This window comes from Kutzneria sp. NPDC052558 (assembly GCF_044547355.1).
In the GTDB taxonomy this organism is placed as follows: domain Bacteria; phylum Actinomycetota; class Actinomycetes; order Mycobacteriales; family Pseudonocardiaceae; genus Kutzneria.
The window spans coordinates 1-92828 of record NZ_JBIUAG010000027.1 but is presented as its reverse complement, the minus strand read 5'-3'; the positions used below and the strand labels follow the sequence as shown (position 1 = coordinate 92828).

Here is a 92828-nt window from a genome sequence, read left to right as displayed (position 1 = left end):
CGGATCGCTCGTCGTGTCCTCTGGGGGACGACCCCCAGACCCCCGAATGCGGCGTTCCGCCGCTCGTGTGGATGGTGTACGGGTCGCGCCGGGGGCCACTCGCTCTGGGTGATCTCTGTTCGCGAAACGCGCGAACCGGATCGCTCGTCGTGTCCTCTGGGGGACGACCCCCAGACCCCCGAATGCGGCGTTCCGCCGCTCGTGTGGATGGTGTACGGGTCGCGCCGGGGGCACGTATCAGGATGCACACTCCCTCCCACTAGCGGCTTTGCCGCACTCAGCGGGGTCGCAGGGAGTGTGCTCCTCCTCGATCCCTGTGATTCCGGTCAGTTCCGCGAGGTTCTCGGCGGGCAGTGTGACACTCAGCGTGGCCTCGTTGGTGGCGTAGTGGACCCGGACCGTGAGCTGGGTCAGGTCGAACAAACGGTTCAGCAATTCGTCCGGCGCCCGATGCAGGTTGACGGTCAGGTGCGGTAGCACGTCGAGCAGGTGGACCTGGTTGGCGTTCGGTTGGTCCGGGTCTGCGGCGTCCTGCCGGTCGAGAGCGGCAATCGACGTCAGTAGGGATCGGCGCTCGACGTCCAGGTCGTTGTAGCGCTGCCGCAGACCGTTGACGAAGGGATCTCCTGGTTCGCGAACGTGCTGGCCGCGTTGCGCGAGGCCGGCTTGATCGCGCTGCGCGACAAGGGCTACCACGGGTACGACCCGACCGGTCAGCGGGTTCGGACCCCGTACAAAGGCCGCAACAAGCCCGAGTCCCACAAGGAGGCCAACCGCGCCCATTCGAAGTTATCCGTCCCCTGGCGTCCGGTCAAGGAATACAAGCTTGAAACATCCTATCAATCTGCTCGCCTCCGGGCGGCTGGCCGGCGCGGCTCGACATCGCCCCGCGCGTTCTTTCCACAGATCTGCGCGCGACAAGGGAGTTCCGTGCCGTGATGGGATCCGCCGAGCTCACCGGCTGCGACGACCCGACCCGCCCTCGCTGGCATTAAGATCCGATGTTTCCGTCGGATCGCGGTCGCCGTGGTGATCCTGCGGTCGCGGTCGGCAACGGCTCGACCGAGAGGATCAGTGACCGGGACCGCCGGGACAGAACCCCGCGTTGGCCGAGGCCGACGTGGTGCTGGTGCTCGGCAGCGACGTGCCCTGGATCCCGACCAGGAACCGGCCGGCCGGCGACGCGCGGATCTTCGTGATCGGACGCCGCTGTGGCACGTGCCGGCCGAATGCACCGCCCGCACCGATCTCGGCACCGCGCTCCCCCAGCTCGCCGACGTCGTGCGCACCCTTCCGCCGGCCGATCCCGACGCCGTCGCCGCACGGCGACGCGAGGTGGCCGTCGCGCACGCTCTCGGCGTCAAGTTGGCGTGCCCCGACCGGACCACGGTCTCGCTGGTCGGGGACGGCGCCTACCTGCTCGGCGTGCCGGCTTCCGCGCAGTGGACGGCTCGCCGATACGACCTGCCCCCCTCACCGTCATCTACGACAACCGCGGCTGGAAGTCGGCACCGACAGAGCCCGCCGTGCTGGCAGCCGCAACCGCAGGCAGCAACGCAGGCGCACCGGGCCGTTCCGACACTCCAAACGACGACGTGTTCCGGCACGCAGCTCGGCCGCCGCCAGGGCCGGGCCTGTTCACGGGTTTCAGTCGACGGCAGCACATCCCGATCAAGACCGCTTGAGACCGCGTCGAACGCCTCCAGCCCCATGTGGATGAAGTCCGAGCAGAGATCGAGATGGCGACCCCACAGCCGACGGTCGCCGGCAGCCATGCGCGCGCCCGCGGACCGGCACGACACACAGCGGCCGAGGTGAATCCTGACGGCGACCTCCTCCATGGTGGACGCCTCTCCGTCCGCCATGGCCGAGAACGCCTCCATGCATCGCCGACAGTCCATGTAGTGAGTGGTCGGCCGGCCACACCGGATGGTTCCGGCGAAGTTCTGATCGACACTCGATTTTCACCGCTGAGTGGGACAACGCCCGCCCAGTCAACGTGCAGCACATCGAATGTGACGTGGATCTCAAACTATCGTGTCATTGCTTTGGCCGGGAACTGACCAACCAACGATGACGACCACTGGGACATGCACGAGCTGGGTTCGGTCGAACACGCCGGCGGCGGGCTCATGACGAGGCCCGTTGGCGGACAGCGGGCCGCCGTTGTCGCGGGGATCGCCGGCCATGTGCCGGAGCAAGTGCTTACCAACGGTGACCTCATCACCCGATTCGACACCTCGGACGAGTGGATCCGCAGCCGGACGGGAATCGGCGAACGGCGCGTGGCCCGACCTGGCGAGGCCACCTCGGACCTCGCCGTCCAGGCCGGTGCGGCAGCGCTGGCGTCGGTTGCGGCCATCGAACCGATAGACCTGGTCATCCTGGCCACGAGCACTCCGGACCATCCCTGCCCGGCGACCGCGCCGGCCGTGGCCGCGCGGCTGGGGCTGGGTGGGGTCGCGGCGTTCGACGTTGGCGCGGTGTGTTCCGGCTTTGTCTACGGACTTGCCGTCGCGCAGGGCATGATCGCCGGCGGCGTGGTCAGGTCGGCGCTGCTCATCGGCGCGGACGTGTTCTCCACGATCCTCAACCCCAACGACCGCAGCACGAATGCTGTCTTCGGTGACGGCGCGGGCGCCATGGTGTTGCGGGCCGGGCGATCCGACGAACTCGGGGCCGTGCACGCCATCGATCTGGGCAGTGACGGCGACCTTACGGACCTGATCGCCGTGCGGGCCGGTGGTTCGCGCCAGCCGACCGCCGACGGCGAGGCGGACCGCTGGTTCGCCATGCAGGGCCAGGCCGTCTACCGGCACGCGATCCTCCGGATGACCGAGTCGTCGGGGAAGGCGTTGGCCGCCACCGGATGGCGGCCCGACCAGGTCGACCTGCTCGTCGCCCATCAAGCCAACGCGCGCATCCTGGCGACCGTCGGCGCTGAGCTGGGTGTCACGCCGGACCGCGTCTACAGCAACATCTCCACGGTCGGCAACACCGTCGCCGCGTCGATTCCGCTGGCGCTGGCCGACGCCCACGCGCAAGGACAGCTAACGGCTGGGGACCGCCTGCTGCTGACGGCCTTCGGCGGTGGGGCCGCCTGGGGCTCCGTGACGTTGACCTGGCCGCGTCTGCCGTAGCCAATCCATTGAAAGCGAGGGGGAATTCGCGATGGACCACGCCCAAGTGCGGTCACTCGTGGCCGAGTTCTTATGTGGCGTCAACCCGGACGCCGCCGACCCGGACGTGGAAAAGACCTGGTCGGAGCTGGGTGTCGACTCGCTGAGCCTGGTCGACCTGCTGTTCAAGCTGGAACGGGAGCTCGGTGTGTCCATTCCGGACGAAGCGCTGCCGGAGATCACCACCGTCGGCGGACTCATGGCCCACGTGGCCGGCTGAAAGGAGACACCCTGATGCGCATCTCACCGCAGGACGGCATCGGCGTCGTCGTGGAGAACTTCGACTCCGCCTCCGACGAGGACGTCCGACAGCTGAAGCAGGCCGTGTACCGCGACAAGATCGTCGTGCTCAAGGGTCAGAACCTCGATCCGCACGAATTTCTCGCCCTGGGCAAGAGATTAGGCACACCGGAGACGTACTACGAGCCGATCTACCAACACCCTGAGGTGCCGGAGGTGTTCGTCTCCTCCAATGTCCCCAAGGACGGCAAGCAGATCGGCGTGCCGAAGACCGGAAAGTTCTGGCACTCCGACTACCAGTTCATGCCACGCCCGTTCGACATCACGCTGATCTACCCGCAGGTCATCCCGACCCGCAACCGGGGCACGCTGTTCATCGACCTGTGCAAGGCCTACCAGAACCTCACCGAGGAACTGAAGCTCGCGGTCAAGGACACCACCGCGACGCACAGCGTGCGGCGCTACTTCAAGATCCGGCCGACCGACGTCTACCGGCCGATCTCCGAGGTCATCGAGGAGGTGGACGCCAAGACGCCGCCAGTGGTCTCGCCGACCGCGCAACAACATCCGCACACCGACGAGACGATCCTCTACCTCAGCGAAGGCTTCACGCTGTCGATCACCGACGCCAACGGCGTCGACCGGCCGGACCTGTTACGGGAACTGCTCGCGGCGACCGGGCAGCTCGACGACACCCATCAGCATCCGGCGATCCACCTGCAGACGTTCGAGCAGGGCGACATGCTGGTGTGGGACAACCGAAGCCTGGTACACCGGGCCGTGCACACCACGGCGCCGGAGCCGACGGTGTCCTTCCGCGTCACCGTCTACGACGACGTGGCGGGCTGAGCCGTGGAGTTGACCACGTCGCTGCTCGACGAGGTGCTGCGGTGCTACAAGCCGCATTGCCGATACCTCACGTCGATGGATCTCAGCGTGGACGGCGAAGTCCTCACGGGCACCGGCGAGTTCAGCATCCCGGAGTCCTGCTACATCGACGACACCGGCCACCTCAACTCGGTCGAGGTCAACATCTGCTACAACCAGCTGCTGTACGCGGTGATCGCGAACGCGGTGCACGACGGCGTCGGCGAGGTCTTCGGCGGCTGGACGATGGCGGAGTTCTGGCGGCGGCAGCTGCCGGACATCCTGATCGCGTCGTTCGGCAGCACGTTCCGCCGGCCCATCGATCCGCGCTCGTTCCACGGCGAGTTCACCGTCGACCGGATCTCGCAGCGCCGGCTGCGCCCGGACGTCGCACCGCTGGTGTCGCTGGCGACCTCGTTCCGCTTCTGGGACGACACCGGCGGAGCCTGCGACGGTACGGCCAGGGTCGCGATCGTCGACGGAGGCGCCCATGACTGAGAATCGGATCTACTATGGCGAACTACAGACAGTGGGCGCCATACCGGGCTTTCATGCGCAGCGGCAGCCCGAGGTGCCGGCGATCATCTGCGCCGGCCGGCAGCTCGACTACGCCGGGCTGCACCGGACGAGCAACCGCATCGGGCACGCGCTGCGGGCCGCGGGCGTCAACGTCGGCGACCGGGTCGCGTACGTGGGCCAGGAGTCGGTGGACTACTACGCGACCTTCTTCGCCTGCGCGAAGATCGGCGCGGTGCTGGTGCCGATCAACTTCCGGCTGACCGGTCCGGAGGTCGAGCACATCGTCCGCGACTCCGGCAGCCGGCTGCTGATCGCCGACGACGACCTGCGCCCGGCGCTTGGCGACGTCAGGGCGGATGTCAAGAGCACCAGCGACTTCGACGACTGGACCGGGTCGCAGCCGGACGCCGACCACCGCGTCCGCATCGGACCCGAGGACCCGCTGGTGCAGCTCTACACCAGCGGCACCACCGGGCTTCCCAAAGGTGTCGTGCTGCCGCACCGCAGCCTGTTCGCGATCCGGGACGCGCTGGCCGGCGCCGGCCTGGACTGGATCGACTGGCGCCCGGGCGATCGCAGCCTGGTCGGCATCCCGGGATTCCACGTCGGCGGCGTCTGGTGGGCCACGCAAGGCTTCTCCGCCGGCATCACCAACGTGGCGATGCCGCGCTTCGACCCCACATACGCGGTGCGGCTGATCATCGACCTCGGCGTGACCACCGCCTGCGTGGTGCCGTCCATGCTGCGCCTGCTGCTGAACGAACCCGGCGTGGACAAGGCGACCTTCGCCAGCATCCGCAAGATCGTCTACGGCGGCTCGCCGATCGTGGAGGCGCTGCTGCGGGAATCGCTGGCGATCTTCGACGGCGACTTCGCCCAGATCTACGGCCTCACCGAGACCGGCAACACCGCCGTGTGCCTGCCACCGGAGGCCCACGTCGTGGGCAGCCCCCGGCTGCGCGCGGCCGGGCGGCCGTACCCGGGCGTCGAGGTCAAGGTGATCGACAAGGCCGGCGTTCCGTTGCCGGCCGGGGAGATCGGCGAGGTCTGCCTGCGCACGCCCGCGCGGATGCTGGGGTACTGGGGCCTGCCCGAGGCGACGGCGGCGACCCTCGTGGATGGCTGGGTGCACACCGGCGACGCCGGCCACCTGGACGAGGACGGCTACGTCTTCATCAGCGACCGGCTCAAGGACATGATCATCGTCGGCGGCGAGAACATCTACCCCGCCGAGATCGAGAACGTGCTCGGCAAGCACCCCGCGGTCGGCGACGTGGCGGTGATCGGTGTGCCCGACGACCGGTTCGGCGAGGCCGTGCACGCGTACGTCGCGGTGCGTCCCGGCGAGCAGCTGCGCCCCCGCGATCTGCTGCTGTTCGCCAGGGACCAGCTGGCCTCGTTCAAGATCCCGTCCAAGTTCGAGTTCGTCGACGCCGTGCCGCGCAATCCCAGCGGCAAGATCCTGCGCCGCGAGCTGCGGGACCGGTTCTGGGCCGACCGCGACCGCAACGTCAACTAGGCAAGGGGGAATCATGCAGCTCACGCGGGACGTCGTCTGCGCGGACATCGCCGAGCAGCTGTACATGGAGCCCGAGGAGGTCGCCGCCAGCGGCGACCTGTTCGGTGAGGGCCTGGATTCCGTCGGGTTACTGACCCTGGTGGAGCGCTGGCGCGAGCTCGGTGCGGAGGTCGCGTTCGTCGACCTGGCCGAGCGGCCGACGCTGGAAGCGTGGTGGCAGGTGCTGTCCCGTGACTGAGCTCGCACTGACGGCCGCGCAGCACGGCATCTGGACCGGCCAGCAGCTCGATCCGCAGTCCCCCGCCTACAACACGGCCGAGTACATCGAGATCGACGGCGCGGTGGACGTGGATCTGTTGGTGGCGGCGATCCAGCGAGCCGTGGCCGACGCCGAGGCGCTGTCCGCACGGTTCGCCGACACGGATGACGGGCCCCGGCAGATACTTCAACCCCGCCCGTGGTCGGTGCACGTCGCCGACCTGACCGAAGCGGCGGCGCTGGAGTGGATGGCCGCGGACGTGGCCGCCCCCGTGGATCTGGCCGCCGATGTGTTGTTCGCGCACGCGGTGTTCCGCATCGCCGAGGACCGTTTCCTGTGGTACCACCGCGTGCATCACATCCTGCTCGACGGCTATGGCCTGGCGCTGGTCGCTCGGCGGGTCGCCGAGGTCTACACCGCCTTGGTCGCCGGTGAGGAGCCCGGCGGGCATGAGTTCGGGACGCTCGCGTCAGTCGTGGACGAGGACGTGGCCTACCGGGAAGGTCCCACGCACCAACGGGATCGCGAGTTCTGGGTGGACTACCAGCGGGACCGTCCCGCGCCGCCGACATTGGCTGGTCGTTCGGCCCCGCTGGCGCAGAGCGTGGTGCGGTCGATGGCCGACATCGACCGGCCGACGGCGGACCTGCTGCGAGACGTCGCGAAGGCGGCCAGGGCCAACTGGACCGAGGTCCTCTGCGCCGCCATCGCGACCTACCTGCACCGGATGACCGGCGCGAGGGAGATCTCCCTTGCGCTGCCGGTGATGCTGCGGACCGGCTCGGTGGCGCTGCGGGTGCCGTGCATGGTGCTCAACGTCGTCCAGGTGTGGAGCGACTTCACCGAGAGCCCCAGCCTGGTCGAGGTGACCACGCAGGTGGCAACGCATCTGCGGCGCAGCCGTCGGCATCACCGCTACCGCTACGAGCAGTTGCGCCGGGACCTGCATCTGGTTGGCAGCAAGCGCAAGCTGTTCGGCCCGTCGGCGAACATCATGCCGTTCGACTACGGCCTGGGTTTCGCCGGCCTGCCCAGCGTCGTACGCAACGTGTCGGCCGGACTGGTCGAGGACCTGGCGTTCAACGTCTATGACCGCGCCGACGGCGAGGGCCTGCGCATCGCCCTCGACGGCAACCCGAATCTCTACAGCGCCGAGGACTTGGCCGGTCACGTACGGCGGTTCGGCGCCGTGCTGCGACGGCTGCTCGCCATGCCAGCTGCGCCGGTCGGCGAGGCGGACCTCCTGCTCGACGACGAGCGGGACCTGTTGCTGCACAAGTGGAACGACACTGACCAGGTCTGGCCCGACGGCACCATCACCGACCTGCTTCAGGCTCGCGTCGAGGCCACGCCGGACGCGACCGCCCTCGTCGCCGGCGACCGGATCCTCAGCTATCGGCAGCTGGACCGCGACGCACGGCGGCTGGCCGGGGTGCTCACGGCTCGCAGCGTCGGACCCAGCGACGTGGTCATGCTGCTGTTGCCCCGCACCGCAGATTCGATCGTCGCCTTGTTCGCGGTGCTGCTGGCCGGCGCGGCCTATCTGCCGGCCGATCCGGACTATCCGGCGCGCCGCATCGAGTACTTGATCGACGACGCGAAACCACGGCTGGTGATCAGCACCGCCGCATTGGGCCGGGATCTCACCGGCCCCAAGGTGCTGCTCGATGAATTGGAGACCGCCGAGCAGACGTTGCCGGTGATCGAGCCGGACCAGCCGCTGTGCCTGATCTACACCTCCGGCTCCACCGGCGCGCCCAAAGGCACGGTGATCACCCATCGCGCCATGGTGAACCTGTTCCACCACCACCGCGCGGAACTGATCGCGCCGGGGCGGACCCGGGCGGCGCTGACCGCCTCGCTGTCGTTCGACACCTCGTGGGAAGGTCTGCTGTGGCTGCTGGCCGGCCATGAGCTGCACTTCGTCGACGACGAGGTCCGCCGAGACCTCTCTGAGTTGCTCGCCTATGTGCGGCGGCATCGGATCGACTTCCTGGACATCACCGCGACCTACGCCACCGAATTGGTGGCTGCCGGATTGCTCGAATCCGGCCGGCACCGCCCGGCGGTGCTCGCCCTCGGCGGCGAGGCGGCCGGCCCCACGCTGTGGTCGGACTTGCGTGCAGTGCCGGAGATTGCGTCGTACAACCTCTACGGCCCGACCGAGTGCACCGTGGACACCGTGTGGGCGCGCCTGGCCGACAGCCCGACGCCGATCATCGGCCGGCCGATCACCAACGCCCGCTGCTATGTGCTCGACAACGTGCGAAGGCTGCTGCCGCCGGGCGCGGTGGGCGAGCTGTACCTGGCGGGCGTGCCGGTGGCACAGGGCTATCACGGTCGGCCGGAGCTGACCGCGGAACGGTTCGTGCACACGGAGTTCGGCCGGCTCTATCGCACCGGTGACCTGGCCCGCTGGCGTGCGGACGGGCAGCTGGAGTACCTGGGCCGGGCCGACGACCAGGTCAAGATCCGGGGTTTCCGCATCGAGCCCGGCGAGATCGAGGCGGCGCTGGCCGGCCATCCGGCCGTCGCCCAGGCGGCGGTGCTAGCGCTGGAAGACCGCCTCGTCGCCTATGTGGTCACCGAAGAAGAGCCAGCGGCGCTTCGCCGGTACCTCGCCGAGCGGTTACCCGACTACATGGTGCCGCCGATGTATGTGTCGGTGGACCGGCTGCCGACCACCACGAGCGGCAAGCTCGACCGGGCCGCGCTGCCTGCGCCGACGCGGGCCGCCGCCGCGGCGGGCCGGCCTGCCAGCACCGACCGGGAACGCGAACTGTGCGAGCTGTTCGCCGAGGCGTTGGGCGTGCCCGAGGTCGGCATCGATGACGACTTCTTCGCGCTCGGCGGCCATTCCCTGCTGGTGGCGCGGCTGCTGCGCGGCGTTCGGGACCGAACGGGCGCGCGGCTGGGCATCCGGGACGTCTTCGATGCGCCCACCGTGGCGCAACTCGTCGAGCGCGTGGACCATGGGGCGCCGTCGCGGCATCCGTGGGAGGGCATCGACCTGGCTGCCGAGGTCAGCCTCGATCCCGCCATCGTCCTGATCGGCACACCGCGCACCGGAGCCCCTCGAGAGGTGTTGCTGACCGGTGCCACGGGCTTCCTCGGCGCGTTCCTGCTGCGGGAGCTGCTGGACCGCACCGAGGCCCGCGTGCACTGCCTGGTCCGGGCGGCCAGCGACGTGACAGCCCTCGATCGGGTCCGCTCATCCCTGCTCCAGTACGAATTATCCGAAAATGGCATGGGCCGCGTGGTGCCGGTCCCCGGTGACCTCGCCCAGCCCGCGCTCGGCCTTTCCGACGAGGCATTCCAACAGTTGGCGGCACAGGTCGATGTCGTGCTGCACAACGGCGCGTGGGTGAACCACCTGGAGCCCTACACCCGGCTGCGGGCGCCGAACGTGACCGGCACCGCCGATGTGCTCCGGTTGGCGGCCAGCGGATCCACGCCGGTGCACTTCGTGTCCACTTGCGACACTGCCGTCGCCGTAGACGGCAATCCACCGGTGCTCGACGAGACCCGCCGGGTGCCGCCGGAGTCGTTGCTAGCCAACGGGTACGTAGCGAGCAAGTGGGTGTCGGAGGGCCTGGTCCTCGCGGCGGCCGAACGTGGGTTGCCCGTGACGGTCCACCGCCCCAGCCGCATCGGCGGCCACTCCGTGACCGGTGTCGGCAGCACCGACGATGCCTTCTGGAGCCTGATCCGGGCCATGCTGGTCCTCGGGACGGCCCCGGAAGGCGGCGGGGACATCGATCTCGTGCCGGCCGACCAGGTCGCCGCAGCCATCGTCAGCCTCCTCGATCACACCGGCACCTTCCACCTGACCAGCCCGCATCCGCTACCGGTGCAGAGCGTGCTGGCTCGGCTCCGCACACGTGGCTACGCACTGCCCGAAGTCGGGTCGGACGAGTGGCGGCGCCGGCTGGCCGAGGCGGCCGAGCACGATGACACCCTGGCGCTGGCCGCGACCCACGTGCACGCGGGCCCCGCCGCGACAACCGTCCGGTTCGGGCGAAACAACACCGAGGCGGCGGGCATCTCGTTTCCGGAGATCGACGAACCGGTGCTCGACGCCTACCTGGATCACTTCATCCGCAGCGGATTCTTCCCACCACCGGGAGGAAAGCCGTGACCGCCACCGCCACTGCCCTAGCGACCGTCCGAGACTGGGTCGGCCTGGCCGTGGTGCTGGGCGCGACGTTCATGGGCCAGGTCGACGGCTTCATCGTGGTCATCGCGGCCCCGTCGATACAGCGCGACCTGCCGGCGAGCTTCTGGCAGGTCCAGCTGGTCGGCGCCGCCTACGTGCTGGCCTGCGCGGCCGGGTTGATCACCGGCGGCCGGCTCGGCGATCGCCACGGGCGTCGCCGGGTTTTCCTGGTCGGTGTCGCGGTGTTCACCCTGGCGTCGCTGGCCTGCGGCCTCGCGCCCACTGCGCCCGTGCTCATCGCCGCGCGTTTCGTGCAGGGCATCGGCGCGGCGGCATTGATCCCGCAGGAGCTGGCCCTTGTGCGCAGCATCTTCCTCGACGACGGGCAGCGCGCGAGAGCCATTCGCTGGTACGGCGTGGTACTCGGGTTCGGGGTCATCTTCGGGCTGGCCGGCGGCGGCCTGCTGGTGCACTGGGACATCGCCGGTCTCGGCTGGCGCACGGCGTTCCTGATCAACGTCCCGATCGGCGCACTGACCCTGGCGCTCGGCCGCACCGTCGCCGAAAGTCACGCCGAAGGCTCGCCCGAACTCGACCCGGCCGGCGCGGTGCTGACCGCGCTCGCGCTGCCGGCCCTGCTGCTGCCGCTGGTCCTCAGCCAGCAGACCGGGTGGATCTGGCTCAGCCTGATCATCGGCGCCGGGCTCGCGGCGGTGCTGTACCACCAACAGCGGGCCGTGCCGGAGCCGCTGTTCCCGATCAGGGTGTTGACCACCAAGGGACTTCCCGCCGGGCTGGCCGCCATCGGGACCTTCTTCGCCGGCAACGCCGGCCTCTTCCTCGTCTTCACCTATTACCTGCAAACCGGCCTCGGCCGCGACGCACTGACCGCCGGCCTGATGTTCGTGCCGCTGGGCATCGGCTTTGTCGTCGGCTCCGGGGTCAGCGGCCGGGTCGCGTCCCGGTTCGGGCGCCGGCTGCCGTCCCTCGGTTGCCTGTTCCTGGCCGCTGTGCTCGCTACCCAACTCGCCGTGGTGCACGCCGCTGCGGATGCCCAGAACGTGTTGCTAGCGCTGACCATCGGCGTCGTGGGTCTGGCCCAGGGGCTGGTGGTGTCGCCATTGATCGCTGGGATCTTCGACCAGGTCTGCCCCGACGACGCGGGTGCGGTCTCCGGCGCGGCGTCCACCGTGACGCAGATCGGCCTGGCGACCGGCTTCGCCGCCGTCGGCAGCTGGTACCGGCTGATGCTCGGCGAGGACACCACCCTCGGCGGGCAGGCGTGGGCGTACTCGACGGCAATCCTCGTGTTGATCACGCTCGCGGTTGTCACGAGCCTGCTGTGCGCCCGCCGGGAACCGAACACCGTTCCCGACCGACCTGTGTGACGACAGCGAAAATCCTGGAAGGGCAAGACATGCAGCGCAAACCCGCCGCCGTGCTGGTGATCGCCGCCCTCGCGCTGACGGTGACGGCGTGCGGCAGCGGGACTGCCGTCCCCGCCTCCGGCACCGCCACCCAGTCGACGGGCGAAGGCAGGACGCACTACCCGCTCACCATCACCAACTGCGGCAAGCAGTACACGTTCGCCAAGGCTCCGAGTCGTGTAGTGGTGATGAACGGCGGCTCGGTCGCCGAGGTCTCCTCACTTCTCGCGCTGGGACTCGGCGGCCGGGTCGTGGCCAACGCGCAGAACTACGGCGCGTCGGACGTGTCGGGCCGGTTGGACGCGATCAAGGCGCTGCCGACCGGCGGCGTCAAGCTCAACGACCAGCAGGACATTCCGCGCGAGGCGATGCTGGGGTTGCGGCCCGACTTCGTGATCTCCACCTACGAGGGCGGCTTCTCCGCGCAGAACGGCTTCGCCACCCGGGACGACCTGGCCAAGATCGGCGCGAACACGTATGTGCCGCAACACGCCTGCGGCGCCACCGGCATGGTCGCCGGCAACCCGACCATCCAGGACAGCTACGACCTGCTGCGCGACCTCGGCAAGATCTTCGACGTGCCGGGCAACGCCGACCAGGCGATCGCCGCCGCCCAGCAGAAGGTCGGCGCCGCGGCGGACAAGGTGCGCGGCAAGCCCGCCAAGAACGTGATGCTGGTGTTTCCCGGCATGGGCGCGGACGACTTCAGCTCCATCGCCGCCGCCGGGATGTGGAACGACATCCTGGCCAAGGCCGGCGCGACCAACCCGTTCAACGACCCGGCCGGCAACGAGTTCGCCACCGTCAGCAAGGAGAAGCTGGCCACCACGCCGATCGACGCGCTGATCGTGGTGAACTACCAGAACCCGGACCCGGACGGCTCGGCGAAGAAGATCCTGTCCCAGTTCCCGCAGTGGGACGCCACCAAGAACAAGCGCTACCTCGCGCTGTCCGATTCCATCTACCTGGGGCCCAGCAACGACGTCGCGGTGGACAGGATCGCTCGTCTCGTCCATCCAGATGCGTTCTGACGTGGTGCGCACGCGGGCAGTCGCCCCGTTGCACGGCGTCGCCATCGGCCCGGCGCTCGTGGTCGGCGCGGCGGTGCTGGTGGTGATGATGCTGGTGTCGGCCTGCGCCGGGGCGGTGACCGTGCCACTGGCCGACACCTGGCACGTCGTGCTCACGCACGTCACCGGCGCCACCGCCGGCCTCGATCCCGCGTTGGACCAGATCGTGTGGCAGTACCGGATGCCGCGGGTGCTACTGGCCGCCTGCTGCGGCATCGGATTGTCGGTGGCGGGCGTCGTGTTGCAGGCCGTGGTGAACAATCCGCTCGCCGATCCATACGTGCTCGGTCTTTCCTCGGGCGCGTCGCTGGGCGCGGTCGCGGTGATCGTCGGCGTCGGCGGCGCGGTCGGCGGCCTAGGTACCTCGTCGGCCGCGTTCCTCGGCGCGATGCTCGCCGTCGGCTTGGTGCTGCTGCTGGGCCAACAACGCGGCCGGCTCGCACCCACGCGCGTGGTGCTGGCCGGCGTCGCCGTCGGCTACCTGCTGCTCGCGGCGACGAACTACCTTCAGCTGCAGGCGAATCCGAACCAGCTGCGGGAAGTCATGTTCTGGACGCTGGGCAGCGTCGCCGGGGCGACCTGGGACCAGCTCGCGCTCGTCATCGCCGTCGTCCTCGGCTCGACCGGCGGCCTTTTGCTGTTCGGCCGGCGGCTCAACGTCCTCAGCGCCGGCGACGAGCAGGCGACCGCGCTGGGCGTGGACGTCCGCACCCTGCGTCTGGGTCTGCTGGCGGTGGCGTCGCTGCTGACCGGCGTACTGATCGCCAACGCGGGCGGCATCGGGTTCGTCGGGCTGATGATTCCGCATCTGGTCCGGCTGACGTTCGGCGTCGACCATCGTCGGGTGCTGCCCATGTCGGCGCTGGTCGGTGGCGCCTATCTGGTCGCCGTCGACCTGCTCTCCCGCACCGTCGACGCGCCGAACGAGCTGCCGCTGGGCATCTTCACCGCGGCCTTCGGCGCGCCGTTCTTCCTGTGGCTGCTGCGCCGCAACCAGAGCATCGGAGGCTCCACGTGACCGACCGGGCCCGGCTGGACATCGCCGGCCTCGCCGTCGACCTCGCGGGCGTGCCTGTGCTGCGCGAGGTGAACCTGATCGTCGAGCCGGGCAGCGTGGTCGGGTTGGTCGGCCCCAACGGCAGCGGTAAGTCGACGCTGCTGCGCACCATCTACAAGTCCGTTCGGCCCGTCACGGGCTCGGTGCTGATCGACGGCGACGACGTGCGGTCGCTGTCCGCCCGGGCGGCCGCGCGACGTACCGGTGCTGTGCTCCAGGACTCCGCCGGAACCGGCGGCCTCACCGTGTCCGAAACCGTCGCGCTCGGGCGGAATCCGCATCATGGTCTACTGACCCGAGAGTCCACATCGGACCATGAGGCGATCGCCGACGCGTTGGCCCGCACCGGCATGATGTCATTCGCGGACCGTCCCGTGAGCTCGCTGTCCGGTGGCGAACGGCAGCGGGTCCTGCTCGCGCGGGCCCTCGCCCAGCGCCCGCGGCTGCTGGTGCTGGATGAGGTCACCAATCACCTCGACGTCAGGGCCCGGTTCGAACTGCTGGATCTCGTGCGTGGCCTCGGTGTGACCACGCTCGCCGTACTACACGAACTCGACCTCGCCGTGCGGTGCTGTGACCGGCTCGTGGTGCTCGATCAAGGTCGAGTGGTCGCCGCAGGCCCCGTGCTGGACGCGCTGACTTCCGACGTGCTGCACGACGTGTTCGGTGTGCACGCAACGGCGATCCGCCACGAGGACGGCGTCATCCGCATCACCTACGGCGCACAACCGCTGGCTGCTCGCGACCGGGTTGACGTGTCGAGTTAGCCGGGTCTGACCGGCTCGGTGTGTCGGTTCAGGCGGCGTTGTGGCGACCGGTCGGCCGCAGCGGCCCGCCGCGCTTGCCGCGCCGCTCGGATGCCGGGGACGTCGCCAAACCGTCGCCGCTCCTCCCGCTGAGATCCGGCTCCCGGACGCGGCCGGGCTCCGGCTGCCCGGATTCCTGCCGGCGCACCGCCCACAACAGCAGCAGCCCCACCACCAGCAGCCCGTGCGAGGCGATCCGGGTGATGGTGACCTCGTGATCCACCAGGTCGTGCACGGAGAAAACCGTCAGCACGACCAGGAAGCCAGTGAGCACGGGCAGCATGCCCACCGCCGCCCTGGGACGCATCGCCGCCCACAGCAGGCCCACGCCCAACGCCAGGTTCCACGCCGTGCTCTCGTTGGACAGGTGCCCGGTCATGGTCATGCCGGGCATGACCTGGTCGGCGCCGAACAGCAGCGCCATCCCCAGCGCGAGCTGGGCCAGCGCCACCAGGCCGAGCGCGACCCGCGTCCACGGCGTCCGGGGCAGCGGGGGCGGGGCGATGTCCAGGATCTGCTCGGTGAGATCGGGCACCGAGACCGCCGGCCGCACCCGCAGCGAGCGCGTCAGCCGACCCGCGTCAGCCAGCCACGCCTGGCACGCCGAGCAGTCGTCGAGGTGCTGGTCGGTCACGGCGCCGGGCACCGGCTCCTGCTCGTCGTCCATGCGCGCGGAGAGTGCCTCGCGGCAGGTCATGCAGTCCACGGGGAGGTAGTCGTTCGGCACCGGTGTTCGGTTCCCGTCACATCGCGTTGTCTTGTTCGCGGCCCAGCTCGAGGAGGTCCTCACGGGCCCGGAACACCCGGGACCGGATGGTGCCCACCGGGCAGCCGCACACCTCGGCGGCCTCGGCGTAGGACAGCCCGAGCACCTGCGTGAGCAGCAGCGCCTCCCTCCGCTCCGGCTCCAGCGCGTCCAGCAGGACCCGCAGCTCCACGATGTCCTCGAAGCCCCGCGCGGCGCGTTCGGGGGTCTCAGCCGCCTGGTGCCAGTCCGGCACGTCGGCCAGGCGTGGCCTGGTGGACGCGGTGCGAAGCTGGTCGACGACGACCCGCCGGGCGATGGACAGCACCCAGGTCCGCGACGAGGACCGTCCGGCGAACCGGGGCAGCGAGCCGATCGCCCGGAGGTACGTCTCCTGGGTGAGGTCGTCGGCCACGGCCGTGCTGGCCAGGTGCGCGACGAACCGCCAGACGTCGCGCTGGGTCGCCCGCACCCAGGCGGCGAGCGCGGCCCGATCGCCCCGGCCCGCCTCGAACGCGAGCTTGGTGATCAGTTCGTCGCCGGCCGCGTCATGGTCTCTGGGCACGGCGCACACGGTATTACACCCGTCTTCCGCCGAACGGGGGATGGCCGATCCGAAGGCGACCCCACCTGCGGCGATCACGTCGCGGTGTGCGCCCGCGCTCGAAAAATCCCAACTGCCGGGAACCATCGGCTGCCCTCGCTCGACTTGTCACGTGTGGACAGGCTCCACGGCGCGATCGACGACTGCATCCCGGGAGAGCACCAACCGATGGCCGAGAACACCTACACCGTGCAGGGCATGACCTGCGGCCACTGCGTCAGCTCGGTGACCGAGGAGGTCACCGACGTCGCCGGAGTGACGCATGTGGACGTCGACCTGGCCACCGGCCGGCTGACCGTGGTCAGCGAGGCCGACGTGCCGGCGGCGGATATCCGCGCGGCCGTTGAGGAGGCCGGCTACCAGCTGGTCGGATGACCTCCGTCCGCCACTGGTAGGTGCTCCCATGACTTCCGCACCCGAGTTCGTCCGGCACGAGATCGAGCTGTCGATCGGCGGCATGACCTGCGCCTCGTGCGCCGCCCGTGTCGAACGCAAGCTGAACAAGGTGGACGGCGTCACCGCCACCGTCAACTACGCCACCGAGAAGGCCAAGGTCAGCTACCCGGACGCCGTCGCGCCGGAGGACCTGGTCCAGGTCGTGGAGGCCGCCGGCTACACCGCCGAGCTGCCCAAGCCGGTCGAGCAGGAACGGCAGGCCGAGGCGGATCCGACCCAGCCGCTGCGGCAGCGGCTGATCGTGTCGGCAGCGCTGGCCGTGCCGGTGATCGTGCTGTCGATGATCCCAGCACTCCAGTTCACCAACTGGCAGTGGCTGGCCCTGACGCTGGCGAGCCCGGTCGTGGTCTGGGGCGCGCTGCCGTTCCACCACAAAGCCTGGGTGAACCTCACCTACGGCACGTTCACCATGGACACGCTGATCTCGTTGGGCGTCGGCGCGGCCTACCTCTGGTCGCTGTACGCGCTGTTCCTCGGTGACGCCGCCACGACGGTAATGACTGGCATGGCCGCCATGCCGGGCACCGACATCTACCTGGAGGTCGCCGCCGGGGTCACCACGTTCATCCTGGCCGGCCGCTACTTCGAGGCCCGCGCCAAGCGCCGCTCCGGCGCGGCACTCCAGGCGCTGCTGGAGCTCGGCGTGAAGGACGTCTCGGTGCTCCGCGACGGCCGGGAGCGCCGGATTCCGCTGGCGGAACTGCGAGTCGGCGACGTGTTCGTGGTCCGTCCCGGCGAGAAGATCGCCACCGACGGTGTGGTCGCGGAGGGCAGCTCGGCTGTCGACCTGAGCATGCTGACCGGCGAGTCCGTGCCGGCCGAGGTGGGGCCCGGCGACGCCGTCGTCGGCGCCACGGTCAACGCCGGTGGCCGGCTGGTCGTCCGGGCGACCCGGATCGGCGCGGACACCCAGCTGGCGCAGATGGCTCGGCTCGTCGAGGCGGCCCAAAACGGCAAGGCGTCCGTCCAACGCCTGGCCGACCGCGTGTCGGCGGTGTTCGTGCCGGCCGTGATCATGCTCGCGTTGTTCACCCTGGTCGCCCAACTCGCCACCGACAGCACCCCGCAGGTCGCGTTCTCCGCCGCGGTAGCGGTCCTGATCGTCGCCTGCCCGTGTGCTCTTGGCCTGGCCACGCCGACGGCGCTGCTGGTCGGCACCGGTCGCGGCGCGCAGCTGGGCATCCTGATCAAGGGTCCGGAGGTGCTGGAATCCACCCGGCGCGTGGACACCGTGGTCTTGGACAAGACCGGCACCGTCACGACTGGCCGGATGAGTCTGGTCGCCGTGCACGTCGCCGACGGCGTCAACGAGGCCGAGGCGCTGCGGCTGGCCGGCACCCTGGAGGACGCCTCCGAGCACCCGATCGCCCGGGCCATCGCCGCCGGCGCGGAGGCCCGGATCGGCGGGCTGCCCACTGTTGACGAGTTCCGCAACGAGGAAGGCATTGGCGTCCAGGGAATTGTCGACGGCCGCAAAGTTCGGGTCGGGCGCTGGGACCTGCCACTGGACTCGTCTCTGACGGCAGCGAAGCACGCGGCCGAGTTGGCCGGCCGCACCGCGGTCACGGTGGCTTGGGACGGGTCCGCGCGGGCGGTGCTGGTGGTCGCCGACACCGTGAAGCCGACCTCCGCCGAGGCCGTCGCCCAGCTGAAGTCGTTGGGGCTCAAGCCCATCCTGCTCACCGGCGACAACGCTGACGCCGCAAGGGCGGTCGCCGCCGAGATCGGCATCGACGAGGTCATCGCCGAAGTGCTACCCGCCGGCAAGGTGGACGTGGTCGCCCGGTTGCAGCGCGAGGGCCGGGTCGTGGCGATGGTCGGCGACGGCGTGAACGACGCCGCGGCGCTGGCCAAGGCGGATCTTGGCCTGGCCATGGGCACCGGCACGGACGTCGCCATCGAGGCCAGCGACCTCACCCTGGTCCGCGGCGACCTGCGGGCCGCCGTCGACGCCATCCGCCTGTCCCGGCGGACCTTGGGCATCATCAGGGGCAACCTGTGCTGGGCCTTCGCCTACAACGTGGCCGCCCTGCCGCTGGCCGCGCTCGGCCTGCTCAACCCCATGATCGCCGGCGCCGCGATGGCGTTCTCCTCGGTCTTCGTGGTCAGCAACAGCCTGCGGCTACGGAGTTTCCGCTGAGCTGGGAAGCCGCATGAGCCTCCCAGCTCAGCGCGGTGCCGCTCGGGGCTAGTCCGCCGACGCGTCGTCGGCCTTCGACACAGCGCGCCGGCCGCGCGCGGCGATGCCGAGAGCGAGTCCGAGGATTCCGATGACCACACCGGCCCCGCCCAGCCAGCGGGCGGACGGTGCTGTCCGATGTGGACTCGGCGGCGGCCGGCGCGACCGTGCGACCGACCAGGAGCATCTCGTGGCTGGTCGCGTTCATCGACAGCAGCGTGTGCACGGCCAACGGGGTGCCGCCTACTACCTGCAGTACCGCAACGTGCGGCCGGACTACGTGCAGAAGCTGTGGTCGCCAGTGAACTGGTCGGACGTCACCCGCCGGTTCGACCTCGCCCGCGCCGGCGGCAGCACCCTGCCGAACGTCTGATCCCGCACTGCCCCCACCACGGGCACAGACCCGGCAGTGGATGCTCCGACAAGCTCCTTCTGCCGTGAGAACGGCCCCGGGCTCCGCCGGGGGCCGTTCACCCTATTCACCTTGGCGCCCTTGACTTCTCGGTCTCATTCGTCGGACCCGGCGGCGGGTTCCTGCCGCCACGCGGTCCACTTGTCCTCGACTCGCTGGCCCGGCGCGCAAGAGCCGTGTCGGATTGGTTTTCGCCATCTCCCCGCAACGGCGGCGTCCCACGGGCGACATCCATCGCAGCTGAACGGAACGATCACCGCGGCGGCAGCGAACCGGGATTACGTCAAGACGGTCGACATCTCCGGGCTTCTTCGAGGAGCTCGGCGGCACCGCCGTCCCGGGTTCAGCGGTGCACGCAGGCCCCGACGGCCGCGGTCAGGGGGCGCACGACGGGCACGGCATCGACCCGGAACTCCGCCGCGGTGGCGCGAATGGCCTCCGCCACCGCGGCGCTGGTGCGGCCCCGGAACCGGAACCTGCCGCCGACGTGTTCGTAGTACGAGTCGGCGGCGGGCAGCACGTCGCCGGCCGTGAGCAGGGCCTCGGCGTACGGACCGGGCCGGCGGCCGACCATCGAGGTGATCTCGGTGATCCGGCACGGCCGCCGGGCCGGGGCCGGCACCAGCAGCCAGCCGCCGATCTCCGGCTGCACGGCCGGCGGCGGCTCCGGCGGCATGCCCAGCTGGATCCGGAACGCCGCCCGCACCAGGTCGTAACCGTGCAGCTCCCGCCAGATGAACGGAACCTCGGCCCCACCGGCCCGCGCGCCGACCTCCAGGAACGAGCAGGTCCGGTGCTCGCGGTCGACGAAGAGTTCCAGGTGGAACACGGTCGGCCGGTCGGTCAGGGCCCGCATGATGCGCTCGGCGTGCTCGGCGACGAGCCGGTTGACCAGGTCGTCGCTTTCCTCGACGGAGCCCAGCACGCCGCCTTCCCGAAAACCCAGGCAGGTGTTGAGGTACCGGGAGGCGCGGCAGGCCATCAGCGTCTCCCCGGAGAAGACGCCGTCCACGTGGTAGATCGGGTGCGGGTCGAACGCCTGCGCCAGCAGCGGACCCTCGGTGAAGTCGACGGCGCCGACGGCGGTCGGGCGGTCGAGCCGGCGAACCCCGGCACTGGAGCTTCCCGACAGCGGCTTCACGACCACCGGCCAGCCGTGCACCGCGGCGAACTCCCGCACGCCGGCCCCGTCGACGACCAGCGTGAACGCCGGCAGCGGCAGGCCGGCGGCGGCCACCGCCGTGGCCATCTCGTACTTGTCGCGGAACAGCGCCAGCGCGTCGAGCCCCGGCCCCGGGCACTTCCAGCGCTGACGGAGGGCGGCGCCGACCAACAAATCGTCTTCCTTCAACGCGACCACGTGCGCCGGCGGGCCATGCCGATCGACCAGGCGCTGCACGGCGGCTTCGACCTGGGTCATGTCGTCGGTGGCCTCGACAGTGACGGACGCGGTGGCCGTCGCCGGCACCGACTCCCGGCCGACCGCGGTCGTCACGTAAGTGACGCGATGGGCGCGGTGATCCAGGTAGCTGTCGTAGTCGGCGTAGTGCTCCCGCCACCGGTTGATGACGATGACGTGGCTGCCCGGCTCAACGCGGTTCATCGCTCACTCCTTCGTCCTCCAGCTCATAGAAACCGACGCCGTCGAGGTATCGGATGGTGTTGGTGTCACGGAGCACGACCTCCTCGGTGTCATGGACGAGCACCAGCGCGGCCGGGTAGGTGACGTCGTCGACGGTCCGCTCGATGCGCTCCCCCGGCCGGACGTGCAGCTGCAACTCGTGGAAGCTGTCCAGCGACCGCAGCGAATCCAGGTCCCGGTAGCGGCGCAGGATGCCGTCAACCGGCGAGATCAGGGCGACGTTGCCGACGCACCGCGTGCGGCGGTACTCCTGCCCGGCCCGCTCGTGGAACCGCCGGGGTTCCAGGTAGGCGTGCGCCGTCCAGTCCAGCTGGGACTCCCCCAGCGCCATCTGGGCGTACGAAGGCATGTCGCCGCCGGCGATGCGGGCCCCGACCTCGACCAGCCGCGGGCCCGCGTTGGTGAGCTTGATCTCGACGTGGGCCGGCCCGTGCCGGATGCCCAGCGCGTCCAGCACCTGGCCGGCGTAGTCGGCCAGCACGTCCTGCGCCTCGCCGCGACGCGGCAGCACCGTCGCGGCGGCTGCGATGTCCGGCACGCCGTTGGCCCGCACGCGGTCCGTGCGCCAGATCTCGCACACCCGGTGCCGGCCGTCCCGGCTGACCGTGTTGACCATGTACTCGGTGCCGCACAGGTACTCCTGGGCCACCACACCGGAGTTGTGCTGCGAGAAGACGTTGGTCGCGCCGCAGATCTTGCCGAACGCGACCACCGACTCCTCCGGCGTGTCGCAGAACATCACGTGGTCGCCGGCCGCGCTGCGCACCGGCTTGAGCACAACGCGGCCGCCGATCGACCGGTGCCACTCGGTCAGCTGGGCCTCGTCGTCGACGAGAATCTGCCGCGCCGCCGGCACACCGGCCCGCCGAATGGTCTCGATCATGACGTACTTGTCCCGGCGCGCGGCGCTGAGCTCCACCCCGTTGCCGGGCAGCCCCAGTTCGGCGTTGAGGGCGTCGGTCAGCTCCACGCCGATCTCGCCGCCGGCCACGACGGCCACCGGCGCGTGCCGGGCCACGCGCCTTGCCGTCTCCGCGAGGTCTCCACTGTGGACGATGTTCTCCAGGTAGCCGTCCCGAGGGGCCGAGGACTGGTACACCCGCGGCACTTCCTCGGTGCTCTGCACCCGGATCAGCGTCGCGCCGGCGGCGCGGAACCGGTCGGCGAGCCGCAGCGTGGGACCGTAGGAGTCGACGATCACCACGTTTTTCCCTGCTTGCATCACAGACTCCCTGTGTTGAGGTGCTCCGACGGTGGGGTGGCGGCGGTGGCGAACCGGGCGGCGGCCCACCGAGACAGGACGGCGACCAGTGCGGTGAGCCCGCCGATCACGGCGAAGGCCGCCGCCGGATCGGAGGTGTCCACAACGGCCCCGGCCAGCGGGCCGCCCGCTGCGGTGCCCACGGTCATCGCGGTCGAGTAGACACTCATGACGACACCTCGAGTTCCGTCCACTGCATGGCGGCTCGCGTCGGCGGCGGTGGCGGCGAAGGCCGGCGCGTACAGCAGCGCGGCCGGAAGCAGCGCGACTGTCAGCGACAGCGGCGCATCCAGCAGGCCGAGCGGCACGGTCGCGAGGCCGAGAACGGCGACCAGAACGCTGCCCGACCAGCCGCGCCGCAGGCCGCCGTAGGCCAGGCCGCCCACCATCGAGCCGGCGGCGAACAGCACCATGGCCACGCTGGTCCAGCCGACCTGGTTCATGTGCCGGAACGAGCCGATCACCGCGATCTCGGTGCCGGACGACGTCAGCCCGGCCGCCAGGGCACAGGCCAACGCGGCGGCCAGGCCACCGGTCAGCCACCGACGCGGCGGTCTCCGGTCGGAGGGCCCGCCGACCCCGCTCGCCGCCAGCGGCGGGTTCGCGGCGATCACCGCGGCGCCGCTGAGCACCAGCACAGCGCCGAGCGCGAGCAGCGCCACCGTGGTCGACACCCGCGTGGCGAGCAGAACCCCGAGCGCCGGCCCGGTCATGTACGACAGGTTGGTCAGCATCGAGTCCACCACGAACGCGGTGTGCCGGCGTTCCTCGGCGACCAGGTTGGCGATGGCCAGCCGCGAGACCGTCGTGCCGGGCACCAGGACCAGCCCGGAGGCGAACGCGGCCGGAAGCAGCGCCGGGTAGGGCAGCAGCGGGGCCAGCCCCCAGAACAGGCCCTGGCCCACGGTCGCCACCGCGAACAGCCGGCGGGCCCCGTGCCGGTCCAGGACTCGGCCCTGCACGGGCGAACCGAGGGCGACGCCCACCGTCCACGCCGCCGTGGTCACGCCGGCCAGCCCGAAACCTCGGCCGAGGCCGGCCGTCACGTGCAGCGTCAGCACGATCGGCACGGCGACCACCCCGAGCTTGGCCAGCAGGCTCAGCAGCAACACGGACCGCAGCCCGCGGACCGCGAGCACCTGACGGTAGGCGCCACTACGCATTGCTTTCCTTCACGCTCTCGGCACAATTTCCGGAACACCGAATTCCCACCGGGCCGAAATTACCCGACGCCACCGCGCCCGACCGCGCCACATCGCCGACACAACCGCCATGATCTGCGAAAATGGCTTCTCAGAACCGCATTTTCCTATGTTTGCTAACCCCGAGGCTTTTCTATCTTGCCCGGCGGCCCAGGGCCCGAAGTACGGTGGCGGACATCCCCACTTCCGCACCCGAACCGAAAGAACTTGGAGACGGGTTGTGAGTCACGAGCAATCTTCGCCGCGGCGGGTGAGCGTCTTCGACACCACTCTGCGCGACGGCGAGCAGGCCCCGGGCAACGCGATGCGGCCCGAGCAGAAGCTGGAACTCGCGCTGGCGCTGGAGGCGTTGGGCGTGGACGTGATCGAGGCCGGGCTGCCCAGCTCATCGCCGGCCGACTTCCGGGCCACCCGGATGATCGCCGAGCGGTTGACCACGGCCCGGGTCGCCACGCTGAGCCGGGCGGTGCCCGAGGACGTGCGGCTCGCCGTCGACGCCGGCGGCGCGCGGCGCCACCAGCTCCAGATCCTGGCGACCGGCAGCGAAACGCACCTGCGCTGGAAGCGGGGCATCGACCAGGCCACCGCGGTGCGGGAGGTGGTCGACGCCATCGACTGCGCCAAGCGGCTCGGCGTCGAGCACGTGTCGGTCGGCATCGAGGACGCGACCAGGGGCTCGGACCGGCTGCTCCACGAGCTGGTGCGGGAGTCGGTGGCGGCGGGCGCGAGCTCCTTCGCGGTCGCCGACACCACGGGCTGTCTGACGCCGGCCGAGTTCGGCGCGCTGATCGGCCGGATCCGGGCCTGGGCGCCGCCGCCGGTGGTGATCTCCACCCACTGCCACGAGGATCTCGGGCTGTCGCTGGCCAACGCGCTGGCCGGCGTGCAGGCCGGCGCGGACGAGGTGCAGGCCAGCCTGGCCGGCATCGGCGAGCGCGCCGGCAACACACCGCTGGAGGAGCTGGTCGCGGTCCTCGCCTACCGAGGCGACGCCATCGGCGCCACGACCGGCGTGCGGACCGAGGGACTCCAGCACGCCTTCGAGCTGCTCAGCGCGGCCATCGGCCTCGAAGCGCCCCGGAACAAGGCGATCTTCGGCGTGAACGCCTTCGCCACCCAGGCCGGCATCCACCAGGCCGGCATGCTCCGGTCGCCCATCACCTACGAGTACATCGAGCCGTTCCGGTTCGGCCGCGAACGCAAGATCCTCGTCGGCCGGCACTCCGGGCGGGCCGTGCTCCGGCACGTCCTGACCGAACTCGGTCTGCCCGTTGACGGGTCCTTTGTGGACAGTCTCTACGAGGAGCACGTGGCCAACCGGACCAACGGCGACTGCCTGGACATGGCCGGGCTGCGCGAGATCATCCTCGACCGGCACGCCGCGCTCGCGGGGGCGGACGCGTGACGGCCGCCGGCAGGACGCTGGTCGAGAAGGTGTGGCGGGACCACGTCGTGCACGAGGAGCCGGGCGAGCCGGACCTCCTCTACGTGGACCTGCACTTGCTGCACGAGGCCAGCTCGCCGCAGGCGTTCGACGGGCTCCGGCTGGCCGGGCGGCGGGTCCGGCGGCCGGACCTCTGCCTGGCGCTGGAGGACCACAACGTGCCAACGCGGTCGCTGGAGCTGACCGACCCGATGGGCCGCCGGCAGGTGGAGACGTTGCGCCGCAACTGCGCCGAGCACGGCATCGAGCTGTTCCGGCTGGGCGACAGCCGGCAGGGCATCGTGCACGTGGTGGCGCCGGAGCGCGGCTACGTGCACCCGGGCATGACGGTGATCTGCGGCGACAGCCACACCTCCACGCACGGCGCGTTCGGCGCGCTGGCTTTCGGCGTGGGCACCAGCGACGTCGAGCACGTGCTGGCCACGCAGACGATGCCGCTGGCGCGGCCGCGGACGATGGCGGTCGAGTTCACCGGCACGCTGCCGCCCGATGTCGGCGCCAAGGACCTGATCCTGGCGCTCATCGCGCACATCGGGGCCAACGGCGCGCACGGCCACGTCATCGAGTACCGCGGCGCACCGCTGGCGGACATCTCGATGGAGGGCCGGATGACCACGTGCAACATGAGCATCGAGGCCGGCGCCCGGGCCGGCATGATCGCTCCTGACGACGTCACCTACGAGTACCTGGACGGGCGCCCGGGAGCGCCCCACGGATCAGCGTGGTCGGACGCGGTGCAGTACTGGGACGGGCTGCGCACCGACCCCGACGCCGTGTTCGACCGGACCGTCACGATCGACGTCTCCACGCTGACGCCGTTTGTCACCTGGGGCACCAACCCGGGGCAGGCGGCGCCGATCGGCGGCCGCGTGCCCGACCCCTCGGGGCTTGACGGGCCGCGGGAGCGGTCGGCGGCCGAACGGGCCCTGCGGTACATGGATCTCGCGCCGGGCACACCGATGGAGTCCATCCCCATCGACACCGTGTTCATCGGCTCCTGCACCAACGGACGCATCGAGGACCTGCGGTCGGCGGCGGCCGTGTTGCGCGGCCGCCGGATCGCCCCCGGGGTCGACATGCTGGTGGTTCCCGGCTCGATGCACGTCCGCGAGCTGGCCGAGGCCGAGGGGCTGGACACCGTCTTCCGCGCCGCGGGCGCGCAGTGGCGGCTGGCGGGGTGCTCCATGTGTCTCGGCATGAACGCCGACCGGCTGACCGGCGTGCACCGCTGCGCGTCAACCTCCAATCGCAACTATGAGGGCCGGCAGGGACCGCAGGCCCGCACGCACCTGGTGTCACCGGCCGTCGCGGCGGCGACGGCGGTCACCGGGCGACTCACCGCGCCGAGCGCCCTGGAGGCGATGTGCGACCAGTGACCGAACACACCGGGCGCGGCGTCGTGCTGCCGCGCGGAGACGTCGACACCGACCAGATCATCCCGGCCGAGTTCTGCAAGCGGCTGACCAAGAGCGGCTACGAGGACACGCTGTTCGCCGCCTGGCGCCAGGATCCCGACTTCGTGCTCAACCGTCCCGAACGCGCCGGCGCCAGCATCCTCGTGGCCGGACACAACTTCGGCACCGGCAGCTCCCGGGAGCACGCCGTGTGGGCGCTGCGCGACTGGGGCTTCGCGGCGGTGATCGCCACCAGCTTCGGCGACATCTTCCGGCGCAACGCCGTCAAGAACGGCCTGCTCGCGGTGGAACTGCCCGAGCTGGCCGTGGCCGAGCTGTCCGACTGGGTGGACAACGACCCCGCCTTCCCGGTGACGGTCGACCTGCTGGCCCTGCAGGTGCGGGCCAACGGCGCCCGGTGGCCGTTCACCGTCGAACCCCGGGCCCGCCGGCTGCTGCTGGAAGGCCTCGACGACATCGCGGTGACCCTGGCCAAGGGCGACGCCGTCACGGCGTACGAGCTGACCCGGCGCCCGTGGCTGCCGAGGCTGGGGGCCGACCAGCTCGCGGAGGTGGCGCCGTGACCACCGTGACGGTGATCCCGGGTGACGGGATCGGACCCGAGGTGGTGGACCAGGCCACCGAGACCCTGGACGGCTTGCGCCTGGGCCTGGACCTGACGGTCCTCGACCACGTCAACGCCGAGACCTACCTGCGTGCGGGAACCGCCTTGTCGGATGCCGACGTGGCGGCGATCCGGGCCAGCGACGCCACACTGCTCGGCGCCGTCGGCGATCCGCGGGCGGACGTCGGGTACGCCCGTGGGGTGTTGCTGCGCCTGCGGTTCGAGTTCGACCTGTACGCCAACTACCGGCCGGCGCGGCTGTTCCACGAGCGGCTCAGCCCCCTGAGGGACAGCGCGCGGCGGGCCATCGACTGCGCCGTCGTGCGGGAGAACACCGAGGGGCTGTACGCCGGGCTCGGCGGCACGCTGCGCCCCGACACCCCGCACGAGACCGCGCTTGACGTGGAGATCAACACCTATCACGGTGTGTCCCGGATCCTCGACTACGCCTTCGCCCGCGCCCGGCGCGCGGTGTGCATGGTGGACAAGGCGAACGTCGTCGGCAACGGTGGCCGGCTGTGGCAGCGGTGCTGGCGAGAGGCCGCCGCCCGACACCCGCACATCGCCGTGTCCCACGAGTACGTGGACGCGGCGGCGATGAAGCTGGTCGCCGATCCGAGCGCATTCGACGTCATCGTGGCCAACAACTCCTACGGCGACATCCTCAGCGACCTGGCCGCCGAGCTGGCCGGCGGCCTGGGCACCTCCGCCTCGGCCAATGTCAACGGCGACACCGGGTTCGGCCTGTTCGAGCCGGTGCACGGCACCGCGCCGGACATCGCCGGCCAGGGCGTCGCCAATCCCGTCGGCGCGATCCTCAGCGCCGCCCTGATGCTCGACCACCTCGGCCACGCCGAGCCGGCCGCCCGGGTGCGCGCGGCCGTCGACACCGCCGTCGACCGGGGTTGGGTCACACCCGACCTCGGCGGCGAGCTGTCCACCAAGGATGCGGGCGCGGCCATCCGGGCCCAGCTGTAGAACCCAAGAGGTGAGCCATGCACACGATCCGTCTCGGCGTCGTCGCGACCTCCCGCAAGGAGAACGAGCGGCGGCTGCCGATCCACCCCGCGCACGTCGCCTCGATCGACCCGGCCGTGCGTGACCAGCTGTACCTGGAGCGCGGCTACGGCGAGCGCTTCGGCTTCAGCGACGAGCAGCTCGCGCCGTACGTGGCCGGGCTGCTGCCCCGGCACGAGCTGTTCGCCCGGTGCGAGGCCGTCCTGCTGTTCAAGCCCTTGCTCCAGGACTTCCTCGACCTGCGCGAGGGCCAGATCCTGTGGGGCTGCCCGCACTTCGTGCAGGACGAGAAGGTCACGCAGGCCTCGATCGACAACCGGCTGAGTGTGATCGCCCTGGAGGGCATGCTGCTGTGGCCCGACCCCAACGGGTATCCGGTGTCGATCTGCCCGCAGATGGGCGAGATGGCCGGCTACTGCTCGGTGCAGCACGCGCTGACCCTCGTCGGCCGCACCGGTGCGTTCGGCCGGCCGCTCTCCGCGGCGGTCATCGGCTACGGCGCCACCGGCCGCGGCGCGGTCGCATCCCTGCGCGCGCAGGGCATCGCCGACATCACCCTGATCACCCGCCGGCCCGCCGGCCAGGTCGAGGCGCCGCCGGGCGTGGCCCGCACGGCCCAGCTCACCGCGGGCCTCGACGCCGTCACGGCCGACGGCCCGGTTCCGCTCGCGCGGCTGCTCGCCGACCACGACGTCGTGGTCAACTGCGTCCGCCAGGACACCAACGCGCCGCGGGTGTTCCTCACCGAGGCCGACATCCCGGCGCTGCGGCCGGGCACCCTCGTCGTCGACGTCTCCTGCGACTACGGCATGGGTTTCTCCTGGGCGCGGCCGACGTCGTTCGCCGAACCCCTTCGCGGGCTGGACAACAACGTCCGGTACTACGCCGTCAACCACAGCCCGTCCTACCTGTGGGACTCGGCGACATGGGTGCTCAGCGAGGCGGTCCTGCCGTACCTGGGCACAGTGCTGGCGGGCGAGGCGGCATGGGACGCCGACCGGACGGTGCGCGACGCGGTGGAGGTGCGCCACGGCATCGTGACCAATCCGGACATCCTGGCGTTCCAGCACCGGGACGCCGAGTACCCGCACGCGGTGCGCTGATGTCCGACCAGCCGGACCGGTTGCTGCGCCGCGACCTGTCCACCCAGCAACTGCTGTTCATCTCGGTCGGGTCGATCATCGGGTCCGGCTGGCTGTTCGCGGTGCTGTCCGCCGGGGCCGTCGCCGGCCCGGCGGTGGTCCTGTCCTGGGTCCTGGCCGCCGGCCTGGTGATCGCCATGGCCCTGAACTACGCCGAGACCGCGACCATGCTGCCGCGCACCGGCGGCATCGCGCGCTACCCGTACCTGACCCACGGCCGGTTCTTCGGGTTCCTGATGAGCTGGTCGCTGATCCTGGGCGGCATCACCACCGTGTCGGTCGAGGCGCTCGGCGTCGTGCAGTACGCGGCCGGGTACGTGCACCGGTGGTGGGGCGTCGACCTCGTGGCCGCCGACGGTGGCGACACCCGGCTGACCGGAGCGGGCATCGCCGGCGCGGTCGCCCTGATGCTGTGCTTCTTCCTGATCAACGTGGTCGGCGTGCGCTTCCTCGGCCGCCTCAACCAGTGGATCACCTGGTGGAAGGTGATCGTGCCGGTGCTCACGTTCGTGCTGCTGTTCGTGGTCTTCCGGGGCTCGAACTTCACCGCGGGCGGCGGCTTCGCGCCGCGTGGCGGCGGGGCCGTGCTCAACGCCGTGGCGGTGTCCGGGATCATCTTCGCGTTCCAGGGCTTCCGGGAGGGCGTGAACTTCGGCGGCGAGGCGCGGCGCCCCCAGCGGGCGATCCTGCTGGCCACGGTGTTCTCCGTGGTGCTGACGGCGGTGATCTACCTGCTGTTGCAGGTGGCGTTCGTGGGCGCGATCAACTGGTCGAGCATGGGACTGCGGCCGGGGGACTGGTCGGCGCTGGAGGGCAGCAACTGGGCCAGCCAACCCTTGTACTCGGCGTTGCAGGCGTCGGGCAACGCCCTGCTGGGCGCGTTCGGCTCGGTGCTGCTCGTGGACGCGCTGGTGTCCCCCACCGGCGCCGGCTGGATCTATCTCGGGGACGGCGCGCGTGCGGCGTACGGCATGGCGGCGCAGGGCAGCCTGCCGCGCTGGTTCGCCCGCGTCGGCGCCCGGTCCGGGGCGCCCTGGGCCGGCCTGGTCGCCTGCCTGGTGCTGGGCTGCCTGTTCTTCGTGCCGTTTCCCGGCTGGTACCAACTGATCGGCTACACCAGCGCCACCGCCTCGCTGACCTATCTCGCGGCCGGTCCGCAGGTGCCCATCCTGCGGCGGACCGCCGGCGACCTGCCCCGCCCGTTTGTTCTCCGCGGCACAACGGTGTTGTCTCCGCTGGGTTTCCTCGCGGCCGCGATGGTCGTGTACTGGGCGGGTTTCGACGTGCTGCGCGGCGTCGTCGCGAGCCTGTTCGTGGCGATCCCCCTCTACGCGGCCGTGCAGGCGCCGGCGCAGGGGCGCATCGCCCGGCCAGCCGGGACTGCGGTCGGCGTCGCCTTCCTGGCGGCGTGGACCGTGGTGCAGGTGTTCGGACCGCTCGGCCGGAACAGCCTGCCGTTCCTGGTGTTCTGGGCGCTGTGTGTGGCGGCGGTGGCCGCGGCGACCGCGGCCTTGCTGTGGCTGGCCGACCCCGACGGGCGGCGGGAGGTCGCCTCCGGCGGGTGGGTGATGGCGCTGGTGCTGGTGCTGTACCTGTTGTCCTACGGCGGTTCCTACGGCCCGTCGACGGTCCTGCCCTTCCCGTACGACACCGCCGTGGCGGCCTTGGTCGGGGTGGCCGCCTACTTCTGGGCGGTGCGATCCGGTTACGACACACCGGATCTGCACGCGGTTCGGGCGACCGAACCGGCGGCCCGGACCGGTCTCGAACACCCGGAGGAGGTGAGAACATGATGCGATACCTGCGAATGCTGGCCATGCGCGCCAAGGGCGCCCGGTTCAGCGGCGCGTACCTCTATGTGGACTGCACCTGATCCCGGTGGCGGCCGCCGCGCCGCGGCGGCCGCCCTGTCCCAGGAGAAGCGACCAGTGCTCACGAAAATCCCCGGCCCTCGCGGCCGCTGGCTCGTTGGCGACATGCCCGACTATCTGGCCGACCGGATCGGCTGGCTGCGCGACAGCCGGCCCCGCTACGGCGACGTGGTCCGGCTTGCGCCGGGCACGCTCGTGGCGCACCATCCCTCAGCTGCCCACGAGGTGCTGGCCCGCACCAACGACACCTACCTGTTGGAGACCTCGCAGCTGGGCGGGCGGCGTCAGCGGGCCGCCCAGGCGGCGGGGCTGGAGCGGTGGATGCTCTTGCGCCGGACCATGTGGCGCGGCGTCGCCTCCCGGCTGGCCGCCGACGGCCTGGACCAGTCCACGGCCGAGGCCGCCGCGCTGGTAGCGGCCCACGTCGGCGGCACCGGCGAGTTGCTGGGGGCCTGCCGCGCGATCACCGGCCGGCTCATCGTCGACTTCTGCCTGGGTGGTGATCCCCGGCCCGACTTCCGCGCCGGGACGGCCGCCCGCGCGGACCAGCTCTTCACCAAGTCCCTGGCCGCGCTGGTGGATGGCGAGTCCCGCCGCCGGTTCTCGTGGCGGCCGCTGGCCGCAGCGGCCCGCAGGTCCGATGCCGAGCTGCGTGGTGTGCTGGCCGCGTGTGTCGCCGACCGCCGCGCCGCCGACCGGCGCCAACCTGAGGACCTGCTCGACGAGCTGATCGCGGGCTCTACGGACGAGGACTTGATCGTCGCCACCATGCGGATGGCGCTGTTCGCATCGCACGGCGTCCCCGGCACGGCGCTGACGTGGATCGTGCTGCGCCTGGCCGCCGAACCCGAGCTCGCCGCCGCCATCAGCGACGAGTCGAGGGCCGGATCGGACGGCCTGCCGCTCGCGACGGCCTTCGTCAAGGAGACGCTGCGGCTGCATCCGCCGCAGTGGCTGCTGACACGGACTGCGTTGCGCCCCACTGAGGTCGGCGGCTATCGGATCCGTTCCGGCGAACAGGTGCTGGTCTGCCCGTTCACCGTGCACCGGGACGAGCGGTACTGGCCGCGGCCGGACCGGTTCGACCCGGGGCGGTGGCTGACCGGGCGGACGCCGCATCCGCCCAACACCTATCTGCCGTTCGGCGCCGGTCCCCGGATCTGCCCCGGTTCGGCCCTGGCGATGCGGCTGCTGACCGTCCTGACGACCGTGCTGGCCTCACGGCACGCGATCCGCGCCCCACACCCGGAGGCTGTCGCGGTGATGTCCGACGGTCTGCTGCGCCCCGAGTCGGCTGTCGGCGGCTGGGACTCACTCGGGTGACGACGCCTCTTTGGTGCTGATCAGTGTGGCGGCCAACAACATTGCGGCCCAGACGAAGAACAGCGTGCGCAGGTCGGTCAGGGTCGCCGCGAAGCCGGCCGCGGCCGCGCCGATGGCATTGGCCCCGGCGGCGACCATGCGATAGGCGACGGTGACCCGGCCGAGCAGCTCGTCCGGCACGAGCCGCTGGCGTAGGGACACCGCCGTGACGTTCCAGACCAGGTTGGCCGCCCCACAGGCCGCGATGGCGGCGCCGGCCACGAACCCGGAACCGGCCGCACCCGCGACCGCGATCGCCACGGCCGTGCCGGCGGTGGCCGATCGGAGCACACGGCCCGCGCCGAGACGGCTGGTCAGCCGCGCCGCCAGCCCGGAGCCGACCAGCCCGCCCACCGCGAACGACGCGACCACCAGGCCGTATCCGACGCTGCTCAGCCCCAGCACCTGCCGCGTGTACAGCACGAGCATGGCGATCAGTCCGCCACCCACGAGGTTGGTGACCCCTGCGACCAGGCAGAGTCGCCGGAGCAGCGGATGGCGCCAGAGCCAGCCCGCGCCCTGGATCATCGATCGTCGAAGGGACACCGGCCGGTCCCGAACCGCCGGCCGGTCAACACGTACGAACAACACGAACAGCGCCGCGGCGGCGAAGGAGGACGCGTCCACGGCGAGTGGCAGCGCGACCGCCACGCCGAACAGCGCCGCGCCGACCGGCGTCCCCACCAACGTCTCGGCGACCACCGAACTGCTCTGCAACCGAGCGTTGGCCGGCACGAACTGCGGTGGCGACACCACCGCCGGCACCATGGCCGACCACGCGGCGTCGTACAGCGCCTGTCCGCAGCCGAGCAGGAAACCCACCACGACCAGCAGGACGATGGTCGTCGCGTGCAGGACCGTGGCCACCACCAGCGCCGCCATGACGCCGGCTCGCGCCGCGTCGACGAGCCAGAGCACACGGCGGCGGTCCCAGCGGTCGGCCAGTGCCCCGGCCAGCAGCCCGAACAACAGCCACGGCAGCTGCTCGGCCAGCGACACGGCGGCGATCTGGCGTGGATCGGCGGTCAGCTGTGCGGCGAGCAGCGGCAACGCCACCAGGCGCATGCCGTCCCCCAGGCTGGACGCCGCCACCGCGGCCCGCAGCCTGCCGAACGAGGGCCCCAGCCGGGCGCGCCGTGTGCTCAGCGACGCAAACACGAACTAGACTCTGGTTCGGCTTCGATCGAGTGTCAAGAGGAGCGCGCCATGCCCACCCAGCCGGCCGAACCACAGCAGCGGCGCAGCCGGGAGAAGTACGCCCGGATCGTGGCCGCCGCCGGCCGGCTGCTGGCGGACACGGCGTACGAGGAGCTGGGCACCAAGCTGATCGCCGCGACGGCCGGCGTCTCGGTCGGCGTCCTCTACCGGTACTTCCCGGACAAGGAGGCGATCGTCGCCGCCCTGGTCCGGGACTGGTTGCGGATCGACGTCGAGATCGCCGACCGGATCACCGCCGACCCCCTGCCCGCCACGCTCGACGTCCTGCTCGGCGACCTCGTCGACGCGTACGCCGACCGGTTTCGGGTGCTGTCCGGCTACCGCCGCGTGCGCTACCAGGTGCCCAGCGGCAGCGCGCTGCGGGCCGAGGCCACGCGGACCGACCTGGCGATCGCCGACCGGCTCCGCGCGGCGCTGGTGCGCGGCTACGGCGCCCCGGACGACGACGTCACCGCGCTGCGTTGCCGACTTGCGGTCGAGGTCGGCGGACAGCTGCTCGACATCGCCTTCCGGGACCAGCCGGCCGGCGACCCGGCAGTGCTCGCCGAGACGACGGTCCTGATGGGCCGCTACCTGGCCACCTGACCTCAGCCGGCGGCGCTGAGCGCCAGCTCGCCGGCCAACCGCTCGCGCAGCTCCGAGATGTCCTCGCAGTCCCCGCCGGGACGCTCGGTGATGTGCCGGCGGTACAGGTCGTCGATCCGCTCGTCGGTCAGCCGCGCGCCCAGCTCGTCCAGGAGGTGGCGCAGCACGGACCGACCCGAGTGGCGGGCGATCACGATCGACCGCTCGCGGCCGAAGCGCGCCGGCTCCACGTACTCGTAGGTGGCCGGGTCGCGCAGGATTCCCTGCTGGTGGATGCCGGCGGCGCTGCCGAACGCGTAGGCGCCGAAGATCGGCTTGTTGCGGGGCTGTTCCAGGCCGATCACGTCCAGCAGCATCGTGTACACCTCGTACATGCCGGCGGTGTCGACGTCGGTGCGCAACCCGAGCTGGTCGCTCTTGTACGCCAACAGCGCCACCAGCTCCTCCATGGCAGCGTTGCCGGCCCGCTCGCCGATGCCGCCGAGCGTCACCTGCGCGCCGTCCGCGCCGGCCTGGAGACCGGCCAGCGTGTTGGCCTGGGCCAGCCCGAAGTCGTCGTGGCAGTGCGTCAGCAGGGTCACCGAGGACGGCGTCCAGGCCCGGACGCGGGCCAGCAGGCTCCCGTACTCCGCCGGCGACATGCAGCCGGACGTGTCCGGCACGACGATGCAGTTCGCCCCCTGCTCCAGGGCCACGTCGACCTGGGCGCGCAGCAGGTCGTCGGCCCCGCGCGAGGCGTCCTCCAGGGCTACGGACACGTCCTGGACGCCGAGGTCGCGCGCCGCCGCAACCGTCTGCGCGATCTCCCGCACCGACTCGTCCCGCGAGATCCGCCGCTTGCGGTCCAGGTGCAGGTCGCTGGAGGTGGCCAGGATCTGGACCTGGTGGTTGCGCGTCCCGCCGGCGTTGACCGCCGCCTCGACGTCGGCCCGCACGGCCCGACAGAACGTGGCGAACCGGGCGGTGCTCAGATGTTCGGAAATGAGCCGGGTGGCCTCGGCCTCGGCCGGCGAGGACGCCGGAAACCCGGACTCGACCACGTCCACGCCCAGTGCCTCCAACCGCAGCGCGAGCCGGAGCTTGTCACCGGGCGTCATGGCATTGCGCGGGGCCTGTTCACCATCGCGGAGAGTGGTGTCGAAAATGGACACGCGACGCGGCCGAGAATCGTCGTCGAACACGGGCTTCTCCGTTCCTCACCGAGCTTTTCGCTTGATAGCCACCGTAGCGGCGGCACGCGGGTGAGGGTCAACAAAGCAAAGATAGGAAAACCGAGCCGTCATTCCGACCAGCGGTACATGCTGATCGGGCGGCCGACCGCCCGGTGCAGCACGTCCACCTCGGCGTGCCCCTCGACCACGAACTGCTTGAGGTAGCGCCGGGCGGTGACCACGGACAGCCCGCAGCTGGCCGCGACGTCATGCGCGGACACCGCCTTGTCGGCGCCGCGCACGACACCGGCCACCACGCGGGCCGTCGCCGCGCTGCCGTCGACCACCGCCGACGCCGGTTGGCGCTGCTCACCCACCACGCCGCGCCGGATCCGATCCCGCAGGGTCGACGGGTCGCGCGGGCGTATCACACAGCACTCCACGCCCAGTCGCCGCAGCACACGGTCCAGGTCGGCGTCGAAACCCTGGATCGCCGCGACCACCCGGCGACGGCCCAGCTCCGGGTCGAGCAGCTGGTAGATCGCCCGCATCCCGCCGACGAGTCCCCGGATCGACACCACGATCAGCGCCGGTTCGAACCGGCCCGCGGTGGCGGTGAGGTCCCGTTCGGCGACAAATATGACCCGGTCGACCCCCCGCACGCCACGCAGCGCGGCGGTGTACCACAGCCGCTCCGGTTCCGGGGCGGACACCAGGATGCGCACGCCGCCGCCGCTCGGTCGGCCGCGGGCGGCGGAAATCGCCGGACCCAGACGGTTCCTCCTCCAACCGGCGGCATTCGCGTCGAACAGATCCATGCCTTCTCCCCCATTCATTTCGGCGCGCCAAAAAGCAACCACCCATTGCCCTCCTGCACCGACAGAGGGCGTTTCAATTCTAAGGCCGATCCCCTTGCGCCGGCGGCACTACCGGCGGCAGAAACAGCGGCAGTTCCCGGCGCACCAGATTGAGCACGGAGAAGCACGGGCCGTCCGGCCCCTCCTCGCGGCGCACCACGCCCAGCAGCATCAGGGCCCGCACCTGCCGTGCCATCTCGTACAGGCCCAGCCCGCTCCGCCGCGCCGCCTCCGCCAGCGTCCAGCGGCCGGGCACGCCGGCCAGCACGGCGAGGAGCTGACGGCACTGCTCGTCCAAAGTGCTGGCCGCGCGGGCCAGCGACCGGCTCATGTCCTCGTACCAGCCGTCCTCGGCCGCCGCCACCAGCGCCGCCGGCTCCAGCTGCTCGGCCATCAGCTGGGGCGGGTGCGCGAGGCACAGCTCGGCGCACACCTCCAGGGCCGCCGGGATGCCGTCCAGCGACCGGCAGATCTTGGCCAGCGCCGGCCCGTTGGCCCGGGTCAGCTCGAACTCCGGCCACACCCGGCAGATGTCCCGGCAGAGCAGGGAAACCGACGGCACGGCCTCGATCCGGGCCGGGTCGCCGTCCAGGTCGGTGGACGGGACGGCCAGCGGCTGCAGCGGGAAGGTCAGGGCCTCCGGCGGTTCGTCCGGCTCCCGGCCGGTCAGCAGGATGCGCAGGTCCGGGCGGTCGCGCAGGAGTCGCAGCAGGCGCGGCCCGGCGATCCGGTTCTCGTCGTAGTCGTCGAGCACGAGCAGCGTGCCGTGGGCCTGGCCGGCGACCGCGAGCCGGTCGTCCAGCGTCTCGGCGTCCGCCACCCACAGCACGGACAGGTGATCATCGGAGTCCAGGCGCCAGGCCACCTCCATGGCCAGGTGGGTCTTGCCGACGCCGGCCAGGCCCACCACCGAGACCAGCCGGTTGCCCGAGCGGAGCAGCTCGGACAGCGCCCGCACCTCGTGCTCCCGCCCCACCAGCGCGGTTGTCGGCACCGGGGCCGGCTGCGGCGTCCCCTCGACGGACGGGACGAGCGACACCCGGCCGGCCGCGCTGGCCAGCAGCTGCCGACTGGACTCGCTGAGCCGCAGCGCCTCCGCCAGCAACCCGATCGTCGCGTCGTGCGGCCGGCGCGACCGCCCCGCCTCCAGATCGCGGATCGCACGCACGCTCAGCGAGCTGAGGTCGGCCACTTGCTTCTGGGTGAGACCAAGCTCCGCGCGGAACCCGCGCAGCAGCTGCCCCAGGTCTGCGCCGTCGCCGACCAGACCGGACTCGGCGACGAAACCCCCATGTCCCATCGACCCCGCCCCCCACGAAGTAGATCGCTGGGCTTGGGTTGCCACCGCCGGCGGTCCGCAACCTTCCGCGCCGAACTGGTCACACAACCAACCCCGAATGCCCTAATACCCCATCGTCCGACCTTTGCGACCAGCACGACGCCCCAGGCGGTGTCCGCGCCACGGAGCCCATCACCGCCTGGACGCCCAACCAGCGCGCGTCGAACTGAGCGCGCTGGCCACTCGACTCCCCCGGCCTTCGGCTGGCAGCCGATCCGACAGAGCTCGAGTGGCGCGCCGGCCTCGTCCGGGGAGTCAGCGCGGCCGCTGGGTGCTCAGCCCGTGAGGCGATCAGCGCAGCAGGGTGCGGTAGGCCATCAGGGCCAGGCGGCAGGCGAGTTGGTGGCGGTCGTCCTCCAGGGATTTGCCGGTGAGCAGCTCGACCTTGCGCAGGCGGTTGAGCACGGTGTTGCGGTGGCAGTAGAGCAGCGTGCCGGTGCGGCCGGCGGAGCGTTCGGCCCGGAACCAGGTTTCGAGGGTGTCGAGCAGCATCTCGCGCTCGGGGGCGTCGAGTTCGAGGACGCGGCCGAGGGTGCGGGCGGCGAGGCGTTGGGAGAGCTGGGGACTGGAGACGACGAGGGCCTCGGGCAGGCGGTCGTCGAGCACGGCGATGCCGGCGGCGCCGCCGGGCTGGGTGAGCAGGGCGGTCTCGGCGAGCTGGTAGCCGACGCCGAGCTCGGCGAAGCCGTCGACGACGCCGGACATGCCGGCGCGGTCCCGCAGGTGCGGGGTGAGCAGCTCGGCGACACGGGCGGGGCCGGCGGCGGCGAGCTCGACCAGCCAGACGACCCGCTCGCCGCGGGACAGCCACACCGACTGCATCCCGTGCACGGCCAGGCAGGACTGGGCGGCGCGTAGGTCCTCTTCGGCTTCTTCGCCCGCACTGAGCACGACGACGTAGCGTCCGCGAGCGGACAGGTTGAGCTCGGTCTCGGCGTCGGCGGCCACGGTGGGGTCCACGCCGCGGCCGCCGATGAGGGCCCCGACGAGGCGTTCCTTGCGGCGGTTGGCCCGGCGGCGGATCTCGGCCTGCCAGGTGCGGTAGGAGTCGACCATGGCCACCGAGATCCGGTCGATGGCCTCCCACAGCAGCATCGCCCCGTCGACGAACTCCTCCAGTTCGGCCGGGGAGCGCCGGCGGGCCTCGGCCAGCAGCATCTCCCACAGCAGGGTGCCGCCGAGTCGGAACAGGTGCAGCACCGACTCCAGCGGCACGCCCTGCTCGGCCCGGCGGCGGCCGGTGGCCAGCGGCGGGTCCAGCCACTCGCGCTCGTCCTCGAACCCCCTGGTCACGAGGAGCAGCACGCTGCGGCCGTTGTCGTGGAAGGACTTCCACATGTCCGCCTTGGGCACCTTCCCGTTGCGGGCGTAGATCCGCTCCTCCCGCACGGCCCCCATCTCCGACAGCCGGTCGGCGAAGCTGGGCAGGTCGGCCAGCACGACGGCGGCCACCTCCCGGATCACCGACCTGGGCGCGTGCGGCTGCTCCGTCATGGGGCCACGGTAGAGCCCCAAGACGGTGCGGCGGGCCGGTTTCTCCCCCCTCACGCCCTGGGCCCAATCCTGCTGGACCGCCCGACCGTTGGCCATGGGCAGCTGCCGCGACCTGGTTGTGCGCTGTGCACAGTCACGGTCATCTCGGCCGGATCGGCGGTTAGGGTCGCCGTCACCGCCCCGGTCGATGGCGACCTGGGGGGCCAATTTCCTTTTCACCGCACGGCTTTTCGCCGCGCGCGTTTCAGGGGGAGGCACAACGTGAACGCAACCGACGACGTCGACCGCGAGCTGGCGCTGCTGATCAGGAAGGTGTCGGGCACCGACCCGAGGGCGGTGTTCCCGGGCCGGGAGCTGGCCGGCATGTCGCTGCGGGACGAGCTGGAGATCGACTCGCTGGCCATGGTCGAGCTGGTCGACGAGATCGAGGACAGCTACGGCCTGGCCATTCCCGAGGAGGGCCTGGACAACATGGTGACCTTCGGCGACGTGGCCGACTACCTGCGGGCCCGCCGGTGACCGAGGTCGTGGTGACCGGCCTGGGCGCGACCACGCCGCTGGGCGGCGACGTGGCCGCGACCTGGGCTGGCCTGCTCGACGGCCGGACGGGGGTGTCGCGGCTGTCGGCCGACTGGGTGGACGAGCACAGCTTCCCGGTGCGCATCGCCGCCCGGCTGGCGGTGGAGCCGGAGCTGGACCACGTCGAGCTCAAGCGGATGGACCGGTGCGAGCAGCTGGCGATGGTCGCGGCCCGGCAGGCCTGGCGGGACGCGGGGCTGGCCGACGACGCGGTCGAGCCGGCCCGCCGCGGCGTGGTCATCGGCACCGGGATCGGCGGCGCGACGACGCTGGTGGCGCAGCACGACGGGATCCGGGCCCGGGGCCTGCGCGGGGTGTCGCCGCAGGCCATTCCGATGATCATGCCCAACGGCCCGGCGGCCATGGTCGGGCTGGAGTACCGGGCCCGGGCCGGGGTGCACGCCCCGATGTCGGCCTGCGCCTCCGGCGCGGAGGCGATCGCCTGGGCCTGGCGGATGATCAAGGCCGGGGACGCCGACGTGGTGCTGACCGGCGGGGCCGACGCCTGCATCACCCCGGCGATCATGGCCGGCTTCGTCCGGGCCCGGTCGATGAGCAGTCGCAACGCCAGCCCGGACGCGGCGTCGCGGCCGTTCGACGCCGACCGGGACGGCTTCGTGCTGGGCGAGGGCGCGGGCATCATCGTGTTGGAGCGCGCGGAGTTCGCGGCCGCGCGCGGGGCCCGGGTGTACGGACGGCTGGCCGGCGCCGGCATGAGCAACGACGCCCACCACATCACCGCGCCCGATCCCGACGGCATCGGCCAGGCCAGCGCCATGACGGCCGCGCTGCGCTCGGGCGGCCTGAGCGTCGAGGACATCGGCCACGTGAACGCGCACGCGACCTCGACCCCGCTCGGCGACCTGGTCGAAAGCGCGACCATCACACACGTCTTCGGCGATCGGCCGGTGGTCACCGCGCCCAAGGGCGTGCTCGGGCACCTGCTCGGGGCGTCGGGCGCGGTGGAGGCGATCGCCACAGTTCTGTCCATAAAGGACGGTGTGGTGCCGCCGACCGCGAACCTGGACCGCCTCGACGAACGCATCGAGCTCGACGTGGTCTCCGGCTCACCGCGCCGGATCCCGCTCACCGCCGCCATCAGCAACTCCTTCGGCTTCGGCGGCCACAACGTGACCCTGGCCTTCGCAAAGGAGATCTGATGAACGTCTCGATCAGGGGCGTGACCGCCTACCTGCCGCCTACCCTCGTGACCAACCGCCAGGTGGAGTCCAGGATCACCGGCTTCATCCCCCGGCCCGGCGCGATCGCCAAGCTCAGCGGCGTCCGGACGCGGCACCGGGCCGACCCCGGCGAGCAGGCCTCCGACCTGGCCGTGCACGCCGCCGAGAAACTGCTGTTCGGCCTCGGGGTCGCCGCCTGCGAGCTGGACCTGATCGTCTTCGCCGCCGCGGCCCAGGACCTCGGCGAGCCGGCCACCGCGCACGTCGTGGCGGCCAAGCTGGGCGCGAGCTGCCCGGTGTTCGACGTCAAGAACGCCTGCAACAGCTTCCTCAACGGGATCCAGGTGGCCGAGGCGTTCATCAGCGGCGGCCAGTACCGGCGGATCCTGGTCTGCAGCGGGGAAACCGGCACGCGGGTGGCGCGCTGGACGGTGGCCGACCGCGAGCAGTTCGCCGACTCGCTGGCCGGGTACACCCTGTCCGACGCCGGCGCGGCGGTGCTGCTGGAGACTTCCCTGTCCGGCGGCATCTTCTACCGCGACTTCACGGCCGAGTCGGCGAACTGGCACGTCAGCTCCATTCCCGGCACCGGCTGCGCCGAGGATCACGACGCGGAGCGGGACGGCTACATCCGCGGCGACGGCCGGGCCCTGCTGGAGTTGGTCGCCGGCGACGTCGGCCCGCAGCTGGACCGCGCTCTGACGGCGACCGGCTTGCGGCGCGAGGACTTCGCGCTGTTCTGCGTGCACCAGGTCTCGACGCCGTACCTGCGCGCGCTGACGAAAATGGCCGAGCTGCCGGAGGAGAAGCTCGTGGCGACGATCGCCGACCACGGCAACGTCGCCTCGTGCACCATCCCGCTCCAGCTGAGCCTGGCCATCGAGTCGGGCCGGTGCGGCCCCGGGGACAAGGTCGCCTTCATCGGCCTGGCCGGCGGCACCAGCATCGGCGTCATGTTCGTGGAGCTGTGATCATGGCCAACACCTTGTGGGTTGTCATTCCCGCCTTCAACGAGGCCAAGTGGATCGGGAACACGTTGGCGTCGCTGGCCGTCCAGCGGCACGCCGAGTTCACGGTGCTGGTGGTCGACAACGCCAGCACCGACGGGACCGCCGACGTGGTTCGCCGGTTCGCCGAGCAGCATCCGCGGATGGACGTCCGCGTGATCACCGAGCCGCAGAAGGGCACCGGCGCGGCCTGCGACACGGGTTTCCGGCATGCCATGGCCAACGGGGCAACGCATCTGGCCCGGACCGACGCCGACTGCCTAGTTCATCCACAGTGGACGTACGCGGCGCTGCGGGCCTTCGCGTCCGGGCTGGAGATGGTCGGCGGCCGGCTCAGGGCCCGTGACGACGACTATCCGGTGCTGTGGTGGGAGAAGGCGGTGCTGGCCTTCCTGATCCACGCCGGCGCGCTGGCCGCCCGATATCGGGCCGAGCACCGCGGGCCGCAGTTCCTCGGGCCGTATGTGTTGTGCACGGGCGGAAACAGCGCGATCACCGCCGATCTGTACGAGCGGTGCGGCGGCTATCCCCGAACGTCCATTGAGGAGGATCACGAGGACCGCACGCTGATGAACCGGGTCCGGCAGGTCACCAGGGCCTACGGCCGGCGCCGGGACATGATCGTGTACTGGTCGATGCGGCGCACCAAGGCCTGGGGCCTGCGCAACACGCTGTCCTGGTACACCGATCACAGCTATCGGCCCGAGGTGGTGGACGTCCGGTGAGGGCGGCGTGGCATGAGCTCGGCGTGCAGCTGGCCGCGCATCCGCTGGCGTACCCGGTGATCCGGGCGCTGGGCCGGGTCGGGCCGGCGGTGCGGGTGCCCGGGCTCGGCGTGATCGTCAACGACGCCGGCCTGGCCCGGCAGGTTTTGACCGACCCGAAGACCTTCCGCACCGGTGGCGGCGGCGCGGCCGACCTGTGGACGCCGGTGTTCGGCCCGTCGATGTTGGTGAACATGGACGGGCCCGAACACCGGGCGATGCGCCGCAAGCTCTCGGAGTTCTTCACGCCGGCCTATGTCAAGCAGCTCTGCGCCGACGTGCTCGACGAGCCGGTGGACCGGATGGCCGTGCGGCTGCGCCGGGGCGAGCCGGTGGACGTGGTGGACGCGACCAAGGTCATGTCCGGCGCGGTCACCAGCGCGCTGGTCGGGTTCACCGTCACCGGGTCGCCGGCAGAGCGCGAGGCCGGCTACCGGCGGTTGACCCACCAGTCCGAGCTGATCACCGGCATGGTGAAGCTGGGCCGGCTGAGCCTCACCCCGGAGCAGACCGCCCGGGCGCGGGCGATCGCCGACGAGGTCGGGGCCGCGGCCTCGGCTGCCTGGGTCGACGGCGACGAGAACACCGCCGTGGGCCGGATGCGCCATTTCGGACTGTCCGAAGTGGAGTCTCGCGGGCTGGCCTCGGCGTTCCTCATCGCCGGCACCGAGACCATCTCCAGCCTGGTGCCGCGACTGGTGGCGTTGCTGCACGACCACGGCGTGCTCACGGAAGTGGCCAATGCCTTGCGCGCCGGCGACACCGGTCCGTTGAACGCGGCGATCGACGAGACCTCCCGGCTCGTCACGCCCGCGCCGATCATTCTGCGCAACGCGGCGATGCCGGGTCGGATCGGCGACGTCCGGGTGCTGCCCGGCGACCGGGTCGTGGTGTCCACCCTCAACTGCGCCAAGGCCTACGGCCGCTTCGACCTGGGCCGGGCGCATCCGCCCGAGCTGCGGCGGCTGTGGTTCGGTGCGGGCCCGCACTTCTGCCTCGGCTATCCGCTGGCGATGGCCGAGATCCACGCCATCGTCGGCACGCTGCTGGCGCAGGGCCCGTTGCGGATCATCCGACGCAACGCGGCCCGCGGCGTGCTCTTTCCCGCCTACCAACGACTGGAGGTCAGCCGGGCATGATCGACATTGTGAACGCCGTCCTGGCGCAGGCGTCGAGCCGGCCGGACGAGGTGGCGATCGTCGACAAGGACGGGGCCACCACGACCTTCGGCCGGCTGCGCGATCAGGTGCTGGCGGTACGAGATGGTCTGCGGGCCAAGGGAATGAGCGACGGCGACGGCGTGCTGTTCGCGGTGCGAACGTCAGCCGCCGGCGTCGCCCTGTTCCTCGGCGTGCTGGCCGCCGGCGGTGTGCTGATCACCGCCGACACCGCAGTAGGCCCGGAACTGGTGGCCGCGCGGATGCGTGCGTACCGGCCGCGCTGGCTCGTCGCCGAGTCGGTTCTCTATCCGGCCAGTGTGTTCGGGCCGATGCGCTCGCTCTGCCGTCGGCGCGGCTGGTCGGTGCCGGACCTGCGGCAGGCGATCGCCGACCCGTCGATCCACCACGTCTATAGTGGACGGTGGTTGCCCGGTGTTCCGCGCCACGCAATCAAGGTCGGTCATCTAGCCGGCGCATCGGCGGCGGCTGAGGTGCGGCTGGACGCGCCGGCGTTGATCGTGTTCACCTCGGGCACCACCGAGCGCCCCAAGGGAGTCGTGCACTCCCTGCGTACGCTGACCAACGCGGTACAGCTGCTGGCCCGGCATTTTCCCTTTGGCGAAGGGGATGTCATGCACACCGACGGCATCGTCGCCGGACTGCCGGCCCTGGTCAGCGGCGCACGGCTGTCGCTGGCCACGCCCGAGCGCTTCGCCCAGGATCTGGCCGACCGCAAGGTGACCCATGCCTACGGCGTTCCGGTGCAACTGGCCGACGTGTTCGACGTGCTGCCGAAGTGGCCGGAGCACGTGCGCTACCTGCTGATGGGCTCGGCGCCGGCGGCGCCGGCCGTGCTGCGCAAGGCAATCAGCGCTGTTCCTCATGGCCAGGTGCTGTCGGTGTACGCGATGACCGAGGCGATCCCGATCGCCGTCGGACGGGCCGAGGACAAGCTGGCACACACCGAACAGGGCCACCCCGGCGACCTGCTGGGCGAACTCTCGGACGGGGTCGCGGCGCGGATCGCCGAGGACGGCGAGCTCCTGGTGACCGGCCCGAGCGTGTGCCTGGGTTACCTCGGCGAGCCGCCGATGACCGAACTGCCGACCGGCGACCTGGCCCGACTGGACGACCGGGGCCGGGTCATCATGCTGGGGCGCAAGAAGGACATGCTGATCCGGGGCTCGTACAACATCTATCCCGGCCTGTACGAGCCGACCATCGCGCTGCTGCCGGGCGTGCGGGAGGCGGCCATGGTCGGGCTGCCCGATCCGGTGACCGAGGACGAGACCGTGGTGCTGGCCGTGGTGGCCGGCGAAGGGGTGGACCGCCAAGCCCTGACCTGTCGCCTACGCCGCCAACTGCCGGAGATCATCGACGCCGAGGCGGTGCCGGACCGGATCGTGGTGCTCGACGAGTTGCCGCGCTCGGGCCGTTCGCGCAAGCTCGACCGTCCCGCGCTGCGGGCCTCGCTCGCCGGGCGGACCACATGAGAGTGGCGGTGACGGGCGCGACCGGTTTCGTCGGCGGCGAGGTGTGCCGGGCGGCCGTGGCGGCGGGTTGGGAGGTGCACGCGTTCGGCCGCCGGCTGGCCGACATTCCCGGCGCCACCTACCAGTACTGGAATCTCAACGGTCCGGTGCCACGACTGTCCGAAGTGGACGCGGTCATCCACTGCGCCGCCGCCGCGACCGACGCCGGCCGGGCCAGCCAGGTGTGGGCGACCAATCTGCTCGGCACACGGCGGGTTCTCGATGCATTCCCCCACGCACGCATCGTGCACGTCAGCAGCGCCAGCGTGTACGACCCGTTCCGGCCGACCGTGCGAGCGAAGGAAGCCGAAGCCCCGGTGGCGCGGTACCTCAATGCCTACGGCGCGTCGAAGGCCGCCGCCGAGCGGTTCGTGCTCAACACCCACCGGGACACGATCATCCTGCGCCCGCACGCCGTCTACGGCCCCGGCGACACCACCCTGCTGCCGCGCCTGCTGGAGAACATCCGCGGCGGCCGCCTGCTCGTCCCGGGCGACGGCCGGGCCCGGCAGAGCCTGACGGCCGTCGGCGGCCTCGCGCGGGCCTGCCTGCTCGCCGCCCGCAGCACCCTGACCGGCGTCTTCAACATCGCCGACAGCGACACCCTGTCGGTCGACGAGGCGCTGCGCGGACTGCTGGCCACGGCCGGCGTCGAGGCCACGCCGACCTACCTGCCCACCCGCCTGGTCCTGCCGTTGGCCACCGGATTGGAGGCAGCGCAACGGCTCTGTGGCCGGCCGCGCCGGATCCGCCTCAACCGCTACGTCATCAGCCAGCTCGCCATGGAACGCACCCTGGACATCACGGCGGCGGTCGACCGGCTCGGCCACGAGCCAACCCCGACCTCGTTCACATACAGGAACTGAACCGCTTTACCCACAATTACGGAGGCCGCTCAAACAATCACAGAACGTAAGGGTCCAAACGGGCAGTAACACCCGACACAATCAGGCACGAGGACTCCGTCAAATCCGGTTCGCCGAGTTAGAGTCCGATGACGGCCCGCTGGTTCACCCGGCCGTCAACGGTAAACAACGAACGACCGCGTGTAAATATTTGACGATGGGATCCCCTGCCCCATGCGTGTTTCTTCGGCGACCGCTGCGCTGTCGTCCGGGCAACTGCGGCTGTGGACGTTGGCCCAGCTCGACGGCGCCGGCCCGGCCTACAACGAGGTTTTCGGCTTCGAGCTGCGCGGCCCCGTCGACCACGCGGTCCTGCGCCGGTCGCTGGACGCCGTGTTCGACCGGCACGAGTCGCTGCGGACCAGGTTCGTGCTGGTCGACGGCGCGCCGGCGCAGATAGTCGAGCCGCCGGCCGGCGCCCCGCTGGAGATCGTCGACCTGACCGACGCCCCGGCCGGATTCGACGCGCTGCGGCACGCCGACCAGTTCACGCCGTTCGATCTGGACCGCGCCCCGCTGGCCCGAGTCCGGTTGATCATTCTCGGCCCCGAGCACCATGCGCTGCTGATGACCATTCATCACGCCGTGCTGGACGGCCGTTCGGTGCAGACGATGATGCGCGAACTCAGTGTGCTGTATTCCACACCGACTGATCTTCCCGAGCCGACGACCCGCTTTCGCGATTACGCGCGAGATCAACAGGAGTGGTTGGCCGGCCCGGAGGTCACGCCCCACGAGGACTACTGGCGCCAGCATCTCGCCGACGCCCCGCCCTCGCTCGACCTGCCGACCGACCGGCCCCGGCCGGCCCAGCAGGAGTTCCACGGCGGCCGCGTCCCGTTCGCGCTCGGCGGCGAGCTCACCGCGACGCTGAAGACGGTCGCCCGCGCGAACCGCGCCACGCTGTACGTGACGCTGCTGGCCGGCTGGTTCCTGCTGCTCTCGCGGCTGTCCAACCAAACCGACGTGGTCGTCGGCGTGCCGACCGCGAACCGGCGGCGGGAGGTCGCCGACGTAGTCGGGTTCTTCGCCAACAGCCTGGCCGTCCGGGCCGACCTGAGCGGGGAGCTGACCGGGGCCGAGCTCATCGGCCAGGTGCGCCAGTCGCTGCGCGCCGGTCTGAACCACGAAGGCCTGCCGTTCGGCCGGGTCGTCGAGCTGGTGAACCCGCCGCGCAGCCCGGCGCACACTCCCCTGTTCCAGACCATGTTCTCGTGGATGCCGCCGCTGGCTCCCCACCTGGAGCTGCCCGGTGTCGAGGTGACGGCGCTGACCGTGCCCGAGGCGCCGGCGAAGTTCGACCTCACCATCGGAGTGTCCGAACAGGACGGTGACGTGCGGGGCGATCTCGACTACGCCACCGCGTTGTTCGACGAAGCCACGGCCCGACGGTACGCGCGGTACCTCGTGCGGCTGCTGACGCAGCTGGCCGAGCGGCCGGACGCGAAGTTGTCCGAGTACGAGCTGATGGACGAGGCCGAGCGGGAGGCCCTGCTCGCCGACTGGAGCGCCGGCCCGCCGGCGACGCCGCTGCCCGGTGGTCTGGTCGAACGCTTCGAGAAGTGCGTGGCCGAACGCCCGGACCAGCCCGCGCTGGTGGTCGACGACCAGAACTTGACCTACGCGGAGTTGAACGAACGCGCCGATCGGCTGGCCGACGGGTTGGCCGCCCGAGGCGTGCGGCCGGGGGCCGTCGTTGGCCTGCACACCGGGCGAACGGCCGAGCTTGTTGTTGGTGTGCTGGGCATTCTCAAGGCCGGGGCGGCGTACATGCCGCTCGACCCGGCCCAGCCGGCCGCCCGGTTGGAGTCGATGGTGGCTGGCAGCGAGCCGGCGCTGGTGCTCAGCGACGCGGCCGACCGTCCCGACGGCTGGCTGCCGTTCACCGCCGTTGAGTCCGATGTGGACCGACGAAGGCCCGGGAACTCGGGTCAGATCGCTTACGTGATACACACTTCCGGCTCGACCGGTCGACCCAAGGGCGTCGCGGTGGCCCAGCGCAGCGTGCTGGCCCTGTTCGACCAGTGGCTGGGCCGGCTCGGCGCGACGCCCGGCGAGGCGACGTCGGCCTGGTCCAGCATCGGCTTCGACGCGTCCGTGCACGAGATCCTGCTGCCGCTGACCACCGGCGCGGTGCTGCACATCGTCCCCGACGACGTACGGGCCGATCCGGCCGCGTTGATGGACTGGCTGCGCGAACACCGTGTCGTGCAAGCGTTTCTGCCACCGGCCTATGTCCGCTGGATCGACGAGGACCCGGCCGCACGACTGGCCGGCCTGTCGCTGCGGCAGGTGCTGACCGGCGTCGAGTCGCTGCCGGAGTCGGCCCTGGCCCGCATGGTCGAATCCTTGCCAGGACTGCGGATCTGCTTCGGCTACGGGCCGACCGAGGCCACCCTGTACGCCACCGTCTACACCGACCCGCAGCCGATCGACCGGTCCTGCCCGATCGGACGACCGCTTCCGGGCAGCCGCCTCTACCTGCTGGACGATCGGCAACGACCGGTGCCGCCGGGCGTGGTCGGCGAAGTCTTCCTGGCCGGCTCCTGTCTGGCCGACGGCTATCTGCACCGGCCGGATCTGACCGCCGAACGGTTCGTGCCCGATCCGTTCGTGGCCGGCGAACGCATGTACCGCACCGGTGACCTGGCCCGCTGGCTGCCCGACGGGAACGCCGAGTACGCGGGGCGGGCCGACGACCAGATCAAGCTGCGCGGGTTCCGGATCGAGCCGGCCGAGGTGGAGGCCGCCCTGCTGGCGGCGCCGGGTGTTTCGGAGGCCGCGGTGCTCGTCGACCGCACTGGTGAGCCGCGTCTGGTCGCCGCCATCGCCGCCGCCGAGCAGCGGACTCCGCACGAGTGGCGGGAACTGTTGGCCACCCGCCTGCCGGACTACATGATCCCGTCGGTGTTCGCCGAGTTCGAGCGGCTTCCGTTGAGTCGCAATGGAAAGCTCGACCGGGCCGCCGTGCTGGCCCAGGCCGGGGCGACCAACCAGGTCAACACGGCCAGCCCTCGGGACGCCGTCGAGCACGCCGTCTACCGGATCTGGCGGGACCTGCTGCTGCATCCGGTGATCGGCGTCAGCGACAATTTCTTCGACCTGGGCGGCACTTCCATCTCGGCCATCAAGCTGGCGCACGCCATCGACCGGGAGTTCGGGCAGGCCCTGCCGCTGCGCGAGGTGATCCTGCATCCGACCATCGAGGCCCAGGCCGCCCTGCTGCGCACCGGTGCGCAGCCCGCGACCGGCAGCATGGTCGAGTTCCGAGCCGGCGACGGCCGTGAGCGTGTGGTGTGCGTGCATCCCGCTGGCGGCACGGCTTTTTGCTACCTCCCGCTGAGCACCCTGCTTCCCCAGCACACCGGCGTTGTCGGCTTCCAGGCGCCTGGGATCAACGCCGGCGAGGACACATTGCCCAGCGTCGAGGCGATGGCGGCCGAGTATCTCCGTCTGCTCGCGCCGCGACCCGGTGAATCGCTGGTCCTTTGTGGACTTTCTTACGGCGGGCTGATCGCCTACGAGATGGGTCGCCAACTGGCCGGGCAGGCCCGGGTGAGCGTGCTGCTGCTGGACACCAACGCCACCGACGACCCGGCCGTCAAGGCCTCGATCGAGCCGGTGCCGGTGGCCGAGTTCCGCGAGAAGCTGGTGCGGTTCAACGGAATGTACCCGGGCATCGACGACGCCCAGCTCGACCGCTACCACCGCGTCTACAACCACAACCGCCGCACCGCTCGGGACTACGACCCCGGTCCGTCCGAGGCACGCTTGGTGTTCCTGCGCGCGGCCGGGGAGGATTCCCTGGACGACTCGGTCGAGTTCTGGCAGCGGCGGGCCGCCGGCGAGTTCCGGGTGGAGCCGACCGAGCACGGGCACTGGGAGCTGTTGGAAGGGGCGGCACTGCCCCAGGTCGTCGAGCTGATCACCGCCGAACTGGCCGAGCTGGCGGCCCGATGAGCTCGATCGCCCGGCGGGTGCACGCCCAGGCCCTGCGCACCCCCGACGCCGTCGCCGTTGTCGACGGCTCGAAGTCCCTCACCTACGCCCAACTCGACGCCGCCGCTGCCACCTTCGCCCATTCCCTTGCCCGGCAAGGAGTCCACCCCGGCGACGCGGTCGCGATCGGTCTGCCGCGCTCCTGGCAGCTGGTCTGCGCCATGCTCGGCGTGCTGCGTCTGGGCGGTCAGGTCGTGCCCCTGGATCGGCAAAGCCCCGCCGACCGCCAACTTCACATGATCACCGACTCCGGCGCGGTCGCCGTCGTGCTGGCCGAGGAAGAGAAATCCTGGGGCGCCAGCGTCCTGGTCGCCGACGATCTGCTGGCGGGTCCGTCCCTCCCGGCTGGTGAACCGGCGGATCCGGCACCCGTGGCGTTCTTGTTCTACACCTCCGGCACGACCGGGCGGCCCAAGGGCGTGGAGGTTCGGGACGAGGGGATTCTGCGGCTGGCCGAGCCGGGGTATTTGCGGATCGAGCCGGGGAATCGGTTCGCCTGCCTGGCCAATCCGGCGTTCGACGCGCTGAGCTTCGAGGTGTGGACGCCGCTGGTGACGGGCGGCACGGTCGTCATCCTGGGCAACGCGGCGGTGCAGGATCCGAAGGCCTTCGCAGCGGCGCTGGTCACCGAGCGCGTGGACACGATGTTCGTGACGGCGGCGCTGTTCAACGCGGTCACCCAGGTCGTTCCCGACTGTTTCGCCACGGTCGGCCAGGTGCTGATCGGCGGCGAGCAGCTGAATGCCGCGCTGGTCAAGCGGTGGTACCAGGCAAATCCCACCTCGGGCACAGGGCTGGTCAACGGGTACGGGCCCACGGAGACCACGACGTTCGCCCTGAGCTGGCCCATTCCCCGCGACTTCGACGGGGACGTGGTGCCGATCGGCCGGCCGCTGCCGGCGACCGGGATCGCGCTGGTGGTGCCGGGTCCCGAGCAGGTCGTGGTGCTGGACGAGTCGGCCCAGCTGCACATTTCCGGCGCTGGCCGGACGGCCGAGCCCGGTGAGCTGGCCGAGCTGTGGATCTCCGGCGCCGGCCTGGCCAACGGATATCGCAACCTACCCGAAGAAACCGCCCAGCGATTCGGTTCGCTTCCCGGTGTGCACGGCGACACGCGCCATTACCGGACCGGGGATCTGGTGCGCGCGGACGCCGACGGGCTGGTGACCTATGTCGGGCGAACCGACCGCCAGGTCAAGGTGCGCGGATTCCGCATCGAGCCCGGCGAGCTGGAACAGCGCATCCTCCGGCACCCGGCCGTGCGGCAGGCCCAAGTGTGCGTTCGACGAGCCGGCGAGCACGGCCCGAACGAGCTGCTGGCCTACATCGTCGCCGATGATTTGTCCTATGTGGACTTCGATGCGCACCTGACCGCCGTGGCGCCGGCCTACATGCGGCCGCACCACGTGTTCCGGGTGGCCGGCCTGCCGCGCACGGCCAACGGCAAGATCGACGAGGCGGCGCTGCTCGGCGCCGACCTCAGCCCGTGGCGGCCGGACGACACCGGCGGCGAGGTGACTCCTTGGCAACGCGAGGTCTTCGGCCTGGTCGGCGAGGTGCTCGGCCTTGCCGATCCGCGACCGTCCGACACCTGGGTCGCGGTCGGCGGTGATTCGCTCAAGGCGCTGCGGCTGCGGTTCGCCATTCGCGAGCGATGGGGTGCGGACGTGGCTCAGTCCACGGTGCAGCACGGCACCTTCGCCGACCTGGCCACTGCGATCAAGGTCGCCGACCCGAACCGCTACCCGGTGCCCGGCGAGCCGACAACGGCGTTGTCGGCCCCGGCGACCAGCGAGCAGCAACGGCTCTGGCTGTTGCAGCAGCGAGAACCGGAGTCGGTGTCCTACCTGGTGCCGATGGCGTTCCGGATCACTGGGCCGGTCGACGTCGAGGCCATCCGGGATGCCATACGGGGCCTGGTGATCCGGCATCCGGCGCTGCGCACCGGGTTCGAGGCGACCGCCGACGGCTTGTGCCAAGCGGTCGGCGCGCCGTATGACCCGTGGACAACGGCGGTCGACGAGATCTTCACCGCGCCGTTCGATCTGGCCCAGCCGCGGATGCTCAGAGCTTCTTGGCGGCCCGAGGCTGACGGCGGCACGCTTCTGCTGTGCCTGCACCACATCGCGGTGGACGGCTGGTCACTCAACGTGCTGTTCGCCGAGCTGTCGGCGGCCTACGCCGGGTCCGAGCCCGGCATGACCGCCCGTTCGCCGCTCGACTTCGCGGCCTGGCAAGCGGAGTGGTTCGCCTCGTCGGAATATCGGGCCCAGCGGGACGAGTTGCTTGCGCGGCAGGCCGAACTCCCGGCGGCCCCGGAGACGGTCGCCGAGCTCGGCCGGGCCCGGCTGCGCCACACCACTCTCGACGCCCGGCAGCGGGAACGGATAGACCGCTGCTGTTCGGAGCTCGGCCTGACCCGGTTCCAGCTGCTGTTCGGCGTGTTCTCGATGAGCCTGTCCGGCGTGACCGGCCGTCGGCGGCTGCGGCTGGCCGCGCCGACTGCCAACCGGCCGGTGCGGGAGTTCGAGGACAGCGTCGGCATGTTCGCCAACACGGTGCTGCTGCCGGTTTCCGTCGACCCGGATGAGGTTCTCCGCGACCAGCTCGGGCGGCTCGGCGAGGAAGCCGCGGCGGTGCTGGACCGCTCCAATGTCGCCCTTGCCGATGTGCTCGCCGACCGGGCCGGGACGCCGTTCGACTACCTGTTCGTCTTGGAGAACACCGATTTCGCCGCGCTGCGCCTGACCGACTGCGTGGTCACTCCACAGTGGATCGAGGCTCACGGCGCGAAGTGCGCGCTGACCTTGTCGGTAGTGGACCGGGAAACCGGCTTCGACTGCCTGTGGGAGTACGGCGAGGGCCACTTCACGGCGGCGGAGATCGACGCGCTCGACACCCTGTTCCGTCGGGCCTTGGACCTGCTCCTGGACGGGACGGCAACCCCGGCCGAGCTGGCCGCGCCCTATCGCGAATCCTTGCCCGACCATGGAACCGGCCCCGAGCCTCGGCTCGAATACGAGACGGTCCACGAGGGCTTCGCCCGGACGGTCGCCCGCTCGCCCGATGCCGTGGCCGTCAAGACCGCAACCGAGGCCATCACCTACGCGCAACTCGACGCCTACGCGGCGGCCCTGGCCGCCACATTGCCCGAGGACGCTGAGTCCATCGCGCTCTACTGCGAGCCGTCGGCCGAGCACATCGTGGCGTTGCTGGCATTGGCCCGGCTCAACATCACCGCGGTGCCGCTCGATCCCGCCTACCCGCCGGCCTTGCTGCGACAGATGCTCGCTCAGGCCACGCCCCGGTGCGTGCTGCTCACCGCGAGCCGGGCAGAAGCGTTCGCCGAGATCGACGGCACGGTCGAGCAGCGGGTGATCACCCTGGGCGCCGGTCCGGCCGGGCCGGTCCGCCGGGCCGGGCGGCCGCTCTACACGCTGTTCACCTCGGGCTCCACCGGCGAGCCCAAGGGCGTGCGGGTGCCGGACCGCACGCTGGCCAATCTCGTGCAGTGGCAGGACTTTCCCCCGGCGGCCACGCAGCAGTTCTCGATGCTCTCCTTCGACGTGTCGTTCCAGGAGATCGTCACGACGCTGTGCGGCGGCGGCAGCCTGCACCTGATCCGCCCGGAGTGGCGGCACGACGGGCCGGCGCTGCTGGACCAGCTGGAGACCGCCGGGATCGAGCGGATCTTCCTCCCCTACGTCACGCTGCAACTGCTGGCCGAACACGGCGCGCGGCTCGACAGGTTCCCGTCCCGGCTGCGTGACGTGATCACCGCCGGCGAGCAGCTGGTCTGCACCGACGCGATTCGCCGCTGGTTCACCGGAATGCCCGGCACCCGCCTGCACAACCATTACGGGCCGACCGAAACCCACGTGGCGACCGCGCTGACGCTGGACGGCGATCCCGCCCGGTGGCCCGAGCGCCCGGCGATCGGCCGCCCGGTCGCCGGGGCGGTCGTGCGCGTCGTCGACGAATCGGGCGAGCAACTGCCGCCGGGCCAACTGGGCGAGCTGATCATCGGCGGCCTCATGGCCAACCGCTGCTACCTCGGGGACAGCCGGCCGGAGCGGTTCACCGAGCGGCCGGAACTGTTCTACCGCAGCGGTGATCTCGCGTACGTCGACCGCGACGGGCTGGTGCATTTCGCCGGCCGCGCCGACGGTCAGGTCAAGATCAGCGGACATCGGCTGGAGCTCGGCCAGGTGGAAGCGGCGCTGCTGCGGCACCCCGATGTCGTCAATGCCGTGGTGGTGGCCGAGGAAACCGGCCTGCTGGCCTGCCTCGAATGCCGGCGGACGCCAAGTGCCGAAGAACTCAGCGCGCACCTCGCCCCGCTGCTCCCGGCCCATGCCCGAGTCGACCGGTTCCGCGTGGTCATGGCCCTGCCGCGCACGCCGAGCGGGAAACTCGACCGGGCGGCTGCCGCTCGCACCGCCGGCACCGATCTGCGCCGCCCCCGGCGATCGGCGCTGTCCCCACGGGAACAGCGGATCGCCGAGCTCTTCGAGGACGTGACCGGCGTGCCCATCGAGCCGGACCAGACGTTCTTCGCCGCCGGGGCATCCAGCCTCGGGCTGATGCGTTTTCACCTGCGCTGCTTGCAAGAGGGCCTGCGGTTCACCGCCGCCGACCTGTTCGAGCACGTCACCGTGCGCGAGCTGGCCCGAGTGCTGGACGGCGAGGCCGCCGAGGAGTCGGTGCCCGACAAGGGCATCGCTGCGGAAGAACCCATTGCGGTGATCGGGATGGCGGTGCGGGTGGCCGGCGCGCCCGACCTCGCCGCGTTCTGGGACCTGGTGCGCACCGGCCGCCGGGGCATCGAGGACTTCGCGGCCGAGGACGGCCTGGTCGGCGCGCGGAGCATTCTCGACGGCCCGCTGGCGTTCGACCCGGACCGCTTCGGCATCAGCCACCGCGAGGCGGCGCTGATGGACCCGCAGCAACGGCAGCTGCTGATGAGCTGCGTCGAAGCGCTGTCCCACGCCGGGATCGCCGAGCCGTCCGGCCGGATCGGGCTGATCGCCGGCTGCGGGGAGAACACCTACTTCCAGGCGATGCTGCGCGACGGCGAGCCCAGCGCGCTCCCGGACCAGTTCCAGCTGGCCCTGCACCACGACAAGGACTTCCTGGCCACGAAGGTCGCGTACCACCTCAACCTGACCGGCCCGACCTTGACCGCCCAGACGGCGTGCTCCAGCTCCCTGGTCGCGGTGCACCTCGCCGCCGGGATGCTGCGGTCCGGCGAGGCCGACGTGATGCTGGCCGGCGGCGTGCTCGTCGATCTCACCCTGGCCGAGGGCTACCGCTATCGGCCCTCGCACATCTTCTCCCCCGACGGGCACTGCCGGCCGTTCAGCGCGGATGCCAACGGCACCGTCGGCGCGAGCGGTGTCGGCGTGGTCGTGCTCAAGCCGCTGGCCCAGGCCCGCCGCGACGGCGACACCGTGTACTCGGTGATCACCGGCTCGGCCGTCAACAACGACGGCGCGGCCAAGATGAGCTACAGCGCCCCCTCCCCCGGCGGGCAACGCTCGGCGATCCGCGCTGCGCTGGAGCGCAGCGGCCGCACCGGCAGCGACATCGGCTACGTCGAAGCCCACGGCACCGGCACGCGGCTCGGCGACCCCATCGAGGTCGCCGCTCTCCGCGACGCTTTCGGCCCCACACCGGCGGGCGGCTGCGCGCTGTCCTCGCTGAAGAGCCAGATCGGGCATCTCGGGGCGGCGGCCGGAGTGGTCGGCCTGATCCGGGCGACCTTGTCCGTCCATCATGGACTGATCCCGCCGACCGTCGACTTCGCCGAGCCCAACCCTCAGCTGGCTGAGGACCTGCTTCCCTTCCGCGTCCCGACCACGGCCGAGGCTTGGCCGGCTGGTCCTCGCGTCGCCGCCGTGAGCAGCTTCGGCATCGGCGGCACGAACGCTCACGTCGTCCTGGAAGGGAGCGCTCGGGCCTGGCCGACTTGGGAGCCGACGCGCCGGTTGGTGCTGTCCAGCACCACCCCGACCGCGCTGCGCGCCGACGCACTGCGGGTCGCCGACTACCTCGAAGCCCATCCTGAGTCCTATGTGGACGTCCTCCGGCACCTCCAGGCTGGCCGCCCGGCCCGGCGCTGGCGGATCGAGGCGGAGTGCGTCGATGTGGCCGGCGCGATCGCCTTCCTACGCCAGGCCGAGCCCACGGAGAACGACGAAGTGGGATCAGTGCGGCTCGGGGCCGGGCCGGCGCCGTGGGACTTTCCGCCGCCGGCCTTCGACCTGGCCGACTACGACTTCCAGCGGCGGACGGTTGTCAGCTCAGGCCTTGAGGTCACGCGGCTGCCCGAGTCCGAGTGGCTGCACCAACCCCACTGGGTCCGGTTGCGCCGCGCCGCGGCGGCGAGTGCGCCGGTCGACCGTGTCTTGGTGGTGCTGAGCGAGAAGCCCCTCGACACGGGTGCGTTCGAGGCCGTCTACGCGCGGGTGGTTCGGATCGTGGCCGGCGACGAGTTCGCGGAGTTGGGGGTCGACGAGTTCTCGGCGAACCCGGTCGACACCGAGTCGCTACGGTCGGTGTTCACAGCGATCAATGGCGATGTCGACTTTCTGCACGCGCTGCCGCTGGGTGTTGCTGAGGCAGTGGACGCCGATGCGCTGGACTACGCACAGATGTCCTGCCTCGATGCCCCGACGGCAGTGCTGCGGGCCGCCGCCGGGCGACAGGTCCGGACGTGGTGGTTGTCGACGCAAGCGACGCCGATCGACGGCACGGTCTCACGACCAGCCGCCGGATTGCTGGCCGGTGTGACCACGGTGGGGCGGCAGGAAACCGGTGTCCTGGGGCACTGGGTCGATCTGCCCGACGACGACCTGGCTCGCTGGGCGTCGCCACTGGCCGGGCTGCTGGCTGACGCCAACGCCCCGACGAGAGTCGCACTGCGTAACGGGTTCTGGTGGGAGCAACGCCTCTCACCGGTTGCGGGCCACGAGACAGAACAATCCATAGTGGACCACGGTGTGGTGCTGATCCTCGGCGGCACCGGGGCGATCGGCTCGGTCGTGGCGGCGACGCTGCTGGCGACAACGCCGGTCCGGGTCGCGTTGTCGGCCCGCGATCCGCACATCCCGGAGTCGCTGAAACCGTGGGCCGACCGGATCGACCTGATCCCGGCGGACCTGACCACGGCGACGGCCGACGAGATCACCCACCGGCTGCGGGACCCGCTCACCGGCATTGTGCACGCCGCCGGGATCGCGGCCGGCGGCCTCATCGCCCGGCGCGATCCCGACCAGGCCCGGTCGGCGACCGCGGTCAAGCTGGCCGGCGCGGCGCTGATGGAACGGCTGATCGAGCGGCACAACCCCGCGCTCGCGGTCTACTGCTCGTCGATGTCCGCCCAGCTGGGTGGCGTCGGGCAGCTGGATTACGCCGCGGCCAACGGATTCCTCGACGCGCTGGCCCACTATCGGTCCGGCGACGGCCCGCTGCGGATCACCCTGGACTGGGACATCTGGCGCGACGCGGGCATGGCGACCGGCGTGCTCGGCCACAACGCCCAGCACCAGGCCCACCTGGCCGTCGGCCTGAGCAGCGAGGATGGCGAGCACGTGCTGCGTCGGGCGCTGGCCGCCGGGCTGCCGCAGGTGCTGGTGTCCACAACGGACATTGAGCAGTCCCGAATGTTCTACGAGCCGGTGCGGACCACGCCGACCGCCACCGAGTTGGTCGACGAGGTGCGGGAACTGCTCGGCGTGGACGAGCTCGCGGCCGACGTGCCGCTGTACGACCTCGGCGCGGACTCCCTGGTCATGCTGGACCTGATCGAGTCGGTCGACCGGCTCTTCGGCGTCCGGCTCGACCTGGATTTCCTCGGCCCCAACGTGACACTGGCCGACGTGCAGGCCCGGTTGCACGCCCAGCCCGAGGAGATCCAGGTGTGGCAGGAAGGCGCCGGACGCGATGTGCTGTGCCTGATTCACCCGGTCGGCGGCGATGTGCAGGCCTACCGGCCGTTGGTCTCGGCGCTGGGCCCGGAACTGACGGTGTGCCTCATCGCCGACCCGGCGCTGCGCCGGCCGGAGCCGCCCGAGTGGTCGGTGACCGAGCGGGCCCGGCGCTACCACGAGGCACTGTCAGCCCGGTTCCCCGTGGACGAATGGCGTTGGCACTTGGCCGGTTGGTCGTTCGGGGCCTGGGTCGCCACCGAGATGGCCGCCCAGGCCGAAGCGGCCGGCACGCCCGCGCTGAACCTGCACCTGATCGATCCGCCGACACCTGGCGCGCGGTTCGACAACTACGGCGATGCCGAGCTCGAAGCCATCTTCGAACGGGAGCTCGGCGCAACCGGCGGCACGGCTGGGGAATACGCGCGGCGACTGGCCCGGGCCTGCCGCGCGAACCTGCGCAGCATGACCGGCCACGAGCTCCCTCGACTGTCGACCACGCCGAGCCGGGTGTGGTTCGCCACCGAGCCCGAGGGCGGTCTGCCCGTGACCGCCGGTCCGGACGCGTGGCATTCGCTGCTGCCCCAACCAACTGAGTGGCGGCGACTGTCCACAACGCACTACGGCATCATGCAGCCGCCGCACACCCTGGCCATCGCCGATGCGATCAGGGAGGAGGTGTGAACCCGTATCAGGCGTTGCCGGCCCGGGCGTTCTGGCGGCCGGCGGTGGCCGAACCGGCGATCGAGGAACTACGCGACCTGTGGGTCCCGAAGTTCCCGATCGGCCAGGACGACCCGATCCTCACGGTCGGATCCTGTTTCGCCGCGCGGATCGGCGAGTCCCTCATCGATCTCGGGATGAACTTCTACGATGCCGAGCCGGCGCCGCCGGGACTGACCCGCGAGCAGCGGCGGGCCCGGCACTACGGCGAATTCTCCTTCCGTGTCGGCAATGTCTACACCGCCGCCGTGTTGAAGCAGTGGCTGTCCTGGGCGTTCGAGGTGACCACGCCGCCGGACACGGTGTGGTCGGAGAACGGACGGTTCTTCGACCCGTACCGGCCGTCGATCGACCCGGACGGACACGCCTCGGCCGAGGATATGTTGGCAGCCAGGGAAATCACCTTCGACGGCATTCGGCGGGGCATGGCCAAGGCCCGGTGCCTGGTGTTCACCCTGGGCCTGACCGAGGCCTGGACCGACACCGACGGCACCGTGTATCCGGCCTGCCCGGGCACGGTCCGAGGCACGTTCGACGAGCGCCGGCACAGGTTCCACAACTACACGTTCGCCGAGGTGTGCCATCACCTTGGCGACATCATCGAGCTGGTCCGCACGATCAACCCCGACCTCCGGTTCGTGCTCACGGTTTCCCCGGTTCCGTTGACCGCGACCGCCGCCGGGCAGCATGTTCTGGTCGCCAGCACGTACTCGAAGTCGCTGTTGCGGGCGGTCGCCGGCCAACTGGCCCAGGAACACGACCACGTCGACTACTTCCCGGCCTACGAGCTGATCACCGGCCAGCCCGTCCGCTCCCGGTTCTACGAGGACAGCCTGCGCTCGGTGACGCCGGAAGGCGTTTCCTTCGTGCTCAAGCACTTCATGGCCGGGCTGCGCCCGACACCGAGCCCGGCCGAACCCGTTCGACGGCTGACCGAGGGAGGTGACGCCTGTGACGACGCGGTTCTCGACTATTACAGCCCCCGCTAGGTTCCTGCTGCTCGGCGACTCCCACGCCGGCCCGATCGGCCGCGCCGCGGCGGCGGCGGACCTCCCGTTCCTGGGCGGCCCGATCGGCGCGGCCCGCGAGTTCACCGACGACTTCTTCACCGCGAGCCCGCAGGACGTGACGTTCCACAACGCCGAGACCGAAGGCCACTACCGGCAATTCCTGGCCGAGCTGGGCGTAACCGGCCTCGGCCAACTCCGGGTGCCGCTGGTCGCGACCTTCGGGTTCGCCGCGCATTTCATTGCCACCAAACAGAACTGGCACCTCTACCGCACCGGCGACGGCTTTCCCGCCGGCTTCCTGCACAGCCCGCTGTTCGACGCTATCGTGACCGAGACCGTGCGCGACGCGCTGGCTTTCTACCGCCACGCCGTGGATCTCGGGCTGCGGGTGTGCGCGGTGCTGCCGCCGCAGCGGGTGCCGAACCAGTCCGATCCGGCGGTGTTCCTCGCCGCCCAGGAGCCCGTCCGCCGGGCGGTGGCCGCGCTGGGTGTCGAGGTCGTCGACCTGCGGGACCGGATCACCGACCCCAGCGGCTTCCAGCGGCCGGAACTGTGCGAAGTGGACGACGAGATCCACGGAAACCTGGCGTGGGGCCGGATCGTCCTGCGTGAGCTGCTCGACCTCGGGCTGTAAGGGAAGGAAACCATGGAGCAGTACGAACTCGACGCGGTGCGGCGGATCACCACCAAGCCGGCCCGGGACTACCGGACGCTGTCGGTGCGCGGCCTCACCCCGATCATCGGGGCCGAGGTCTCCGGCCTCGACCTGGGGGCCGAGCTGAGCGAGCAGCAGCTGGCCGAGTTGAAGACGGCGTTCCTGGACCACCACGTGCTGGTCTTCCGGGACCAGGTGATCACCCCGCACGACCACAAGCGGCTGGCCGCCGCGTTCGGCGAGCTGCGGCCGGTGAACCCGCCGCCCAAGGACGCCGACCCGTACATCCTGGAGATCTCGACCAGCCCGGAGGCCACCAACGTGGCCGGCAACGGCTGGCACGCCGACGGCACCGCCGACGCCGAGCCGTCGCTCGGCTCGATTCTCTACATCACCCGGATCCCCGAGCCCGGCAGCGGCGGCGACACGTTGTTCGCCAACATGCACCTGGCCTACGACATGCTCTCGCCGACCATGAAGTCCCTTGTGGACGGTCTGACCGCGATCCACGACGGCGCGGTGGCCTTCCGCGGGCACCCGATCCCGCCGGACTACGAGGTGCCGGTGAGCGAGCACCCGCTGGTGGTGCGGCATCCCGAGACCGACCGCAAGGTGCTCTACGTCAACCCGGCCTACACCTCGCGCATCCCGCAGCTGTCCGAGGACGAGAGCCGGGCCGTGCTGGACATGCTGTTCGCCATGGTGCCCAACCGGCCGATGCTGGCCTGCCGGGTCCGCTGGGAGCCGAACACGGTGGTGTTCTGGGACAACCGGTGCGTCCAACACCACGCGACCTACGACTACTACCCGCACACCCGGTACGGCCAGCGGGTCGCGATCAACGGCGGCCCGCTCAAGGGCTGAGCGCATCCCGAAGGCCCGTGGCCAACCGGTCACGGGCCTCGGGGCCGGCCACCGCGATGCAGGCCCGAACCATCGCGCCGGGCCGGGTCTGCGCGTACGCATCCACGTCGCCAGCGGTAAAAGCCTTGGCCGCCAACGAAGCCACCGCGCGGGCGTTGGCCTCGGCGTGCACGCGCTGGTTGGCGTCGGTGTTCATCGCCGCATAGCTTTCGCCGTACGCCTTCGCCTCGGCCTCGCTGTAGCCGTGCTTCACCGCGAACCCGCTCGCCGCCGATGACGCCGTCTCATACGCCTCCGCATAGGGATACGCGCGGCGGTAGAGATCCGTGAGCGCGGGAATCAACGCCGCCCGCCACTCTTCCTCGGTACGGCCCAGCGGCGAGCGATGCAGGCGGGCAAGCTCGTCCTGGCCCAGCAACGGCCACACCGTGTTCCCCAGCCAGCGATGCGCCACGTCGAGCCCGGCCGTAGCGGCGATCGGCTCGACGCCCAGTTCGTCCGTCACCTGGTCCAGCCAGGGCCGTGTCGATGCGTCCATAAGGAGGCCGATTCTACCGTCAGGCCGCCGGTTGGTCGTGGGTCGCGCAGTGGATTCCGCCGCCGCCGGAGGCGATGGCGTCGATGCTGACCGGGACGACCTCGCGGTCGGGGAAGTGGTCGCGCAGGATCTGCCGGGCCCGGTCGTCGCCGGCCGCGTCGCCGAACTTGGGCATGAACACGGCGGTGTTGCCGATGTAGAAGTTGGCGTACGAGATGACGGCCTTGGGGTCGCGGACAGCAACCCGGTCGGGATCGGGCTGAGGCAGATCAACGACCTGGATGGGCTTGCCGCGGGCGTCGGTGCTGGCGGCGAGCACGGCCCGGGCCTGATCGGCGGCCTGGGACCAGAAATCGGCCGGGCCGCCGGGAAAAGCCTTGTCCAGCAACACAACCCCGGGCGCGACGAACCGGGCCAGGCAGTCCACGTGGGCGTCGGTGATGTCCTTGCCGCGCACGCCGTCGAACCAGATCACCTTGCTGACGCCCAGAACCCGGACCAGCTCCGCCTCGATCTGGTCGCGGGTCTTGCCGGGGTTGCGGTTGTCGTTGACCAGCGAGCTCTCGGTGGCCATGAGGGTGCCGGCGCCGTCGGTCTCCAGCGACCCGCCCTCGGCGACGAGCGTGGTCGCCACCCGGCTCAATCCGTAGCGGTCGAGCACCGCGCGGGCCACGCCGGCGTCGTTGCTGTGCGTCTGCTTGTTGCCCCAGCCGTTGAAGTTGAAGTCGACGCCGGCGCCGGCCACGAACACCGGCAAGGTGTCCCGGGCCCACAGGTCGTCCACCGGAATGGGCACGACCTCGACGCCGCTGCCGCAGGCCCGCTGAGCGCCGTCGACGTCCTCGGGCCGAGCCAGCAGCACCACCGACTCGTGCTGGGCGATCGCCTGCGCCAGGCCGGCGATGTCCTTCCGCACGGGGGCCAGGTCCTCGGCCCAGATCGTCGCCGTGGGCCAGGACATGAAGGTCCGGGCGTGCTTGTCCCATTCGGCCCCGAGCCGCCGGGGCGGGGCCGCCGCGGCGGTCGTGGTCGGCGTCGGGGCCGAGGTTTCCGGCCCGGCACAGGCCGCCAGCGAGACCAGGCCGAGGCCGGCCAGCGTCTTCAGCGCGGTTCGCCGCGAGTGAGCCACGGGCCCATCATGGGTGGGGCGGCATACCCCGTCAAATCGAGCTGTCCTCAGCTGTTGACCTGATCCAGGGATGCCCCGGCAGCCCGGGCGTAGCCGCCGACGATGGCGTCCAGCGCGGCCGGGTCGATGACGTCCGCCAGCCGGGAGAACCCTTCCGGGGCAAGGCGTTCGACCTCGTCGATGACCCGCTCGGGGCCGCCGGTCCGGTTGCGCAGCACCACCTCGCGGGTGGCCGGCAGGCGTTCCTCCTGGTACGCCAGCAGGGCAGCGGCGGCGTCGGCCGGCCCGGACAGGTGGCGGGCGAGGCTGGCGGCGTCGAGAATCGCCTGCCCGGCCCCGTTGGAACCCATGGGGTACATGGGATGCGCGGCGTCGCCGAGCAGCGTCACCCGCCCCTGGGTCCAGTGCGGCAGCGGATCCCGGTCGCACATGGGGAACTCGAAGCACTCCTCGGTGGCCATGACCAGCCCGGCGTGATCGAGCTGCGGCAGCCGGAAACGGTCGAAGTGCGGCTGGAGGTCGGCCGGATCGGCGCGGCGGGACCACTCCTGGCGCTGTGGCGGCGGATCGCCGTCCTGCCCGGTCCGCACGCACAGCGCCCAGTTGGTGAGCCTGGTGTCGGGCGTCGACCCGGCGGCGATCGGGTAGACCACGAACTTGGTCGCGGTGCCGCCGGCGATGATCACCGAGCGCCCGGTGCCGAACACCGGCCAGTCGGTGGCCCCGCGCCACAGCATGACGCCGTTCCACCGCGGCGGCCCCTCATCCGGGAACAGCAACGACCGCACCGTCGAATGGATGCCGTCAGCCGCCACCAGCACGTCACCGCGCACCGATTCCACCGGTTGGCCGGCGCGGTCGACGAAATCGGCCCGAACGTCGTCCCCCTGCTCGAAGGCGACCAGTCGGCGGCCGAGCCGGACCGCGTCGGGGCCGAGCCGCTCGTGCACGGCCCGCAGCAGCATCCCCTGCAACCGGCCCCGATGCAGGCTGAACTGGGGCAACGAGAATCCGGCGTCGAGGCCGCAGGGCTGGCGCAGGATCACCGGCCCCAACCGGTGCGAGTAGAACAGCTCGTGGGCGCGGATGCCGATCTCGTCCAGCCGGTCCAGCAGCCCCAGCGCGGCCAGCTCCTTGACCGCGTGCGGCAGCATGTTGAACCCGACGCCCAGCTCGCGGACCTGCTCGCTCTGCTCGTGGACCACGCAGTCGAAACCGGCCCGGTGCAGGGTCAGGGCCGCGGTCAGCCCGCCGATGCCGGCCCCCACGATGACGATCCGCATGACCCCACCCTAGAGGGGATCGAACGGCTTGCGCAGCACCGGTTGGACCGGCCGGGGATCGTCGAGCAGCACGTCCCGCAGCGTGAACGGGCCGTGCGTGCGCTCGACCACGGCGGCAGTGATCTTCATGGCTCAGAACAGGCCGTTGTCGTGCGGCAGCCGCGCCGGGATCGGCGCGATGACGTCCCAGTGCTCCACGATCCGTCCGTCGGCCACCCGGAACAGGTCCCAGTAGGCCACCGGCTCGCCGAACTCGCCCTCGGACTGCAACAGCACCAGATCGCCCTCGGCGACCACGCGGTGCACGGTCTTGTAGACCAGGTTCTTGCCCTGCTCGGCCCACTTGGCCGCGGCCGCGCCGAACCCGTCGAGCCCGTCGGCCGCCTCCGGGTTGTGCTGGTGGTAGGTCTCGGTCGAGATGTAGTCGGTGAGCACCGAGTAGTCGGCGTCCTGGAGCACCCGCCGGGCGAACTCGGCGACCAGGGCGCGGCTGGTCTCGGTGGCCGCGCCGGCCAGCGGCTCGGCCGGCCCGTCGGTCTGCGACCGGCCGCTGGCCGTGGTGGCCACCAGCGGCGTGAGGCCGTCCCAGTGCTCGGCCAGCTTGCCGTTCTCGACGCGGAACAGGTCGAAGGCCACCAGCGGTTCGGGGCCGAAGCCGTGGTAGACGCCGTGCAGGGCGACCAGGTCGCCGTCGGCGACGACCCGTGCCAGCTCGTAGCGGAAGCCGGCCGGCAGGCCGGCGACCAGCGTCCGCAGCGCCTCGGGGCCGTCGGCGGCCAGCGAGCTGTGCTGCCGGTAGTCCGCCGCCACCCAGCGGTCCACCGCCGACGGGTCGCGGTCGCCGAACAGCTCGCCGGCCGCCTTGAGCACGAGTTCCTTGGTGTCCATGACCGTTCGCTCCCTCTCCGACGGCGGACCCGGCGCCCGCCGTCGGCCTCAACGATGTCCGGACGGCGTCGCCGGCACGAGGTAGGATCCGGCACCATCATGGTCAGAAGTGGACAAGACGGGTCTCCGGCGGAGTTCGGCTTCAGCAACCCGGACCGCCCCCGGCTCGGCGTCGAGCTGGTCGACTACGCGCGGCTGACGAGTCGCCTGAGCGCGGAAACCCTCGCTACCGTGCACAGGACCGATTTCCACCAGCTGTTCGTGTTCCGCTCGGGCGAGGCCACGGCCATGGTCGATTTCGTAGACCACCCCTGTCCGGCCGGCACGCTGCTGTACGTCTGCCCTGGTCGCCTGCTGCGGCTGCCGCGGGGCCGCACGGACGCGGTCGCCGTGTTGTTCACCGTGTCGTTCCCGCCCCGGCTCGACCGGGTGCGCGCGCTGCTGAGCCCGTTCGGCTCGGTGCGATGGTCCGTGCCGGCGCAGGAGTGGGACGGCATCGACCGGGCCGTCGGCGAGCTCAAGGCCGAGTACGGTCGGGCCGCCGCCGAGGCCGAGTCCTCGACGGCCACCACGGACCTGGTGCGACAGCTGCTCGGCGCGCTGTTGCTGCGGATCGCCCGGCTGCCGGCGGGCGTCGACCACACCCACCGCGGCGACGAGATCTTCCAGCGGTTCCAGCGAGAACTCGAACGGGACTTCGCCACCACCAGGAACGCGGCCGTCTACGCGGCCCGGGTCGGCTACTCACTGCGCAGCCTCAACCGGGCCTGCCAGGCGGCGACCGGCCGGTCGGCCAAGACGCTGATCGACGCGCGGGTCGCGCTGGAGGCCAAGCGCCTGCTCGCGCACACCGACCTGCCGGCATCGGTCATCGGACGCCGGCTCGGTTTCAGCGAGGCCACCAACTTCGGCAAGTTCTTCGGACGCGAGACCGGCCTGACGCCCGGGGCCTTCCGCGAGGGTGAACGCTGAGGCTCACGGCGCTGCTCGACCCATTGCGGCGGACAGCCGACACACCCCTACCAACGGCGTGAGCCATTCGGCCGAACATCCATTGTGGACATCGGTAAAGGGCGGGGTCTTTGCGACCAAAGGATTGTTGACGCCCGGGGGTGGACCGTGTCTAGTCGTCGTGACAGCTCGTCCTGGAGGAGCGTTATGGGGAGAATGGCCAGGGCCGTCTCGATCGGCCTGTTATCGATGGCGACGATCGCCGGGCTGGCGCCGGCCGCGCAGGCGGCGGAGCCGGGCGACATCGTGCAAGCGCTGCACCACATTCCCGGCCTGACCGTGGTGAAGGAGGATCCGGCCCCGGCCGGGTTCCGGTTCTTCGAACTGACCTTCACTCAGCCGGCCGACCACAGGCATCCGGACAAGGGCACCTTCCAGCAGCGGTTCACCTTGCTGCACCGGGACTTCTCGGCCCCGACGGTGGCGTTCACCAGCGGCTACAACGTCTCCCTGACGCCCAACCGCTCGGAGCCGACGCAGATCGTCAACGGCAACCAGCTGTCCATGGAGTACCGGTACTTCCTGCCCTCGCGGCCCGATCCCGAGAACTGGTCGCAACAGCTGACCATCTGGCAGGCGGCGGCCGACGAGCACCGGGCCGTGCAGGCGTTCAAGGCGATCTACCCCGGCAAGTGGCTGGCCACCGGCGGCAGCAAGGGCGGCATGACCGCCACCTACTTCCGGCGGTTCTTCCCGAACGACGTGGACGGGACGATTCCCTACGTCGCGCCGAACGAGGTCGTGCAGAACGGCAGCTACAACCGGTTCCTGGCCAAGGTCGGCGACGACCCGGCCTGCCGCGACAACCTCAAGGCGTTGCAGCGGGACGCGTTGCGGCGCCGGGACGAGCTCGGGGCGATCGCCGCCAAGGACATCGCCAAGAACGGCTACACCTTCGACATCGTCGGCTCGGCCGACAAGTCGCTGGAGATCTCGGTGATCGACTCCTACTTCGCCTTCTGGCAGTACCAGAAGCAGGCCGACTGCGCGACGGTGCCGAAGGTCGGCGCGCCGGCCGACCAGGTCTACGCCTGGTTCGAGAAGGTGGACAGCCTCAACGGCTACTCCGACCAGGGCCTGGTCCCGTTCATCCCGTACTACTACCAGGCCGCGGTCCAGCTGAACGCCCCTGAGGCGTACGACGGCTACCTGCGCGACCTGCTGCGCTACCCGGGCGCGGACGCGCCGCGGACCTTCGTGCCGAAGTCGGTGCAGGTGCCGCCGTTCCAGCCGTTCGCGATGGCCGACATCGACTGGTGGGTGAAGACCCAGGGCTCGCAGTTCCTGTTCGTGTACGGCGGAAACGACCCGTGGGGCGCCGAGCCGTTCGTGCCCAGCCGGCACGACTCGTCCCGGTACGTCGTGGCCGGCGGCAACCACGGCGCGCGGATCGCCCAGCTGCCGGCCGACCAGGCCGCCACGGCGACGGCCACGGTGCGCCGCTGGGCCGGCCTGCCGGCGACCCCGGCCGCCCCGCAGTTGCGGCCCAACACAACGGGATTCCCGCTGTTCGACGCCGACCTGAGCCTGATCGGCCAGCCCAAGCTGTGACAGGACGGCCCCACCACGGCGTGGTGGGGCCGTTTCCCTCAGCGGGCCAGCAGTTCCTCGATGGCGTCCGCGCCCAGCGCGGCGCCGTCGACCGCCCGCAGCTGTTCGCCGATCTTGGTGACGTTGGCGCGGATCACCGGGTCGGCGGCCACCTGCTCGACGGTGTCCCGCAGCAGCTGCGCGGACAGCGCCTCCGGGTCGAGCTGGCGGCCCAGGCCCAGCTCCACCGCGCGCCGGCCGTTGACCGTCTGCTCGAACATCTGCGGCACCGACACCAGCGGCACCCCGTAGTACAGCGACTCGAGGGTGGAGTTCATGCCGGTGTGGGACAGGAACACGGTGGCCGCGGCCAGCACCGCCGGCTGCGGGAAGCTCGGCGCCACCTCGAAGTTCGCCGGCGCCTCGGGCAGTTCCACCTTGTCCCCCACCGACATCACCACGTGCCAGCGGCTGTCGCCGAAGGCCTCGATGCACTGGTCGAAGAAGTCGGGCCGGTCGTTGAACGCGGTGCCCAGCGAGATGAACAGCACCGGCGAGCCGTCGGCCGGCGGCCGCCAGCCCTGGCTGTCGGCCCGGGAACCCACCGAGGGGCCCAGGAAACGGTAGCTGCCGTCGAAGCTGTCCCCGGCGATCTGGAATTCCCGCGGCACGAACACCAGGTTGAGCACCGGCTCGCCGACCGACGCCTGGAACGTCGCCTGCGCCTCGCCGAACGCGGCCATGCTCTTGTCGAGCTCCTCACCCGCGGGCACGCCGCCGAGCACCATGGCGTCGCGAATGGTGTAGTGGTCGTTGAAGGCCATGCTGGGCATCAGCCTGACCAGCGGCACGTCCAACTCGGCCGCTAACATCGCTCCGACCGCGGAGAAGCTGTCGTAGAGGATGACGTCCGGGCGGTCCTGGCGGAAATGCTCCAGCAGGGCCGGCAGCGCCTGCACGGCCTGCTCCCGCATCAGCGCCAGCATGCCGGCGAACATCTCGATGGAGAACGTGAAGGCCTGGCCACCCGGGCGCTGCGGCCGGTGCCACGGCATCTCGATGTGGGCCGCGCCGACCGCCTCCACCTTGGCCTTCATGTCGATCGCGGTCAGGTAGGTGATCCGGTGGCCGCGGGCCACCAGCTGCTCAACCAGCGGCAGAGTCGGGTTCACATGGCCGTGCCCGGGCGGCACGGCAAACACGATGTGCTTGCTCATGGTGTTGTCCCCAGTGTTCAGATAGTGTTGTGCCCCAATAGGATTGCCCTGATGGCACAGGTCATGTAGCCGGTGAGCTCGTCGGCCGTCATGGCCGCGATCGGAGTGTCGGCCAGCACGTGACGGCTGTAGGCGACGCCTATGAACAGCGAGCCGAGCATGTCGACCCGGGCCGCGATGTCGTCGGAGTCGAGGATGTCTCCATAGATCCGGTCCGCGTTGTCGCGCATGGCGCGCAGCAGCTGCTTGGCGTCGTCCTGGTCGGCGGCCGCGCCGCGGACCAGGGCCACGAACGGGTGGCTGCTGTCCGCGTTCACCATACGTTCGACGAAGACACGGGCCACCCGCTCGGGCAGTCCCTCCAGGTCGCCGGCCACCCGGTCGGCCATGTGCTGCGCGGGCACCGCGGCCACGAACAGCTTCGCCTTGGTCTCGAAGTGCAGCACCACCAGCCCGTGCGTGACCCCGGCCCGCTGCGCGATCTGCCGGATGGTGGCCTTGTCGTACCCGTGCTCGGCGAACACCTCCCGCGCCGCGGCCACGATCGCCGCCCGCTTGGCCTCGGGATCCCGCACCCGCTTCGCCGTCGCCACACCACTAATGTACACGTGGTCAGTAGCGTGCGCCGGTGTGACCTGGTTCACAACGACGCCGTGGGCGACCCGGGAATTCCCGGATCGCCCACGGAGCCACCCTCATCACCGTCAACGGGCGGTCGCCCGGACCTCAGCCGTGTGGAGGTCCATCGTCATCAGCGTGGTGGCCGCGGTGCACCCGCCCGGCCACGAGAGCAGGTCGGTGAGCAGGGCGTAGCCGTGCCCGGGATCGACCGCGAGCGGCAGCTCGGGTTCGAGCCGGAACACCTCGGCGTTGCACAGGTCGCCGGGGCCGAGCTCGGCCAGCACCACCTCGGTCTGGCTCTGCCCGGTCAGCGGCCGGAGCCCCGTGAACCTCACCAAGCGTGCCGCCAAGGCGCGTCCTCGTCGCCGAACAGCAGCACGAACATCGGCGGCGGCACAGCGTCCGGCTCGGCGCGGAAGGGGCGGAACTCGGGCACGCTCAGCTCCACCTGCTCGGCGCTGAGCAGCTCGACCCCGGCCGCCAGCAGGACGTCGAACAGCCGGTACTGCTCCGGCGGCCCGTCCGGGAACGGGGCGATCCGCACCTCCTCCCGAGCCAGCTCCGAGCCGGCCGCGCCGTAGCCGAGCAGCCCGTACGGGCCGACGGCCGACAGCCACAGCGCCCACACCGGGCCAGCGGGCTCGCGCCGGCGGCGAGGCCGCGCCAGGACATACGAGAAGCTGACCCCGTCCTCACGGTCGGTCCACTCCTCGACCGTCAGGAACTCGCGCAGCCGGTCGACGACGGGCCGCCAGGGCTGCTCGGCCAACGCCAGGGCGAAGAATCCGTCATCGGGGTGTTGGAGGTCGCCGTAGGCCTGCCGGGCGCGGGCCAGCACGCCGTCCACCCACTCGTCCATTCCTATTTGTACCACGGTGAACCGTGCATCCCCTTCTTGCCGTTGCTGACCCGGACCACCCGCTGCAGCGGCCCGAACCGGCTCCGGCCGACCGGATAGGGCAGGCGCAGCATGCGGATGTGAGGCGACTTCGGATTGGCCTTGCCCAGGGCGTTGCCCAGCCGGGTGTGGAAGTTGGCCCACCGGTTGCCGAACAGGAAGCGCGAGTTCTCGCCGTTGCGGGTCTTGAGCCGGTTGAGGAACTCGGTGGTGTTGCGGATGTGCCCGGCCTGCTTGACGGTGTCGATCTTCCCGGCGAACACGGCTTGTGAGCACCACTCAGGGTGGGCTTGTACTCCGTTTGCCCTCTATTGCTCGACTGTTCGGCTCAGCATCGGCGATGTGGCGTTCCCGACGTAACGAGCGCGGCTGTCACGGTGCGTTTCTCAGCGAACCCTCAGCGCTGTCGGCGATCACCACCGCCGCTACGGCACAATCGGCCCCAAGGGGGTCTCATGGGCGACTGGATCAGTAACTGGATCATGACCGTGCCGCCGCTGGCGGTGTACGTCTCGGTCGGCCTGATCATCATGATCGAGAGCCTGGGCATTCCCATGCCCGGCGAGTTCGCGTTGGTCGGGGCGACGCTGCTGACGTTGCAGCCGTACGCCCAGGTGCAGTGGGGCATCGTGGCGGCCTGCGCGAGCGCGGGCGCGATCATCGGGGACTCGATCGGCTACACCATCGGCCGTCGCGGCGGGCGTCCGCTGTTCGCCTGGGCCGGCCGAAAGTTCCCGCGCCACTTCGGACCCGGCCACATCGCGGCGGCCGAGCGGGCCTTCGACCGGTGGGGCATGTGGGCGGTGTTCTTCGGCCGGTTCATCCTGCTGCTGCGCATCCTGGCCGGCCCGCTGGCCGGTGCGCTCAAGATGCCGTACCAACGCTTTCTGATCGCCAACGCGCTCGGCGGCATCGTGTGGGCCACCGGCACCGCCGCGCTCATCCACTACGTGGGCAAGGTGGTGGAGACCTGGCTGAGCGGCATCGCGCTGTGGGGGCTGGTGGCCGCCCTGCTCGGCGGGCTGGTGCTGACTTACCTGATCAAGCGGCGCGCCGACAAGGCGGCCCGCTCAGCGTGAGGCCCGCAGGAACTCCCGGTTGAGTTTGGCGATGCTGGCGAACGGGATGCCCTTGGGACACGAGGCGACGCACTCGCCGGTGTTGGTGCAGCCGCCGAAGCCCTCGTCGTCCATCGCCGCGACCATGTCCAGCACCCGCCGCTCCCGCTCGGGCTGCCCCTGCGGCAACACGTTGAGGTGGCTGACTTTCGCCGAGGTGAACAGCATCGCCGACCCGTTGGGGCAGGCCGCGACGCAGGCACCGCAGCCGATGCAGGTGGCGTTGTCGAAGGCGAGGTCGGCGTCGGGTTTGGGCACCGGCGTGGCGTGCGCGTCGGGGGCGCTGCCGGTCGGGGCGGTGACGTAGCCGCCGGCCTGGATGATCCGGTCGAACGCCGACCGGTCCACCACCAGGTCCTTGACCACCGGAAACCCCTTGGCCCGCCACGGTTCCACGTCGATGACGTCGCCGTCGCGGAAGGCCCGCATGTGCAGCTGGCAGCTGGTGGTCCGCTCCGGGCCGTGGGCCCGGCCGTTGATCACCACGCCGCAGGAGCCGCAGATGCCCTCCCGGCAGTCGTGGTCGAAGGCCACCGGCGTCTCGCCCCGGGTGATCAGGTCCTGGTTGAGCACGTCCAGCATCTCCAGGAAGGACATGTCCGGACTGATCTCGTCGACCGGGTAGGACACCATCCGGCCGCGGTCGCTCGGCCCAGACTGGCGCCAGATGCGCACGGTGATCTTCACGTGTAGCTCCGCTGGGTGGGGTGAACGTGTTCGAAGGTCAGGTTTTCCTTGTGCAGCACGGGCCTCTCGCCGTGCTCCCACGCGGCGACGTGGCTGAAGCCGGCGTCGTCCCGGCGGGCCTCGCCGTCGGCGGTCTGGTGCTCCTCGCGGAAGTGGCCGCCGCAGGACTCCTCACGCAGCAACGCGTCCAGCAGCATCAGCTCGGCCAGCTCCAGGAAGTCCGCCACCCGGTTGGCCTTCTCCAGCTCCTGGTTGAGTTCCTCGCCCTCGCCGGGCACCCGCACCGATTGCCAGAACTCGGCCCGCAGCTCGGGGATCCGGTCGAGCGCCTTGCGCAGGCCGGCTTCATTGCGGGACATGCCGCAGTGGTCCCACATCAGCAGGCCCAGCTCGCGGTGGAACGAGTCCACGGTCCGCGTGCCGTTCACCGACAGCAGGCGGTCGATCCGTTGCCGCACCTCGGTTTCTGTGGTGGCGACGGCTGGATGTGTTGGGGGTACGGGATCGAGCGCGGTGGCGGCGATGTAGTGGTTGAGGGTGGTCGGCAGCACGAAGTAGCCGTCGGCCAGGCCCTGCATCAGCGCCGACGCCCCGAGCCGGTTGGCCCCGTGGTCGGAGAAGTTGGCTTCCCCGATGACAAACAGGCCGGGTATTGTGCTCTGAAGGTCGTAGTCCACCCACAGGCCGCCCATGGTGTAGTGGATCGCCGGGTAGATGCGCATCGGCATCCGGTACGGATCCTCGGCGGTGATCCGCTGGTACATGTCGAACAGGTTGCCGTAACGGTCCTCGATCGCTTTGCGGCCAAGGCGTTCGATGGCGTCGGCGAAGTCGAGGTACACGCCCAGCCCGCCGGGCCCGACGCCCTGGCCGGCGTCGCAGACGTTCTTCGCCGCCCGGGAGGCGATGTCCCGCGGCACCAGGTTGCCGAAGCTCGGGTACATCCGCTCCAGGTAGTAGTCCCTTTCGTCCTCGGGAATCTGGTCCGGCGACCGGGTGTCGCCGCGCCGTTTCGGCACCCAGATGCGGCCGTCGTTGCGCAGCGACTCGCTCATCAGAGTCAGCTTCGACTGGTGGTCGCCGGAGCGGGGAACGCAGGTGGGGTGGATCTGGGTGAAGCACGGGTTGGCGAAGTACGCGCCGCGGCGGTGGGCCCGCCAGATCGCGCTCGCGTTGGAGCCCTTGGCGTTGGTGGACAGGTAGAACACGTTGCCGTAGCCGCCGGTAGCCAGCACGACGGCGTCGGCGAGATGGGTGGTGATCTCCCCCGTGATCAGGTCTCGGGCCACGATGCCGCGGGCCTGGCCTTCCACCACGATCAGGTCCAGCATCTCCGTGCGCGGGTGCATCTCGACCGCGCCCGCCCCGATCTGCCGCGACAGCGCTTGATAGGCCCCGAGCAGCAGCTGCTGGCCGGTCTGGCCGCGGGCGTAGAACGTGCGCTGGACCTGGACCCCGCCGAAGGAGCGGGTGTCGAGCAGGCCGCCGTACTCGCGGGCGAACGGCACGCCCTGGGCCACCGCCTGGTCGATGATCTGGGTGGAGATCTCCGCCAGCCGGTACACATTGGACTCCCGGGAGCGGAAGTCGCCGCCCTTCACCGTGTCGTAGAACAGGCGGTAGGCGGAGTCGCCGTCGTTGCGGTAGTTCTTGGCCGCATTGATGCCGCCCTGCGCCGCCACCGAGTGGGCCCGGCGCGGGGAGTCCTGGAAGCAGAACTGCACCACGTGGTAACCCTGCTCGGCCAGCGTCGCGCCGGCCGACGCGCCAGCCAGCCCCGTGCCCACGACGATCACCCGGTGCTTGCGGCGGTTGGCCGGGTTCACCAGTTTGGCCGTGAACTTCCTTTCATCCCAACGCTTCTCCAGCGGGACGGCCGGCGCCCTGGTGTCGCGGATCGCCTCGCCGACGGTGTGCTCGATCATGGTCAGGCCACCAATCCGGTCATCACGCCGATCGGGACGGCCAGGAAGCCGCCCGTGATCACCACGGCCACCACCGTGCCGACGGTGCGGACCGCGTTGCCGGCCACCCCGAGCGTCCGGGCCGCGCTCCAGAAGCCGTGGTTGAGATGCAGGCCCAGCATCAGCAGGGCCACGATATAGATCACGTTCACCCACCACACGCCGAAGTCGGCCTGGATGTTGTGGTAGGGATCGCCGTCCACGAAGTCCCGGTTGGCCACCCCCACCGTCAGATCGAGGATGTGCCAGACCACGTAGACCGCCAGCGTCGCGCCGCCCCACCGCATCGTGCTGGTGACGAAGCCGGCCCTGGCCCGCTGGCCGTGCACGTACCGCACCGGCCGGGCCCTTCTGTCTCGAATGGACAGTTGCGCCGCCGCGGTGATGTGCAGCACCACCGCCACGATCAGGCCGACGCGCATGATCCACAGGAACACCCCGTAGGGCACCGCCGGCTCCCCGATCGTGCGCAGCCAGGCCGCGTACTCGTTGAGGGCCGCCGGTCCCAGGAAAACCTTCAGGTTGCCCAGCATGTGGGCGAAGAGGAAGGCCACCAGGGCCAGGCCGGTGACCGCCATGACGGTCTTCTTGCCGATCGTCGACGCCCAGAACCGGCCGACGGAGGTCCGTTTTCGTGGTGGTGCTTGTCGTGCAGCAAGCTCGGTGGACACGGCATCGACGCTAGGAGGGCGCCCATCAGAGGGCAAACAGAAGTTTGGTCTGGTCACCAGAGGCTGTGCCTATGATGGGGGCGTGCAGCTTCACCAGCTCGCCTACTTCGTCGCCGTCGCCGACACCCGGCACTTCACCCGGGCCGCCGAGCAGATGCGCGTCGCCCAGCCCTCCCTGTCGCAACAGGTTCGAGCCCTCGAACGCGACGTCGGAGCCGAGCTTTTCCACCGCATACGAGGAAACCTGTCCCTGACCGAGGCCGGCGAAACCCTGCTCCCGTTCGCGCGGCGCATCCTCGCCGAAGCCGAGTCCGCGTACCAGGCCGTACGCGAACTGGACGAACTGGGCCGCGGCCGGGTGCGCCTCGGCGCCACCCCCAGCCTCTGCACCGGCCTGCTGCCCGCCATGCTCGCCGGCTTCCGCTCCGCCTACCCTGGGATCGAGCTCACAGTGCACGAGAGCGGCTCCCGCGACCTCCAGACCGAATTGTCCGAAGGCGGCCTGGACCTGGCCATCATCGTCGACTCCCGACTGCGCGACGAGAGCCGCCTGTCCACCCTGCCGCTGCTCATCGAAGAACTCGTCGTCATCTCCGCCCTGGACCGCCCCGCCCCCGTGCGCCGGGCGCGGATCCGCATCTCCGACCTTCGCGACAAGCCACTGGTCATGTTCCGCCGCGGCTACGACCTCCGCGACGCCACCGTCAACGCCTGCCGCGCCGAAGGCTTCGAGCCCTCCTTCGCCATCGAAGGCGGCGAGATGGACGCCGTCCTCGAATTCGTCCGCGCTGGCATCGGCATCGCCGTCGTCCCCAGCACCGTCGTCCAAAACCGCTTCCGCGTCACCCGCTTCGCCGACCCCGGCCTCAGCCGCGTCGTCCGCCTCGCCTACCGCCAAGACGTCGAGCCGTCACGAGCCGTCCGGGCGCTGAGGGACGCCATCACCCGGCAGTTGGGGAATGCAGGGGCGCTTCCCCGGGGGACACAGTCGCTGGTGCGGGGTGGAGGTGGGGGTGGGTAGGCGATGCCGACGAACCCTCACGTCTAACCCTGCCCTTTTCGCCACATGTGGCAGCGCCAAGCGCCTCTCGCGCTGATCGGCTGCTCCCGACACTTTCATGTGGTCCGGCCGCCAGGGTTGCCCTCCTGCCATCGCTCGGCCCATGGCCCGCTGGGGCCGATGCTTTAGCCCTTGCTGTGTCTGGCTGGGGTGCCGCGAGTCAGGTGGGGGGTGGGGTTCGTGGCGCGGTGGCAGGAGGGTGGGGGTGCGGTTTACAGAGGGCTTGGGACGTGAGACGGGGGTGGCTTTGGTTGTTTGCTTGCGGTTTGGGGGTGGGGGCGGCGAGTCAGGTGAGGGGCGGGGTTCGTGGCGCGGTGGCAGGAGGGTGGGGGTGCGGTTTACAGAGGGCTTGGGACGTGGGAGGGGGGTGGCTTTGGTTGTTTGCTTGCCGTTTGGGGGGTGGGCGCGTTGCTAGGTTGGAAAGCGCTTTCCTGAAGGAATCTTCAGGGTGGACACGATCGGGTAATCATTGCTGGGCAAGGAGATTGGCGTCGAATGGGTGGTAAGATGGGGGTATGTCAGCGAACCCGGAATTGCCAGTCGACGCCGAGAGGTGGCGGCTGAGCGATGGAGCGCTGCGCAGTGACGGGAAGAGGCGGGAGCGGCGGCGTAAGGCCGACTACCTGGGGCAGGTCGAGGATGTGCGGGAGCTGTGGAACCGCACCAACCGGACCAAGGACGATCGGGCGGCGCTGGTCGCGGATCTGACGGTGGAGTGGGAGATCACCCGGGGTGAGGCCCGGGAGCTGGTGCGGCACGCGGAGTTGTTTCAGCGGGAGGCGGTCCGGGAGGTGGCGGCCGAGGCGTTGCTGAGCAGGCAGCATCTGGTCGTCATGGACAAGACGCTCGCTGAGGCGCCGGAGCCGGACCGGGAGAAGGTCGAGGCGGCGTTGGTGCGGTACGCGGCGACGCTCGACCTCGGCCAGTTCAAGGATGTCGCGCAGCGGATCCTGGTGTTGCTGGATCAGGACGGGAAAGCGCCTGATGACCGGGAGTCGGCCCAGCCCAAGCGGGCGTTGACCATCCGCAAGCGCCGCAACGGCGGGGACATCGACGGGTTCCTCGACCTGGAGAGCCTGGCGTTGTTGGAGGCGTTGATCAGTCCGTTGGCCAAGCCGACGTCGGCTGAGGACACGCGCACGACTGCGGAGCGGCAGGGTGACGCGCTGGTGGAGATCCTCGAGTTGGCGGCGGGGTGCAAGGACCTGCCCGAGGAGGGTGGGGAGAAGCCGCACATCGCCCTCACCATGTCGTGGAAGGACTTTCAGGAGCAGCGGGGCACCGCCGACCTGGCGGGCATGGGGCCGCTCAACGCCGCCTCGGTGCGCAGGATCGCCTGTGACAGCACGATCCTGCGGGTGGTGCTGGGGGCCAGGTCCGAGGTGCTCGACATCGGACGGGCCAGCCGGACAATCCCCAACGCGATACGCAGAGCACTGATCATCCGAGACAAGGGGTGCGCGTTTCCGGGATGTGGAAGGAAACCTCGGCAATGCCACGCGCATCACGTGGTGGAATGGGCTGAGGGAGGGCCGACCAGTCTGGACAATCTGGTGTTGCTGTGCAGCGCCTGTCATCGGTTGATCCACCACAGTCGCTGGGAAGTGCGGATCAAGGCGGGACTGCCGGAGTTCGCCAACGGCGACGACCGAGACCAGGGGTGGCGACAAGCGGGCTAGCGGAACCGTTGCCCGACAAGCGCTTCCACGGCGAGGGCGGGAGGTCCTCCGGGCGGGCCGGCTCCGAAGGGGGAACCGGCCCGAGGGAGGGTCAGCAGCCGTTGAGCATGGTTTGGAGGGCGGACTTCTCGGCGGACTGGAGGGACAGGCCCCAGACGGACTTGACCTTGATCCACATCTCGGCGTAGGTGCAGCGGTAGGCGGTGCGGGAGGGCTGCCAGGTGGAGGGGTCCTGGTCGCCCTTGGACTGGTTGACGTTGTCGGTGACGGCGATGAGCTGGGGATCGGTCAGATCGTTGGCGTAGGACTGGCGCTTGCTGTCGGTCCAGCCGGAGGCGCCGGAGCGCCAGGCCTCGGCCAGCGGGACGACATGATCGATGTCGACGTCGGAGGCGGCGGTCCAGGTGGCGCCGTCATAAGGGCTGTACCAGCTGCCGGAAGTGGCGGAGCAGGCGCTGTTGACGGTGACGCCGGTGCCGTCGCGCTTGAGGACGGTCTCCCGGGTGTCGCAGGTGCCGGAAATGGTGATCCAGTGGGGGAAGCGGTCACGGGAATAGCCGGTCATGGAGCCCTCGGCCGCCACGGTCAAGGCATTGAGCTCGGACTGGGCGGTGGCCTTGCTCGGAATGTTGGGCGGAGCGGCGGCGGCGGACGGGGCCAAGGCCACCGTCGACGCCGCGAAAGCCAGCAGGGTGAACGCGACGGAAAACGCCCGCCGCTTGGTCATCGTCTCGGCCATGGCCGCACTCCAAAGGTCGCAGGGAAATACGCCTCCATCGTTTGGGCACCCACGGGCCCGGCTCAACAGGCCGAACGGGCGCACCTGGCGACGGTTGACACCTTTCGCCTCCCGTCTGCCACCCGGTCACCTGCACTTGGGGCGGAATTGGTTGCCGCCCACGTGAGTGGACCGGGCGCTGCGGGTCCGCGCCGGCTCGCAGACGGTGAACACCGCGGTCGATTTCGACTTCGACGCGCCCCCTACGGCGGCTTCAAGGCCTCCGGCACGGGCCGCGAGCTCGGTGGCGTCGAGGGGATCATGAGCTCACCGAGCCCCTGACGGTCGGCGTGTGAGGTAGTCTGTCCGGCCGCCGCAGTCGATCCATGGGAAGGTGGTTCGTGCCCCCGAAATCCAGCCCCTATCACCACGGCAGCCTGCGCGCGGAACTGCTCGACCTGGCCCAGAAGCGCATCGAGGAGACCGGCTCGGCCGGCCTGTCGCTGCGTGAGCTGGCCCGCGAGATCGGCGTCAGCCACGGGGCCCCGCAGCGGCACTTCGCCGACAAGCAGGCGCTGCTGGACGCGCTGGCCGTGCGCGGGCTCGACGAGCTGGGCGAACTGATCGAGGCTCGGTTGGCGGCGTGCGAGCACGGCGGCTTCGACGAGCGGCTGCTGGCCTTCGCGCACGCCTACGTCGACTTCGCCACCGCGCACCCGGTGCTGCTGGGCCTGCTGTTCGCGCGCAAGGACACGGCGTCCTCGCCCGAGCTGCGCGCGGCCAACGAGCAGGCGTTCGCGGCCCCGCAGCGGATGATCGAGGACGCGGTGCGGGCCGGGGAGATCGCCGACGACCTGGAGCGGGTGAGCATGGCGGTGCTGGCCACGATCCAGGGCCTGGCCACGATCATCGGCAACGGCATGATCGGCGGCCGGCCACCGGAGACGGTGGTCGCCGGCACCATCGGCACGCTCATCGCCGGCCTGCGCGCGGGACCGGTGTGACCGGCACGGTCGTGCTGGCCATCCACGACGGCTTCTACGGCTGCGGGACCGGGGCCGGCTACGCCAACCGCGCCTTTCTCGACGTTCTGGTGGACACGCTGCCGGCCGACATCCGGCTGGTCGTGTTGCCGGTGCGCCTGAGCAAGGCCAATCCCGAACGCCAGGAGGACTGGCACCGGGACGTGCGCGCACGGCTGCGTCGGGCCGAGGTTTTCCCGGTGGACAACGGAACCGACGGCCTGGACCGGTGGGGCGAGCTGGCCAACTTCCGGCGGCTGGCCGAGGACGCCGGGCGGATTCTGCACAACGAGGTGCCGGATCCGTTGCTGGTGCTGGCTTTCGACGTTCCCTTCCTCGGGCTGGCGACGGTGTTGCCGCCGCCGCTGGTGCGGCGTCTGGTGTTGGTGCCGCGATCCAGCGGTGCTCTGCACACGCCGTGGGATCGGGAGCGAATCGCCTGGGAGCGGGCGGCGATGGCCCGCGCCGCCGAGCACGGCGGTCGCATCGCGGCCATTTCCGGTTACATGCGAAGGCATCTGCGCACGGAGTACGGCGTGCCGGCGGCGGCGATGATCGACCTGCGCGACGGCCTTGTCGACGAGGACCGGCCGATGCCCACCACCGCGACGCTGCCGCCGTTCGTGCTGGCGATGGGCCGCGCCGAGCCGTACAAGGGATTCGACGACCTGCTCGACGCGGTGGAAATCCTTCGCACGCAAGGTTTCCCGCATCTGGTGCTGGCCGCCACCACCGAGCGGGACACCCCCACCCCGTATCAGCGGCAGCTCCGGGAAAGGGTGGCGCGCCTGGGAATCGACGCCACGGTGATCGACCGGTTCGGGCCGGAGGTGCGAGGGCTGCTCACGCATCCCCGGCTGCGGGCGGTGGTCGTGCCGTCGCGGGTCGAGCCGTTCGGCCGGATCCCGGTGGAGTCGTTCCTGGCCGGGGCGGGGCCGGTGGTCTCGACCACCGCCGGCGGCCTGGCCGAGCAGGTTCTCGACGGCGTCACCGGCTACACCGCCCCGCCGGGCGATCCGGCGCGGCTGGCGGCCGCGATCCGGCGGGCGCTGCGGGCCGACGAGCCGACCCGGCGGCGGCTGCGCGACGCCGGCCGGGACCTGGTGCGACGCCGTTTCGACCATCGCGAGGCCATCCATGCCTTCCTCGCCGCCCAGGCACCGGCGATGATCGGCTACGGTGCTCCCACCAGCAGTTTCGGCGAAGGGGTGGAGTCGGTGTGGGTCAAGGCGCCGGTGGGCATCCAGACGCCGCACTGGAACACGGTCAGCGTCCGGCGGCAGGTGCTGGTGGTCGCGCACAACGTCACCGCGGCGACCCGGCTGCTCGACGCGGTGGCCGTGTTCGACAGCGACCCGCGGGTGCAGGTGGTGTTCTCGTGGAACGGCTCCGATCCCTTCCACCACGGGCTGTCGGAGCTGCTGGACCGGCTCGGCATGATCGTCATCCCGTGGCCGCAGGCCCTGCAGACCCGGTTCGACCTGGCCGTCACCGCCAATCACGGCGGCCTGACGGAAATCGAGGCGCCCATTGTCGTGTTGTCCCACGGAATGGGCTATACTAAACAATCGCCAGGAAATCGGAAATCGGAAATCGGAAATCGGAAATCGGAGTACCGGGGTCCGGAGTCCGAGGGCCGGCAGGTGTTCGGCCTGTCCCCGCAATGGCTGCTCTACGACGGCCGCCCCATCGCCACCGCCCTGGTCCTCTCGCACGACGAGCAGCTGGCACGGCTCACGGCCGCGGTCCCGGCCGCGGCGCACACCGGCGTGGTCGCCGGGGATCCCTGCTATGACCGGATCCTGGCCAGCCTGTCGCACCGGGCGGAGTACCGCCGGGCCCTCGGCGCGACCGACGACCACACCGTCATCGCGCTGAACTCCACGTGGTGGCGGCATTCCCTGCTCGGTGACTGGCCGGAGCTGCCCCGGCGGCTGCTGGCCGAGCTGCCGGTCGACTCCTACCGGGTCGTCGCCATCGTGCACCCCAACATCTGGCACGGCCACGGGCCGTGGCAGGTCAGGACCTGGCTGTCGGATTGCCTGCGGGCCGGCCTGATTCTGGTGCCGGACACCGAGGGTTGGCGCGCGGCCTTGATCGCCGCCGACTGCGTTATCGGCGATCATGGCTCCACTACGGCATATGGCGCCGCTTTGGACCGCCCGACGCTGCTCGGTTCGTTCCCGGCCGGGGATGTCGCCCCGGCCTCGCCAGTCGATGTGCTCGGCGGCCTCGCCCCACGCCTGCACCGGGATCGGCCGCTGCGATCCCAGATCGACCGGGCCGTCGCAGAGCACCGGCCGGGCGCCTTCGCGGCCGTGTCGGACATGGTCACGTCCGCGCCGCACGAGGCATTGGAACGGCTGCGCCGGCTCTGCTACTCGATCATGGACCTGGCCGAGCCGGTCGTCGAGCCGCCGGTGCACCCGCTGCCGACCGACGGCCTGTCCCCCGCCCCGGTGCCGACCGCGCTGGCCGTGGACTGCGTGCTCGCCGACGGCACGGTGACGATCACCCGCTACCCGGCCGAGCTGCGCGCCAACTCCGGGCATCTGGTCGTGCACATCGACCATCCCGGCCGACGCATGCTCGGCGCGGCCGACGTGATCGTCGGGGACGTCGACCATGACCCGGAAGGCTGGCTGCGCGCGGTGATCGTCGAGCATCCGGCGATCGCCCTGGCCGCCGCCGGCGGCCCCGACGGCGTTTGCCGGATCCGGACCCGTGACGGCGACCGGATCGACCTCGTGCCGGACGCCGCCGTCGACACCGCGCTCGCCGCTTCGGTGGCCTATTCGTTGCTGGGTAAGGGAATCGACGAGGTGCGGGTCGCCGCCGGGGCGATCAGCCGTAGAGTCGCCTTACGGCGTCTCGACGCTGCGTGAGCTCCTGGTTCAGCCGCTGCTTCTCGGCGTGGTGCCGGTCCGCGTCCTCGTCGCGACCGAGTTGGCGGTAGGCCTCGGCCAGGCTCTCGTGCAGGGATTCCTGCCAGGCCAACGATCCCTGCTCGGTCAGCACCGCAAGCGCCGGTTCGAGCAGCTCGACCGCCTCCGCCGCCCGCCCGAGCAACCCGTAGGCCTTGCCGATGCTGTAGTCGGTCTTGGCCACGTTGACGACGTCGTTGCCAGCGAGGAAGAACCGCTTCGCCTCGGCGAGCCGGGGCAGCGCCTCGTCCAGCCGTCCGGCCTCGACCAACACCCGCCCGCTGTTCATGTTGTAGAGGGCGAAGGCGCGGGGTTGCTTGTTCGCCGGCCACCGGGCGACCAGGGCCCGGCTCATGTCGGAGCTGTGCAACGCCTTCTCGTACTGCTCGCGGCGTTCCCAGATGAAGCCGAGCCACTCCCAGTTGGTCTGCTGCCCCATCGGGTCGCCGATCTTGACCGCCAGGTCCAGGCTCAGCTGGTACTGCTTGAGCGCCTTGACGTTCTCGTCCAGCTCGAAATGCGCCGTGCCCAGCTGGTTGTGCAGCTGGATCAACGCCCGGTCCTGGCCGACGGCCGCCTCCAGCGCCACCTCGTGCGTGCTGATCCAGTCCTCGTAGTGGCCGCGCTGGAAGTAGAACGGGAACGACGCCACCCCCATGTGCCAGGCGTAGTCGTCGAATCCCCACCGCTTGGCGACCAGCACCGCCGCCAGCAGGTTCTCCCGCTCCCGTTCCAGATCGGCCAGCGCCGCCGCCGAATCCCCTTCGTGCACAACGGGAATCTCGGCGTACACGTCCTCGCAGGCCCGCGGCCTAGCGGACAGCGCCTTGTCCCGGGCGATCCAGTAGTCGCGGAAGTGCCGCACCATCCGGCCCATCGCCGCCCGGCGGTCGTCGACCGACTCCGCCTGCTCGGCGCGATCCCTGCCGTGCAGGCGAATCAGGCTGTGGAACCCGTACCGGCCGTCCTCGACGCCGAGCAGATAGACCCGAACCAGTTGGCGCAGAAGGGTTTCCGCGGTCTCTGGATCACGATCCAGCAGCGCCGCCGCCGCGGCCACGTCAAAGCTCGGGCCGTCCCACAGCGCCAGCAGCCGATACGCGCGGGCCGTTTCCTCGTCCAGACGCAGGTAACCCGCGTCGAACACGGCGTCGACCAGCCGCTCCTCGTCGACCGCGAGCGAGGCCAGCCGATCCCGTTCCGCCCCGAGCCTCGCGACCAGCCCTCGGGGGTTCTCGCGGAGCTGGATCGCCGCGATCCGCAGCGCCAGCGGCAATCCGCCGCACACCGCCACCAGGTTCGTCAGCTCATGTCGATCGTCGGGGCTCAGCCCGTCCCCCACCAGCCGGGACACCAGGTCGGTGGCCACGTCTTCGGCCAGCGGGTCCAGCCGCGTGGACTCGATTTCGTTGTAGCCGAAGCCGGTGAGCTTCTGCCGGCATGTCACCAGCACCATGCTCCGCGGCGAGGACGGCCGCGCCGCCGTCACCTGGGCCATCGTCGCCGCGTCGTCCAGCACCACCAGCAGCTCGCTGTCCGCCGTCCGCGCCCGGTAGGCCGCCAGCTTCTCCTCGTCCGACTTGGGGATCCGCTCCACGCCGAGCTGTCGCAGCAGGATCGCCAGCACCACCCCCACCGGCACCGGCCCCGTCTCGGCCGAGCCGCCCAGGTCGGCGTACACCACCCCGTCGCGGAACTTCCCGCTCGCCTCGTGCGCCCAGTGCACGGCCAGCGCCGTCTTGCCCACGCCGCCGTACCCCGTGATCGCGAACGCCAGCGACCGCCGCTCCTCCCGGTACGCCGCCACCATCCCGTCGAAGGCGTCCAGCTCGTCCCGCCGGTTCAGGAACAGCCCCGCCCGCACCGGCAACCCGTTCGGCCGCCGCGCCGGCCCCGATCCGTGGATGTGGACGCCACCATGGATCGTCGCGGCCTGCACCACCGGCCCGTTCGCCTCGCCCTCGAAGCGGTTCACCCGTCACCCCCGTGATCGGCAAGGACCGACCATACCGAGTCCGGCCGGACGGGCTCTCGCCGTCACCCCGGCCGATCGGGTGATCCGGGACGCTCACTCCGCCGTGACGCCGAGAACGACCTCAATATCGCAGATCTTGCCTCGCCACTCCGTGACGGGCGTCGGGTCCGACGACGCCCGCGTCATCAGTCGGCTCGGCCCGGCTAGGACGAGTGATCGTCCGCAGCCGTTGCGGCCTTGACGAAATCGTGCAAGTCGACGCCGCTTCCCCAGAGCTGATCGAAGCGGTTCTGGTGGAAGTGCACGAGCTTGGGCGCGTCTTCGCGGATGCCGCCGAGCTGTTGGTCGGTGGGGCCGGAGAAGGCCATGTACATGGTGTCGTCGTCGATCAGGCAGACGCTCATGGGCTCGACGGCCTGGCCCACGGTCTCGATGACCCGGACGTTGTAGCGGGGGTTGCCGGCGACGAGCACGGCCTGGGCCACGCACCAGTCGGCCATGGCCTGGTTGGGGACGCCGATGATGCGCCGGACGGTGCCCTTGCGGTGGGCGAAGGCGACGATCTCGGCGAAGTAGTCACGCGACTCGGCGCTGGCCAGGACGGTGGGCGGGACCTGGCGGAAGTAGGTCACGCGGACCTCGCGTCGGGCGGCGTGCACGGCGGCGCGGGCCGAGCTGTAGAACTCCTCGTTGGTGGCGAAGAAGACCTCGCCGGGCCCGCCGTCCTGGACATCCAGCCGAAGGTCGCGGATCTGTTTGAGCACGAAGAAGATCGCCGCGAACATCGCCGCGGTGAGCCCTTCGTCGAGCACGGGGAACAGGTCCTTGAGAAAGGCCAGCAGGAAGCAGATGAACAGGAACAGGGAGAGCGCGAGTTCCTCCCAGCGGTCCGACCTGGCGCGTGGCGTGATCACGACTGCCTCCCCAGCACGACGACGCATTCCATGCTGAAGGTCCGACTCGGTCCCGCATCCGTTACGCGCTGTCAGCCGAGCGGGAGCGGGAGTCGCGTGGCGTGTGCGCCGAGGGCGGAGTGTTCGGCGGGGGTGGGGAGGCGGCGGCCGGTGCCGACACGGAGGGCGTCGGCGTCGGAGAAGGAGGCGGGGAAGGCGAAGCCGGCGATCTGTTCGAGCATGGCGCGGGCCTCGGCGGAGGCGGGCGGGGCGGCGGTGGGCGACAGGTCGAGGTGGTGGAGGGTCCATTCCATGACGTAGGCGGTGAGGTAGTCGCCGGCGGTGAGGACCTGGTCGCGGGTGCCGACGAGGGCGGTCGGGTCGGCGAGGGCGGCGGCGCGGCCGGCGGCGGAGCCGACGTCGTCGAGGTGGAACTTGAGCAGGGCGGGATCGCCGTAGGCGGCGGCGAGGCGGACGGTGAGGGCGTCGAGGGGATCGTCGCCGGTGGGCGGGGAGACGACGTCCCAGTAGGAGACGGCGTCGCGGGTGGCGGGCCCGGCGGCGGGGGTGGCGAGGGTGATCAGCACGTCCTGGGCGTCGATGACGAGGTGGCAGACGAGATCCCGGACGAGCCAGCCGGCGCAGCCGGAGGGGCGCTCGAAGTCCCGGTCGGGCCGGGCGGCGACGGCGGCGAGCAGGGCGGTCCAGGAGCGCGTGAAAGGTTCCACGGCGGCAAGCTAGCAGCGGGAACGGGCGGCGGCGACCGAATTGTCCCGTTACCCAGTAACGACCATGGTTGTTTCCGCAAACGATGCGACTACCCGATCGACTGGCGAGGCTTGACCGCTCACGGCGATAACGCCAGGATTTGTTGGCGAAACCGAGCGGCAGGGAGCGGCGCCGTGGCAGACCAGAGGTTCGTGATCGTCGGCGCCGGGCTGGCCGGCGCGAAGGCGGCGCAGGCGCTGCGGGAGCAGGGCTTCCCGGGGCGGATCACGCTGATCGGCGACGAGCTGCACCTCCCCTACGAACGCCCGGCGCTGTCCAAGGACCACCTGACGGGCAAGGCGGACCGGGACAGCATGACGGTCCACTCGGCGGCCTGGTACACCGACCACCAGGTGGAGCTGGCGCTGGGCATCGGGGTGAGCCGACTGGACCGGGAGGCCCACCGGGTGGACCTGGCCGACGGCAGCTCGCACCGCTACGACAAGCTGCTGCTGGCCACCGGCGCGAGCCCCCGCAAGCCGCCGATCCCGGGCGCGGACGCGCCGGGAGTGCACTACCTGCGCCGGATCGAGGACTCGGAGTCGATCAGGGACGCCTTCCGGCACTCGAAGCGGCTGGTGGTGGTCGGCGCGGGCTGGATCGGCCTGGAAGTGGCGGCGGCGGCCCGGCAGGCCGGCGTCGACGTCACGGTGGTGGAGTCGGCGGAGCTGCCGCTGTTGCGGGTGCTGGGCCGCGAGGTGGCGACGGTCTTCGCCGACCTGCACCGTGAGCACGGCGTGGACTTCCGCTTCGGGGCGAGTGTCGACGGCATCAGCGCCAGGGGCGTGACGCTGGCCGACGGCACGGAGATCACGGCCGACATGGTGGTGGTCGGCGTCGGCGCGTGCCCCAACGCCCAACTGGCCCAGCGGGCCGGCCTGCACGTGGACAACGGGATCATCGTGGACGCCGCGCTGCGCACCTGCGACCCGGACATCGTGGCCGCCGGCGATGTCGCCAACGCGTTCCATCCCTTGCTGGGCAAGCACATCCGGGTCGAGCACTGGGCCAACGCGCTGCGCCAGCCGGCCACCGCGGCCGCCACCATGCTCGGCCGCGAGGCCAGCCACCAGGAGCTGCCCTACTTCTTCACCGACCAGTACGACCTGGGCATGGAGTACGTCGGCCACGTGGAGCCGGGCGGCTACGACGAGGTGGTCTTCCGCGGCGACCGGGACCGCCGCGAGTTCATCGCCTTCTGGCTCAAGGAGAACCGGGTCCTGGCCGGCATGAACGTGAACGTGTGGGACGTGGTCGACCCGATCAAGGCCCTGATCGGCAAGGAGGTCGACCCGAAGGCGCTGGCCGACCCGGGCAAGGTGCTCACGGCAGCAGCACGGTGACCTCCAGGCCGCCGTCGGCGCGGGCCCGGGCGGACGCCTGGCCGCCATGGGCGGACGCGACCGAACGCACGATGGACAGGCCGAGGCCGGAGTGGGCATTGTCGGTCCGATCCCCAGAACCTCGATGGAAAGGCTCGAACAGGGTGTCCACAATGGACGGATCGACCACCGGCCCGGTGTTACGCACGACCAGGGCCGGCGCGTCGGCGACCTCGACCCGGACCCAGCCGCCGGGGCGGTTGTAGGTGACGGCGTTGTCGATCAGGTTGGCCACCAGGCGTTCCAGCAGCACCGGATCGCCGGCGACCGTGCGCGGCGAGGCCACGACCTCGACGCCGGGAAAGCCCTCGGCGACCGTCTCCACCAGGTGATCGAGCCGCACCGGCACGCGGTCGGCCAGGCCCCGGTCGCTGCGGGCCAGCACGAGCAGACCTTCCAGCACGCGTTCGGTCCGGGTGTTGGCGTCCAGCAGCCGGGTGCCGAGAGTCCGTGTCGCCTCGGGAACATCGTCGCCGAGCAGCGCGACCTCAATCAGAGTCCGTTGCAGGGCAAGGGGTGTGCGCAGCTCGTGGGAGGCGTTGGCGACGAACCTCCGCTGGCTGTCGAAGGATCCGGACAGCCGGTCGAGCATGCCGTCGAAGGTGTCGGCCAGCTCCTTGAGCTCGTCATCGGGTCCGGTCAGCTTGATCCGGCGACCGAGGTCCTGGGCGCCGAGCCGGCGCGCGGTGGCGGTGATCTCGTGCAGCGGCCGCAGGATCCGCCGCGCGACGAACCAGCCGAGCCCCACCGCCAGCGCCGCGGTGATCAGCAGCGCGGCCCCGGACTGGACCAGCAACGTGGTGAGCGTGGACGAGCGGTACGCGGCCAGCGCCGGGACCACGCCCAAGCTGTCGGTGTCGGCCAGCACCCCGGGCACCGCGGCCACCTTGGTGTCCAACACCTCCGTCTGCTGGTAGTCGGCGGAGTCGGCGAAGGTGGTGGCCGAGGGCAGGGTCTGGCTCACCAACAGGTAGACGATGACCAGCAGCACGATCCCGGACAGCACGAACATCCCGCCGTACAGGGCGGTCAGCCGGGCCCGCACCGACAGCGGCCTCATGCGCCGAACCGGTAGCCGGCGCCGGACACGGTCTCGATCAGCGGCGGGTCGCCGAGCTTGCGGCGCAACGTCATCACGGCCATCCGCACCGCGTTGGTGAACGGATCGGCGTGCTCGTCCCAGGCCTTCTCCAACAGCGATTCCACGCTGACCACCGCGCCCTCCGCCCGCATCAGCACCTGGAGCACCGCGAACTCCTTGGGGGACAAGGGAAGGAACCGGCCGTCGCGGGAGGCCTGGTGCCGGGGCAGGTCGAGCACGACGCCGTGGCCGGCCAGCACCGGCGGCAGCGCCGGCCGGGCCCGCCGGGCCAGCGCCTGCACCCGGGCCACCAGCTCGCTGAACGCGAACGGCTTGGTGAGGTAGTCGTCGGCCCCGAGGCCGAGCCCCTCGACCCGGTCGGAGACGTCGCCGGCGGCGGTGACCATGAGCACCCGGATCTCGCCGCCGGCCGCGATCACGGCCGCGCACACCTCGTCGCCGGACACGTCGGGCAGGTCCCGGTCCAACACGACGACGTCGTAGTCGTGCACGCCGATCCGCTCCAGCGCGGACTCGCCGTCGTAGCAGACGTCCACCGCCATCGCGAAGCGGCGCAGTCCCTCGGCGATCGAGTCGGCCAGCAGCCGCTCGTCCTCCACCACCAGCACACGCACGTCCCGATGCTAGAAGCCCTCGGATAAGCGCCGGATAAACGTCCGAGCTTATCGGGTCCGGATCACTCGATCGGTACTTCTTGACTCCGTCAGGAACCAATCCCGAGGGAGTGTCATGCGGAAATCGGCAATGTTGCTCAGTGGCGCGGCGATCGCGCTGCTGCTGGCCGGCTGCGGTGGCGCCAACAACAACGGCGACGGCGTGGCCTCGCTGTCCTCGCCCAACCCGACCAGCAGCGCCGTGCCCAAGCCGGGCGGCAAGCAGGACAAGGCGGCCGAGCTCGACCAGTACCGCAAGTACGCGAAGTGCATGCGTGACCACGGGTACGACATGGCCGACCCCAGCGGCGACGAGGTGGCCGGCATCAATCCGAACGACCCCAAGTTCGCGCCGGCCGAGCAGGCCTGCAAGTCGGTCGAGCCCACCGGCAGCGGCCCCGGCCCGGACGACCCGCAGGTGCGCGACCAGATGCTGAAGTACGCCAAGTGCATGCGCGACCACGGCGTCGACATGCCCGACCCGAAGCCGGGCGAGGCCATCACCCTGCCGATGGGCGGCTCGGGCGACGCGAAGCTCGACGCCGCCGGCAAGGCCTGCGGGTCGATTCTGCGATGACCCGGTCCGAGCAGAAGAGGCGTGGTCGCCGGGCCCGGGTGGTGGGCGGCGCGACGGTGTTGGTGGTGGTGCTGGGCACCGGGGTGGTGGTGGCGCTGGCTCAGGCGTCCGAGGCGCACACGCCGCCGGCCCCGCCCCCGGCGGTCGCCACCGCGACCGTGACCAAGACCGATCTCAGCGCGCAGGAGGACGTCGACGGCACGCTCGGCTACGGCGGGGAGTCGGACGTCACCGGGCGCAAGCCGGGGACGATCACCTCGCTGCCGGCGGTCGGCAACGTGATCACCCAGGGGCAGTCGGTGTACGGCGTGGACGCCGCCCCGGTGCCGCTGTTCTACGGCCGGCTGCCGTTCTACCGGGACCTGGCGGTCGGGGCGACCGACGGGCCGGACGTGCAGCAGCTGGAGGAGAACCTCAAGGCGTTGGGCTACAACGACTTCGGCACGCCGGACAAGAAGTTCACGGCGGCGACCGCGTCGGCGCTGAAGAGGTTCCAGCAGGCGCGGGGACTGCCGCAGACCGGCGCCTTCAGCCCCGGCGACGTGGTGCTGGCCGCCGGCCCGGTCCGGGTCTCGACGCTGACCGGCCAGCTCGGCGGCCCGGCCGCCGGCCCGGTGCTGAAGGTCACCGGCACCGGCCGGGTGGTCACCGTGCAGCTGGACGTGGCCAAGCAGGGCCTGGCCAAGGTCGGCGACCAGGTCAAGGTGGACGTGAACGGGGCGAGCGGCGCCGGCAAGGTGGTCGACGTGGGCCGCGCCGCCACGCCCGGCAAGGACGCCAACGGCCAGCCCAACGGCAAGACGACCGTGCCGGTGACGATCTCGCTGGACGATCCCCGCGCCGCCGGCGACCTGGACACGGCCCCGGTGACCGTGCACTTCGTCAAGGAGGTGCACAAGGATGTGCTGGTGGCGCCAGTCGGGGCGCTGCTGGCGCTGGCCGAGGGCGGCTACGCCGTCGAGGTTGAGCAGAACGGCCAGCGGCGCCTGGTGCCGGTCAAGACCGGCCTGTTCGCCAACGGCCAGGTCGAGATCGCCGGCCCCGGGCTGGCGGCCGGCATGACGGTGGTGACGACCTCGTGACCCCGGTGCTGCTGGTGGATCGGGTCTCGCGCACCTATCCCGGTGGCGTGCAAGCGCTTCGCGATGTGTCACTGTCCATTAAGGAGGGTGAGATGGCCGGCGTGGTCGGCCCCTCCGGCTCGGGCAAGTCGACGCTGCTCCAGCTGATGGGCACGCTGGACCAGCCGACCAGCGGCCGGATCGAGATCCGCGGCCACGACGTGGCGACACTGTCGGACCGCCGGCTGTCGGCGCTGCGTTCGGCGTGGATCGGCTTTGTGTTCCAACAGTTCTTCCTCAGCGAGGGGGTCAGCGCGGTCGACAACGTCTGCACCGGGCTGCTCTACGCCGGCGTGCCCAGACGCAAGCGCCGGGCCAAGGCGCTGGCCGCGCTGGAGCGGGTTCGCCTGGGGCATCGGGCCGAGCACTTCCCGAGCGAGCTGTCCGGCGGCGAACGGCAGCGGGTGGCGATCGCGCGGGCGGTGGTCAACGAGCCGTCGATCCTGCTGGCCGACGAGCCGACCGGCAACCTGGACACCGCCACCGGGGCGGCCGTGCTGGGCCTGCTGGCCGAGCTCAGCGCCGACGGCACGTCGATCGTGGTGATCACGCACGACCGGGAGATCGCCGCCGGCATGCCGCGCCGGATCGAGGTCCTGGACGGGCGGATCCAGCTCGACACCGGCCTGGCGGTGCCCCGGTGACCACTCTCCCCGAGTCGTCCCGGCTCTCCACGAACGACGTCCTCACCCTCGGCGCGCACGGCATGCGCACGCGGCCGATGCGGGCGGTGCTGTCGGCGCTGGGCATCGCCATCGGCGTCGCCGCGATGGTCGCCGTGCTGGCCGTGCCGGCCTCCAGCGCCCAGGCCCTGCACGACAAACTCGCCGCGCTGGGGCCGAATCTGCTCACCGCCACCCAGGGGCAATCGCTGACCGGCGGTAAGGCGCAGCTGCCTGAGGACGCCGTGGCCATGGTCAAGCGGATCGGCCCGGTGCTCGGGGCCGCCGCCACCGGGCTGGCGCCGAACGTGACGATCCGCCGCTCGGACAAGATCTCGCCGGAGGAGACGTCCGGGGTGTCGGTGCTGACCGCCGACACCGACCTGCTGGCCGTGATCGGCGGACACCTGCACAGCGGCTCGTTCCTCAGCAACGCCAACCAGAACTTCCCGGTGGTGGTGCTCGGGGCGGTCGCCGCCAGCCGGCTGGGCATCGACCACGTGGACCCGAGCCGGCCGACCCAGGTCTTCCTGGGCGGGCAGTGGTTCACCGTGGTCGGCGTGCTCGATTCGATGCCGCTGGCGCCGGAGATCGAGCGGGCGGCGCTGGTGGGCAAGGCCGCCGCCAAGGCGCTGCTCGGCTTCGACGGCCATCCCACAACTGTCTACGTCAAGGCGGCCGAAGCCGCGGTCGCCGGCGTGCGGGCGGTGCTGGGCGCGACGATCAACCCGCAGTCGCCGCTCGGGGTCGCCGTGCAGCGGCCGTCGGAGCTGCTGGAGGCGCAGGCGCTGACCCAGGACACCTACAGCGCCCTGTTCCTCGGGCTCGGCGGGATCGCGCTGCTGGTCGGCGGGGTCGGGGTGGCCAACACCATGGTCATCTCCGTGCTGGAGCGCCGCCGCGAGATCGGCCTGCGGCGGGCCCTCGGCGCGACCAGACGTCAGATCCGGGGCCAGTTCCTGGCCGAATCGGTGCTGCTGTCCGGTCTCGGCGGGCTGGCCGGCGTGACCATCGGGGTGCTGGTGACCTCCGGCTACGCCCTGTCCCAGGGCTGGCCGGCGATCCTGCCACCCCAGGCCCTTCTGGGCGGCGTCGCGATATCCGCGCTGGTCGGGGCGGTCGCCGGGGCATACCCGGCGATGCGTGCGGCGCGGCTGCCACCGACGCAGGCCCTCGCCTGAAAGCCCCGTCGTGCCATCGACGCTTGGAAGGGGGCTTTCCTCCACTCGGAGTGGAGGAAAGCCCCCTTCCAAGCGCCGACGGGTGGTCAGCCAAGCGCCGACGGGTGGTCAGCGCTTGCGGGGGCGGCGCTTCTGCCAGCTTTGGCCGAT

At 70.9% G+C, this 92828-nt stretch carries 77 protein-coding genes and 2 pseudogenes; 48 read left to right on the top strand and 31 right to left on the bottom strand.

The window, feature by feature from the left end:
• Positions 1 to 237: 237 nt before the first annotated feature.
• Entirely contained in the window at positions 238 to 696 is a 459-nt protein-coding gene (locus ACIG5F_RS36595) for a hypothetical protein (RefSeq protein ID WP_396524575.1), read from the bottom strand.
• Between ACIG5F_RS36595 and ACIG5F_RS36590 the strand changes: the two are divergent.
• Positions 637 to 793 (top strand): annotated as a pseudogene (locus ACIG5F_RS36590) (IS5/IS1182 family transposase); the annotation flags it as partial. The gene ACIG5F_RS36595 and the pseudogene ACIG5F_RS36590 overlap by 60 nt on opposite strands.
• A 278-nt stretch (positions 794 to 1071) precedes the next feature.
• Here the strand turns inward: ACIG5F_RS36590 and ACIG5F_RS36585 are convergent.
• Positions 1072 to 1350: a hypothetical protein gene (locus ACIG5F_RS36585; protein WP_396524574.1), complete on the bottom strand. Its 279-nt coding sequence runs from the start codon at positions 1348 to 1350 to the stop codon at positions 1072 to 1074.
• Here ACIG5F_RS36585 and ACIG5F_RS36580 point away from each other — a divergent pair.
• Entirely contained in the window at positions 1282 to 1818 is a 537-nt protein-coding gene (locus tag ACIG5F_RS36580; RefSeq protein WP_396524625.1) for a thiamine pyrophosphate-dependent enzyme, read from the top strand. The two genes, ACIG5F_RS36585 and ACIG5F_RS36580, sit on opposite strands and share 69 nt — an antisense overlap.
• Here the strand turns inward: ACIG5F_RS36580 and ACIG5F_RS36575 are convergent.
• Positions 1803 to 1883, bottom strand: a pseudogene (locus tag ACIG5F_RS36575) (hypothetical protein); the annotation flags it as partial. The gene ACIG5F_RS36580 and the pseudogene ACIG5F_RS36575 overlap by 16 nt on opposite strands.
• 207 nt (positions 1884 to 2090) lie before the next feature.
• Between ACIG5F_RS36575 and ACIG5F_RS36570 the strand changes: the two are divergent.
• Genes ACIG5F_RS36570 through ACIG5F_RS36520 form a run of 11 tightly spaced genes read left to right on the top strand, consistent with a single transcriptional unit; the run spans position 2091 to position 15060 of the window.
• Positions 2091 to 3140, top strand: coding sequence for a beta-ketoacyl-ACP synthase III (locus ACIG5F_RS36570; protein WP_396524573.1), 1050 nt, complete (start codon positions 2091 to 2093; stop codon positions 3138 to 3140).
• A gap of 31 nt (positions 3141 to 3171) precedes the next feature.
• The gene (locus ACIG5F_RS36565) at positions 3172 to 3399 is read left to right on the top strand and encodes an acyl carrier protein (protein ID WP_396524572.1); all 228 of its coding nucleotides are present in this window, start codon (positions 3172 to 3174) and stop codon (positions 3397 to 3399) included.
• Positions 3400 to 3413: 14 nt separating this feature from the next.
• Positions 3414 to 4268, top strand: coding sequence for a TauD/TfdA dioxygenase family protein (locus tag ACIG5F_RS36560; protein ID WP_396524571.1), 855 nt, complete (start codon positions 3414 to 3416; stop codon positions 4266 to 4268).
• Between the two features lie 3 nt (positions 4269 to 4271).
• Complete coding sequence (locus ACIG5F_RS36555; protein WP_396524570.1) at positions 4272 to 4784, top strand: FcoT family thioesterase; 513 nt, start codon at positions 4272 to 4274, stop codon at positions 4782 to 4784.
• Complete coding sequence (locus tag ACIG5F_RS36550; RefSeq protein WP_396524569.1) at positions 4777 to 6324, top strand: long-chain-fatty-acid--CoA ligase; 1548 nt, start codon at positions 4777 to 4779, stop codon at positions 6322 to 6324. Before ACIG5F_RS36555 ends, ACIG5F_RS36550 begins: the two co-directional genes overlap by 8 nt.
• A 13-nt stretch (positions 6325 to 6337) precedes the next feature.
• Positions 6338 to 6562 (top strand): phosphopantetheine-binding protein, encoded by a 225-nt coding sequence (locus ACIG5F_RS36545; protein WP_396524568.1) that lies wholly within the window; start codon positions 6338 to 6340, stop codon positions 6560 to 6562.
• The gene (locus ACIG5F_RS36540) at positions 6555 to 10721 is read left to right on the top strand and encodes an amino acid adenylation domain-containing protein (RefSeq protein WP_396524567.1); all 4167 of its coding nucleotides are present in this window, start codon (positions 6555 to 6557) and stop codon (positions 10719 to 10721) included. The genes ACIG5F_RS36545 and ACIG5F_RS36540 overlap by 8 nt, the downstream gene beginning before the upstream one ends.
• Entirely contained in the window at positions 10718 to 12127 is a 1410-nt protein-coding gene (locus tag ACIG5F_RS36535) for an MFS transporter (RefSeq protein WP_396524566.1), read from the top strand. Before ACIG5F_RS36540 ends, ACIG5F_RS36535 begins: the two co-directional genes overlap by 4 nt.
• Before the next feature lie 29 nt (positions 12128 to 12156).
• Positions 12157 to 13197 (top strand): ABC transporter substrate-binding protein, encoded by a 1041-nt coding sequence (locus ACIG5F_RS36530; protein WP_396524565.1) that lies wholly within the window; start codon positions 12157 to 12159, stop codon positions 13195 to 13197.
• On the top strand, positions 13187 to 14254 hold the full coding sequence (locus ACIG5F_RS36525; RefSeq protein WP_396524564.1) for a FecCD family ABC transporter permease: 1068 nt from the start codon (positions 13187 to 13189) through the stop codon (positions 14252 to 14254). Before ACIG5F_RS36530 ends, ACIG5F_RS36525 begins: the two co-directional genes overlap by 11 nt.
• A complete protein-coding gene (locus ACIG5F_RS36520; protein ID WP_396524563.1) occupies positions 14251 to 15060 on the top strand; it encodes an ABC transporter ATP-binding protein in 810 nt (269 codons plus the stop codon). Before ACIG5F_RS36525 ends, ACIG5F_RS36520 begins: the two co-directional genes overlap by 4 nt.
• A 28-nt stretch (positions 15061 to 15088) precedes the next feature.
• On the opposite strand, the gene ACIG5F_RS36515 is transcribed toward ACIG5F_RS36520, so the two are convergent.
• A complete protein-coding gene (locus ACIG5F_RS36515) occupies positions 15089 to 15766 on the bottom strand; it encodes a hypothetical protein (protein WP_396524562.1) in 678 nt (225 codons plus the stop codon).
• Positions 15767 to 15842: 76 nt separating this feature from the next.
• Positions 15843 to 16409 carry an RNA polymerase sigma factor SigC gene (sigC, locus tag ACIG5F_RS36510; protein WP_273937834.1) on the bottom strand — a complete coding sequence of 189 codons (567 nt, stop codon included), beginning with the start codon at positions 16407 to 16409 and terminating at the stop codon, positions 15843 to 15845.
• Positions 16410 to 16616: 207 nt separating this feature from the next.
• Between sigC and ACIG5F_RS36505 the strand changes: the two genes are divergently transcribed.
• From ACIG5F_RS36505 to ACIG5F_RS36495, 3 genes are all read left to right on the top strand, one after another.
• The gene (locus tag ACIG5F_RS36505; RefSeq protein WP_396524623.1) at positions 16617 to 16823 is read left to right on the top strand and encodes a heavy-metal-associated domain-containing protein; all 207 of its coding nucleotides are present in this window, start codon (positions 16617 to 16619) and stop codon (positions 16821 to 16823) included.
• Positions 16824 to 16851: 28 nt separating this feature from the next.
• Complete coding sequence (locus tag ACIG5F_RS36500; RefSeq protein WP_396524561.1) at positions 16852 to 19044, top strand: heavy metal translocating P-type ATPase; 2193 nt, start codon at positions 16852 to 16854, stop codon at positions 19042 to 19044.
• A gap of 130 nt (positions 19045 to 19174) precedes the next feature.
• Positions 19175 to 19456 (top strand): Fe-Mn family superoxide dismutase, encoded by a 282-nt coding sequence (locus tag ACIG5F_RS36495; protein ID WP_396524560.1) that lies wholly within the window; start codon positions 19175 to 19177, stop codon positions 19454 to 19456.
• A gap of 382 nt (positions 19457 to 19838) precedes the next feature.
• On the opposite strand, the gene ACIG5F_RS36490 is transcribed toward ACIG5F_RS36495, so the two are convergent.
• Genes ACIG5F_RS36490 through ACIG5F_RS36480 form a run of 3 tightly spaced genes read right to left on the bottom strand, consistent with a single transcriptional unit; the run spans position 19839 to position 23561 of the window.
• The gene (locus ACIG5F_RS36490) at positions 19839 to 21098 is read right to left on the bottom strand and encodes an acetyl-CoA carboxylase biotin carboxylase subunit family protein (protein WP_396524559.1); all 1260 of its coding nucleotides are present in this window, start codon (positions 21096 to 21098) and stop codon (positions 19839 to 19841) included.
• Complete coding sequence (locus ACIG5F_RS36485; protein WP_396524558.1) at positions 21085 to 22359, bottom strand: ATP-grasp domain-containing protein; 1275 nt, start codon at positions 22357 to 22359, stop codon at positions 21085 to 21087. Before ACIG5F_RS36485 ends, ACIG5F_RS36490 begins: the two co-directional genes overlap by 14 nt.
• Positions 22359 to 23561: an MFS transporter gene (locus tag ACIG5F_RS36480; RefSeq protein ID WP_396524557.1), complete on the bottom strand. Its 1203-nt coding sequence runs from the start codon at positions 23559 to 23561 to the stop codon at positions 22359 to 22361. Before ACIG5F_RS36480 ends, ACIG5F_RS36485 begins: the two co-directional genes overlap by 1 nt.
• 289 nt (positions 23562 to 23850) lie before the next feature.
• Here ACIG5F_RS36480 and ACIG5F_RS36475 point away from each other — a divergent pair, with 289 nt between their 5' ends.
• From ACIG5F_RS36475 to ACIG5F_RS36445, 7 genes are all read left to right on the top strand, one after another.
• A complete protein-coding gene (locus ACIG5F_RS36475; RefSeq protein WP_396524556.1) occupies positions 23851 to 25005 on the top strand; it encodes a LeuA family protein in 1155 nt (384 codons plus the stop codon).
• Positions 25002 to 26420, top strand: a complete 1419-nt coding sequence (gene leuC, locus ACIG5F_RS36470; RefSeq protein ID WP_396524554.1) for a 3-isopropylmalate dehydratase large subunit — start codon at positions 25002 to 25004, stop codon at positions 26418 to 26420. The genes ACIG5F_RS36475 and leuC overlap by 4 nt, the downstream gene beginning before the upstream one ends.
• Complete coding sequence (leuD, locus tag ACIG5F_RS36465; protein ID WP_396524553.1) at positions 26408 to 27022, top strand: 3-isopropylmalate dehydratase small subunit; 615 nt, start codon at positions 26408 to 26410, stop codon at positions 27020 to 27022. Before leuC ends, leuD begins: the two co-directional genes overlap by 13 nt.
• A complete protein-coding gene (locus tag ACIG5F_RS36460) occupies positions 27019 to 28041 on the top strand; it encodes an isocitrate/isopropylmalate dehydrogenase family protein (protein WP_396524552.1) in 1023 nt (340 codons plus the stop codon). Before leuD ends, ACIG5F_RS36460 begins: the two co-directional genes overlap by 4 nt.
• Positions 28042 to 28058: 17 nt before the next feature.
• Positions 28059 to 29183, top strand: coding sequence for an alanine dehydrogenase (locus tag ACIG5F_RS36455; protein WP_396524551.1), 1125 nt, complete (start codon positions 28059 to 28061; stop codon positions 29181 to 29183).
• Entirely contained in the window at positions 29183 to 31015 is a 1833-nt protein-coding gene (locus ACIG5F_RS36450) for an APC family permease (protein ID WP_396524550.1), read from the top strand. The genes ACIG5F_RS36455 and ACIG5F_RS36450 overlap by 1 nt, the downstream gene beginning before the upstream one ends.
• Positions 31016 to 31150: 135 nt before the next feature.
• Complete coding sequence (locus ACIG5F_RS36445) at positions 31151 to 32416, top strand: cytochrome P450 (protein ID WP_396524549.1); 1266 nt, start codon at positions 31151 to 31153, stop codon at positions 32414 to 32416.
• Here ACIG5F_RS36445 and ACIG5F_RS36440 read toward each other — a convergent pair.
• Positions 32405 to 33613, bottom strand: coding sequence for an MFS transporter (locus ACIG5F_RS36440; protein ID WP_396524548.1), 1209 nt, complete (start codon positions 33611 to 33613; stop codon positions 32405 to 32407). The genes ACIG5F_RS36445 and ACIG5F_RS36440 overlap by 12 nt on opposite strands.
• A gap of 48 nt (positions 33614 to 33661) precedes the next feature.
• Here ACIG5F_RS36440 and ACIG5F_RS36435 point away from each other — a divergent pair, with 48 nt between their 5' ends.
• On the top strand, positions 33662 to 34258 hold the full coding sequence (locus ACIG5F_RS36435) for a TetR/AcrR family transcriptional regulator (protein ID WP_396524546.1): 597 nt from the start codon (positions 33662 to 33664) through the stop codon (positions 34256 to 34258).
• Positions 34259 to 34260: 2 nt separating this feature from the next.
• Here the strand turns inward: ACIG5F_RS36435 and ACIG5F_RS36430 are convergent, their stop codons facing one another.
• The 4 genes from ACIG5F_RS36430 to ACIG5F_RS36415 form a co-directional block, all read right to left on the bottom strand.
• On the bottom strand, positions 34261 to 35439 hold the full coding sequence (locus ACIG5F_RS36430; RefSeq protein WP_396524545.1) for a LeuA family protein: 1179 nt from the start codon (positions 35437 to 35439) through the stop codon (positions 34261 to 34263).
• Positions 35440 to 35537: 98 nt separating this feature from the next.
• Positions 35538 to 36227 carry a hypothetical protein gene (locus ACIG5F_RS36425; protein WP_396524544.1) on the bottom strand — a complete coding sequence of 230 codons (690 nt, stop codon included), beginning with the start codon at positions 36225 to 36227 and terminating at the stop codon, positions 35538 to 35540.
• A 79-nt stretch (positions 36228 to 36306) separates the two neighbouring features.
• Positions 36307 to 37566: a helix-turn-helix domain-containing protein gene (locus ACIG5F_RS36420; protein WP_396524543.1), complete on the bottom strand. Its 1260-nt coding sequence runs from the start codon at positions 37564 to 37566 to the stop codon at positions 36307 to 36309.
• A 330-nt stretch (positions 37567 to 37896) separates the two neighbouring features.
• On the bottom strand, positions 37897 to 39099 hold the full coding sequence (locus tag ACIG5F_RS36415) for a PucR family transcriptional regulator (protein WP_396524542.1): 1203 nt from the start codon (positions 39097 to 39099) through the stop codon (positions 37897 to 37899).
• Between the two features lie 261 nt (positions 39100 to 39360).
• Here ACIG5F_RS36415 and ACIG5F_RS36410 point away from each other — a divergent pair, with 261 nt between their 5' ends.
• From ACIG5F_RS36410 to ACIG5F_RS36355, 12 genes are all read left to right on the top strand, one after another.
• Complete coding sequence (locus ACIG5F_RS36410; RefSeq protein WP_396524541.1) at positions 39361 to 39618, top strand: phosphopantetheine-binding protein; 258 nt, start codon at positions 39361 to 39363, stop codon at positions 39616 to 39618.
• Positions 39615 to 40838 (top strand): beta-ketoacyl-[acyl-carrier-protein] synthase family protein, encoded by a 1224-nt coding sequence (locus ACIG5F_RS36405; RefSeq protein WP_396524540.1) that lies wholly within the window; start codon positions 39615 to 39617, stop codon positions 40836 to 40838. The genes ACIG5F_RS36410 and ACIG5F_RS36405 overlap by 4 nt, the downstream gene beginning before the upstream one ends.
• Positions 40838 to 41830 carry a 3-oxoacyl-ACP synthase III family protein gene (locus ACIG5F_RS36400; protein WP_396524538.1) on the top strand — a complete coding sequence of 331 codons (993 nt, stop codon included), beginning with the start codon at positions 40838 to 40840 and terminating at the stop codon, positions 41828 to 41830. The genes ACIG5F_RS36405 and ACIG5F_RS36400 overlap by 1 nt, the downstream gene beginning before the upstream one ends.
• Positions 41831 to 41832: 2 nt before the next feature.
• A complete protein-coding gene (locus ACIG5F_RS36395) occupies positions 41833 to 42591 on the top strand; it encodes a glycosyltransferase family 2 protein (protein WP_396524537.1) in 759 nt (252 codons plus the stop codon).
• Positions 42588 to 43769, top strand: coding sequence for a cytochrome P450 (locus ACIG5F_RS36390; RefSeq protein WP_396524536.1), 1182 nt, complete (start codon positions 42588 to 42590; stop codon positions 43767 to 43769). Before ACIG5F_RS36395 ends, ACIG5F_RS36390 begins: the two co-directional genes overlap by 4 nt.
• Complete coding sequence (locus ACIG5F_RS36385; protein WP_396524535.1) at positions 43766 to 45283, top strand: class I adenylate-forming enzyme family protein; 1518 nt, start codon at positions 43766 to 43768, stop codon at positions 45281 to 45283. Before ACIG5F_RS36390 ends, ACIG5F_RS36385 begins: the two co-directional genes overlap by 4 nt.
• Positions 45280 to 46188, top strand: coding sequence for an NAD-dependent epimerase/dehydratase family protein (locus ACIG5F_RS36380; RefSeq protein WP_396524534.1), 909 nt, complete (start codon positions 45280 to 45282; stop codon positions 46186 to 46188). The genes ACIG5F_RS36385 and ACIG5F_RS36380 overlap by 4 nt, the downstream gene beginning before the upstream one ends.
• A gap of 213 nt (positions 46189 to 46401) precedes the next feature.
• Positions 46402 to 50187 (top strand): amino acid adenylation domain-containing protein, encoded by a 3786-nt coding sequence (locus tag ACIG5F_RS36375; protein ID WP_396524533.1) that lies wholly within the window; start codon positions 46402 to 46404, stop codon positions 50185 to 50187.
• Complete coding sequence (locus tag ACIG5F_RS36370; RefSeq protein ID WP_396524532.1) at positions 50184 to 58838, top strand: amino acid adenylation domain-containing protein; 8655 nt, start codon at positions 50184 to 50186, stop codon at positions 58836 to 58838. The genes ACIG5F_RS36375 and ACIG5F_RS36370 overlap by 4 nt, the downstream gene beginning before the upstream one ends.
• The gene (locus ACIG5F_RS36365; RefSeq protein WP_396524531.1) at positions 58835 to 59866 is read left to right on the top strand and encodes a GSCFA domain-containing protein; all 1032 of its coding nucleotides are present in this window, start codon (positions 58835 to 58837) and stop codon (positions 59864 to 59866) included. The genes ACIG5F_RS36370 and ACIG5F_RS36365 overlap by 4 nt, the downstream gene beginning before the upstream one ends.
• Complete coding sequence (locus ACIG5F_RS36360; protein ID WP_396524530.1) at positions 59829 to 60521, top strand: hypothetical protein; 693 nt, start codon at positions 59829 to 59831, stop codon at positions 60519 to 60521. The genes ACIG5F_RS36365 and ACIG5F_RS36360 overlap by 38 nt, the downstream gene beginning before the upstream one ends.
• Positions 60522 to 60533: 12 nt before the next feature.
• Entirely contained in the window at positions 60534 to 61406 is an 873-nt protein-coding gene (locus ACIG5F_RS36355; RefSeq protein ID WP_396524529.1) for a TauD/TfdA dioxygenase family protein, read from the top strand.
• Here ACIG5F_RS36355 and ACIG5F_RS36350 read toward each other — a convergent pair.
• The 4 genes from ACIG5F_RS36350 to ACIG5F_RS36335 all read right to left on the bottom strand — a co-directional run bounded on the left by ACIG5F_RS36350 (position 61396) and on the right by ACIG5F_RS36335 (position 65244).
• Positions 61396 to 61911 carry a hypothetical protein gene (locus ACIG5F_RS36350; protein WP_396524528.1) on the bottom strand — a complete coding sequence of 172 codons (516 nt, stop codon included), beginning with the start codon at positions 61909 to 61911 and terminating at the stop codon, positions 61396 to 61398. The genes ACIG5F_RS36355 and ACIG5F_RS36350 overlap by 11 nt on opposite strands.
• A 52-nt stretch (positions 61912 to 61963) precedes the next feature.
• Complete coding sequence (locus ACIG5F_RS36345; protein WP_396524527.1) at positions 61964 to 63073, bottom strand: agmatine/peptidylarginine deiminase; 1110 nt, start codon at positions 63071 to 63073, stop codon at positions 61964 to 61966.
• Positions 63074 to 63120: 47 nt separating this feature from the next.
• Complete coding sequence (locus tag ACIG5F_RS36340) at positions 63121 to 64356, bottom strand: flavin-dependent oxidoreductase (RefSeq protein WP_396524526.1); 1236 nt, start codon at positions 64354 to 64356, stop codon at positions 63121 to 63123.
• A 132-nt stretch (positions 64357 to 64488) separates the two neighbouring features.
• A complete protein-coding gene (locus ACIG5F_RS36335; RefSeq protein WP_396524525.1) occupies positions 64489 to 65244 on the bottom strand; it encodes a nuclear transport factor 2 family protein in 756 nt (251 codons plus the stop codon).
• Positions 65245 to 65343: 99 nt separating this feature from the next.
• Between ACIG5F_RS36335 and ACIG5F_RS36330 the strand changes: the two genes are divergently transcribed.
• Both ACIG5F_RS36330 and ACIG5F_RS36325 read left to right on the top strand, forming a co-directional pair.
• Entirely contained in the window at positions 65344 to 66216 is an 873-nt protein-coding gene (locus ACIG5F_RS36330; RefSeq protein WP_396524524.1) for an AraC family transcriptional regulator, read from the top strand.
• 195 nt (positions 66217 to 66411) lie between these two features.
• On the top strand, positions 66412 to 67806 hold the full coding sequence (locus tag ACIG5F_RS36325) for a S28 family serine protease (protein WP_396524523.1): 1395 nt from the start codon (positions 66412 to 66414) through the stop codon (positions 67804 to 67806).
• Between the two features lie 38 nt (positions 67807 to 67844).
• On the opposite strand, the gene ACIG5F_RS36320 is transcribed toward ACIG5F_RS36325, so the two are convergent.
• The 5 genes from ACIG5F_RS36320 to ACIG5F_RS36300 all read right to left on the bottom strand — a co-directional run bounded on the left by ACIG5F_RS36320 (position 67845) and on the right by ACIG5F_RS36300 (position 70784).
• A complete protein-coding gene (locus ACIG5F_RS36320) occupies positions 67845 to 69002 on the bottom strand; it encodes a macrolide family glycosyltransferase (protein WP_396524521.1) in 1158 nt (385 codons plus the stop codon).
• A gap of 17 nt (positions 69003 to 69019) precedes the next feature.
• The gene (locus tag ACIG5F_RS36315) at positions 69020 to 69595 is read right to left on the bottom strand and encodes a TetR family transcriptional regulator (RefSeq protein WP_396524520.1); all 576 of its coding nucleotides are present in this window, start codon (positions 69593 to 69595) and stop codon (positions 69020 to 69022) included.
• 111 nt (positions 69596 to 69706) lie between these two features.
• Positions 69707 to 69958, bottom strand: coding sequence for a hypothetical protein (locus ACIG5F_RS36310; RefSeq protein ID WP_396524519.1), 252 nt, complete (start codon positions 69956 to 69958; stop codon positions 69707 to 69709).
• Entirely contained in the window at positions 69955 to 70482 is a 528-nt protein-coding gene (locus ACIG5F_RS36305; protein ID WP_396524518.1) for a hypothetical protein, read from the bottom strand. Before ACIG5F_RS36305 ends, ACIG5F_RS36310 begins: the two co-directional genes overlap by 4 nt.
• A 2-nt stretch (positions 70483 to 70484) precedes the next feature.
• Entirely contained in the window at positions 70485 to 70784 is a 300-nt protein-coding gene (locus ACIG5F_RS36300) for a hypothetical protein (RefSeq protein ID WP_396524517.1), read from the bottom strand.
• Between the two features lie 192 nt (positions 70785 to 70976).
• On the opposite strand from ACIG5F_RS36300, the gene ACIG5F_RS36295 reads away from it, so the two are divergent.
• The gene (locus ACIG5F_RS36295) at positions 70977 to 71600 is read left to right on the top strand and encodes a DedA family protein (protein WP_396524516.1); all 624 of its coding nucleotides are present in this window, start codon (positions 70977 to 70979) and stop codon (positions 71598 to 71600) included.
• On the opposite strand, the gene ACIG5F_RS36290 is transcribed toward ACIG5F_RS36295, so the two are convergent.
• Genes ACIG5F_RS36290 through ACIG5F_RS36280 form a run of 3 tightly spaced genes read right to left on the bottom strand, consistent with a single transcriptional unit; the run spans position 71592 to position 74961 of the window.
• Entirely contained in the window at positions 71592 to 72326 is a 735-nt protein-coding gene (locus tag ACIG5F_RS36290; RefSeq protein ID WP_396524514.1) for a succinate dehydrogenase/fumarate reductase iron-sulfur subunit, read from the bottom strand. The two genes, ACIG5F_RS36295 and ACIG5F_RS36290, sit on opposite strands and share 9 nt — an antisense overlap.
• A complete protein-coding gene (locus ACIG5F_RS36285) occupies positions 72323 to 74251 on the bottom strand; it encodes a fumarate reductase/succinate dehydrogenase flavoprotein subunit (RefSeq protein ID WP_396524513.1) in 1929 nt (642 codons plus the stop codon). The genes ACIG5F_RS36290 and ACIG5F_RS36285 overlap by 4 nt, the downstream gene beginning before the upstream one ends.
• A gap of 2 nt (positions 74252 to 74253) precedes the next feature.
• Positions 74254 to 74961: a succinate dehydrogenase cytochrome b subunit gene (locus ACIG5F_RS36280; RefSeq protein ID WP_396524512.1), complete on the bottom strand. Its 708-nt coding sequence runs from the start codon at positions 74959 to 74961 to the stop codon at positions 74254 to 74256.
• Positions 74962 to 75043: 82 nt separating this feature from the next.
• Here ACIG5F_RS36280 and ACIG5F_RS36275 point away from each other — a divergent pair, with 82 nt between their 5' ends.
• Both ACIG5F_RS36275 and ACIG5F_RS36270 read left to right on the top strand, forming a co-directional pair.
• Entirely contained in the window at positions 75044 to 75982 is a 939-nt protein-coding gene (locus tag ACIG5F_RS36275; RefSeq protein ID WP_396524510.1) for a LysR family transcriptional regulator, read from the top strand.
• 554 nt (positions 75983 to 76536) lie between these two features.
• Complete coding sequence (locus ACIG5F_RS36270) at positions 76537 to 77700, top strand: DUF222 domain-containing protein (protein WP_396524508.1); 1164 nt, start codon at positions 76537 to 76539, stop codon at positions 77698 to 77700.
• Positions 77701 to 77791: 91 nt separating this feature from the next.
• Here ACIG5F_RS36270 and ACIG5F_RS36265 read toward each other — a convergent pair whose 3' ends face one another.
• Positions 77792 to 78439, bottom strand: a complete 648-nt coding sequence (locus ACIG5F_RS36265; protein WP_396524507.1) for an HNH endonuclease family protein — start codon at positions 78437 to 78439, stop codon at positions 77792 to 77794.
• 380 nt (positions 78440 to 78819) lie between these two features.
• Here ACIG5F_RS36265 and ACIG5F_RS36260 point away from each other — a divergent pair, with 380 nt between their 5' ends.
• Together ACIG5F_RS36260 and ACIG5F_RS36255 are read left to right on the top strand one after the other, a co-directional pair.
• Positions 78820 to 79422: a TetR/AcrR family transcriptional regulator gene (locus tag ACIG5F_RS36260; protein WP_396524506.1), complete on the top strand. Its 603-nt coding sequence runs from the start codon at positions 78820 to 78822 to the stop codon at positions 79420 to 79422.
• Positions 79419 to 82325, top strand: a complete 2907-nt coding sequence (locus ACIG5F_RS36255; RefSeq protein ID WP_396524505.1) for a glycosyltransferase — start codon at positions 79419 to 79421, stop codon at positions 82323 to 82325. The genes ACIG5F_RS36260 and ACIG5F_RS36255 overlap by 4 nt, the downstream gene beginning before the upstream one ends.
• On the opposite strand, the gene ACIG5F_RS36250 is transcribed toward ACIG5F_RS36255, so the two are convergent.
• The 3 genes from ACIG5F_RS36250 to ACIG5F_RS36240 form a co-directional block, all read right to left on the bottom strand.
• Positions 82285 to 84339, bottom strand: coding sequence for an NB-ARC domain-containing protein (locus tag ACIG5F_RS36250; RefSeq protein ID WP_396524504.1), 2055 nt, complete (start codon positions 84337 to 84339; stop codon positions 82285 to 82287). The genes ACIG5F_RS36255 and ACIG5F_RS36250 overlap by 41 nt on opposite strands.
• A 203-nt stretch (positions 84340 to 84542) precedes the next feature.
• Positions 84543 to 85253, bottom strand: coding sequence for a hypothetical protein (locus tag ACIG5F_RS36245; protein WP_396524503.1), 711 nt, complete (start codon positions 85251 to 85253; stop codon positions 84543 to 84545).
• Between the two features lie 71 nt (positions 85254 to 85324).
• A complete protein-coding gene (locus ACIG5F_RS36240; RefSeq protein WP_396524502.1) occupies positions 85325 to 85960 on the bottom strand; it encodes a maleylpyruvate isomerase N-terminal domain-containing protein in 636 nt (211 codons plus the stop codon).
• Between the two features lie 174 nt (positions 85961 to 86134).
• Here ACIG5F_RS36240 and ACIG5F_RS36235 point away from each other — a divergent pair, with 174 nt between their 5' ends.
• Positions 86135 to 87343 (top strand): NAD(P)/FAD-dependent oxidoreductase, encoded by a 1209-nt coding sequence (locus tag ACIG5F_RS36235; RefSeq protein WP_396524500.1) that lies wholly within the window; start codon positions 86135 to 86137, stop codon positions 87341 to 87343.
• Here ACIG5F_RS36235 and ACIG5F_RS36230 read toward each other — a convergent pair.
• A complete protein-coding gene (locus ACIG5F_RS36230) occupies positions 87324 to 88442 on the bottom strand; it encodes a sensor histidine kinase (RefSeq protein WP_396524499.1) in 1119 nt (372 codons plus the stop codon). The two genes, ACIG5F_RS36235 and ACIG5F_RS36230, sit on opposite strands and share 20 nt — an antisense overlap.
• Complete coding sequence (locus ACIG5F_RS36225) at positions 88439 to 89098, bottom strand: response regulator transcription factor (RefSeq protein ID WP_396524497.1); 660 nt, start codon at positions 89096 to 89098, stop codon at positions 88439 to 88441. Before ACIG5F_RS36225 ends, ACIG5F_RS36230 begins: the two co-directional genes overlap by 4 nt.
• A 115-nt stretch (positions 89099 to 89213) precedes the next feature.
• On the opposite strand from ACIG5F_RS36225, the gene ACIG5F_RS36220 reads away from it, so the two are divergent.
• The 4 genes from ACIG5F_RS36220 to ACIG5F_RS36205 all read left to right on the top strand — a co-directional run bounded on the left by ACIG5F_RS36220 (position 89214) and on the right by ACIG5F_RS36205 (position 92678).
• Complete coding sequence (locus tag ACIG5F_RS36220; RefSeq protein ID WP_396524496.1) at positions 89214 to 89714, top strand: hypothetical protein; 501 nt, start codon at positions 89214 to 89216, stop codon at positions 89712 to 89714.
• A complete protein-coding gene (locus tag ACIG5F_RS36215) occupies positions 89711 to 90796 on the top strand; it encodes a peptidoglycan-binding protein (RefSeq protein WP_396524495.1) in 1086 nt (361 codons plus the stop codon). Before ACIG5F_RS36220 ends, ACIG5F_RS36215 begins: the two co-directional genes overlap by 4 nt.
• Positions 90793 to 91479 (top strand): ABC transporter ATP-binding protein, encoded by a 687-nt coding sequence (locus ACIG5F_RS36210; RefSeq protein ID WP_396524494.1) that lies wholly within the window; start codon positions 90793 to 90795, stop codon positions 91477 to 91479. Before ACIG5F_RS36215 ends, ACIG5F_RS36210 begins: the two co-directional genes overlap by 4 nt.
• 62 nt (positions 91480 to 91541) lie before the next feature.
• On the top strand, positions 91542 to 92678 hold the full coding sequence (locus ACIG5F_RS36205) for an ABC transporter permease (protein WP_396524622.1): 1137 nt from the start codon (positions 91542 to 91544) through the stop codon (positions 92676 to 92678).
• Positions 92679 to 92828 lie beyond the last annotated feature (150 nt).

Bases quoted from the DNA above. Each gene is read 5' to 3' on its own strand.
- ACIG5F_RS36215 (WP_396524495.1), top strand. From the start codon at position 89,711: ATGACCCGGTCCGAGCAGAAGAGGCGTGGTCGCCGGGCCCGGGTGGTG.
- ACIG5F_RS36550 (WP_396524569.1), top strand. From the start codon at position 4,777: ATGACTGAGAATCGGATCTACTATGGCGAACTACAGACAGTGGGCGCC.
- ACIG5F_RS36265 (WP_396524507.1), bottom strand. From the start codon at position 78,439: ATGGCCGAGACGATGACCAAGCGGCGGGCGTTTTCCGTCGCGTTCACC.
- ACIG5F_RS36320 (WP_396524521.1), bottom strand. From the start codon at position 69,002: ATGAGCAAGCACATCGTGTTTGCCGTGCCGCCCGGGCACGGCCATGTG.
- ACIG5F_RS36415 (WP_396524542.1), bottom strand. From the start codon at position 39,099: ATGACGGAGCAGCCGCACGCGCCCAGGTCGGTGATCCGGGAGGTGGCC.
- ACIG5F_RS36530 (WP_396524565.1), top strand. From the start codon at position 12,157: ATGCAGCGCAAACCCGCCGCCGTGCTGGTGATCGCCGCCCTCGCGCTG.
- ACIG5F_RS36305 (WP_396524518.1), bottom strand. From the start codon at position 70,482: ATGGACGAGTGGGTGGACGGCGTGCTGGCCCGCGCCCGGCAGGCCTAC.
- ACIG5F_RS36455 (WP_396524551.1), top strand. From the start codon at position 28,059: ATGCACACGATCCGTCTCGGCGTCGTCGCGACCTCCCGCAAGGAGAAC.
- ACIG5F_RS36325 (WP_396524523.1), top strand. From the start codon at position 66,412: ATGGCCAGGGCCGTCTCGATCGGCCTGTTATCGATGGCGACGATCGCC.
- ACIG5F_RS36270 (WP_396524508.1), top strand. From the start codon at position 76,537: ATGTCAGCGAACCCGGAATTGCCAGTCGACGCCGAGAGGTGGCGGCTG.
- ACIG5F_RS36385 (WP_396524535.1), top strand. From the start codon at position 43,766: ATGATCGACATTGTGAACGCCGTCCTGGCGCAGGCGTCGAGCCGGCCG.
- ACIG5F_RS36480 (WP_396524557.1), bottom strand. From the start codon at position 23,561: ATGCGTAGTGGCGCCTACCGTCAGGTGCTCGCGGTCCGCGGGCTGCGG.
- ACIG5F_RS36380 (WP_396524534.1), top strand. From the start codon at position 45,280: ATGAGAGTGGCGGTGACGGGCGCGACCGGTTTCGTCGGCGGCGAGGTG.
- ACIG5F_RS36395 (WP_396524537.1), top strand. From the start codon at position 41,833: ATGGCCAACACCTTGTGGGTTGTCATTCCCGCCTTCAACGAGGCCAAG.
- ACIG5F_RS36565 (WP_396524572.1), top strand. From the start codon at position 3,172: ATGGACCACGCCCAAGTGCGGTCACTCGTGGCCGAGTTCTTATGTGGC.
- ACIG5F_RS36525 (WP_396524564.1), top strand. From the start codon at position 13,187: ATGCGTTCTGACGTGGTGCGCACGCGGGCAGTCGCCCCGTTGCACGGC.
- ACIG5F_RS36570 (WP_396524573.1), top strand. From the start codon at position 2,091: ATGCACGAGCTGGGTTCGGTCGAACACGCCGGCGGCGGGCTCATGACG.
- ACIG5F_RS36375 (WP_396524533.1), top strand. From the start codon at position 46,402: ATGCGTGTTTCTTCGGCGACCGCTGCGCTGTCGTCCGGGCAACTGCGG.
- ACIG5F_RS36545 (WP_396524568.1), top strand. From the start codon at position 6,338: ATGCAGCTCACGCGGGACGTCGTCTGCGCGGACATCGCCGAGCAGCTG.
- ACIG5F_RS36560 (WP_396524571.1), top strand. From the start codon at position 3,414: ATGCGCATCTCACCGCAGGACGGCATCGGCGTCGTCGTGGAGAACTTC.
- ACIG5F_RS36205 (WP_396524622.1), top strand. From the start codon at position 91,542: ATGCGCACGCGGCCGATGCGGGCGGTGCTGTCGGCGCTGGGCATCGCC.
- ACIG5F_RS36505 (WP_396524623.1), top strand. From the start codon at position 16,617: ATGGCCGAGAACACCTACACCGTGCAGGGCATGACCTGCGGCCACTGC.
- ACIG5F_RS36285 (WP_396524513.1), bottom strand. From the start codon at position 74,251: ATGATCGAGCACACCGTCGGCGAGGCGATCCGCGACACCAGGGCGCCG.
- ACIG5F_RS36485 (WP_396524558.1), bottom strand. From the start codon at position 22,359: ATGCAAGCAGGGAAAAACGTGGTGATCGTCGACTCCTACGGTCCCACG.
- ACIG5F_RS36450 (WP_396524550.1), top strand. From the start codon at position 29,183: ATGTCCGACCAGCCGGACCGGTTGCTGCGCCGCGACCTGTCCACCCAG.
- ACIG5F_RS36500 (WP_396524561.1), top strand. From the start codon at position 16,852: ATGACTTCCGCACCCGAGTTCGTCCGGCACGAGATCGAGCTGTCGATC.
- ACIG5F_RS36335 (WP_396524525.1), bottom strand. From the start codon at position 65,244: ATGGACACCAAGGAACTCGTGCTCAAGGCGGCCGGCGAGCTGTTCGGC.
- ACIG5F_RS36425 (WP_396524544.1), bottom strand. From the start codon at position 36,227: ATGGATCTGTTCGACGCGAATGCCGCCGGTTGGAGGAGGAACCGTCTG.
- ACIG5F_RS36400 (WP_396524538.1), top strand. From the start codon at position 40,838: ATGAACGTCTCGATCAGGGGCGTGACCGCCTACCTGCCGCCTACCCTC.
- ACIG5F_RS36515 (WP_396524562.1), bottom strand. From the start codon at position 15,766: ATGGACGACGAGCAGGAGCCGGTGCCCGGCGCCGTGACCGACCAGCAC.
- ACIG5F_RS36435 (WP_396524546.1), top strand. From the start codon at position 33,662: ATGCCCACCCAGCCGGCCGAACCACAGCAGCGGCGCAGCCGGGAGAAG.
- ACIG5F_RS36230 (WP_396524499.1), bottom strand. From the start codon at position 88,442: ATGAGGCCGCTGTCGGTGCGGGCCCGGCTGACCGCCCTGTACGGCGGG.
- ACIG5F_RS36340 (WP_396524526.1), bottom strand. From the start codon at position 64,356: ATGCGGATCGTCATCGTGGGGGCCGGCATCGGCGGGCTGACCGCGGCC.
- ACIG5F_RS36420 (WP_396524543.1), bottom strand. From the start codon at position 37,566: ATGGGACATGGGGGTTTCGTCGCCGAGTCCGGTCTGGTCGGCGACGGC.
- ACIG5F_RS36330 (WP_396524524.1), top strand. From the start codon at position 65,344: ATGGTCAGAAGTGGACAAGACGGGTCTCCGGCGGAGTTCGGCTTCAGC.
- ACIG5F_RS36295 (WP_396524516.1), top strand. From the start codon at position 70,977: ATGGGCGACTGGATCAGTAACTGGATCATGACCGTGCCGCCGCTGGCG.
- ACIG5F_RS36220 (WP_396524496.1), top strand. From the start codon at position 89,214: ATGCGGAAATCGGCAATGTTGCTCAGTGGCGCGGCGATCGCGCTGCTG.
- ACIG5F_RS36370 (WP_396524532.1), top strand. From the start codon at position 50,184: ATGAGCTCGATCGCCCGGCGGGTGCACGCCCAGGCCCTGCGCACCCCC.
- ACIG5F_RS36490 (WP_396524559.1), bottom strand. From the start codon at position 21,098: ATGAACCGCGTTGAGCCGGGCAGCCACGTCATCGTCATCAACCGGTGG.
- ACIG5F_RS36495 (WP_396524560.1), top strand. From the start codon at position 19,175: ATGACCACACCGGCCCCGCCCAGCCAGCGGGCGGACGGTGCTGTCCGA.
- ACIG5F_RS36355 (WP_396524529.1), top strand. From the start codon at position 60,534: ATGGAGCAGTACGAACTCGACGCGGTGCGGCGGATCACCACCAAGCCG.